Origin of the sequence: Pseudomonas sp. MWU12-2029, from assembly GCF_023242425.1 — a bacterium.
Taxonomy (GTDB): domain Bacteria; phylum Pseudomonadota; class Gammaproteobacteria; order Pseudomonadales; family Pseudomonadaceae; genus Aquipseudomonas; species Aquipseudomonas kribbensis.
Genome location: NZ_JALJDY010000010.1, coordinates 1 through 115033, shown reverse-complemented (window position 1 = coordinate 115033; position 115033 = coordinate 1). Strand labels below are relative to the sequence as shown.

Below are 115033 nucleotides of genomic sequence, written 5' to 3'. Positions count from 1 at the left end.
GTATTGCTTGTCTTCGTCAGTGATGTTGAAACCGAAGACCAGATCCAGGCCGGCAGCAGCGGCTGGGTTGAACTTGGCTTGCATTGCTTTTACGGCATCAGCTACGGAGGTCATGGTTCGATCCTTTTTGGTTGATTGCAGCAGGGTCACAGTAATCCGGACTCAGCGGAAAGTGATGAGTTCCGGGGCCTTCAGCAGTTGCAGGTGCGCATGACTGTTGAAGGAAGCCAGAGCCACCTCGCGACCGCGGAACTTCAGCTGGTTGAGCGAGGTGTTGACGATTTGCCAGTTCAGTTCAAAAGCCTGCCGGGCAGGCATTTGCGTGATCAGGTGGAGCAGGGCGGTGATGGTGCCACCGGAGGTGAACACCGCGATCTTCTGAGTGTTGTCGGCCTGATCGAGAATACGGTTCAGACCGGCCTGGACCCGTTCGACGAACCCCAGCCAGCTTTCCAGGCCGGGCGTGTCGTAGGTGCCGGCCAGCCAGCGTTCGATGATCAGGGCAAAGATGCGCTGGAACTCGCCACGGTTCTGTGCGGCGTTACGCAGGATGTCCAGCGCTTCGGGTTCTTCGGGCAGCATGGCCGGCAGCAGGGCGCGGATCACGGCGTCGGCGTCGAACTCGTTGAACGCCGAATCGATTTCCAGAGCAGGCACCGGCAGGCCGGCAGCGGCGAACTGTTCCAGCGCGCTGTTGGCCGTGTGCTGCTGACGACGCAGGTCGCCCGACAGGCAGCGGTCGAAGCTGATTCCGAGTTCGGCGAGGTGACGTCCGAGGATTTCTGCCTGGCGCACACCCGTCGGCGACAGGACGTCATAGTCGTCTGCACCGAAGGAGGCCTGGCCATGTCGAATCAAGTAGATGCTGCCCACGTCCGCGTCATCCCGGTACGTTGAAGGTTGTGGCGAGGTTATGGGGATGATGGAGAGCTGTCAATGAAAAAACATACGCTTGTTTGAAATGCCCGTTACAGGGCTGTTTCCAGAGGTTTCACGGCTGGCCGACGAGGCGGTGCATGGGTATGCTGGAGTCATCCCCGCGCGCGTTTTTCAACGGCGCATCGTTTGAAGGAGTCACTGTGGAGTTTTTGACTGAATACGCCAGTTTCCTGGCCAAGACCGTCACACTGGTCATCGCCATTCTGGTGGTGCTGGCCAGTTTTGCTGCGTTGCGCAGCAAGGGCCGGCGCAAGGCTGCGGGCCAGCTGCAGGTCAGCAAGCTCAACGATTTCTATAAAGGCTTGCGTGAACGCCTGGAGCAAAGCCTGCTCGACAAGGATCAGCTCAAGGCCCTGCGCAAGGGCGAGGCCAAATCCGAGAAAAAACAGAAGAAACACCCCGACAGCAAACCCCGGGTGTTCGTGCTGGATTTCGATGGCGACATCAAGGCCTCCGCTACCGAGAGCCTGCGCCATGAAATCACTGCCTTGCTGACCCTGGCCACACCGAAGGACGAAGTCGTCCTGCGTCTGGAAAGCGGCGGCGGCATGGTGCACAGCTACGGTCTGGCGTCGTCGCAACTGGCGCGTATCCGTGAGGCCGGCGTGCCATTGACCGTGTGCATCGACAAGGTGGCGGCCAGCGGCGGTTACATGATGGCGTGCATCGGCGAGAAGATCATCAGCGCGCCATTCGCGATTCTCGGCTCCATCGGCGTAGTCGCGCAGTTGCCCAACGTCAACCGCCTGCTGAAAAAGCATGATATCGACTTCGAAGTGCTGACCGCCGGCGAATACAAACGCACCCTGACCGTGTTCGGCGAAAACACCGAGAAGGGCCGGGAGAAATTCCAGGAAGACCTGGACATCACCCATCAGTTGTTCAAGAACTTCGTCGCCCGTTATCGCCCGCAGCTGGCGATCGACGAAGTTGCCACCGGTGAAGTCTGGCTTGGCCTCGCGGCGCTGGAAAAACAGCTGGTGGACGAACTCAAGACCAGCGACGAATACCTGGCGGACCGGGCGAAAAAGTCCGAGGTCTATCACCTGCACTATGCCGAACGCAAAAGCCTGCAGGAGCGCATCGGCATGGCGGCCAGCGGTTCGGTGGACCGTCTGTTGCTGAGCTGGTGGAGCCGTTTGACCCAGCAACGTTTCTGGTAAAGCGGGCATAAAAAAACGCCGGTCGAATGACCGGCGTTTTTTTGAGTACGCCCCGGGGATTTACCGGCGACGGAACAGCGGCAGCGGTTCGTCAGTGGCGGCCTGATAGGTCACCGAGAAGTCCTTGAGGCTTTCAAGGGCGTCGTACGGGTCTTTGTCCGCGCGCAGGGCGAAGGCATCGAAACCGCAGCGGCGCATGTAGAACAGCTGATCGCGCAGCACGTCGCCAATCGCCCGCAGCTCACCTTTGAACCCGTAACGGTCACGCAGCAGGCGGGCGTTGGAGTAGTTGCGGCCATCGGTGAACGCCGGGAAGTTCAGGGCGATGACCTGGAACTGATCCACGTCGTCGCCGATTTCCTCGGCTTCTTCGTCGGCGTCCAGCCACACACCCAGACCACCGTCGCGGGCCTTGAGCATGCGGGCGTGTTCACGCCACAGCTGCAACGGGACGATCAGGTCGTCGCAGTTGCTGATCTCGTCGATGTTGAAATCCTTGGGCAGCAGGTGCCAGGTTTCGTCGACGACCTCGTTGTTCTTAATGATTCGCTGCATAGACGCGTTCCTTGAAGAGGTCGATGCCAATACGCTGGTAGGTGTCGATGAAGCGCTCGTCTTCGGTGCGCTGTTCCACGTACACGTCGATCAGCTTGGAGATCACATCCGGCATGTCGTCCTGGGCGAAGGACGGGCCGAGGATCTTGCCCAGGCTCGCATCACGGCTGGCGCTGCCGCCGAGGGAGACCTGATAGAACTCTTCGCCTTTCTTGTCCACCCCGAGGATGCCGATGTGGCCGACGTGGTGGTGACCGCAGGCGTTCATGCAACCGGAGATGTTCAGGTCCAGTTCACCGATGTCGAACAGGTAGTCCAGGTCGTCGAAACGGCGCTGGATCGATTCGGCGATCGGGATCGACTTGGCGTTGGCCAGGGAGCAGAAATCACCGCCAGGGCAGCAGATGATGTCGGTCAGCAGGCCGATGTTCGGCGTGGCGAAACCGCCTTCACGCAACTCGCCCCACAGGGTGAACAACTGGCTCTGCTCGACGTCGGCGAGAATGATGTTCTGCTCGTGGGAGGTGCGTAGTTGACCGTAGCTGTAGCGGTCCGCCAGGTCGGCGACGGCATCGAGCTGTTTGTCGGTGATGTCGCCCGGTGCGACACCGGTCGGCTTCAGGGACAGGGTCACGGCTACATAACCCGGCTTCTTGTGCGCCAGGGTGTTGCGGGTGCGCCAGCGGGCGAAGCCCGGATGCTCTTTGTCGAGGGCGGCCAGTTCGGCGTCCTGATTGCTCAGTGCTTTATAGTCCGGGTCGACGAAGTGTTTGGCGACGCGATGCACTTCGGCTTCGGTCAGCGTGGTCTGGCCGCCGCGCAGGTGTTCCATCTCGGCATCGACTTTCTGGGCGAAGACTTCTGGAGTCAGCGCCTTGACGAGGATCTTGATCCGCGCCTTGTATTTGTTGTCACGACGGCCATAGCGGTTGTAGACCCGCAGAATGGCGTCGAGGTAGCTCAACAGGTCCTGCCATGGCAGGAACTCGTTGATGAATGCACCAACAACCGGAGTACGACCCAGACCACCGCCAACCAGCACGCGGAAACCGAGTTCGCCAGCGACGTTGTGCACCGGCTCGAGACCGATGTCGTGGACCTCGATGGCCGCACGGTCGGAGGTCGAACCGTTGACGGCGATCTTGAATTTACGCGGCAAGTAAGCGAATTCCGGGTGGAAGGTCGTCCACTGACGGACGATTTCGCACCAAGGACGCGGGTCAATTAGCTCATCGAACGCAACACCGGCGAACTGGTCGGTGGTGACGTTGCGCAGGCAGTTGCCACTGGTCTGGATCGCGTGCATCTGCACGGTGGCCAGCTCGGCGAGGATGTCCGGGATGTCTTCGACCGCCGGCCAGTTGAACTGCACGTTCTGGCGAGTACTGATGTGGGCGTAGCCCTTGTCGTAGTCGCGGGCAATCTTGGCCATCATGCGCATCTGACGCGAGGTCAGCTGGCCGTAAGGCACCGCCACCCGCAACATCGGCGCGAAACGCTGGATGTACAGGCCATTTTGCAGGCGCAGGGGGCGGAATTCTTCTTCGCTCAGCTCACCTGCCAGATAGCGTCGGGTCTGATCACGGAACTGCTTGACGCGGTCCTCGATGATCCGCTGATCGTACTCGTCGTATACGTACATATAAGTCCTGTTCTCAGGCTTTGGGCTACTCGGAAAACGCTGCGTTTTCGCTTGCTGGAGTCCGATGGTGCCTCGGCAATTACGCGCGCACGGCCGCGCACTCCCTAATGGAGCCGGGGCAATATACCCGTTTGCAGTTATGCGCAAAAGTGATGTTTGAGTATATGTAAAGAACCAAATCGCCTAACGAGAACGGGTGTCAACTAACCCACATTTGTCGTGCGGACAATCATCGTCTTAACTGTGGTCGAGTCTTTCTGCAATCACCGATAAAACCGACAAGAGGCGATGCAATGAGCAATCCAACCAAGGCAAGGAAAAGCGATAGCAGTGTCGATGCGTGGGCCATTCTGTTCCTGATCATTCTGGTCGTGGGCACAGCGGTGTTCTGGGTCAGTCATCAGTAAAACGACCCCTCCGGGCCCGCTTCCGACGATTGTCGGACAAAAAGCGGGATCAGGCGCTAATGGCCGGCGATTGAATGGCTATAATGCGCGGCCATTTTTCCCCGGGCCCGGATGTTTCATGTTCAAGTTTCTCCACATCAGTCTGCTTGTGCTGGGCCTGGCCTTTGGAGCCGGCGCACGGGCAGAGTCTGTGTTGTTTCTGAATCCTGGCGCCACCGACGAAGCGTTCTGGGTCAGCTACTCGCAATTCATGCAGGCCGCCGCCCGGGATCTGGGTGTCGATCTGCGTATCCTCTATTCCCAGCGTCAGCCCGAAATGACCCTGGCCCAGGCCCGGGTAGCTCTGCAGGGGCCTGATCGTCCCGATTATCTGATGTTCGCCAACGAGCAATACATCGCGCCGCAGATCCTGCGCATGGCCAATCAGAGCGGGGTGAAGCTGTTTATCGTCAATGCCGCGTTGACCCCCAATCAGCAAGCGCTGGTCGGGGACCGGGCCGACCGCATCGGTAGCCTCGTGCCCAATGATGAGGAGGGCGGTTACCTGTTGATGAAGGAGTTGATCCGCCTGCATCCACCGGTGGCCCCCGGCGCCAGCATCGAATTGCTGGCGTTCTCCGGCCTGAAGATCACCCCGTCGTCGCAGTTGCGCGAGCAGGGCATGCAACGGGCGCTGGCCGAACATCCTGAAGTCCGTTTGCGGCAACTGGTCTACGGCGGCTGGACACAGCAGCGCGCTTACGAGCAGGCCCGGCAGTTGCTGGTTCGTTACCCCAAGGTGTCATTGGTGTGGGCGGCCAACGACGAAATGGCCTTCGGTGCGATGCGAGCGGTTTCCGAGATCGGCAAAGTGCCGGGCAAAGACGTGCTGTTCAGCGCGGTCAATACCTCGCCTGCGGCGTTGCAGGCCATGATCGACGGACGCTTGAGCGCATTGCTCGGCGGTCATTTCACCCTGGGAGGCTGGGCGCTGGTGGAAGTGCACGACCATGCACAGGGCGTCGACCTGAATCGCTACGGTGGCCGCGACCGGCAGATCCCCTTGCTGCAACTGATCGACAAGGATCATGCCCGCCGAATGCTGGCCATGGGTACGTCGCCGGATTACGGCGTGCACTTTCACAAGATGTCGGCGAAGGGTCGCCCGGCCTCGTACCGCTATCCGTTCAACCTGCAGACCCTGATGCACTGAGGCTGCTCAGGCGCCCGCCAGATGCACCACCAGTTGCACGATGCCAAACAGCGTCAGGGCGAACACTGCCGTGAACGCAATGCCCAGGAAGATGAAATGGCTGGGCTTGCCATGGGTGAAGTCCCTTGCCCGGTTCTTGCCGCTCTGCACGCCGAACGCCGCCGCCATGACGCTGTGCAGCATCTGCCAGAAGGTCGGTGGCTTGTTGTCGACTGGATCGTCCATAAATCCCTCGTCTGCCGTGTGTGTCAGACAAGCATAGCCAACCCATGAAAAAAGACCGCAGCCTGCGGGGCAGGCTGCGGTCTTTTGTTCGGGCTCCGGGTTAGTTGTCGTAACCCAGGTTCGGCGCCAGCCAGCGTTCGGTCAGGCTCAGTTCCTGGCCTTTGCGCGAGGTGTAGCTCTGCACCTGATCCTTGTCGATCTTGCCCACGGCGAAGTATTGCGCCTGCGGATGGGCGAAGTACCAGCCGCTGACCGCTGCCGCCGGGAACATCGCATAGTGTTCGGTGAGGAACACGCCGCTGCGGCCTGCGCGCATCTCCTGTGCCTCGGGATCGAGCAGGGCGAACAGCGTGGCCTTCTCGGTGTGATCCGGGCACGCCGGGTAACCCGGAGCAGGGCGAATGCCGGAATACTGCTCTTTGATCAGCGCTTCGTTGTCGAGGGCTTCGTCCTTGGCGTAACCCCAATGCTCTTTACGCACCTGCTGGTGCAGCCATTCGGCGCAGGCCTCGGCCAGACGGTCGGCCAACGCCTTGACCATGATCGAGTTGTAGTCGTCGCCAGCGTCCTGATAAGCCTTGGCCACTTCTTCGGCGCCGATCCCGGCGGTGGTGATGAAACCGCCGACATAGTCGGTCACTTCACTGTCCTTCGGCGCGACGAAGTCGGCGAGGGAGAAGTTCGGCTTGCCGTCGGTCTTGATGATCTGCTGACGCAGATGATGCAGGCGCGCCATTGGCTTGCCGTCATCGCCGTACAGCTCGATATCGTCGTCGTGCACCTGATTGGCCGGCCAGAAACCGAACACCGCACGGGCACTGATCAGTTTCTCGTCGATCAGCTTGGTCAGCATCTCGCGGGCGTCCTTGTACAGCGAGGTCGCGGCTTCACCGACCACTTCGTCTTCAAGGATGCGCGGGAACTTGCCGGCCAGGTCCCAGGAGATGAAGAACGGCGTCCAGTCGATGTACTCGGCCAGGACGTTGAGGTCGATATTGTCCAGCACCCGGGTGCCGGTGAACGTCGGTTTGACCGGTGTGTAGGAAGCCCAGTCGAACTGCGGTTTTTTCGCGATCGAGGCGGCGTAGCTCAGGCGTTCGGTACGGGCGCTGCGATTGGACGTGCGCTCACGCACGTCGATGTACTCTTCGCGGGTCTTCTCGACAAAACCGGCTTTCAGCTCCTTGGACAGCAACTGCGTCGCCACGCCCACGGCGCGGGAAGCGTCGGTAACGTAGACCACTGCGTCGTTGCTGTACTTCGGCTCGATCTTCACCGCCGTGTGTGCCTTGGAGGTGGTCGCGCCGCCGATCATCAGCGGCAGGTGGAAGTCCTGACGCTGCATCTCGCGGGCCACGTGGACCATTTCATCCAGCGACGGAGTGATCAGACCGGACAGGCCGATGATGTCGCATTTCTCTTCGCGGGCCACCTGCAGGATCTTCTCCGCCGGCACCATCACGCCGAGGTCGACGATGTCGTAGCCGTTGCAACCGAGCACCACGCCGACGATGTTCTTGCCGATGTCGTGTACGTCGCCTTTTACCGTGGCCATCAGGATCTTGCCCTTGGCTTCCGGCTTGTCGCCTTTTTCCAGCTCGATGAACGGAATCAGGTGAGCCACGGCCTGTTTCATCACGCGGGCGGATTTCACCACCTGCGGCAGGAACATTTTGCCGGCGCCGAACAGGTCGCCGACGATGTTCATGCCGGACATCAGCGGGCCTTCGATCACTTCGATCGGGCGAGCGAAGGACTGACGGGATTCTTCGGTGTCCTCGACGATGTGGGTGGTGATGCCCTTGACCAGTGCGTGCTCCAGACGCTTGTTGACGTCCCAGCTGAGCCATTCTTCGGTCTCGGCTTCCTTGACGCTGCCGTCGCCCTTGTACTTGTCGGCGATGGCGAGGAGGGCGTCGGTGCCTTCCGGCGTGCGGTTGAGGATCACGTCTTCAACGGCGTCGCGCAGTTCCTGCGGGATCTGGTCGTAGATCTCCAGCTGACCGGCGTTGACGATACCCATGGTCAGGCCGGCGCGGATCGCATACAGCAGGAATACAGAGTGGATCGCCTCGCGCACCGGGTTGTTGCCGCGGAACGAGAACGACACGTTGGACACGCCGCCGGAGCTCAGGGCATACGGCAGCTCGTCGCGGATGTAGGCGCAGGCGTTGATGAAGTCCACAGCGTAGTTGTTGTGTTCTTCGATACCGGTGGCCACGGCGAAGATGTTCGGGTCGAAGATGATGTCTTCCGGCGGGAAGCCGACTTCGTTGACCAGAATGTCGTAGGAGCGTTTGCAGATTTCTTTCTTGCGCGCTTCGGTGTCGGCCTGGCCGGCTTCGTCGAACGCCATCACCACCACAGCAGCGCCGTAGCGTTTGCACAGTTTGGCGTGGTGGATGAACTGCTCGACGCCTTCTTTCATGCTGATCGAGTTGACGATGCCCTTGCCCTGAATGCACTTCAGGCCGGCTTCGATCACGTCCCATTTCGAGGAGTCGATCATGATCGGTACGCGGGAGATGTCCGGCTCGCCGGCAATCAGATTGAGGAAGGTCACCATGGCCTTCTTCGAATCGAGCATCCCTTCGTCCATGTTGATGTCGATCACCTGGGCGCCGGCCTCGACCTGCTGCAGGGCGACTTCCAGGGCTTCGGTGTAGTTGTCTTCGCGGATCAGACGGGCGAATTTCGCGGAACCGGTAATGTTGGTCCGCTCGCCGACGTTGACGAACAGCGAGCTGCGATCGATGGTGAACGGTTCCAGACCGGACAGGCGGCAGGCCTTGGGAATGTCCGGAATCTGCCGTGGCGCGTAACCGGCGACGGCTTTGGCGATGGCTTCGATGTGGCCCGGGGTGGTGCCGCAGCAACCGCCGACGATGTTGAGGAAACCGCTCTGGGCGAATTCTTCGATGACTTTGGCGGTGTCCACCGGCAGTTCGTCGTACTCGCCGAATTCGTTCGGCAGGCCGGCGTTCGGGTGCGCCGAAACATGGGTGCTGGCCTTGTCCGACAGCTCTTCCAGGTACGGACGCAGTTCACGGGCGCCGAGGGCGCAGTTCAGACCGACCGAAATCGGCTTGGCGTGAGCTACGGAGTTCCAGAACGCTTCGGTGGTCTGGCCCGACAGGGTACGGCCGGAGGCGTCGGTGATGGTGCCGGAGATCATGATCGGCAATTCGATGTGCAGCTCTTCGAACACGCCTTGCACGGCGAAGATCGCTGCCTTGGCGTTGAGGGTGTCGAAGATGGTTTCGATCAGGATCAGGTCGGCGCCGCCCTCGATCAGGCCTTTGGTGGCCTCGGTGTAGTTTTCCACCAGTTCATCGAAGGTGACGTTGCGGTAGCCCGGGTTGTTGACGTCCGGCGACAACGAGCAGGTGCGACTTGTAGGGCCGAGGACGCCGGCGACGAAGCGCGGCTTGTCCGGGTTCTCGGCGGTCTTGGCGTCGGCAACCTTGCGCGCCAGTCGTGCGCCTTCTACGTTGAGTTCGTAGGCCAGCTCTTCCATGCCGTAGTCGGCCATGGAAATGCGGGTGGCGTTGAAGGTGTTGGTTTCCAGGATGTCGGCACCGGCATCCAGGTAGGCTTTCTCGATGCCGCCGATCACGTCGGGACGGGTAATGACCAGCAGGTCGTTGTTGCCCTTGACGTCGGTCGGCCAGTCGGCGAAACGCTTGCCGCGATAATCCTGCTCTTCGAGCTTGTAGCTCTGGATCATCGTGCCCATACCGCCATCGAGTATCAGGATGCGCTCTTTGAGGGCTTGCTTGAGAGCTTGAAGGCGGACGCTGCGATCGGACATTGGGACTACTCGAAAAAGACCATGACGAAGGAGCGGGATCATAACAAACCTGTGCGGATTTAGAGCATGTGGCACTTTTGCATGAATATCGCTCATGTTGGCACGGGCGTCATAACGGTAGAATCGCGGCGTTTTTATTCAGGATCAGGATCAGGGATATGTCGTACCGCGTCGTCAGCATGGTGTTGCTGTTTTTGAGCTTTGGCGCGGCGGCGCAAAGTCCTGCGATCTCGCCTGCCATTTCTTACACCCGCGACATCCAGCCGATCTTCACCGAGAAGTGCGTGGCCTGCCATGCGTGCTACGACTCTGCCTGCCAATTGAACCTGGGCAGCGGTGAAGGCGCGGCCCGTGGCGCGAGCAAGATGCCGGTCTACGATGGCGAGCGCACTCAGGCAGCGCCGACCACGCGGCTGTTCTACGACGCTTTTGGCAAACGCGCCTGGCAACAGAAAGACTTCTATTCGGTGCTCGACGCCCAGGGCAGCCAGGCCGCACTGATGGCGCGCATGCTGGAACTGGGGCACAAAACGCCGCTGACACCCAACGCCAAACTGCCGGAAGACATCGTCCTCGGCCTGCAACGGGAAAACATGTGTGCGATGCCCGCTGAGTTCGACGGCTATGCCGGTGCTCACCCGAAAGAGGGTATGCCGCTGGCGGTGACCGGCCTGACCGATCAGCAATACCAGACATTGCAGCGCTGGCTGGCGTCCGGCGCGCCGATCGATGAGCAAGGCCTGGCGCCGAGTGCCAAGGAAGCGCTGCAGATCGTGCAGTGGGAAAACCTGCTCAACCAGCCAGGTGCGCGGGAAAGCCTGGTCGGGCGCTGGCTGTTCGAACACTGGTTCCTGGCGCACATCTACTTCAAGGACGGCGAGCCGGGGCATTTCTTCCAGTGGGTGCGTTCGCGCACGCCCACCGGTCAGCCGATCGATCTGATCGCCACCCGCCGTCCCAATGACGATCCGGGCACCCAGGTGTATTACCGCCTGTGGCCGGTGCAGGGCGTGATCGTGCACAAGACCCACATCACCTATCCGCTGAGCGCGGCAAAGATGGCGCGGGTCAAGAGCCTGTTCTACAACGGCAACTGGCAGGTGCATGCTCTGCCGGGCTACGGGCCGCAGAGCCGCGCCAACCCGTTCGCCACCTTCGAGGCGATTCCGGCGCAGGCGCGGTATCAGTTCATGCTCGATAACGCCGAATACTTCGTGCGTACCTTCATTCGCGGCCCGGTGTGCCGTGGGCAGATCGCGACCGACGTGATCCGCGACAACTTCTGGGCGCTGTTCCAGGCCCCGGAACACGACCTGTACATCACCGACCCGAACTATCGCGGCCAGGCCACGCCGTTGCTGGCCATGCCGGGGCAGAACGACGATGTCGGCAGCGTCCTGAGCCTGTGGCACGACTACCGCAACAAGCGCAACAAATACGAAGCCCTGCGCCGGGATAGCTACGCGGATCAACCGGCGCCGAGCTGGTCGACCCTGTGGGCGGGCAACGACAATGCACTGTTGAGCATCTTCCGCCACTTCGACAGCGCCTCGGTGACCAAAGGCCTGATCGGTGAGGTGCCGCAGACCATGTGGCTGTTCGACTATCCGTTGCTCGAACGCACCTATTACCAGTTGGCAGTCAATTTCGACGTGTTCGGCAACGTCTCCCATCAGGCGCAGACCCGGCTGTACTTCGACTTGATCCGCAACGGCGCCGAACAGAACTTCCTGCGCCTGATGCCGGCAGACTCCCGCGAGGATTACCTCGACGATTGGTACCAGAGCAGCGGCCAGTTCAAGATGTGGCTGGATTACGAGTCCATCGATGATGACAAGCCGACCGCGCTGAAACTCGACGAAAAGGACCCGAAACATGACTTCGCCATGCAGTTGCTCGCTCGCTACGGCGACCTCAACGCGCGGCCCGATCCGATCAACCGCTGCGTGGATGCCTATTGCTCGCGGCCGAACATCGATCCGGCGCTGCAAAATGCCGAACAGGCCCTGAGCCGCCTGACGGCGCGTCCTGCAGCGGGGCTGAAGGTGATCGATCAACTGCCGGAAGCGACCATGTTGCGCATCGAAACCCGCAGCGGCAAACGCGAGGTCTACAGCCTGCTTCGCAACCGCGCCCACAGCAACGTGGCGTTCCTGCTCGGTGAGTCGCTGCGCTATCAGCCGGGGCTCGATACTCTGACCATCTACCCGGGCGTGCTCAGCAGTTATCCGAACTTCATGTTCAACATCCCGGCGGACCAGGTGCCGGCGTTTGTCGATGCCATGGAAAGCGCCAAGGATGCGCCACAGTTCGAGAAGATCGTCGAACGCTGGGGCATCCGCCGAAGTCATCCGCAGTTCTGGTTCTATTTCCATGACCTGAGCCAGTACATCCATGAGACCGACCCGGTGGAAGAGGGCGTGCTGGACATGAACCGGTACGAGAATCTTTGATCGTTTGAACGATGGCCGCTGTCCCAATCCTGTGGAGTACGGGATCTGGAGTGCCATCGATGTTGATTTCAGTGCAGGCCCTGCGAGCGCTCGCCGCGTGGGCAGTGGTCTGCCATCACTTCATGCAGATTTTCTTCGACTTCGAGGCGCGCGGGCCGATAGGGCAGCTGTTCATCGACAAGGGCGCCGTGGGCGTCGATATCTTCTTCGTGATCAGCGGGCTGGTGATTTTCCTGTCCACCGAAGGCAAGGCGCTGCCGCCGGCGCGGTTTCTGCTGTATCGGCTGTTTCGGATTGTTCCGGCGTATTGGCTCTACACCGTGCTGATGGCGTTGCTGGTGGTGTTTGCCCGGCCGCTGCTGCCGGATCAGACGGTGGACTGGCGTCATTTACTGCTGTCGTTGCTGTTCATCCCGACCGAAAACCCCGGTGGCTACGGGATCTATCCGACCCTGAATGTCGGCTGGACGCTGAATTACGAAATGCTGTTCTACGTGTTGTTCGCCTGGGCGCTGCTGTTTCGGCTGCAAGTGCGCTTGCTGGTGGTCGCGGCGCTGTTGTTTGCGGTGTGTCAGGCCTGGACCGGGTTTGGCTGGGTCAGCGAGTTTTATCGCTCGGACATCGTTTACGAATTCCTGCTGGGGATAGGCATCGGCATGCTCTATCGTCGTGGCTGGATCGGGCCAGCGCTCTGGTTGCCGCTGCTGGGGATCGGTGCGGCGTTGCTGGCGATCTATCACCTGCCGCCGGAGCCCCGATTGCTGAATTGGGGCGTGCCCGGCGCGGTGCTGGTCATGGGATGCATGGCGCTGGAGCGTTATGTCGAACGCAACAGGCTGCTCAAGCTGCTGGGCGACTGTTCGTACTCGGTTTATCTGATGCATGTGCTGGTGCTGTCGGCCGGCGCTTATCTGGCCCGACGCTACGGGATCAACCCGTATTTGATGTTTTTTGCCTGTGCGCTGGCCATCGGTATCGGTTCGTGGCTGAGCTACGAATGGATAGAAAAGCGCAGCTATCAGTGGCTTAAAGCGCGGATTGACGGCGAACCTGGCGCTTAGCCGATTTGCGAACTATTCCTACGTAAATACTGGGACTTTGTGCCGCGCGCCGATTGGCGTAAACTCCGCCCAAGCCTGCGAGGAGTTTCCATGACCGCTATTACCATTACCGACGCCGCCCATGATTACCTGGCCGATCTGCTGTCCAAGCAGAACACCCCGGGCATCGGCATCCGCGTCTTCATCACCCAGCCTGGCACCCAGTACGCCGAAACCTGCATTGCCTACTGCAAGCCGGGCGAAGAGAAACCTGAAGATACCGCGCTGGGGCTGAAAAGCTTCACTGCCTATATCGACTCGTTCAGCGAAGCGTTCCTCGACGATGCTGTCGTCGACTACGCCACCGACCGCATGGGCGGTCAGCTGACCATCAAGGCGCCTAACGCCAAAGTACCGATGGTCAACGCCGACAGCCCGATCAACGAGCGCATCAACTATTACCTGCAAACCGAAATCAACCCGGGGCTGGCCAGCCACGGTGGTCAGGTCAGCCTGATCGATGTGGTTGAAGACGGCATTGCCGTGCTGCAGTTCGGCGGCGGTTGCCAGGGCTGCGGCCAGGCGGACGTGACCCTGAAGGAAGGTATCGAGCGCACCTTGCTCGAGCGTATTCCGGAGCTCAAGGGCGTTCGCGACGTGACCGACCACACGCAGAAAGAAAACGCCTACTACTAAGGCGTTCGCTGCGGCATGAAAAACGGCGCCCCGTGAGCGCCGTTTTTTTATGTCAGAAATTCAGCGCCCCATATCGCGAGCAGGCCCGCTCCCACGGGGAAATGCGGTCTACTGTGGGAGCGAGCCTGCTCGCGAAGGGGCCGTCATGGGCGGTAAAGATGCGCATGTCCCGCGCGATACAGCGAAGACTCACTGAAATGATCGCTGCCCAATACCCGCCCGACCAGAATCAGCGCCGTACGCCGAAAGCCTTTGGCCGCCACCTTCTCGGCAATATCCTCCAGTGTCCCGACGACCCAGTCCTGATCCGGCCACGTCGCCCGGTGGATCACTGCAATCGGGCAATCCGCGCCGTAATGCGGCAACAGCTCGGCGAGAATCTTCTGCAGGTGATTGACCCCCAGATGAATCGCCATGGTCGCCCCGTGCTGCGCCAGGCTGGCCAGTTCTTCCCCGACAGGCATCGCAGTCTTGTCCGCATAACGGGTCAGGATCACGCTTTGCGAGATGTCCGGCAACGTGAGTTCGGCGCCCAATAACGCCGCGCAAGCAGCGGTGGCGGTGACACCGGGGATGATCTCGAACGGGATATCCAGCTCGCGCAGATAACGAATCTGCTCGCCGATGGCGCCATACAGGCTCGGATCACCGGAATGCACACGCGCCACATCCTGGCCCTTGGCGTGGGCGGTCTTGATCAGGTCGATGATCTGTTCCAGATGCAATTCGGCGCTGTTGACCACGGTATCTGCCGAATGACCTTCCAGTACCGCCGCCGGCACCAGCGAACCTGCATAGATGATCACCGGGCAGCTGCGGATCAGCCGCTGGCCTTTGACAGTGATCAATTCCGGGTCGCCGGGGCCGGCGCCGATGAAGTAAACGGGCATCGTTGGATCCTGTGAAAGTAGGGCGGATCGAGGCTTCAAGAGCACTTCAGATGAACAATGCTCATGATCGAAAGCGGGGATTATCGGGAATTTACGCTGCGCCGGCCAATGCCAGGGTTGCCTGGGCGTACTTTTGCCGGGAAATCAGCAGTTTTGCCGGGGCCTGGATCAGTTGTTCGGCGAGCGCCAAAGCAGCGCTTTCCGCCACGCCATAGCAGCCGGTGCGTTCGAAAGCGATCTGTGAATGGTGACTCAGTCGTTGCTGATAACTGGCCAGTTCTTCGCTGCTGAAGTACAGCAACGGCAGCGCCAGTTGTGCCGCCAGTTCCTGCAGGCCGGGTTCGTCGCGTTTCAGGTCGATGCTCGCCAAAGCCTTGACAGCTTCGAGTTCGATGCGATGGGCTTGCAAGGCTTGGTCGAGCAAGGCGCGCAGCGTACTGGCCGGGCAGCCGCGCTGGCAGCCCAGGCCGACCACGAAGGTCGGCGCTGCGCTGTCATCGGTCATGCGTGGTATTGACCATCGCTTTTGCGACGGAACAACCAGGCGCTGATCAGGCCCAGGGCCAGCCAGAACGCCACGTTGGTCAGCTGCGAAGCGATTTTGAACTGGGCTTCCAGCGCTTCCGGGGCGAGCATCGAGTGCACTTCCGGTTGCGGCGCGCCGATCACGTGCGGCACAGCGAGGATCGCCACGCCGAGGATCTTCAGCAGCCAGTTGCCGCCAAACGCAATCAGCGCCAGGCCGACAGCAGTCGACGCGGCGGTGCCGATCCACCACATCTGGCGCGAAGCCAGGTCAGCGGCGGCGGTGCCTGGCAGCTCAGGTGGCAACCCCATGGTCGGAGCGAGCACGAATGTCGCGTAACCCGCCAGACCCCAGAGCAGGCCTTGCGAAGTCTTGGTCGGCGCACGCAGGGTGTACAGGCCCGCCAGCATCAGGGCGAAACCTACGGCTACGACCAGGTTGCCGCCGGTGGTGGAAACCACGCGCTGCCAGCCGTTTTCCGGTTCCCAGGCTTCGGCATCGTGGGTGTGGGCAGCGGTGCCGGCGGCGTGTTCGTGAACTTCGGCCACCGGCTCGGCCTTCTCGTAGGTTTCAGCCTGAAGAATCAACGGCGAAACCCAGAAGCTTTGCAGCAAGGTCAGCAGCAGGGCGGCCAGAAGGCCGGTGAAACCTGCGGTCTGCGCGATACGCTTGATCATGTCGTCAGGTCTCAATGGCACGGAAACGCGGCGCTGTGGCGGGTATCGTGCGCGGCGTTGTGCACCGCTTCGATGTGCGAGAAACCGGCGAAGTAGACCAGGCTTGCGCCCAGGATCGACGCGAAGATCGCAGCGGTCAGGCGTTGGCTCAGGGTGGTGGTGCTGGAGATTTTGTCCGTGTTGCTGCCGGTGCTGCTGATGATCGACATGGCGCTTCCCTCTGGAGTGTCAGCGGGTGAATGGAGCGCATGAAAACCCCTGCGAGTCGGGCACGCAGAGGTTCGAACAGCGCCCGCCCACCGCGGGTTTGTTATGTTCAGTGACGCAGGATGCGCACTGTGTGTTGCGGGCCGGTCTCCGGGCTCACGAGGGGTTGGCGTCTGGCCGACCTGCAAGCGTCACCTTCCCATGCCCGTGGGCACAGTGGATCTGACGCTCTCTCGCTTACCGTTGCGGGGGCAGCACCGGACTGACATGGCTTTAGAGTAAAGCACATGATTCACCGGTTTCCCGTTTCACCCTGTGAAGGGCACCCGTAACAAGTTGTGTAGGAGACCATGGGCCGGGGTTTTTAGTCAATTGAATGGGGTGAGGTGTGTTTGGATAGGGGGGGCATATCCGTTGCTTCGGGAGCTGCCGCTGGCGGTTTCGCTCTTACAGCGAGTCACTTTTGGCAAACGCCCGGAATGCCGGCCCAGCCAAAAGTAACCAAAAGGTCTTGGCCCCGGCGTACGGCACTTCGCTTAGGCTCAGTGTTCCCTCGCTACGGTGTCCATCAGGGGGCATCGCCTACGGTTTGCTTCGCTGCACCTCCTCTCGATGTATGCGGCTTCGCCGCACGGCGCTGCGCGCCTACCCCCTGATGGACACCTCCGTTCGGCCTGCCGAAGGGGCAAAAAATCAAAAGCCACATCAAAGGCCAGATCAAAAGCCAGATCAAAAGCCCTCCACGCACCACACACCACGATGAGCGTTAGCTCGAGTAAAGCTTTTGATCGCAGGGCCCGTCGGCAGGCTGAGTGGAGGGATTGATCCGGGGGGGAGCGCAGCGACCGTTTGGCGAAGCCAAACACATCGAGAGGAGGTGCAGCGAAGCAAACCGTAGGCGATGCCCCCGGATCGATCCCGGAGCGAAGGAACCCGAGCCACAGCGAGGGCCGTACGTCAGGGCGCAGACCTTTTGGTTACTTTTGGCTGGGCCGGCATTCCGGGCGTTTGCCAAAAGTGACCCGCCGTAAGGGCGGAACCCTAAGTGGCCATAACCGCAGCAACGGATATGCCCCCAATCCAAACATTGACCGGTCAACACACGATGCGTAGCCTTGCGCTTTCGAGGTTCTTCGGCCCACGCCGAAGCTAAGAAGGGAACGCGGTCCAAGCCGCGGCTGCCCCCGCAACTGTGAACGGTGCTGTTCGCTGCCACGCCACTGCCAACTCAATCCAGAGCCAGCGGGAAGGCGCAGCGAATACCGGGCCAAGGCCCGAACACCGTCAGCCAGGAGACCTGCCTCGTCACAGATTCTCACTTTCAACCGGGCGGGGTGATCCGGTGGCGAACTCTCCAGGCACGCACCCGCGTTGCCGGTCTCGTCCCGTATGCCCGCCACCTTGCCAAAGGGCATCCGATGAAAACACTGGCCAAACTCCCCGTCACCATCGTCACCGGTTTCCTCGGCTCGGGTAAAACCACTTTGCTGCGGCACATGCTCGACAACGCCCAGGGCCGCCGCATCGCGGTGATCGTCAACGAGTTTGGCGAGCTGGGCATCGACGGTGAAATCCTCAAGCAGTGCACCATCGGCTGCACCGAAGAAGAAGCTACCGGCCGCGTCTACGAACTGGCCAACGGCTGCCTGTGCTGCACCGTTCAGGAAGAGTTCTTCCCGGTGATGCGCGAACTGGTGGCCCGTCGCGGCGACCTCGACCACATCCTGATCGAAACCTCGGGCCTGGCCCTGCCAAAACCGCTGGTGCAAGCCTTCCAGTGGCCGGAAATCCGCAGCGCCTGCACCGTTGACGCGGTGATCACCGTGGTCGACAGCCCGGCCGTGGCCGCCGGCACTTTCGCCGCGTTCCCGGATCAGGTCGATGCCCAGCGCAAGCTTGATCCGAACCTGGACCACGAATCGCCGCTGCACGAGCTGTTCGCCGACCAACTGGCCAGCGCCGACCTGGTGATCCTAAACAAGGCCGACCAGACCAGCCCTGAAGACCTCGCGCGCGTACGCCTGGAAGTCGCCGAAGAACTGCCGCCAGCGGTGAAAATCATCGAAGCCAGCAACGGCCGCCTCCCACTGGACGTGCTGATCGGCCTCGGCGCCGGTTCCGAAGAACACATCGACAGCCGCCACAGCCATCACGATCATCACCACGGTGAAGGCGATGACGATCACGATGACCACGATCACGACGCTTTCGACTCGATCTCCATCGAACTGCCGCAAGCCGACGAAAGCCTGCTGCTCGATGCGCTGACGCAACTGGTGGTCCAGCACGGCATTCTGCGGGTCAAAGGTTTCGCGGCGATCCCGAACAAGCCGATGCGTCTGCTGATCCAGGGCGTGGGCACGCGTTTCGACAAGCACTTCGACCGTCAATGGGGCGCCGATGAGGCACGTGTGACGCGTCTAGTGTTGATCGGCCAGGAACTGGACGCGGCCAAGCTCGAAGCGCAACTGCGCGCCGCGCTCAGCGTTTAAGCCATGCATCTGCTCAGGACCCAGCCCGGCGGTTTCGTGTCGGATGACAACATTGCCGACCTTGGGCAAACCCCCGCCGAACTGGTGATCCTGTGCAGCGGCGACTCCAGCCTGGCGCTGCTCGCCGAAGCCGCGCAGCAACTGCCCGAGGATTACCCGAGCGTGCGCCTGGCCAACCCGATGCAGGTGCAGAACCATGCGTCGGTCGACCTGTACGCCGATGAAGTGCTGCGTCACGCCAAGGTCATTCTGATTTCGCTGCACGGCGGCATCGCTTATTGGCGTTATGGCGTCGAGCGACTGGTCGAGTTGTCCGAGCGTGGCGTGCAGGTGATCCTGGTGCCGGGCGATGATCGGCCCGACCCGGAGCTCAGCGACTTGAGCACCGTGGGCGCCGAGGATCGTGACCGGCTCTGGCAGTTCCTGCGTCAGGGCGGCATGGGCAATGCGCTGGATTTCTTCCGCTGCCTGGCCAATCGCTGGCTGGCGCGGGATTACGTGTGGGGCGAGCCGCAAACGCTGCCGCGCACGGCGATTTACCACCCGAACAAAAACACCGCCGCACTGAGCGACTGGCAATCCGACTGGCTGCCCGGTCAACCGGTGGCGGCGGTGTTGTTTTATCGCTCGCATTTGCAAGCGGCGAACACGGCGTTTATCGACGTGTTCTGCCAACGGCTGCAGGCTGCCGGACTCAATCCGCTGCCGATGGCCGTGGCCAGTCTGAAAGAGTCCGGTTGCCTGTCGGTGGTCGAAGACTGGCTGGATGAAGTCGAAGCCTCGGTGATTCTGAACACCACCGGTTTTGCTCAATCCAGCCCGGAAGCGCCGCATCTGCGGCCGTTCCGTCGCAACATTCCGGTGATCCAGGCGATCTGCGCCCAGGACAACGAGCCCGGCTGGCGCGACAGCGAGCAGGGGCTTGGCCCTCGTGATCTGGCGATGCACATCGCACTGCCGGAGCTGGACGGCCGGATCATCAGTCGACCGATCAGCTTCAAGGATCTGGCCTGGCGCAGCGAGCGCAGTCAGTCCGATGTCGTGTGTTATCGGGCGCAGCCTGAGCGCATGGATTTTGTCGCCGAACTGGCGCGACGCTGGGTCGAGCTGGCGCGGGTGCCGAACGCTGAAAAACGTATCGCGCTGATCCTCGCCAACTACCCGACCCGCGACGGACGCATCGGAAACGGCGTCGGCCTCGACACGCCGGCCGCCGCGCTGAACATCCTGCGGGCGTTGCAGGCTGAGGGTTATCCGCTGCCGGCCGAACTGCCGGACAGCGGCACCGAGCTGATCCGACAACTGCTCGGCGGCGTCAGCAACGACCTCGACACCCTTGATCAGCGCCCGTGCCAGCAAAGCCTGGCGATGGACGATTACCTGACGATGTTCAACGCGCTGCCCGAAGCCAATCGCACGGCGGTGCTGCAGCGTTGGGGTTCGCCGCACAACGACCCGATGTGCCGTGACGGGCGAATGATGATCGCCGGCCTGCGGTTTGGCCTGATCTTCGTCGGTATTCAACCGGCGCGGGGGTATCAGGTCGATCCGAGCGCGGTGTATCACGACCCGGATCTGGTGCCGCCGCACGCGTACCTCGCGTTCTATTTCTGGCTGCGTCAGACCTACGGCGCCCATGGCGTGATCCACGTCGGCAAGCACGGCAACCTCGAATGGCTGCCGGGCAAAGGCGTGGGCTTGTCGGAGAACTGCTGGCCGGACGCGCTGCTCGGGCCGCTGCCGAACGTCTATCCGTTTATCGTCAACGACCCGGGCGAGGGCGCTCAGGCCAAACGTCGCACTCAGGCGGTGATCATCGACCATTTGATGCCGCCGCTGACCCGAGCCGAAACCTATGGTCCGCTGCGCAATCTCGAATTGCTCGCCGACGAATATTATGAAGCGCAGTTGCTCGACCCGCGCCGCGCCCGTGAATTGCAGCGCGACATCCTGCAACTGGTGCGTGACACGCAGATCGATCGCGAACTGCAACTCGACGAAGCTCTCGACAGCGATGCCGATGCGGCAATCTGGTTGCCGCGTCTGGATACTTACTTGTGCGACCTGAAGGAGTCGCAGATTCGCGATGGGCTGCACATTTTCGGTGAGTCGCCGAGCGGGCGTTTGCGCATCGACACCTTGCTGGCGCTGCTACGGATTCCCCGTGGTGACGGCAAAGGCGCGCAGTCGAGTCTGTTGCGGGCGTTGGCCAAGGCATTCCAGTTGGGGTTCGATCCGCTGGATTGCGCGTTGGCCGAGCCCTGGACTGGCCCGCGTCCGATGGAGCTGCAATCGCTGAGCGATGAGGTCTGGCGCACGGCCGGGGATACCCGTGAACGTCTTGAACTGTTCGCGGCGCATTTGATCGAGCAGTCGCTGGCGGGTGATGTGGCGCAACTTGACGCTTCAGGCTGGACAGATGTGCAGGCAATCATCCACGCGCTGCGCGAAGTGATCGCCCCACGCCTCGACGCCTGCGGCACGGCAGAAATGCACGGCCTCCTCGACGCGTTGAACGGTCGTTTCGTCCCCGCTGGCCCGAGCGGTGCACCCAGTCGCGGTCGCCTCGACGTGTTGCCCACCGGGCGCAATTTCTATTCGGTGGACGTGCGCAACCTGCCAACCACCACTGCCTGGCGCATCGGTTTCCAGTCCGCCACGCTGATTCTGGAGCGACACCTGCAGGATCACGGCGACCACCTGCGCCAGCTCGGTCTATCGGTCTGGGGCACCGCGACCATGCGTACCGGCGGTGACGACATCGCTCAGGCCATGGCGCTGATGGGCGTGCGTCCGGTTTGGGCGACGGGCAGTCAGCGGGTCGATGATTTCGAGATTCTGCCGCTGAGTCTGCTCGATCGGCCTCGGGTGGATGTCACGCTGCGAGTCTCCGGATTTTTCCGTGATGCGTTCGCCAACCTGATTCGCCTGTTCGACGCCGCTGTACAAGCCGTGGCGGAACTGGACGAGCCAGGCGATCTCAACCCGTTGGCCGCCAAAGTGCGTGCCGAACGCGAGGCGCTGCAGCAGTCGGGGCTGGACGAGGAGGCTGCGCGACGTCAGGCCGGCTGGCGGATTTTCGGTGCCAAACCCGGCGCTTATGGCGCGGGCGTGCAGGGCGCCATTGACGGTCGCCTGTGGCAAACCCGTGAGGATCTGGCCGAGGTCTACCTGAACTGGGGCGCCTATGCCTATGGTGGTTCCGATGAAGGCACCGCTGCCCGCGAGCAGTTCGTCCAGCGCCTGAGCCAAGTGCAGGCCGTGCTGCAAAATCAGGACAACCGCGAGCATGACTTGCTCGATTCCAATGATTACTACCAATTCCAGGGTGGCATGCTCGCCGCCGTGGAAAGCCTGCGTGGCGAGGCGGCGGCCAGTTATCACGGCGATCACAGCCAGCCGGATCTGCCGAAGATCCGTACTCTGAAAGAAGAGCTGAACCGGGTGATCCGCTCCCGGGCGGCGAATCCGAAATGGATCGACGGCGTCAAACGCCACGGCTATAAAGGCGCGTTCGAACTGGCGGCGACCATCGATAACCTGTTTGCCTTCGATGCGACCACGCAGCTGATCGACGATCACCAGTACGCGTTGCTGGCCGACGCCTATCTGCTGGACCCGGCGACCCGCAAGTTCGTGCGTGAGCATAATCCCCACGCGCTGCGCGACATGACCGAGCGCATGCTCGAAGCGCAGCAGCGCGGGATGTGGCAGGAACCGGGTGCTTATAAAGAAGCACTCGAGAACCTGCTGCTGGATATAGAAGAAGAGAGCTGAACATGACCGATACCCCACATTTCCCGCTCTCCGCCGTGGTCGGCGCCGATGATCTGAAACTGGCGCTGTATCTGACCGCTATCGACCCGAAGATCGGCGGCGTGCTGATCGAAGGCCCGCGGGGCATGGCCAAATCGACCCTGGCCCGGGGGCTGGCGGATCTGCTGGCCAGCGGTCAGTTCGTCACCTTGCCATTGGGGGCGACTGAAGAGCGGCTGGTCGGCACCCTCGATCTGGATGCGGCACTCAGCGACGGCCGCGCACAATTTTCTCCCGGCGTACTGGCCAAGGCTGACGGCGGCGTGCTGTATGTCGATGAAGTGAATTTGCTGCCGGATCATCTGGTGGATCTGCTGCTTGATGTGGCCGCCAGCGGCACCAACCTGATCGAGCGCGATGGCATTTCCCATCGTCATTCGGCGAAGTTCGTATTGATCGGAACGATGAACCCGGAAGAGGGCGAGTTGCGTCCGCAACTGCTCGATCGCTTTGGTCTCAACGTCGCCCTGAGTGGTCATACGGCGCCGGTCGAACGCGGGCAGATCATCCGCCGTCGACTGGATTTCGATAGTGATCCGCAGACCTTCTGCGGGCGTTGGGAAGCCGAGCAACAAGCCCTGCGCGAGCGTTGTGAAAACGCCCGAAATGCCTTGGCGAATGTTCCTCTCGACGATGAAGCACTGGCGCAGATCACCGAGCGTTGCTTTGCCGCTGGCGTCGATGGTTTGCGTGCCGATCTGGTCTGGTTGCGTGCTGCGCGGGCTCATGCGGCTTGGCGTGGCGCTCAAGCCATTGCCGAACAGGACATCGATGCAGTGGCCGAATTTGCACTGCGTCATCGTCGTCGCGAACAGTCCTCATCCCATGCGCAGCCTCCCGCGCAATCGCCGTCTGGGTCCCAGGCCGATCCGGCGCAAGGGCAGGGGCAGTGGGGTGAAATGCCGGCGCCGGCCCTGGCCACCGGCGCGCGCCGCGAAGTGCCGGTCTGGCCAAAAAAGCCTTAGGCATTCGCCCCCGATCCGACGCGGGGGCGAATGCCAGACCCCGCGCCGGACGCCTGGACAATGGCCGACAAGGTAAACGCCACGCTGCACGCAGCGGTTCGGTGAACTGGCCGGGAACCTTGCTCAACGGTCGCCCGAAAGTGCGTGCTGACCTGCTGTTTCAACTGCGCACCCGCACACCCCATGAACTGTGGCTGGTGATCGTCGATGCCTCGGCCTCGACCCGTCGTCATCAAGCATTGAGCGATGCCAAGGGCGTGCTCGCGCGATTGTTCGATGACGCTTATCGGCAACGGGCGCGACTCGCCTTGCTGACTGCCAGCGGCTCAGCGCCGAAATGGCAGGTGCAGGGTTTGAAAGCTTCCAGCGGATTGCGAGCGTGGCTAGATGATTTGGGTGCGGGAGGCGGCACGCCGTTGCTGGCGGCGCTGAACGAGGCCGAACACTGGCTGACGGTGCGCCGCAAACGATTCCCCGCCGAACAACAGCGCCTGCTGGTGCTCACCGATGGGCGCTTGAAAGAATGGTCAGGGTTGCCGGCACTGGCCTGTCCAGGCCTGTTGATCGACATCGAACGCGGGCCGATCCGGTTGGGCCGGGCCAGACAGTTGGCGACTGCCCTGGACGCGGATTACCGGCATATCGACGACCTGCTGTCTGTCTGAGGTCTATGCTGCATCCAGCCCACATCACAAGGAGTGAATCATGCGCGTACTGGTTGCCAACCCTCAGGACGATTTTCGCGTAAAGGCTTACGCCGGCACCAACGGCGTGTTGCTGGCCATGGACCTCGCCGAACCCCGTCGCAAAGGCCTGCTGGGGTTTGCCATCGAGAAGCAGCAGGGCGACAAGCCGTGGCAATTCCTGTTCAACAGCCTGACTTTTCCCGGCAAGGCTCACACCTTCCCGCAGTTTCACGCCACGCCCAGCGATATCGCGCCGCTGCAGAAATTTCGCTGGGCCGATTACGCGGTCAATCCCGGGACGACCATGCATTACCGCGTACATCTGGCCTACGGCACTGCCGGTGCGCCGGCGCTGGGGGAGTCGCTGGAGTTGAGCATTACTTCAGACGATGGTCACCCGGCCAATCAAAGCGTGATCTTCAACCGCGCCGTGGCCGCCAGTCAGGCGTTCCAGCGCAAGTTTCCGGATCTCGACGCGCAGATCAGCGCCAACAAGAACATGCCCATCGAAGCCTGGCCCGATGCTGCGCGGCAGTGGCTGGAAAACGGCCTGCTCGGTCGCTTGCAGGGGTTCATCGAACGTGCGCCCGATGGTGAATGGGCGCTGGATATCGCGATCTACGAGTATCAGTTGCAATCCATCATCGACACGGTGAACGCTGCATTCGATCGTGGCGTGCAGGTTCGGGTGCTGTATCACGCCAAACCCGGTGACGAAGACACCACGATGAACGAGGCCAGCCTCGCCAAATTGCCGGAAGCCAACAAGCGCGGGCGGGTGACCCACGATATTTTCCATGACAAGTTCATCGTCCTCAGTCGCATCGCTGGCGGTGAGCGGCAGCCCCAGGCCGTGCTCTGCGGTAGCACCAATTTCACCGCCAACGGCGTCTATCGCCAGGCCAACGTGGTGCATGTGCTGGACGACACGGCCATCGCGTCCAGCTATTTGCAGACGTTCGAGCAGGTCTGGGCAACGCCGGCAGACGTCGGCGCCACCCGCGACTGGATCACCCAGCACAACCCCATGAACCCGGCGCAACCGCTGTTTGCCGGGTTTTCGCCGCGCAGTGGTGGTGCCGATCTGCGCGAGTTCGTCGACATCATCAATGCGGCGAAGAAGGATGTGCTGTTCGTCACAGCGTTCACCTTGCCCGACGCCATTCTCAACGCGCTGCTTGGTCAGCCCCATGACGACATCCTGCGTTACGGCCTGCAGAACACCGCCAGTCGCATCACCGGATTCCACGCCGACCGCACGGCCGAGTTCGCCGCCACCGCGCTGCTCAACACCGGGCTGGAGGGCTGGCTGAAAGAGAACATGAAAGGCCAGAAGGGCAACCTGCTGGTGCACACCAAAGCCATCGTCACCGACTTCACCAGTGACAGCCCGACCATCATCAGCGGTAGCCACAACCTCAGCGCCGCGGCCAGCAACGGCAACGACGAGAACTTCCTGATCATCCGCGGCGACACCGAACTGGCGGACCGTTATGGCCTGGAACTGCTGCGCTTCTACGAGCATTACCGCTTTCGCTACTTCGCGAAGAAACTGGCGCTGAAGCAGGTGCAGCCGCTGGCGGCGGATGACAGCTGGACCAACGACTACTACGTCGAAGGGGATTTGCGGCAGCTGTCTCGCCTGCGGTTTGCCGGGCGCTAGGGCTTAAGCATCCATCGCCTGACGGTACTGCCGGGTGCGGTGACTGAGGTACAAGCGGTCGCGGATCAGCGCCCAGAGTGCCGACACTTCGGGATGCGGTTTGCGCCCCCGGCTCAGGCGCGCCATCTGGAAACGCACCACGGCCATGTTCGCCAGCGCGGCCAGCGGTTTGCGTTTCCAGCGGATCGGCGGCAGTTGCGGTTCGCTGTGGCGGCCTTCGCGCCAGTGTCTGACCAGGCTCGGTTCGATGGCCAGCGCAGTGGCGATACCCGCCATGTCGATGCCGCTGTCGAGTACCTGTTCGACGATGGGCAGGCGCCGGATACCGCCGGTGACCATCACCGGCATGCGCGCCACGCTGGCCAGTTCGCTGGCCATTTCCAGAAAAAATGCTTCACGGGACAAGGTCCGTCCGTCGCGGGCTTCACCCTGCATGGCCGGGGCTTCGTAGCTGCCGCCGGACAGTTCCAGCAGGTCGATTGGCTGTTCGTTGAGCCATTCGATCACCTGACGTGCGTCGTCCGTGTCGAAACCGCCGCGCTGGAAGTCCGCGGAGTTGAGCTTCACAGCCACGCAGAACTGGGGTGAAACAGCCTGACGCACAGCCTCGATCACCGACAGCAGCAGGCGCGCACGGTTTTCCAGCGAACCGCCCCAGCGATCTGTGCGGCGATTGGTCAGCGGCGACAGAAACTGGCTGAGCAGATAGCCGTGAGCCGCGTGGATCTGGATGCCGGTGAATCCGGCTTTCTCGGCAAGCGCGGCACTCCTGGCGAAACGTTGAATGACATCTTCGATGTCGTCCTCGGTCATCGGTTTGGGCTCGGCGAACAGTTTCGAGAACGAGCCCATTTCCAGTGCCACCGCTGATGGTGCCAACGCTTGCTGACCCATATTGGCGAAGGTCTGGCGGCCGGGGTGGTTGAGCTGCACCCAGACCTGCGCGCCGCCACTGCGGGCGATTTCGGCCCATTGCCGGAAACGGTCCAGATGCCGCTCGTCTTCCAGCACCACGCCACCGGGGCCGGTCATGGCGCGGCGGTCGATCATCACGTTACCGGTCAGCAGCAACCCGGCGCCGCCGTCGGCCCAGGCCTGATACAAGCGGAACAGTTCGCGGGACGGTGCCTGGTCACGATCCGCGAGGTTTTCTTCCATGGCGGCTTTGGCGATACGGTTGCCGACGGTCTGACCGTTGGGCAGTTTCAAAATCTGGAAGGGCGACATTGCTTGACTCCTCATCAGTGATGGAGAGAGGCTAAGCTTAAAGTTAACTTTAATGTCAAGCAGGCAATTCGAGGCTGAAATGAAAATTGGTGAACTGGCGCAACAGAGCGGGCTGAGCGCTTCGAGCATTCGCTTCTACGAGGCTCAGGGCCTGATTCCCAAAGTGGAGCGCTTGGGTAATGGTTATCGGCGCTACCCGCCGCAAGTGCTGCAAACCTTGAACATCATCCGCAGTGCCCAGCAGGCCGGGTTTTCCCTGGAAGAACTCAAACAGTTGCTGCCAGTTGCCGGAACCGGCGAATTCAAGCATGAGGAACTGGTGGAAGGCCTGACGCGCAAGGTCGAGCAGATCGAAGTCATGCAACAGCACCTGGCCCAAAGCAAGGCCCGGTTGCTGGAGGTGATCGACAGCATTCAATCCAAACCCGAAGGCATGAGTTGCGGCGCGAATGCCGAACGGGTCCTGGCCTCGATCTACCCGGAATCCTGACGCGGCGGCGAAGGCGTACAGATTTTGAAATGATTTCCAGCTGTAGGAAAAGTCATCAGAGCCTGTACGCTTCAAGTCCTTTTTTCATTCAGGATTTGCATGAACACCCTCTCGGAGCCTCCCAGTTCTATTCAAAGAACCACGTTCCCTTCGCGCCATGGCGCGGTCTTGACGCACTCGCAGCATCCAGTCTTCCGACTCCCGACTATCGTTGATGGCGCAGCCTTCGAGCTTTCGCGCCGCACTTTGCCGTGCCTGGCAGCCTGAAATCACTGAAGAGAGATAGAGACAGATTATGGAATGGTTAGCGGATCCCACGGCATGGCTGGGCTTGTTGACACTGATCGTGCTGGAACTGGTACTGGGTATCGACAACCTGGTGTTCATCGCGATTCTGGCGGACAAACTGCCGCCGCATCAGCGCGACCGCGCACGAATCATCGGCTTGAGCCTGGCGCTGATCATGCGTCTTGGCCTGCTGGCGAGTATCTCTTGGCTGGTTACGCTTACGCAGCCGTTGTTCGAGGTGTTCGGCAAGAGCTTCTCCGGCCGCGACCTGATCATGCTGTTCGGTGGTGTGTTCCTGTTGTTCAAGGCGACCATGGAATTGCACGAACGGCTCGAGGGCCACGTCGGCGAGCGCTCGACCAACACCGCTTACGCGTTGTTCTGGCCGATCGTGGCGCAGATTGTCGTACTTGATGCCGTGTTCTCCCTCGATGCGGTGATTACTGCCGTGGGCATGGTCGATGAACTGGCGGTGATGATGATCGCTGTGATCGTGTCCATCGGTGTGATGATCGTTGCCAGCAAGCCGCTGACCCGCTTCGTCAACGCTCACCCGACGGTGATCATGCTGTGTCTGGGCTTCCTGATGATGATCGGTTTCGCCCTGACCGCCGAAGGCCTGGGCTTCCACATCCCGAAAGGTTATCTGTACGCCGCGATTGGTTTCTCGATCCTGATCGAGGTGTTCAACCAGATCGCCCGGGCTCGTCGCAAGCGCTCGATGCAGGGCTTGCGCCCGATGCGTGAGCGTACGGCCCATGCGGTGATGCGTTTGTTGGGCGGTCGCAAACTGGCGGTGGAAGAGGTGGGCGAGGAGATCTCCGACTTGCTGGACAATGGCGAGGCGCCAAGCGCGGAGCTGTTCGACCGACGTGAGCGAGTGATGATCAGCGGCGTGCTGCAACTGGCTGAACGGCCGATCCGCACCCTGATGACCGTGCGCGCGGATGTCGATCACATTGATCTGGCGGACGACGCAGCGGCGATTCGTACGCGACTGATGCATTCCTCCTATTCGCGCTTGCCGCTGATTCGCAACGGTGCGGTGGATGAACCGTTGGGCTTCGTTCACAAGAAGGAGCTGTTGAAAGAGTATCTGGCCGGTAACGAGCCGAACCTTGAACACCTGGCGCGCAAGACGCTGAACCTGCTCGACAGCTATTCGATTCTCAACGCACTGGAACAGATGCGCGCTGCGTCGACCCACATCGCGTTTGTTGTAAACGAGTTCGGTGATTTTGTCGGCGTGTTGACCATGACCGACATTCTCGAGTCGATCGCCGGTGAGTTGCCGGACGCCAGTGAAATCGCCGGCCCGGACGTGGTCGAGGAGCAGGGCGGGTTTGTGGTGAACGGTGCACTGAACCTGACGCAGATCCGCCAGCGCACCGGTTTTGTGGCGGAGCCGACCGAGGATTATCAGACCCTCGCCGGGTTGGTCATGAGCTTGCTGGATCGCTTGCCGATGAAGGGTGATCGCCTGGAGCATTCAGGTTGGGGCATGACCGTAATGGCGGTCGAGGAGCGGCGGGTGACGCGAGTGTTGCTCAAGCGTGAGGCCTGACGGCCTCACTAATGAAAGGTATACCGGTCTTTCCCGGTGTGCTTTGACTCATACAGCGCTTCGTCAGCCTTGATCAGGGCCTGGTTGAGGGTGTCGCCATCCTCAACCCGGGCCACACCGATGCTGATGGTCACCGGATGCCGGGTGGTTTGCTCACGCACCACCCGGCACAACTCACCGGCCAATGCCTCGACGTCCTCGCGGCGTACGCCGGCCAGATAAATCGCAAACTCCTCGCCACCCAGTCGCGCGTATTCGAACGGTGCCATTACCGCCTTGATGTCTGCTGCGATCCGCTTGAGCACTTCATCGCCGATGTCGTGGCCGTACACATCATTCACTTTCTTGAAGTTGTCGATGTCGATCATCGCCAGATAATGGTCGTGCTCGCGAGGCGCTGCTTGCAGGCTCTTTTCGGCGCGGGTCATGAACGAGCGGCGGTTGGGGATTTCCGTCAGCGTGTCGTTGTAGGCCTGATCCAGCAACAGCTTGGACATGATGTAGTTGTAGAGCTTGGTCTCGCGCAGTTTCAAAAACGTGTAGATCGTCAAAGCACAGAGAAACACGCTGTAGGCGATGGTCATGACGCCTTTGAGTTCCAGCAGGCCGATACCGGTCCCCATGAAGGGGTTGAGTATCAGCCAGGTAACGACTTGCGCACCGAAGAACGACCAGCGACTGAGGGGCAGCACGGAGGCGCTGTAAAGCGTGGTGGCGGCAGCGAGCACCAGCCAGATGCCGTGAAACGTCGGTGGCAGGCCGTCGATCACTAGCCGTATGCCCAGGGTGATGAGGAACACGAAGGTCAGGTTCAGCCAGTCGAAGTGACGGGCCTTGCGCGTGAACATCAACACCACGGCGAGGACTGCAAACGCGGCGATGAAGATCATCGAACGCCAGGTGAAGCCCTGATCGCCGAGAAAGCTGACGATCAGGTCGAAGGCCAGCCAGATGCCCATGCTGGCCAGATAGATCAGCAGGCAGAACGAATGCAGCCGTTCGAACTCATGCTGGATGAACTCGTCCCACAACTCGGCGGGTGCGGTTCGCTTCAGGACTTCGTCTTCAATGGTTTTGTACATTGCTGCCCGGATGCTTGCGCTGGTTGTCGAGAATCACCTGTCCCCACGGCCGGTATCGCAGGGAAAACACGGCACTTTGATGACAGCCGGTGGAAGTGGCATCCGGTGTTGCCGGCTCGGCTCGGAAAGCCTCGCCTTCACGGCTGACCTGACGGAACGCTTCACGCACGATGCCGACGGAGCAGGGCAGTGCGCTGGCATAGCCGTTGCGCACCAGCACTGGCAGGCGCCCGGTACCCGCGCCGTCCTGCCACCAGACCTGTGCGCCGGCGGCTGTCAGATCCCCCAGCCATTGGGCATTGACTGTCGGGGCAAGCTTGCCGGCGCTGAAGGCGCTGACATGCAGCGGTGCGTCGAGTTTTGCGGCGAAATCCTTCAACTGACGCTGGAGCGTTGCCCGCCGGTCTGCGGCCAGAAAGTGCAAGTCATCCAGTTCCAGCGGCAGATACCAACCGCTGACCGGCAGCTTCCACTCCAGGCGCAGCTTCTGTTGCTGTGCCAGCGATTGTCCCAGTTGCGCCTGCCAGTAGGCGCCGAGGCCGGCGCTGTCCAGTTCGTCGATGCGTTTGTAGTACGCCGGGTCCATCGACAGCCCGAGCACCAGTTGCAGGCCTTGCTGTCTGGCGAGTTTCAGGCTGTTGGCGAGCCAGCCATTGGCACCGCCAAAGTCCGAGTCGCCGTACGCGGTCCACTGCACAATCACGGTTCGCGTGCCTTGCCGGGCCGTGTCCTGCCAGACTTTCTGCCACTGCGCCTGGGTCAGGCCGGCGTCGACATTCAGCGGCTGATAGAACACGCGCTCATCGGCCCGTGCAAGCGTGGCGCCCAGCAGCAGGAAGAAACACAACATCCATCGAGCCATCAGAAATTCCACTCCACACCCAGCAACACACCGTTGCCGCCTTCATACAGATTGCCGCCCAGCGACTGTTGATATTCGGTGCGTACCGTCAGTTTCGAACGGTAGGCGTTGTAGCGATCTTCGTCGTACCACCATTGCCAGCGCAAACCGACACCGGTACGCAGATCCTGGCGCCAATCGTTGCTCGGGTCCTGGCTGGCGAATTCGAGGAAGCCGTAAGGCATGATCGTCTGGGCACCGCTGTTCGGCAGCTTCCAGGCATGCCCCTGCTGGAACCGCGACAGCCACTGGTGATCGCCGGCCTTGGTCCACCAGGCGGCGTCGAGATAGAGGAAACGCTCGTCCCAGTCGTTTTCATCGACGCGCCAGTCGTTGCGGTACTTGCCCTGATCGAGGAACGAGGCCGTAGCGCGCAACAGGTAGTCGGTGGTGGTGTGGCCGTCCTGGCGGTGATCGTTGATCTGATCCAGCAGTTTTTCCGGTACCAGCATCTGGCCGAGGCTCAGACTGTGGTTGTCGTCATCGTTGAACTGGCTCTGTTTGTAGATCTCACCGTAGAAGTTGATGTTCTGCGTGCCCCACGGCTTGTAGCGCAGGCCGACGCCGGCGGCGAGGGATTCGGCGTAACTGGAGCGACCTTGTCCACCCAGCAGTACGCGACCGTACACCGACAGCGTACTGCCGGCGCGGCTTGGTTCATCGCCGAGGGCGTGATCCCACATCGCCAGTTGTACGTTTTGCGAATCGGCGTGGCGGCGCGAACCTTTGCTCTCATCCGGGCGCACGAAGTCATTGGTGGAAACCCCGGCCGGCGACCAGGTGCTGGCAATCGTGCGGCTGTCGCGGCGGGAGAGGGTTTCATGGGCACGGCGCTGACGGTAGCGGCGCGCCTCCATGCTGCCATCCTCGTCGTCGGCGGCCACCGGGTTCTGTTCCAGATCAATCACCCGGCGCAGTTCCTTGCGGGCAGAGGCGCTGTCTTCCACTTCGTCATAACGCCAAGCCAAGGTTTCGCCGAGTCGATAATCCTCGGGGAAGTCACGGGTGGCCTGTTGCAGATAGGGGATTGCGGTGGCGCGTTCCTCGCGGGTTTCGGCACCGGCCAGACGCATGCCGTAGTCAGCGCGGTAACGCGGGTTGTTGGGGTCGCGGCGTACAGCTTCGGCCAGCCACGCAGTGCTTTGCGGCAAATCCCCGGCCTTTTGCGCGGTGACCGACGCTGCGTAAAAATGCCCGGCGTCCGGCGCTTGTTGCAAGGCTTTGCGCTGGCGTTCAAGTGCCTGGGCATGATCGCCACGGGCATCGGCGATGGCCGCACCAAGGGCCCATTCATTGGCGCCACGCGTCGTACTTTGCTGCCAGTAACCTTCAGCGGCCTGGCTGTCACCGGCATTCAGCGCGCTTCGGCTGGCGGTGAGGCGGGCGTTGTCGCTCAGTTCTGTTGCGGGAATGCTGCGCCAAATGGCCAGCGCACCAGTGGAATCGCCAGCGGCTTCGAGAGCGTAGGCCAGTGGCAGGCGACTGCTTCGGTCTCCGAGCTTTTCCGCTTGCTGGTAATACACGACAGCCTCACCTGGTCGGTCCGGCATTGCACACCGACCCAGTGCACGATAATCGCCGGCGGCTTGCGGATGGTTACCGATGGCTTGCTGAACGGCGTCGCACTGACCGTTCTCCGCGAGCTGCGCAAGCAACTGACCACGGGTGGCACCATCCACATGGGTGAGCAACGAAGCCATGCGCCGTTGTTGTTCCGGTGTCGTGGTTTTCGAAGCCGCATACAGACCGGCCAGACGTTGGAGTGCAGTGGCCGGCAAGCGTCCTTGATGACGGTCGAACGCGGTTTCCAGCAACTGTTGCGCCTGTGCGCGATCGCCATTGTTTACCGCCAGATAGGTGGCCTGGTTCAGCGAATTCAGGTTGCCGGTCTGCCGATAGTGAAGCTCCCACAAGGTCTGGGCTTCGGTCATGCGGCCCATGCGTTGCGACAGTTCTGCCCGACGTTTGACGATTTCAGGTGTTTGCGTCTGGCCGGCCAGCCATGCATCGACCTTGTCGCTGCGTCCCTGATCCTGCCAGACATTCAAGATTTGCTCCTGACGGCGACTGTCCCACGGCTGCGGCAGTCGGGTGGTTTGCAACAGGTCGGTGGCTTGCAGGCGCTGGGCAAGTATCAGCCAGGTTTGCGGGTCGTCGTCAGGTGTGCAACCGCGAAATTGCTTGAGCGCTGCTTCCGGATCCTGGCGCGACAACCATTCGGCGGTCTCCAGGCAAGGACGCTGCAGGTCGTTGCTCAAACGCTGCACGGTTGGCACGTCTTCGGTCTTGCGCGCCAATTCCCACAGGCGCTGGCGTTGCGCCGGGTCGGCCAGATCGGAGTCCGGCAGCGACTGAATCCAGCGTTGTGCCTGTTGTTCGTGACCCATGGCAATGGCGCGGTCGACCATTGCCAGACGGACCTTGCGGGCAGCCTCCGGACTCGGGGCCTGTTGCAACAGTTGTTGCAGCGGTTTCTCGTCGAGGCGCTGCACGTAGGCATTGGCCAGACGTTGCCAGCCTTCGGCATCCAGCTGTTTTCGGGCGGCGAGCGGTGCGAGCTGATCGATGGTGCCGCTCCAGTCGCGCAATTGCTCCGACCAGTTGGCCCGCGCCAGACGCAGGATATTGTCGTCACCCTTGGGCGATAGTTGCGCCAGCCAGTCGTGAGCCTTGGCCGCGCCGCCGAACTTGGCCAGGCTCAGGCTATAAGCCTGCCACAGGCGCACGCGGTCATTCAGGCTGCTGGTGGCCATCCAGCTTTCAACCTGAGTACTGGTCGGCGGATCCTGCTCGATCCAGGTCAGGCGCAGGTCGAGGAGGGCGTCGCTGTTAGCCGGCAACGCTTGCATCGCGTCTTTGTAACGGCGTTGTTTGGCCAGTGACTCAACCAGCAGTGCCCGCGCCTCGTCGTTTTTCGGGACCTTTTCCAGCAAGTGGCGCATCAGTCGCTCGACTTCTTTCCAGTTGCCCTTTTTCGCTTCGCGGTAGCTGCGGTCCATGTAGGGATAGCTGCGGAACTGCTCGAAGTCGCTCAGCGGCGCAGCCTGTAGCGGATACGCAGTGCTCAGGCCCAGCAGCAGGCTGCCCATCAGCAAGGTGTGACGATGCACAGGCTTCATGCGACCTCCCGGACAATGCGGTAGGCGGCTTGCTGTTCGCTGGCCTGATCGGCCAGGGCCTGTTCCAGGACTTCCTGGGTAATCATGCCCCGGGAAATCAGGTGTTCGCCGAGCGACATCTGTTCGGCGTCAAAGTCGATCAGCGCCTGATTGAAAAGAGTCGGCGGCACCATGCCGCGTACCTGCAACAGATTGCCCAGCAGCACCTGATGGCGGCTGACCCGCTCCAGCAAGGCTTCATCGTCCTGATGGCGCTCAAGCACTTCGAGCATATGACGCACTTCCTCATTCTGGCGGGGACTGGCGTACCAGTAGCGAATCCCCAATGTGACGCGGCCCTGGGGGGCCAGACGACAACGCACCGGGCGTTTCAATTGACGGCTGATGGCACCGAGCGAGACCTGGCTGACCGGGCCTTCGGAGGCAAGAATCAGGGTTTCGCCTTCTTCGCCCACCGGCAGCACGCCGTAGTGCGATGCGACCCGGCGTGGCACGGCATCGATCAGGCGCTTGTCGAGCTTGAACGGGTTGAGCGGTGCCCACTCCAGATCCAGCTGTTCGGCCAGGGTTTGTACAAGCTGTGTGCTGTCGATGTATTCGCGCAACAGCAATTCGCGCCCCAGACGCCGGCGCACCGGGCTGGTGATCGCCGCTTCCAGTTGCTCTTCGGTCAGCAGGCCTTTCTCCACCAGTCGATGGCCAAGCGGGGTACGTTGGGCCTTGGTCAGCGCCGGGAATTCGTGGGTGGTCTTGTCCCAGGCTACGCGCCGCGAGTCGCCCATCTCCATCACCTGGCGCAGGGCGCGCAGGTTGGCGAAGAAATTGACGAAGTTGCTCCACATCATGCGCGGTGCCGACAACAGACCTTCCACCAATCCGTAGTAACGAGTGACAAACCAGCCACGCTGGAACAGACGGTTGAACAGCATCAGTCCGTTGAGCCACAGCAGCACCGAGAGCAATGAGCTGTCGGCGAGGATCGACGGATAGCGCCACGAGTCCGGGGAAATCACCGTGACCGCCCACATCGCCAGCAGCACCAGGAACAGCAGGTTGACCAGAAAGCTCAACAGGTAGGCGATCAAGCCGCGACGGTCACGCCACAGGAAGTAATTGAGCAGACCCTTGCGGCTCCAGCCGAGGTTCTTGGTGCCTTGGAACACGATGCCGACGATCCATCGCGACTTCTGCCGGATCGCATGTTGCAGGTCCCGTGGGAAATGTTCGCGCACACAGATCACCTGGGAGAACTCGCGGTTCATCCCGAACACCCACGGTTGTTCCAGCGCCAGTTTCGGGTCGCTGACCGAATAGCGGGCGAAGATGCATTTCATGCCTTTCTGCTTGAGGCGGAAACCGATGTCGTAGTCTTCGGTGAGACTCTGCACATCGAAGGCAATGCCGTCGCCATCTTCCAGCAGGGCGCTGATGGCTTTACGGCTGAAGCAGGTGCCGACGCCGGCACTGGGCACCTGGCCGGTGAGGGCTTCGCGGACGATGACGTCCTTGCCGTGGTTTTCGGCGAACTCATCGACGTAGTGGCCGGCGGTGAAACCTTTCCACTCCGGTGCGTAGGGGTAGACCGGAATCTGAATCAGGTCCTTGTTCGGCAGCAGGTAGTTGTAGAGGCGCAATTCCATCGGCGAAATCACGTCTTCGGCATCGTGCAGGATGAACCCGGCGAACTGGATTTTCGCCTCGCTCTCGAAGCGCAGAATTGCGTCGATGATGTTGTTCAGGCAGTCGGCCTTGCTGGTCGGGCCAGGTCGGGCGCAGACCACCTTGTGTACGTTGGGGTAGTGCTGGCAGACCGCGTCGACATCGGCCTGGGTTTCGGCGTCGTTGGGGTAGGTGCCGACGAAAATCTGATAGTTCTCATAGTCGATAGTGGACGCGGCAAGGCGCGCCATCTCGCCGACCACGCCGACTTCGTTCCACGCCGGCACCATGATTGCCAGCGGCTTCTCGGGAATCGAATACAGGCGCTCCTCGTCGGCGCGTTTGAACTTCTCGTAGATCCGCCAGCGCCGGATGAACTTGCGGCTCCAGTAGACGAGATCGATGAACAGGTCATCGAGGCCGAGGATGAACATCAGCAGGGCGAGGATGATCGCCACATACTTCAGACCAAACAGCACATACGCAAAGAAGTCGACCCAACCCAGACTCATACGCCGTTACCCGCCGCCGAGCGTGCGCTCAGCCAGGCGTGGAGGCGTTTGGCGATGCGTTCACTGGCGTGACCGTCACCGTAGGGGCTGTGGACGCGGCTCATGCGTTGGTAGGTTGCTTCGTCATCGAGCAACTGGCTGGCTTCCTTGACGATCTTCGCGGTGTCGGTGCCCACCAGCAACACCGTGCCGCCCTCGAGTACGGAGGGGCGTTCGGTGACGTCACGCAATACCAGCAGCGGTTTGCCGATGGCCGGCGCTTCCTCCTGGACACCGCCGGAGTCGGTCAGGATGAAGTGCGCGCGGCCCATCAGCCAGACAAAGTTCGGGTAATCCTGAGGGGCGACCAGATAAATGTTGGGTTTGTCGGCGAGCATGCCGTACACCGCGCTTTGCACCTGCGGGTTGAGGTGTACCGGATAGACAAATTGCACATCCGGGTAGCGCAGGGCGAGATCGGCCAGGGCCTGGCAGATGTTCTGGAAACCGTCGCCGAGGTTTTCCCGGCGATGGCCGGTGATCAGCACCATGCGACGGTTGTCGTCGAGCACCGACAACGGGGAATCCGCCGCCGGACGCCACTGGCTTTGCTGCTGGTGCGTGCGCATCCACAGCAGCGCATCGATCACGGTATTGCCGGTGATTTCGATGTTGTCTTGAGGTACACCTTCGCGCAGCAGATTGGCTTCGGCCTTGCCGGTCGGCGGGAAGTGCAGGTCGGCGATGACGCCGGTCAGGCGCCGGTTGGCTTCTTCCGGCCAGGGCGCGCGCAGGTTGCCGGTGCGCAGACCGGCCTCGACGTGGCCGATCGGCAACTGGCGATTGAACGCGGCGAGGGCGGCGATGAAGCTGGTGGTGGTGTCGCCATGCACCAGCACGATGTCCGGCTTGACCCGTTCGTAGGCCTGATCGAGCTGTGCAAGAAGATGTTGCGACAGACCGTTGAGGGTCTGGCCCTGGGTCATGACTTGCAGGTCTTCATCGACCGTCAGTTCGAACGCGTCGAGGACCTGCTTGAGCATCTCCCGATGCTGGCCGGTCGAGCAGATGTTGAGTTTGATGTCGGGCCACTGACGCAGAACCCGGGCCAACGGGGCCATTTTGATGGCCTCCGGTCGAGTGCCGAAAACCATCATGACGTTAAAGGACATTAGACCCCTCCTGGGACGAAGCAAGGCCGCGGCCGGATAGCCAGCAGCACCTATCTCTTTCTGAGAAATAAAGAAAAGCAGCAGGATGGGAGCTTGTCCAATCCGGCCTCGAGGCTAGTTGTTACAGATCAATTGGAACGAAAGTGCCATTACCTGATGGCTCTTAGGTGGCACTTTCAGGAAAAGTTCCGTGGAGAGGTGCGGGGAAGGGTGCAGAGATTTCGCAGAGTCTGGTAAAGCCAGGCAGTGTCATGTTTTGGCTTGTGCTGAACGGGTGTAGGTTTGATCTTGCCGATGTAGCGAACAAAGGATTGCTCCAGCATGTCCTCATCGCCTATTCCTTTGAAATGTTCCAGCAGCTTTCCGTTCTTGTAGAGCAGGATTGTCGGGAACCCAGAAACGCGCGCGTGTCTGGGTGACTTGTCGACATCAAGCATGTAGCTGTCGGCCCAAGGTTTGAAACCTTCGGCAATCCGCCGGAATACCGGGCTGGCCCAATGGCAGGCGGGGCAATGTTCGCTGTAGAAATACAAAGCCACCAGCCGTCTGGTTTTCAAGGCTTTGCGATAGGCCGGCGCCAGGGTCGAGTATTCGGATGTCGAGCGCATGGAGGCTTACCTGTTCATCGGTTCCGGATGACGCTGACGGTAAGGCGAATGATGCCGTTGCCGCTACTGTCAGAGTTGACAGGTGCCGAGCACATTTTTTTGTGCACCGCGCACCGATATGTGGCCCGAATACTCGTCGTGTGTAGCCAACGGTAGCGCAGCGTAATGACACCTCGCGTAACACAGGCTTCACCATTCTTTTTATCCCTTTGATTCAAAACAAATTTAAATCCATTGCTGATTCCCCTCGAATCCCGTGGCACACTTTCTGCTGTCTATTCCGTAGTAACAAACCGTGTTCCGGTATAGCGGAATAAGCAATCCTCTGGAGTGCTTGCCATGCATCGCCGACCATCCTTGTTCAAAGCGTGTGTTTTTGTTCTCGCGGCTTCGTCCGCTGTCGTGGGCATGGCCCAGGCGGCCGACAGCAAGCTCGACAGCGTCCTGGCCCGTGGAAAACTGATCGTGGGCACCGGCAGCACCAACGCGCCGTGGCACTTCCAGGGCGCGGACGGCAAGTTGCAGGGCTTTGATATCGACATCGCCCGGATGGTGGCCAAAGGTCTGTTCAACGACCCGAACAAGGTCGAGTTCGTTGTGCAGTCGTCCGATGCGCGGATTCCCAACCTGCTGACCGATAAGGTCGATATGAGCTGCCAGTTCATCACCGTCACCGCCAGCCGTGCGCAGCAAGTGGCGTTCACCCTGCCGTACTACCGCGAAGGTGTCGGCCTGCTGTTGCCGAACAACAGCAAGTACAAGGAAATCGAAGACCTGCAGGCCGCCGGCGACAGCGTGACCGTGGCGGTGCTACAGAACGTGTACGCCGAGGAACTGGTGCATCAGGCGCTGCCCAAGGCCAAGGTCGATCAGTACGACAGCGTCGATCTGATGTACCAAGCCGTAAACTCCGGCCGCGCCGATGCCGCCGCCACCGACCAGTCTTCGGTCAAATACCTGATGGTGCAGAACCCTGGCCGCTACCGCAGCCCGACGTACGCCTGGAGCCCGCAGACCTACGCCTGTGCCGTCAAACGTGGCGATCAGGACTGGCTGAACTTCGTCAACACCACCCTGCATGAAGCCATGACTGGCGTTGAATTCCCGACTTACGCGGCATCGTTCAAGCAATGGTTCGGCGTAGATTTGCCATCGCCCGCCATCGGTTTCCCTGTCGAATTCAAATGATCCCGTGAAAGTGGGGCGCCCTGACGCGCCCCGCTCAAGGTACTGCCAACCATGAACTATCAGTTGAACTTTGCCGCCGTGTGGCGCGATTTCGACACCTTGCTGGCGGGGCTCGGTCTGGGCCTCGAACTGGCGCTGGTGTCGATCGCCATCGGCTGCGTGATCGGCCTGCTGATGGCGTTTGCCTTGTTGTCCAGGCATCGCGCCTTGCGGGTGCTGGCGTCGGTGTATGTGACTGTGATCCGTAACACGCCGATTCTGGTGTTGATTCTGTTGATCTACTTTGCGTTGCCGAGCCTGGGGATCCGGCTGGACAAGATTCCGTCGTTCATCATCACCCTGTCGCTGTATGCCGGGGCGTACCTGACCGAAGTGTTCCGCGGTGGCTTGTTGAGCATCCCCAAGGGCCAGCGCGAAGCGGGGCTGGCCATCGGTCTGGGCGAGTGGCAGGTGAGGGCCTACGTCACCGTGCCGGTGATGTTGCGCAACGTGCTGCCGGCGCTGTCGAACAACTTCATTTCTCTGTTCAAGGACACCTCGCTGGCCGCCGCGATTGCGGTGCCGGAGCTGACCTATTACGCGCGCAAGATCAACGTCGAGAGCTACCGGGTGATCGAAACCTGGCTGGTGACCACGGCGTTGTATGTCGCGGCCTGTTACCTCATTGCCATGCTGCTGCGTTACCTGGAGCAGCGTCTGGCAATCCGCCGATAGGAGGCTGCGATGTACGAATCCCCCAGTTGGTTGCATGAGTTGTGGATTGCACGCGAAGCCTTGTGGCAAGGCTTTCTGACCAGTGTGCAGGTGTCGGCGCTGGCCATTCTGTTCGGTACGGTCATCGGTGTGTTTGCCGGGCTGGTGCTGACTTACGGCAAGTTCTGGATGCGCGCGCCGTTCCGCTTTTATGTCGATCTGATTCGCGGCACCCCGGTGTTCGTGCTGGTGCTGGCCTGCTTCTACATGGCGCCGGCGCTCGGTTGGCAGATCAGCGCGTTTCAGGCGGGTGCCCTGGGTCTGACGCTGTTTTGCGGCTCCCACGTTGCCGAGATCGTGCGCGGTGCGTTGCAAGCCTTGCCACGCGGACAGATGGAAGCCAGCAAGGCCATTGGCCTGACGTTCTATCAGTCCCTCGGCTACGTGTTGTTGCCTCAGGCGCTGCGGCAGATCCTGCCGACCTGGGTCAACTCGTCCACGGAAATCGTCAAGGCCTCGACCTTGTTGTCGGTGATCGGCGTGGCCGAGCTGTTGCTCAGTACCCAGCAGATCATCGCCCGGACGTTCATGACCCTGGAATTTTATCTGTTCGCCGGTTTTCTGTTCTTCGTCATCAACTACGGCATCGAATTACTCGGCCGGCACATTGAAAAGCGGGTGGCCCTGCCATGACTCAAGCTCAAGTTTCCAACGTCCAGAACGGCCAGCCCCTGCTGGACATCCGTGGCCTGCACAAACAGTACGGTGCGGTCGAGGTGCTCAAGGGTGTCGACCTGAGCATGCAGCGCGGCAACGTGGTGACGCTGATCGGCTCCAGTGGTTCGGGCAAGACCACGCTGCTGCGCTGCGTGAACATGCTGGAAGAATTCCAGGGCGGGCAGATCCTGCTCGACGGCGAATCCATCGGTTATGACGAACTCAACGGCAAACGCGTGCGTCACCCGGAAAAAGTCATTGCGCGGCATCGGGCGATGACCGGTATGGCGTTCCAGCAATTCAACCTGTTTCCGCACCTCACCGCGTTGCAGAACGTCACCCTCGGCTTGCTCAAAGTCAAAAAGATGCACAAGGACGAAGCCGTGGTCTTGGCCGAGAAATGGCTGGAGCGGGTCGGCCTGCTGGAGCGGCGCAATCACTTTCCAGGTCAGTTATCCGGTGGTCAGCAGCAGCGCGTGGCGATTGCCCGGGCGATTGCGATGAACCCGAGCCTGATGCTGTTCGACGAAGTCACTTCGGCCCTCGACCCGGAACTGGTCGGTGAAGTGCTGAACGTGATCAAGGGCCTGGCCGAGGACGGCATGACCATGTTGCTGGTGACCCACGAAATGCGTTTTGCCTTCGAGGTCTCGGACAAGATCGTTTTCATGAATCAGGGACGCATCGAAGAGCAGGGGCCTCCCAAGGAGCTGTTCGAGCGTCCGCAATCGCCGCGGCTGGCGGAATTTCTCAAGAGCACGCGGTTCTGACTTTTCACTTTTTCAATCAGGAGACACATCCATGAGCATTACGCGTTACGGCACCGGCAGCACCGCCGCTGGCGGCCAGCCACGTCCATTCGCCCGCGCGGTCGAGGCCGATGGCTGGCTGCACGTCTCCGGCCAGGTGCCGGCGGTGGATGGCGAGATCATTGTCGGTGGCATCGTCGAGCAGACGCACCAGACCATGAAGAACCTGATCGCGATTCTCGAAGAGGCCGGGTATGGCCTGGAAGACGTGGTCCGTGCCGGGGTGTGGCTGGACGATCCGCGGGATTTCAGCAGTTTCAACAAGGTCTTCGGCGAGTACTTCAAGCCCGAACACGCACCGGCCCGGGCCTGTGTGCAGGCGAGCATGATGGTCGACTGCAAGGTCGAGATCGATTGCATCGCGTACAAGAAAAAGGCCTGAGTATTGACCGCTCCCGCGCAGAGCGTGGGAGCGATCTTTCGCGATAAACTCCCGGCACTTTGAATGGGAACCACTGAAATGACCGAAGACACCATCAAGCGCCGGGCACGCGGTCTGGACCGGGCGTTCGATATCCTCGATTTCCTCAAGGAGATCGGCCAGCCACTGCGCCCGAACGACATCGCCAATGGCATCGGCAGCCCGAAATCCACGGTCTACGAACTGGTGGCGTCCTTGCTCGAACGGCGGATTCTGGAGCCGGTGGGCAAGGACGGTCACGTCTATCTCGGTCGTCAGTTGTACTTTCTCGGCCAGGCGCATCTGCGGCATTTCGACCTCAGTCGCGAGGCCGATCATGCGTTACAGGAGATCGTCAGCCAGACCCGGGAAACCGCGCAGATGTGCCTGCTCAACGGGCGCAAATACACGGTGGCGCTGATGAAGGAGGGCGAGCGGCATTTTCGCATTTCCTCTGATATCGGCGAGAACGCGCCGATCCCGTGGACCGCGTCCGGACGTTTGCTGCTGGCGCATTTGAGTGACCAGGCGATCAGCGACCTGATCGACCCTGACGACTTCATCCTGCCGGATGGCGAACGCCTGCCGATGGAAACGTTTCTCAAGGAAATCCGTCAGGCCGGCATCGATGGTTTCTTCTCGTTCGACAGTGTCGCCGACACCTTTACCCATTGCTTCGCCGCGCCGGTCAAAGACCCGAGCGGCGTGGCTATCTGCACCCTGTGTATCGTCGCCCCGCGCGCCGACGCCAAAACCAACTACAACGACTATCGCCGGGTTCTGATCGAGAGCGCCAACAGCCTTGCCCGGCGAATCAACGAATAACCGCGCCCGCCAGCGGACGCGACTGTGAGGAGTTCGACCATGACGACTGCCAACAACACTGCTGCCGTGGAAAAGGGTGATGGCGCCATTGGCGTGCAACTGGTGCGTGACATCAGCCTGCCGGCGCTGGTGCTGCACCGCGAAGCGCTGGAGCACAACATTCGCTGGATGCAAAAGTTTGTCAGCGACAGCGGCGCGGAACTCGCGCCCCACGGCAAGACCAGCATGACCCCGGCATTGTTTCGTCGTCAGCTCGACGCCGGTGCCTGGGGCATCACCCTGGCCAGTGCCACCCAGACCCGCGCCGCTTACGCCCACGGTGTGCGCCGGGTGTTGATGGCCAATCAACTGGTCGGCACGCCGAATATGGCGTTGATTGCCGATCTGTTGGCGGCCGATTCGGGTTTCGATTTCTATTGCATGGTCGATCACCCGGACAACGTCGCCGATCTGGGCGCTTACTTCGCGTCACGCGGTGTGCGACTGAACGTGATGATCGAATACGGCGTGGTCGGCGGCCGTTGCGGTTGCCGGACTGAGCAGGAAGTCATCGAACTGGCCAAGGCCATTGGCGCGCAACCTGCGCTGGCCCTGACCGGTATCGAAGGTTACGAAGGCGTGATCCATGGCGATCACGCTGTCAGCGGCATCCGTGAATTCGCCGCCTCGCTGGTGCGACTGGCGGTGCAGTTGCAGGACAGCGGTGCGTTCGCCATCGCCAAACCGATCATCACCGCGTCGGGTTCTGCCTGGTACGACCTGATTGCCGAATCGTTCGAAGCGCAGAACGCTGGCGGGCGCTTCCTCAGCGTGTTGCGCCCTGGCAGTTACGTGGCTCACGACCATGGCATCTACAAGGAAGCCCAGTGCTGCGTACTTGATCGTCGCAGCGATCTGCACGAAGGCCTGCGTCCGGCACTGGAAGTCTGGGCTCATGTGCAATCGATGCCGGAGCCGGGGTTCGCGGTGATTGCCCTGGGCAAGCGTGACGTGGCGTTCGATGCCGGGATGCCGGTGCCGTTGCTGCGTTACAAGGCCGGCGTGGTGCCAGCGGTGGGCGATGATGTCGGTGCCTGCAAGGTGACGGCGGTGATGGACCAGCACGCGTTCATGACCGTGGCGCCGGGCGTGGAATTGCGCGTCGGCGACATCATTTCCTTCGGCACTTCGCACCCATGCCTGACCTTCGACAAGTGGCGCGTGGGGTTGCTGGTGGACGAGCAGTTGTCGGTGATCGAAACCATGGAAACCTGTTTCTGATGAACACGCTCAGCCCATTGGGTCCGAACATCCCGCGTATCGCCCTGATCGGCGAATGCATGATCGAGCTTCAGCAGCGTGCCGATGGCAGCCTGCAACAGAGCTTCGGCGGCGATACGCTGAACACGGCGGTCTATCTCTCCCGCGCCATGGGTGACAAGGCGCAGGTGGACTACGTTACTGCGCTGGGCGATGACAGCTTCAGTGACGCCATGTGTCGCAGTTGGGCCGCTGAAAACATCGGCCTGGATCTGGTCCAGCGCTTGCCCGGTCGTTTGCCGGGCCTGTATTGCATCCAGACCGATGCTGCCGGGGAGCGGCGCTTTCTGTACTGGCGCAACGAGGCGGCCGTTCGCGACTGTTTCACGACCCCGGCGGCCGCGCCAATTCTGGCAGCGCTGCCGGATTACGACGTGCTGTATTTCAGTGGTATCACGCTGGCGGTGCTCGGCGTGAAGGGGCGGGAGAAACTGATCGAGACCTTGATTGAAGCCCGCCAGCGCGATGCGCGAATCGTCTTCGACAACAATTACCGGCCACGGCTGTGGGCCTCGGTAGAAGAGGCGCGAGCGGCGTATCGCAGCGTCTTGCCCCATGTCGATCTGGCGTTGCTGACGGTGGACGACGAGCAGGCGCTGTTCCATTTCGAAGACTGTGACGCTGTGTTTGAGGCGTACGCGCAGATCGGCACGCCGGAGGCAGTGCTCAAGCGCGGTGCCGAAGCCTGTCTGATCCGTTGTGACGGGGAGGCGTTCGAAGTGCCGGCACAGAAGGTCGAGAAGGTGGTGGACACCACGGCGGCGGGGGATTCGTTCAGTGCGGCGTATCTGGCAAGTCGCTTGTCGGGCGCAAGCCCTGCGCAGGCGGCGGAGGCGGGGCATCGGTTGGCGAGTCGGGTGATTCAGGTGCCTGGAGCACTGATCCCCAGGGAGTGAGTCCGATCCCCGAAGGCGCTGCAGAAGCTGCGCCTTCGGGGAACTGGATCAATCGCGGAAAAACACCTGCACCAGGTGATAGCCGAACTTGCTCTTGATCGGCCCGTGCACGGTGCGCAGCGGTTTCTTGAAGATCACCGCGTCGATGGCGCCGACCATCTGCCCCGGTCGCACTTCACCCAGATCGCCGCCGCGCTTGCCGGACGGGCAGGTCGAAAACTTCTTCGCCAGCACATCGAACGCTTCACCGTTGGCGATGCGTTGTTTGAGTTTTTCAGCCTCATCGGCAGTCTTGACCAGAATGTGGCGGGCTTGGGCTTTCATCGTGCAATACCTGTAGCGGGGTGACGGCGGGGCGCGGATTATGCCTCAAGTCACGGGTTTTGGCTGATCATCGTACGGATCTTGCCAGCCAGAAGGTCAATGGAGAACGGCTTGGCCACCATGTCCATGCCGTCTTCCAGGAAACCCTGGCGTTCGGCGGCTTTCTGCGCATAGCCGGTCATGAACAGCACTTTTAGTCCCGGGCGATGCTGACGGGCGATTTCCGCCAGTTGCCGGCCGTTCATGCCCGGCAGGCCGACATCGGTCACCAGCAGGTCGACACGCAGGTCGGATTCGAGCAAAGGCAGGGCACCTTTGGCATCCTCGGCCTCGTGGGCGCGATATCCCAACTCTGTGAGCAAGTCCATGACCAGCATGCGCACCGCCGGATCGTCTTCGACCACCACCACGGTTTCGCCGGTCGCGACGGCGGGTGTCTGCGTTGTTTCTTCCGTCACTACCGGTTCCGCCAGCAGAGAATGCAGGCGAGGCAGGTACAGGCGCACACAGGTGCCCTGGCCCGGCAGGCTGTCGAGGCTGACATGCCCGCCGGATTGCTGGGCAAAACCATAAATCATCGACAACCCGAGCCCGGTGCCCTGGCCGATCGGTTTGGTGGTGAAGAACGGATCGAAGGCTTTCGAGCGCACCGACGGCGTCATGCCGGTGCCGTTGTCGCTCACCGCCAGCATCAGGTAATCGCCGGCCTTGACCGGTTCGAGGGTGGTGATGTCGTTACCATCGAGATAAACGTTGGCCGTTTCGATCAGCAGTTCGCCGCCATCCGGCATGGCGTCGCGGGCGTTGATCACCAGGTTGAGCAGGGCGTTTTCCAATTGGCTGACATCGGTGCTGACGGGCCAGACGTTGTCGGCCAGGCGCAAGGTCAGTTCGATCGGGTCGCCTTTGGTGCGGCGGATCAGGTCCTCCAGCGAATGGATCAGTTCATTGACGTTAAGAGTCTTGCGATCCAGCGACTGGCGTCGGGAAAACGCCAGCAAGCGGTGGGTCAACGCAGCGGCGCGATTGGCTGATGACACGGCCGCATCGGTGAAGCGGCCGATCTCGTCGGCGCGACCGCTGGCGATGTAGCGCTGCATCAGGTCGAGGCTGCCGATAATTCCGGTCAGCATATTGTTGAAGTCATGGGCGATGCCGCCGGTGAGCTGACCGACCGCTTCCATTTTCTGCGCGTGGCGCAGGGCATCTTCGGCGCGTTCGCGTTCGAACATCTCGTTCTGCAAACGCTGGTTGGCCTGGGCCAGTTGCTCGGTACGCGCGCTGACGCGTTCCTCAAGGGTTTCATTGAGGTTGCGCAGGGCTTCTTCGGTCTTTTTGCGTTCGGTCTCGTCGATCACGAAGATGTAGAAACCGTTCACCGCGCCGTCCGGGCCGTGGCGTGGCAGGTAGTTCATCAGGGCATGGCGCTGGCTGCCATCGCGATGGGGGGTGTAAAGGCTGAACGAACAAGGGCGGCCAGCCAGGGCTTCAGCGATGTACGGGGCTCGCAGAAAGTAGGACTCTTCGCCGATCACTTCGCGGATCGTCCGACCGTAAAGCTCCTGCGGGGTCAGCCCGTACCAGTCCAGGTACGCGGCGTTGTTCAGGCGAAAACGCTCTTCGCGGTCAACGTAGCTGATCAGGATCGGCATCGCGTTGATGATCAGTTGCAGCTCGGTCTGGCTTTGGCGCAGGGCCTGCTCGGTGTGCTTGCGCTCGGTCAGGTCCAGCGCCGCGCCGAGAAAGCGCATCGGCCGCCCGTGATGATCCTTGTAACAACGCCCGCGAGCGAAGACCCAGCGCACGTCGCCATTGGCCTGCAACAGACGGTATTCCTCGGCGTATTCGGTGCCATGGGTGATGCAGTGCTTGATGCTGCGGGCGATCAGCGCGCGGTCTTCCGGGTGCACGCCGTGCAGGTATTCACTGATCGGCAACTGGCTGGCCAACGCCGGGTCGATCCCGTGCAACTGGGCGAAGTGCGCATCGGCGATGAAACGGTCCTGACCGATGTCCCAATCCCAGGTGCCAACCGCGTCGGTAGCCGCCAGCGCCAGTTGCAGGCGCTCCTCGGTCTGTTTTTGCGCCTTGAGGCTTTCTTCGGAACGCTGCTTGAGTTCCAGGGCGATACGTCGGCGTTCGTTGGTTTCGATAGCAGTGACCAGAATGCCGGCCACTTGCGCACTTTCGTCGCGAATCGGGCTGTAAGTCAGGTCCAGCCAGAAGTCGGATTCCTTGCCGTCCCGTTGCAGGGTGAAGCGTCGTTCGCTGTAGGTTCGCACCTGACCTTGTAGGACAGCGCTGTAAATCGGGTCGGTAAAGTCTCGAAGTTCAGGCCATATCTGGTGCGCCGGCTGTCCGAAAGCGTGCGGATGCTTGTTGCCGGCCAGTACCGCGAAGCCGTTGTTGTAGATCTGGGTAAGCTGCGGCCCCCACAACAGCAGCATCGGCATTGGCGAATGAATCACGATGTCCACCGCGGTGCGCAGGCTCTGTGGCCAGGTGCCAGCGCTGCCCAGCGGGCTGCGGCTCCAGTCGGTACGGGCGATCAGTGCCTGGGCGTCGTTGGTGTTCGGTACAGCGTTCATCACATCAGTCCTGAGCGTCGGTCGGTGAGGCGGCGTCTACTATCCTAGTGCGGTAGACGCTGTAAGGCCCGTCGCGTCACGACGCACGGTCTTGTGTTCATTGAAAGCTTCGCGGGTGTTACTGGCCATGGAAATCGACGCACTGCTCAAACAACTGGCGAGCCGTCACGGCTCGGATCTGTTCCTGTCCACGGGCGCACCGCCGAGCGCGCGGTTTGACGGGGTGCTGACGCCTCTGGGCGAACAACCGTTCAAGCCCGGTGAGGTGGCAACTGTCGCCGCGTCCCTGATGGACGCCGAACAACGCCGGGAGTTCGACCGGGACCTGGAAATGAACCTGGCAATCTCCCGCACGGGCATCGGGCGATTTCGGGTCAACATCTTCAAGCAGCGCAATGACGTGTCGATCGTGATCCGTAACGTCAAGCTCGACATCCCGCGCTTCGAAGACCTCAAGTTACCGCCCGTGCTGCTGGAAACGGTCATGCTCAAACAGGGGCTGATCCTGTTCGTCGGCGCCACCGACTCGGGTAAATCCACTTCACTGGCAGCGCTGATCGACCATCGCAATCGCCACAGCAGCGGACATATTGTCACGGTCGAAGACCCGATCGAGTATATCCATCGACATCAACGTTCGATCATCAACCAGCGTGAGGTGGGTGTCGACACCCGCAGTTTCCATGCAGCGCTGAAGAACACCTTGCGTCAGGCGCCGGATGTGGTGCTGATTGGCGAGATCCGTGATCGCGAGACCATGGAGCAGGCGTTGTCATTTGCCGAAACCGGGCATCTGGTGCTGTCGACGTTACACGCCAACAACGCCAATCAGGCGTTGGACCGGATCATCAATTTCTTTCCCGAAGAGCGCCGGCCGCAACTGTTGCATGCACTGGGAAACCATTTGAAAGCCTTTGTCTCGCAACGTCTTGTACGCACCATTGATGGACAGCGTCGAGCTGCCGTTGAGGTCATGCTAGGGACGCCAACCATCGGCGACCTTATCCGGCGAAACGAGTTGGGCGCATTGAAAGACATCATGGAAAAATCCGGCGAACTGGGTATGCAGACGTTCGATGATGGACTTTACAAGTTGGTTGTAGAAGGCGTTATCAGTGTGCAGGAAGCACTTAAACATGCGGATTCAATTAATAATTTGAAGTTGCGATTTAAACTAGAGTTTCAGCAGGGCACTACAGGGGCTGCAACAGGGGAGTGGGGATTGGTTGATTAGTGTTGGCGCTTTTTCTGGTGGTAATGATCTGAGCATGAAATGTTGATTAATAGATATCGGCTGGAAAGTTTCTTTGTTGAACGTACTATCGCTCCGGCCAAACAGGCATTGATATCTATTGAGAGAAAAAAACATGAGTTTCGATGTGCGAAAGTCCGATAAGTATGTGCCGGAAAATGATGAGAAACGGCGTGGTGCCGCAGATGCGAGGGAGCGTGAGCAAGTAATTTCCGAATTGAAGGAATGCGTGACGCAACACAGGGGTAACGAACAGATACTCGGTTGGGGCTATGAGGTAGAACTGGAGAGGAATTCTTCACTGGATGATATTTACGCGCCAGGTAGTGCGTTGTTGACGGAATTGGTGGAAAGCCTCCCGTTACAAAGTGTCATGAGCCAGCAGGCTATTAAACCCGATGCACAAATTCGTGTTAACGAATCCGGCAAGCTGGAAGTATTGAGCGATATCGGCTGGATCGATTTTGTCGAGTTGGGTTATTTCAATCATTTCCAGTCTGGCCAGGACACACTGGCGATCCTGGTGGAGATCGCCAAAGAGGCAGGCGGGTATATTTGGAAAGACAGAGTCATCCTCGTTGAACAATGGCTGACATTTCATGGCTTCGACGTGCCGAAAAGTATAGGTGAGCTTAAAAACCTAATAAGCTGTTTCGAGTTTCGATTTCCGGAAGTCGACGGGCTTGGTAATTATTGGACGCAGCTTGCAGCGGACGATGACGCATTGATTGTATTGTCCAGTGAGCAATGCGCGGCTATCAGGCAGCTCATGCTCCGGAAACTTCCAAAAAACACCAGGCTGCTGGATCATCTGTTACACGAGAGTAAATCCGGCATTGCCCTGCACGACAATGCCGCCACGCTGTTGAAAAAAGTAATCGAACACACGAACTCTCAAGAATGGGCTCGAGATTGTCTGCGGCAACTTGACTGGTTCAGTGAACCTGCCGGGCAGGAAGTGCCGGGGCAACTATTGGTGACTGCCATGTTGCTCGATATAAACCCTTTCATCGGTAAAGCGTTAAATAGAAAGGCCGTCGGATCCTTTGAGATGTATTCGCCAAGTTACCTTGGCAGACCTCTGGCAATTGTTCTGGAAGGATTGCGCGATCATATGGTCGTAAACAAATGGGTCAGTCACGATGCGGCACCGCTGGCCATCCACTTGTGTCTGGCACAGATCGCCCCTGAATTCATTGTCAGACAAGTTCCCACCTCCCTGACGTTAGGTTCGCTTGAATGGGTTACCTACTGTCGTGGCGTGGCTTTGGTCGAAGCGGTCTCCCGGGGCGCGGCCCGGATGATGACTTACGAACAGATCATGGCCTATGCAGAGCTGGAACCCGTCAGCAAGGCACTGGCTGATGTACACGCGCTGGCATTGATCGATCCGATCGTTGACTGGGCACTGATCAATGGCGTCATCACCGACGTTGAACTGCGTCAATCCGAAAACGCAACCACACAACGAGCAGTTGTTGCCTATCAAAGTTATGTGGCGAATTTCTCGCAGGTCAGCGTCGCCTTTTCCACACCAATGCCTGATCGTAAAGCTATCGCCCAGGCAGCACTGGAAAGAGCGGCGCCAGATTGTGATTTTCTGCACAAACCAGTGCTTGATCAGCGACCGGGGCTTTACTCTTCGCCCACAAAAATGTCCATGATCGATTTGCATGTGTCTGGCGACCTGAAGAAACAGGAATGGGATTTTCGTGCCGTTTTTCCCGATAGCAAGAAGCCTGATCTGTTGGGTCAGATCTCCGGAAGCGGGTGGCCGGCCTTATACGATCCAAAGGTCGAAAGTCTTTACCTTCGCTTTCCGCGATTACTGAGAATGACAGACAACGATGTCGAGTTTCATCGACAGTTACGTGGTTATTTGAGCGGGTTGAACGCAGCACTGGCCACCACGCTCAAATTGGCGATGTCGAGGTTGTCCTATTTCGATCTGCAAGAGGTACTGCGCGGTGAGCTGACGTTTTTTACCGTGCGTGATTCAGCGGTAATGACCCGAACCATCCCTTTAGGAGAGGGGCAAGCCCACAGGGCAACCTGGGAGAGTCAAGCGAATAAAGATGCGGTCACAGGGCGCTTCGGCATTGTCATGTGTGCCTCTCATGGCGGCAAACTCGACTGCTATGAGCTGTTCACCTTGCGCGGCGAAATCCATCGCAATGATCATTTGGGCAAATTCATCGTTCAAAGCGGGAAGCTCAAGGCGCCGGCACGGGTGGATTTCAGGGGGGACTTGAAAGCTGAAGAATCACCCACTCCCAAGGAACGTCTGCCAATCAACCGCAAGTGTTACATCGAGGGTGTAGCGAACGATTTTCGGGTGACCAGCAGCGAAGCGATCATTGAAAAGTTGATTGTATTGCCTGCGCCGGCCACACCTGCCACCCCGAAAAAAAGTGAATACCAGAATTTCTCTGATCCCAGGATTGAGCAAATCTCGGCGATGATCGTATCCCGTCATCCCCTGATGACATTCGAACAGTTGAAAGAAGCCGCAATCGTGCCTACGGCGCTTGAAAAGGAGCGAGCGCAAGGTAACGCCGTCGCGACCTACATCGTGGATCTCGCCGTGCCATTCAAAAAGTGCGTGGAAGACCTGAGTTCCGGAGAGTTCAATCGGCTGGTGGACGGAGTCTATGGTTGTGCCATGGATGCCATCGCATTGGTGGGGGCCGTTGCCGGTTTCGCTTTTTCGGCTGCATCGATTTCGGCGAAGGCTACCAGCATGTCCGTCAAGTTGGGATATCTCGCCAAGCTGATCATCGGCACAGGGGTTTCAATCTTCAATCCACTGGACGATCTGCCCTCCATCCTTCGCGGTAGTGGCAAGCTGGTTTACAAGGGGGGCATGCGTTTGAGTCAACAGGCGCACGAAATTATCGCGCTGGCCCAGTCTCAGATGAGGCATATCGGAGGAGCCCGGAAAACTGCAGTCTCGGCAGGCCGAGGCGCTTTAGCCGGGAAGGGGATCTGGCGACCAAAAGCAACCAGCGTAGAAACGATGACGGTGCTGGCCGCGCGTGAGGACTTTTACTGGTATGCCCTTAGCCGTAGCGGTAAACCCTGGGGGCCAAAGTTGAATCATTTCAACTTTGTCGCGCCCTTCAGAGGAGACCGTTTCCATAAAACACTACCGGTCAGTTACACCCGTGCGGTGATCCAGAAAAGTTTGCCACGTGCCAAGGCCAAGATAGAGAACGCGATCAAGGCGCTCAGCGACCATGACTTCAGCAAAGAACTTGAGTCTATCTTTAAAGCGTTTCTGGGTGGCAACCGGTCAGATGCCACTGACCGGGTGTTGAAGTACCTGAAGTTGATCCGTACCGATTTCAACGGCTTTTCCCTGAGCAACATGGCCCTTGACCCTCATAAGGACAACGGAAATATCGCTTCTTTCGATCCCGGACTCTATCGGCAATGGGTTGCGGCCAGCGCCAGTGAGAGATCGAAGTTGATGTTCATGAAAATCCACACACGTAATCTGAATGCTCATTTCATTGGCCACAACTACAATCATGACGTGGTCGCGGATGACCTGATTCACGAAATGCTTCATGGTGCGGCGCAGACGGAGGATGTCAGCTATGCCAGCGACGTGGCACAACCAGGGTCAGGCAACCAGGTATTGAATGTGACACCGCTGCTGAATCTGGCCAACGGCAAACACCCGTTGGCTGAGCGTAACTCCGAGACGCAATACCATCCGGCTGCCAAGGCCATTGAGAATGCCGATTCGCTGGCGCTGGTGGTTTCTTTGCTCGATCAGTACTACACCCACAACGCCGAACATAAGCGCAACCTCTACATTCTTGAGCAATACCTTAAGAGTGTTGGCACCGGCGCGGTCATCGAGCCGGTACTGTTGACCCTGAATCGACCTGCGTAATCTGCCTCTGGGGCGGAACAGATCTCAGTGATTCAGCTCCGGCCGATCCCGAAATTGCTTCAGCGCTTCAGGATTGGCCAATGCATCAGTGTTTTTGACTGGCTCGCCATGCACCACATTGCGCACGGCCAGCTCCACCACTTTGCCACTGATGGTGCGCGGAATGTCTGTGGCCGCGACGATTTTCGCCGGTACATGGCGCGGTGTGGTGTTGGCGCGGATCACTTGGCGGATCTGCTGTTGCAGCGCGTCATCCAGCGTTACGCCATCCTTGAGGCGCACGAACAGCACCACGCGCACGTCGTCCTGCCATTGCTGGCCGATGGCGACGCTGTCCAGCACCTCGGGGATTTTTTCCACCTGACGGTAAATTTCCGCCGTACCGATACGCACGCCACCGGGGTTGAGCACGGCGTCGGAGCGCCCGTGAATCAGCATCCCGCCATGAGGCAACTGTTCGGCATAGTCACCCTGGGCCCAGACACCGGGGAACTGGTTGAAATAGGATTTGCGCAACTTCTCGCCATCGGGATCGTTCCAGAGCCCGATGGGCATGGCGGGGAACGGCCGGGTACACACCAATTCACCTTTTTCGCCGATCACCGGTTGCCCGGCGTCGTTCCACACTTCGACCGCCATGGCCAGGCTCTTGCCCATGATTTCGCCCCGGCGTACGGCCGACATCGGGTTGCCATTGACGAAGCAGGACACGATGTCGGTGCCGCCGGACATCGAGGACAGGCAGACGTCTGGTTTGAAATCACGGTAGACGAAGTCGTAACTCTGCGGCGATAGCGCAGAACCGGTGCAGAGCAGGGTTTTCAGGTGGCTCAAGTCATGGCTTTCACGGGGCTTGATGCCGCTGCTTTCCAGGGTCGCGAGGAATTTCGGACTGGTGCCGAACACGCTGACTTGCTCGTCATCGAGCAGCTCCAGCAATCGCTGGTTGTCCGGATAAAACGGTGAGCCGTCATAAAGCACCACTGCGCTGCCGACCGCCAGCGCCGACACCAGCCAGTTCCACATCATCCATCCGCAGGTGGTGTAGTAAAACAATCGGTCGCCGGGGCCCAGATCGACATGCAAGCCGTGCTCCTTGACGTGTTGCAGCAACACGCCACCGGTGCTGTGAACGATGCATTTCGGCACGCCGGTCGTGCCGCTGGAATACAGCACGTACAGCGGATGATCGAAGGGCACCGGGACGAATTGCGGCTCATCGCCCGGCTCATAGAAGTCGTCCCACAACGTGACGTTGGCGGGTGTCCGGTAATCCGTGGCATGGGTGTGAGGGCGTGCGTACGGCACGATGATCAGCTGTTGCAAGGTCGGCAGCTGTTCGAGGATTTCGTTGATCTTGACGGTCTGGTCGATCTCTTTGCCGGCGTAGCGGTAACCGGCGCAGGTGATCAGCACTTTGGGTTCGATCTGGCCAAAACGGTCGATCACGCCGTGGGTGCCGAAGTCCGGCGAGGAACAGGACCAGATCGCTCCGAGGCTGGTGGTCGCCAGCATCGCCACCAGGGTTTGCCAGGTGTTGGGCATGCACGCGGCCACCCGGTCGCCGAGCACCACGCCGGCCGCTTGAAGGCTGGCCTGGAATCCGGCGACTTGCCGGGCCAGTTCGGCCCAGGTCAACAATTCACGCTGACCGTTTTCCGCGATAGCGATCACAGCGACGGCATCGTCCCGTCGACTCAACAGGTGTTCGGCGAAGTTCAACGTAGCGCCGGGAAACCATTCGGCACCGGGCATCTTCAGGCCTTCGCGCAGAACCGCGTCGGGCTGGGTGTGAAAACTGATACCGAAGAAATCCACGATCGCCTGCCAGAAGGCCTCACGATGGTCGATGGACCATTGGTGCAGGGCAGGGTAGTCATCGAGGTGCACAGGGTGACGCTGAATGATGAAGCGCCGAAAGCCGTCCATGCGGGACCGGGCAATGCGTTTGGCATCGGGCTGCCAGAGGATGTCGGACATGGTTTGCCTCTTATTGTTTGTCAGAAAGCTCCCACGACAGCGCGGGAGCGATCAGTTGCTAGCTTACTGCGCGAGCCACCCGCCATCGATATTCCACGCGGCACCGCGCACCTGGCTGCCGGCCTCGCCGCACAGGAACAACACCAGTTCACCGAGGTGTGCGGGTGTGACGAACTCCAGCGACGGCTGTTTCTCGGCCAGCAGATCGTGCTGCGCCTGCTGCGGGTCGACACCCTTGGCCGCGCGGTCGTCGATCTGCTTCTGCACCAGCGGCGTCAGCACCCAGCCCGGGCAAATAGCGTTGCAAGTAACGTTGCTGGCGGCGGTTTCCAGACCGACCACTTTGGTCAGGCCGATCACGCCATGCTTGGCCGCGACATAAGCGGCCTTGCCGGTGGATCCGACCAGGCCGTGCACCGAGGCGATGTTGACGATCCGGCCCCAGCCTTTGGCGCGCATACCCGGCAGGCTCAGGCGAGTGCTGTGAAACACCGACGACAGGTTGATGGCGATGATCGAATCCCAGCGCTCCACCGGAAACTCTTCAACCGACGCGACATGCTGGATACCGGCGTTATTGATCAGAATGTCCACGCCGCCGAATTCGCGCTCGGCGTAGGCGATCATGTCGGCGATCTGCTCGGGGCTGCTGACGTCCGCCGGGTGATGGCCGACCTTGCCGCCGAACTGCTCGACTTCGGCGATCACCTTCGAAGCATCGCCAAAACCGTTGAGGATCAGGTTGGCGCCGGCCTTGGCCAGCGTGAGCGCAATGCCCAGCCCGATGCCGCTGGTGGAGCCGGTGACCAGTGCGGTCTTGCCAGTAAGAGTCGTCATGAATACCTCACACAATGCCAGTGGCGTAGAAAGTGCCGATTACCACGAAAACCGCCAGGGTCTTGATCAGCGTAATACAGAAAATGTCCTTGTAGGCCTCACGGTGGGTCAGGCCGGTGACGGCGAGCAAGGTGATCACTGCGCCGTTATGCGGCAGGGTGTCCATGCCGCCGCTGGCCATCGCGGCCACCCGGTGCAGCACTTCCAGTGGAATGTTGGCAGCGTGGGCGGCGCTGATGAATTGTTCGGACATTGCCGCCAGCGCGATGCTCATACCACCTGAGGCGGAGCCGGTGATACCGGCCAGCAGGGTCACGGTGATCGCTTCGTTGACCAGCGGATTGGGAATGCTCTTGAGCCAGTCGGCCAGCACCAGAAAGCCCGGCAACGAGGCGATGACCGCGCCGAAACCGTATTCCGACGCGGTGTTCATCGCCGCCAGCAGTGCGCCGCTGACCGCGCTTTTGCTGCCCTCGGCGAGCTTGCTTTTGATCGCTTTAAAACCGAATGCCAGCACCATCAGGATGCCCACCAGCAAAGCCGCTTGCACCGCCCAGATTGCCGTGAGTTTGGCGATTTCAGTGGTAACCGGTGCGGCCATGCCCGGCAGCGCGAGGCTGTGAGTCTTACCGTACCACTGCGGAATCCACTGGGTGAACAGCAGGTTCATGATGCCCACCGCCAGCAACGGCGACAGGGCAATCCATGGGTTGGGCAGCTTCAGATCCTCGGCGGTTTCCGGTTCGTTGCGCAGTTCGGTGCCGTAGCCTTCACCGGCGCGTTGAGCCTTGTTGCGCTGGCGCTGCAGGAACAGCATGCCGGCGCAGAACACGAAAATCGTGCCGATCAGGCCCAACCAGGGTGCTGCCCACGCGGTGGTGTTGAAGAAGGTGCTGGGGATGATGTTCTGGATCTGTGGCGTGCCGGGAAGGGCGTCCATAGTGAACGAGAACGCGCCGAGGGCAATGGTCGCCGGGATCAGGCGCTTGGGGATGTTGCTCTGGCGGAACATTTCCGCTGCGAACGGATAGACCGCAAACACCACCACGAACAGTGAAACACCGCCGTAGGTCAGCAGGGCGCAGACCAGCACGATCACCAGCATTGCCTGACGGGTGCCGAGCAAGCGAATCGCTGCCGCGACAATCGAGCGCGAGAAACCCGACAGCTCGATCAGCTTGCCGAACACGGCGCCGAGCAGGAACACGGGAAAGTAGAGTTTGATGAAACCGACCATCTTCTCCATGAACACCCCGGTGAAGGCAGGGGCGACGGCGGACGGATCGGTGAGCAGGACGGCGCCGAGGGCGGCGATCGGGGCAAAAAGGATAACGCTGTAGCCACGGTAGGCCGCGAGCATCAGCAGCGCGAGGGCTGCCAAGGCGATGATCACACTCATGGTGTGCTCCTTCGATTGTTATTTTTGTGGGTGGAACGGGTGCAGGAAGGGCTTTAGCGAGAACTGTGCCAGTTGGTTATGTTGTTGAAATATAAGGAGATAATGTTGAGTTAAGGACTGGGCGGAAGAAATTTGTCTCGTTTTGGAGAATTTGCGTGGTGGGACGGGCGCCTTCGCGGGCAAGTCCGCTCCCACAGTTGAACGCTTTCCCCTGTGGGAGCGGGCTTGCCCGCGAAGCTTTTGATGTAGTCCAGATCTAGAGAGTCGTGTCTCTTTATTGAGACTCTGCAATTCCCAGCGCAATCATCTTCTTGTACAAGGTCGAACGCCCAAGTCCCAATCGTTCAGCTGCTTCGATGACTCTGCCCCCGCATTGCGCGAGGGTCGATTCAATCAACTGCCGGTCAAAACGCTCCCGCGCCTGACTGAATGTCTCGTGGGTTACAGGCTCTGACAGGGGCGTCAGTGCGCGCTCAACCGGTGTAAACGTACCGATTGCAGAACGAATGTCGTTCGCCGTCAGCATCAAGTCATCACTGAGCAGCGCCGCTCGTTCCAGCACGTTGCGCAACTCGCGGATGTTCCCCGGCCAGGCATGCTGACCCAGCAGATCCAGTGCTTCGCGATTGAGTTCATGCTGACTGCGCAACTCTTCAAGAATCGCTTCACTGAGCGCCGGCAGGTCGTCCAGCCGTTCCCGTAGCGGCGGCACCTGAATCGGTAGCACATTGAGGCGGTAGTACAAATCCGCGCGGAACTCACCACGCTTGATCGCTGCTTCCAGATCCGTCGATGTCGCGGCAATCACACGCACATCACTCTGGATCACGTCGTTGGAGCCTACAGGTTCGAATTCCTTTTCCTGCAATACCCGCAGCAATTTGCTTTGCAATGGCAACGGCATGTCGCCGATCTCATCGAGAAACAGTGTCCCGCCCTGAGCGATCTGCAACTTGCCGGTACGGCCCTTGCGATCAGCGCCGGTAAAGGCGCCGGGTGCGGTGCCGAAAAACTCGGCTTCGAGCAACGCTTCGGGAATCGCCGCGCTGTTGATGCTGACAAACGCCTTGTGCGCCCGAGGCGAAGCACCGTGAATGGCTTGCGCCAGCAACTCCTTGCCGCTGCCGGTTTCGCCCAGCAGCAGAACCGGCGACTCGGCGCTGGCACTCCGGCGGGCACGGCGCTTGACCTCCAGGCTGGCGGCGCTGGTGCCGATGAAGTGGGCAAAGTTGTATTTGGTCTGCCGGGCGCGCAGCAGCGAACGGGTCGAGGCCAGTTCTTCCTGCATGCTCAGGTAGCGCTTGAGCATCGGCGACAGCGTGCGCAATTCGTCGAACAGGGCGAAGCCGATGGCGCCGATTACCGATCCGGCATCGTCATGGATCGGCAGGCGCATCACTACCAGCGGTTCCTTCGGCGTGTCCTGCATGTCTAGCAGAATCGGTCGCCCGGTGCGCACCACTTCACGCAGCAGACTGCCCGGAATCACGCTTTCGCAGGGCTTGCCGATGGCCCCGGCCGCAGAGTCGAGCCCGAAGCGCCGTGCATAGCGCTCGTTCATCCAGACGATGTTCGCATCGCGGTCGACAATCACCGTGCCTTCACTGGATTGCTCGATGATCTCGAACAACGAACGGATCGCAAGGGTGCGTACCCGTTGGTAATCCTTGAGGCTTTCGGTGGTGTTCATGGCGGCGTCCATTGGCGGAAGTCAGGTGGCGCGATTATGCCTATCCCGGATGCGCCGCTGCCAACAGCTCTTTGGTATAGGGGTGCTGCGGCGAGTCGAACACGTCGTGACTGGCGCCGCGTTCGACCACTTTGCCGTCCTTGATCACGATCATGTCGTGGGCCAGTGCCCGCACCACCGCCAGGTCGTGGCTGATGAACAGATACGTCAGCCCGTGTTTTTCCTGAAGCTGGCGGAGCAGGGCGACCACCTGTTTCTGCACGGTACGATCCAGTGCCGACGTCGGCTCGTCGAGCAGGATCAGCGCCGGTTTGAGCACCAGCGCCCGGGCAATGGCGATGCGTTGGCGTTGGCCGCCGGAAAATTCGTGGGGGTAGCGATGACGGCTTTCGGGGTCGAGGCCGACTTCCTTGAGCACGCGGATCACCTGGTCGTCGCACTCGTCGGCGGTGGATTGGCAATGCACCTCCAATCCTTCACTGATGATTTGCGCCACCGACATGCGCGGGCTGAGGCTGCCAAATGGGTCTTGAAACACCACTTGCATCTGCCGGCGCCACGGTCGCAGCTGTTTCTGGTTGAGACCGTCGAGGGACACGCCCTGAAAGCGAATGCTTCCTTCGGAGTCGAGCAGACGCAGGATCGCCTGACCCAGCGTTGACTTGCCCGAACCGGACTCGCCGACGATACCCAGGGTCTTGCCGCGCTGGATGTTCAGGCTGATGCCGTCAACGGCGCGCAGGTATTGCTTGCGCTGGAACAACCCGCCACCGACTGCGAAATCGACCCGCAAATCCTCGACTTCCAGCACGTTCTCCCGCTCGTCGCGGGGAAGTGCTTCACCCTCAGGCTCTGCATTAAGCAACACGCAGCTATACGGGTGTTTCGGCTCGGTGAACAAGGTCTCGCATGGTGCCTGCTCGACGATTTCCCCGGCTTTCATCACGCACACCCGTTGGGCGATGCTGCGCACCAGATTCAGGTCATGGCTGATCAGCAGCAGCGACATGCCGAGGCGTTGTTGCAGGGATTTGAGCAGCACCAGGATCTTGCGCTGCACGGTGACGTCGAGGGCCGTGGTCGGCTCGTCGGCGATCAGCAGTTCCGGTTCGCAGGCCAGGGCCATGGCGATCATCACCCGCTGCCGCTGGCCGCCGGACAATTGGTGAGGGTAAGCCTTGAGCCGTTCTTTCGGCTTCTGGATGCCCACCAGTTCAAGCAGTTCGAGAATGCGTTTCTGCGCTTCTTTACCACCCATGCCCCGATGCAGGAGCAGGGTCTCGCCGATCTGCTTTTCAATGGTGTGCAGCGGATTGAGCGAGGTCATCGGCTCCTGGAAGATCATGGCGATGCGGTTGCCCCGCAGGTCGCGCAAGGTCTTGGGATCGGCACCGACCAGCTCCTGGCCGCGATAGCGAATGCTGCCGGTGGTCCGGGCTTCGCTGTCCGGGAGCAGTTGCAGGATCGAGTGGGCCGTCACCGATTTGCCCGAGCCCGATTCGCCCACCAGCGCCAGGCACTCGCCAGGGCGGATGTCCAGGCACAGATTGCGCACCACGGTCTGGTCATGAAAGGCGACGCTGAGGTCACGGATTTCGATCAGGTTGTCAGTCATTTCAAGGATCCGTTCATGAGCGCGGGTCGAAGGCATCGCGCAACGCTTCGCCGATGAATACCAACAGGGACAGAATCAGCGCGAGGGTGAAAAACGCCGTCAATCCCAGCCACGGTGCTTGCAGGTTCTGTTTGCCTTGGCCGATCAACTCGCCCAGGGAAGCGCTGCCCGCAGGCATGCCGAAACCCAGGAAGTCCAGCGCGGTCAGGGTGGAAATCGCCCCGGTCAGAATGAACGGCAGGTAGCTCAACGTGGCATTCATCGCATTGGGCAGGATGTGCCGGAAGATCACCTTGCGGTCGGTCAGGCCCAGCGCCCGCGCAGCCTTGACGTATTCGAGGTTGCGCCCGCGCAGGAACTCTGCCCGCACCACATCCACCAGCGCCAGCCATGAAAACAGCGCCATGATCCCCAGCAGCCACCAGAAGTTCGGCTCGACAAACCCCGAAAGAATGATCAGCAGGTACAGCACCGGCAGTCCCGACCAGACTTCCAGCAGACGCTGACCCATCAAGTCGATCCAGCCACCGTAATAGCCTTGCAGGGCGCCGGCAGCGATGCCGATCAGGGCGCTGACGAAGGTCAGCATCAGGGCGAACAGGATCGATACCCGCGCACCGAAGATCACCCGGGCCAGTACGTCCCGCGCCTGATCGTCGGTGCCCAGCCAGTTGACCGAAGTCGGTGGACTTGGCGCCGGTTTGTTGAGGTCGTAATTCGGTGTGTCGTCACTGAACGGGATCGGTGGAAACAGCAGCCAGCCACCGTCCTTGCGGATCAGCTTCTGCACATAGTCGCTGCGGTAATCGGCCTGGAACGGCAACTGACCGCCAAACTCCTGTTCGGTATGGCGCTTGAATACCGGGAAGTACCACTGGCCCTGATAACTGACGACCAGCGGTTTGTCATTGGCGATCAGCTCGCCACCGAGGCTGATCACGAACAGGCCGATGAACAGCCACAACGACCACCAGCCCCGACGGTTTTTCTTGAAACGTTCGAAACGGCGACGGCCCAGAGGCGAGAGCTTGAACATCAGGCGTTCCTCGCGGCGAAGTCGATGCGCGGATCGACCAGCGTGTAGCACAGGTCGCCGATCAGTTTTATCAGGAGGCCGAACAGGGTGAAGATGAACAGCGACCCGAACACCACCGGGTAGTCCCGGGAGACGGCCGCTTCGTAGCTCATGCGCCCGAGACCGTCGAGGGAGAAGATCACCTCGATCAGCAGCGAGCCGGCGAAGAACACGCTGATGAAAGCCTGGGGAATGCCCGACACCACCAGCAACATCGCGTTGCGAAACACATGGCCATACAGCACCCGGCGTTCGCTCAGGCCTTTGGCGCGAGCGGTGACCACGTACTGACGGGTGATTTCATTGAGGAACGAGTTCTTGGTGAGGATGGTCAGGGTCGCAAAGCCACCGATCACCAATGCAGTGACCGGCAGAACAAGGTGCCAGAAATAGTCGGCAATCTTGCCCAGTGTCGAAAGGGATTCGAAGTTGTCCGAGACCAGCCCGCGCACCGGGAACCAGTTCAGTGACGTGCCGCCGGCGAACACCACGATCAGAAACATCGCGAACAGGAACGCCGGCATCGCGTAACCGATGATGATCGCCGTGCTGCTCCAGATATCGAAATGACTGCCGTGGTGCACGGCTTTGCGGATGCCCAGCGGGATCGACACCAGATAGGTGATCAACGTGGCCCAGAGCCCGAGGGAAATGGTCACCGGCATCTTTTGCAGGATCAGGTCGGTGACTGTGGCGCCGCGGAAGAAGCTCTTGCCGAAATCCAGCTGCGCATAGTTCTTGAGCATCAGCCACAGGCGTTCATGGGCCGGTTTGTCGAAACCGTACTGTTTTTCGATGTCCTTGATCAGTTGCGGGTCGAGACCTCGGCTGGCGCGGGAGGTGCTGCTCATGGTCTCGCTCGCGCCGCCACCGACACTGGCGCCGCCAATCCCTTGCAGATGGGCGATGGCCTGTTCCACCGGACCACCCGGCGCGGCCTGGATGATCACGAAGTTGACCAGCAGAATGATCACCAGCGTCGGGATGATCAGCAGCAGGCGCCGCAGTATGTAAGCCCACATCAGTGCGGCCCTCCGGGTCTGCCACGGCTGATTTTCTCGGCCGTCATCTGCTGGTTGGTCAGCGGTGTGCTGCTGATTTCCCACCAGCTTTCGATCGCTTCGTCATTGCTCGCCTGCACGGTGGGAATGCCGAAGCGGTTCCACCACACGGTCGAGGTGCCCGGCGGGTAATAGTTGGGAATCCAGTAGTAGTTCCATTGCAGCACCCGGTCCAGCGCGTGGGCGTAGTGCAGCATGTCGGCCTGGGTCGAGGCGCGGATCAGGCCGTTGATCAAGGTGTCGACCGCCGGGTTCTTCAGGACCATATAGTTGTTGGCGCCCGGATCGTTGGCCGACGCGGACCCGAAGTAGTTGAGCAGTTCCCCACCCGGCGAGGTGGTGACCGGGTAGCCCGTGACAATCATGTCGTAGTCGCGGCTCATCAGTCGGTTGACGTATTGCGAAGAGTCGATGCGACGAATGTCGAGGTTGATGCCGATCTGTTTCAAGGTGCGTTTATAGGGCAGCAGCAGACGGTCCATGCCGTTCTGGCTGACCAGGAAGGTGAAGCTCAGCGTTTCGCCCTGTGCGTTGACCAGTTGGTCGCCGTCGGGTTTCCAGCCGGCCTGTTCCAGCAGTTCGAGCGCCTGAAGCTGCTTGTCGCGGATCAGCCCGCTGCCATCGGTTTTCGGCGCCTCGAAGACCTGGGTAAATACCTCGTCGGGAATCTGCCCGCGCAACGGTTCAAGGATCTTCAGTTCGGCAGCGTCCGGCAGTTCCCGGGCGGCGAGGGCGCTGTTGGAAAAGTAACTCTGCTGGCGGATGTACATGTTGCGCATCATCTGCCGGTTGCTCCATTCGAAATCCCAGAGCATGGCCAGGGCCTGGCGCACGCGGCGGTCCTGAAACATCGGTTTTTGCAGGTTGAACACGAAGCCTTGCGCCGATTGCGGCGCCTCGGTTGCCAGGTGAGCCTTCTGCAGGCGTCCGTCGCTCAGGGCCGGGCTGTCGTAGCCGATCGAGTAGCCGGTAGCGGAAAATTCGCGGTTGTAGTCATAGGCGCCGCCGCGCAATACCTGACGGGCGACATCGGTGTCGCCGAAGTACTCGATGCTGAAGTGGTCGAAGTTGTAGAGCCCGCGGCTGACGGGCAAGTCCTTGCCCCACCAGTCGGGATTGCGCTCGAAGGTGATACTGCGTCCGGAATCGACCTTGCCGACCCGGTACGGGCCGCTGCCCAGCGGAGGTTCATAGCCGCCACCGCCAGCGAAATCCCGGGTCTTCCACCAATGCTCGGGAAACACCGGCAGGGTCGCGATGTCCAGTGGCAGGGTGCGGTTTTCATTACTTTTGAAGTCGAAGCGCACGGTCAGCGGCGCTTCCACCTCAACGCCTTTGACGTCGGCGAACTGAGTGCGATAGCGCAGGCTGCCCTGGGTCATCAGCAGGTCGTAGGTGTAGCGCACGTCTTCGGCGGTGATCGGTTTGCCGTCGGCGAAGCGAGCCTTGGGGTTGATGAAGAAACGCAGGGACAGACCATCCTCGGAGCGCTCCATCTTCTGTGCCACCAGCCCGTAGACGGTGTAAGGCTCGTCCATCGAGCGCTGGGCCAGCGGGGAGTACAGCAGGCCGTCGATCTGGGTGACGCCGATGCCCTTGTCGATGTAAGGCAGGACATGGTCGAAGTGACCGATCTCGATCGCCGAACGACGCATCGTTCCGCCCTTGGGCGCTTGCGGATTGGTGTAGTCGAAGTGACTGAAACTGGCCGGGTACTTCGCTGGTTCGCCGTAAACGGTCAATGCATGTTGCGGTGCAGCGCTCACACCGGCGGCGCCCATCAACAGAGCCACGGCAGTGAACATCAAAGAGGAGAAAGCCAGTCGCATTGTCAGCCTTAAAGCCGGGTGATCGATAAGCGCAATTTGTACGCGACCCCGGCGCTGTTCGCCAGCCGCGTGGTGTAACCAAAACACAACGGCCCGCCATCTGGCGGGCCGTTACACAGCGGATCGGACGAAGGATCAGTCCTGGCGGCTGGTGACTTCCAGCAGGTGATAACCGAACTGAGTCTTGACCGGGCCTTGTACGACGTTGATCGGTGCGCTGAAAACCACGGTATCGAATTCCTTGACCATCTGGCCCGGGCCGAACGAGCCCAGGTCGCCGCCCTGACGGCTGGACGGGCAGGTGGAGTTGGCTTTGGCGACTTCAGCGAAATCGGCGCCGGCTTCGATCTGGGCCTTGAGTTCGTTGCACTTGTCTTCGCTGGAAACCAGGATGTGGCGGGCGGTGGCTTTAGCCATGGGGAAAATCTCCAATCAAATCAGTAAAGGGTGGAGCCTACCGGATTCAGTGGCCGATTTCTCGGCAAAGTTCCGTTCGGTTGTCTGATGCAGGCACTCAGAGGTCGGCGGCCTGCAAGCGCAAGGCGTGCTCGACGTACAACCGGGTCGAATCGACCGCTCCGGCGTGCGTGCCAGCGGTTCGGCCGAGGCTGCGCAGATGATCAATTGGATAGTCGGAACGGATCACGGTGCCCAGATGAGAGCTGTAGCGCCCGACGAAACCATCGTTTTGCAAGGGTTCGGTCATGAAGTATTGCGACAGGGCCCGGCAGAGGTCTTGCACCGGGTCGGGTTGTTGCAGGTTCATTGACGGCACGACACCACTCCAGGAGTAGTAGCGCACATCATTGACCTGGTCGGCGCCTTGCCCGCCCCAGCTCTGGGGCAGGCCTTGCGGGTACTTGTCATTGAAGTCGCCGACGCCTTCGGTCGTCAGGGCGTTCAATGCGGCCAATGCATGTTGCGGCAGCGCTGTGGTCCCGCTGAGCAGGCACAGAAAGTCGGAAAACAGTGTGGCCACGTTCTGCGCCACGATTTCCGGCAACTTTCCGGGGATCAGTGCCTTGCGCAGGAAGTCCGCCAGTTCCGACCCGTGATTCGGCCCGCTGACCGATGTCACGGATGCAACCTTGTGTGGGGCAAGCGCTGCTGCATAGCGAGCCGCCAGTGCGCCCTGGCTATGGCCGATCAGGTTGACTTTGACCGCACCTGTGCCCTTGAGCACGGAGTCGATCTGGCAAAGCAGCTGACTGCCGCGTACTTCATTGTCGTGAATGGCTGACAAGTGAGGTACGAAAACTTGCGCGCCAATGGCCTTCAACGCCTGCCGGACGTCGTGGAACAGCTCAAATGGGCCGATACGCTCGAATCCGAACAAACCGTGCACCAAGAGGATGGGGTAAAGGGTGGTGGTGTCTTGTTGCATTTTTCATCCTTGATCGCAGAAGTTCATCGATAGTTGCCGGGTGCCACTCTAAATCAGTCTCGGAACTCTCGATGTATGAAGCGTCTCTCTCGGGGAGCGGAAACTGGGTCGGTGTGTGCAGGAAATATCCTCAAAGTTTGAAATCCGGATCGGAATATCTGGACATCTTTTGCCTCGTCCAATGGATTTGTTCCGTCATTGCCTACCTGCTGCGATGCGGTTGCGACCGGAACGCGGTGTGGATGGACGACATCATTTTTCTTGTCTGACTGATTGAATAGGGGCTCTTCGACGCAGCAAGCAAGCTGCAGGGCGTTTCCATGGAGTGGAGCTACGAATGAATATGCAGAGCGTGCAAGAAGAGATACGGGGCAATGTTTTAGCCGTAACGACGATCGGCTCATCGGGGCACGCATGTCTGCGCGAACCGTCGGATTTATTGCCCGCGGTTACCCTCGAATCGGTGGAAAGAGGTGTCCTTGAGCCCTCGTTGAACCGGGTCGTCATCCGCATCGCGCCATATCCCGATATGGCATGCGGTGACAGACTGGTACTGAGTTGGCACGGTCTCGATATCGAGGGTTTGCCGTATCGACAGGAGTTTGCGCGATCGATCAGCGAGTCTCAGCTGGGGAGGGATATCGTTTTTGTCGTCAGCAGTCCTCATATCGCTGCGCTGGATGGCGGTTCGCTGGAAGTGTTCTGGACGTTGAGCAGCATGAAATGGTTGTTGCCCGTCAACTCCGTCAGGACTCGGCTGAATGTGGGGGATGTTCTATACAGTCTGTTGCCGCCCACGGTTGACGATGCCGTTGGCGGGCATCTTGATCCGGCGCGCGTCAACGAAGGCACCACTGTCACTCTCCAGCCTTATGCCGGGATGTCGGTGGGTGATCGAGTGGGTTTGTTCTGGCAGGGGGCTGCAGAGCACGCCTCATTCCGGGACAGCTTGATCGTCGAATCCTTTGCTGTCGGAACGCCGCTGGTGTTCGGTGTCGATCCTCGATTCATCATCCCGCATCGTGGCAGCGAAGTGCTTGTTCGATATGTCATCGAACAAAAAAACGGAGCGCTGCGCGAGTCGGGCTCCAGGAACATCATCATTGCTCCGTTGGTACGCGACGGGCTGGCCGCACCACAAGTGCTTGAAGCACGGGAAGGGGGGCTGGACGTAAGCGAAACCATTGATGGCGTCAGCGTAGTGATCAGCAATGCGCAGGTAGAGGTCGGTGAACTGGTTTTTCTCAAGTGCGATGGCGAGCACTACTCTCATCGCGATGATCGGGAAATAACCAGCGGAATGGAGATTGGGCCCTTGGTGTTTATCGTTCCCTATCGCTTCTGGCGCGAGCATGTCGGTACGGCTGTTCGCGTGTCCTACTCGGTTGAGCGACTGGATGATGTCAGTCAGGTATCCGATGTGGCACTGCTGAACGTGCAGACTTGATCGAGCGGCCTTCCGGGCAGGCATGCTCCGGAAGGCTGGTTCATATTCAGGCCAGGGACGGATTCCGAAGACGCTCCGCAGCATTGAGCAGCAGATGTTCCGTCGCAGTGAAACCCAGGCAGCCATCCGTTACCGAGACGCCGTAGCGCAACGACTCGCTCAATGGCTGACACCCTTCGAACAGATGCGACTCGATCATCATGCCGACCAGTGAGCGGTCTCCCTGCAGGCGCTGCTCCAGCACATCGTTGAAAACCTCCGGCTGACGAAGAGGGTCCTTGCCGCTGTTGGCATGGCTGCAATCGACCATGATCCGGCTCGGGATCTTCAGTCGGCTCAGTTCGGTATGGATTCGGGACACGCTGGCACGATCGTAGTTCGGCCCTTGGTGGCCACCGCGCAGGACCAGGTGTGTATCCGGATTGCCCGAAGTCGGAATGATTGCCGGATGGCCCTGGCTGTCTACGCCGAAATGGCGATGCGGATGAGCAGCCGAGCGCATTGCGTCGACGGCGATAGCCACGCCCCCGTCAGTGCCGTTCTTGAAGCCGACCGGCATGCTCAGCCCGCTGGCCATCTCGCGATGAATCTGTGATTCGGTTGTCCGCGCACCGATGGCGACCCAACTGAGCAGATCGTCGAAGTAGCCGGCCGCCATGGGTTGCAAAAGTTCGGTGGCAACGGGCAGGCCGAGGCGGATCATTTCCAGCATCAGTTCGCGTGACAACGTCAGGCCCGCGGCCATGTCATCGCTGCCGTCTAGATGGGGATCGTACGCTAGACCCTTCCAGCCGACAGTGGTGCGGGGTTTTTCGACGTAGGCACGCATCACAAGCAGCATTTCCTGACTGACGTCGTTGGCCAGTCGGGCAAGTTTTTCGGCGTATTCGAGCGCTGATTCGGGATCGTGAATGGAGCAAGGGCCGACGACGACCAGCAAACGGTGGTCTTCGCCGTTGAGTATGGCGCGGATCCCCTGACGGTGATCGGCAACCCGCTGGTTCAAGGCATTGCTCAGGGGCAATTGCTGCTTGAGTTGCAGCGAACTGGGCAGACGCAGGGTCAATGCCTCGTTGGCCGGGTTCAGGGTGGACAGTGGCAGAGCAGAAACGGACGAGTTCATATTCGGTCTTCCTGGGCTGGTCGCGGGTCTTTCCCGCCGACTCGGCCCTATTGGGGTGTTCGACAGTTGGCCGTATTGGCTACGTGTGTTGGCTTGCCACCTGTGGGTGACCGATCGGAGGTGGCAGGCTGTCCCGAGCGGAGGCTGCTAAATCGCCAGGCGGTAAAGCTGTCGTAGCGGTAATAAGTGGCGTAGTTCATGTCGTTATTCCTCAAGTGTCTGGTGTGTCGCTGAAAATTCAGGGCCTGAAAAAACAAAACCCCCGGTCGGGAGGCCGACCGGGGGGTGAGAATTCTCTGGTAGGCGACCCGTCTATATGGGCGCCGTGTGGGTATCAGGCGCGCCAGTGGCTAAACCAATACCCAAAATAAAAGCTGGCTGGAGCGCAGATGCTGTTCACGCAGGCAGCCGCAACCGAGCGCTGGGCGCCGGTGGCATGAAGCTGTGCAATGGCGTTGAACATGGTCTGTCTCCGATGAATGCACCGAGCTTACTAGAGCCCGCTACGCGTCAGCAATCAGAAATTGCTATTGCAGGTACAAGAAGGCCTCTATCGGTTGAGCCTGTGACACACTGTGGCTTTTCAGCTGCTCAGGGTTGAGTAGCGTCGCAGTAGCATCAGGGAGGGCAAGTCATGCAGGTGGTGGATGTGCAAACAAGCTTTCAATTGCGACCGGCATTGCCCTATGACCTGTCGTTTACGCGAGAAATCACTTGTCGGAACATGCTTCGGTATTACATCAACTACGATCTGTTGTGGCAGGACGAAGCATTCGATCTTGCCTGGGCCGGGCGCGAGAACTGGTTGATTGAATGCAATGGCAGGCCCGTCGGCTATTTCAGCCTCAGTCGTGATGCTCGCGCGCTGTACATTCGCGAATTGCAGGTCTGCGAGGGATTTCAGGGACAAGGTGCAGGATCCTGGGCAATCGATCAGGTTGTTGCAATTGCACGCCAGGAACGTCGACCGGCATTGCGTCTGACGGTGTTCAAGAATAATCCGGCGCAAAACCTGTATCGCAGAAAAGGAATGGCTGTGCAGGGCGAGGACGAATGTTTCCTGAGGATGCAGCTCGATTTCAGTACACCTGTGCTCTGAAACGCACGGCCGGCAAGCCCTGAATGATGAATTGAAACTTTTTATATGTTGCTTGCCGCTAGGTCTGTCTGGCAGTTTTTGCTAAGGTGTCCGGCATCCCAATAAGACCATATCGCGAGGTGTCTGCTTGATTAGGGTGCTAGTGGTCGATGACCATGATCTCGTTCGTACAGGCATTACACGAATGTTGGCCGATATCGATGGCCTGCAAGTGGTTGGCCAGGCCGAGTCCGGGGAAGAATCCCTTATCAAGGCCCGTGAATTGAAGCCCGACGTGGTGCTGATGGACGTCAAGATGCCTGGCATCGGCGGCCTGGAGGCCACGCGCAAACTGTTGCGCAGCCATCCGGACATCAAGGTGGTCGAGGTCACCGTGTGCGAAGAGGATCCGTTTCCTACACGATTGTTGCAGGCGGGCGCTGCGGGCTACCTGACCAAAGGTGCCGGCTTGCCGGAAATGGTACAGGCCATCCGCCTGGTCTTTGCCGGTCAACGTTACATCAGCCCGCAAATTGCCCAGCAATTGGCAATCAAATCCTTTCAGCCGACCAATGACTCTCCGTTCGACGCCTTGTCTGAGCGGGAAATTCAGATAGCGCTGATGATTGTCGGCTGTCAGAAGGTGCAGATCATTTCCGACAAATTGTGCCTGTCGCCAAAAACCGTAAACACCTACCGTTACCGCATTTTCGAGAAGCTTTCGATCAGCAGCGATGTCGAGCTGACGCTTCTGGCAGTTCGTCACGGCATGGTTGATGCCAGCCTCTGACCATGACTGAAACATTCGATTCCGGCGCCTTCCTGTCGACTGTCAGCGGGCGCCCTGGCGTTTATCGCATGTTCGACAGCGATGCGCGTCTGTTGTACGTCGGCAAGGCCAAGAATCTGAAGAAGCGCCTGGCCAGTTACTTTCGCAAGACCGGGCTGGCGCCGAAAACCGCTGCTCTCGTCGGGCGAATCGCCCAGGTCGAAACGACCATCACCGCCAACGAAACCGAAGCCCTGCTGCTTGAGCAAACGCTGATCAAGGAGTGGCGGCCGCCGTACAACATTCTGTTGCGTGATGATAAGTCCTATCCGTATGTGTTTCTGTCTGACGGGCAATTCCCTCGTCTCAGCATCCATCGCGGCGCCAAGAAGGCCAAGGGCAAATACTTCGGGCCTTATCCGAGTGCCGGGGCCATTCGTGAGAGCCTGAGCCTTCTGCAAAAGACGTTTTTCGTCCGTCAGTGTGAAGACAGTTATTACAAGAACCGCACACGTCCGTGCCTGCAGTACCAGATCAAGCGCTGCAAGGCTCCCTGTGTCGGGCTGGTCGAGCCAGAGGTCTACGCGGAAGACGTGCGGCACTCGGTGATGTTCCTCGAGGGCCGCAGCCATGCGTTGACCAATGAACTGTCGACCGCGATGGAAGAGGCTGCAATCAATCTCGAGTTCGAGCGCGCTGCAGAGCTGCGCGACCAGATTGCATTGCTGCGTCGCGTCCAGGATCAGCAGAGCATGGAAGGCGGGACTGGCGACATCGATGTGATCGCTGCTTTCGTCAACCCTGGCGGTGCCTGCGTGCATTTGATCAGCGTGCGGGGTGGTCGGGTTCTAGGGAGCAAGAACTTCTTTCCGCAGGTTGGCATCGAGGAAGACGTTGCGGAAGTCATGGCGGCGTTTCTTGGCCAGTATTTCATCAGCAGCCCTGAGCGGGATTTGCCAAGCGAACTGATCGTCAACGTTGTTCACGAAGATTTTCCCACGCTGGTCGAGGCGATCCAGGAACTTCGCGGGCGCGAACTGACGATCAGTCATCGGGTTCGCGGAACGAGAGCGCGCTGGCAGCAATTGGCCGTGACCAACGCCGAACAGGCGCTGGGCGCGAGGCTGGCGAACCGTCAGCACGTTGCCGCACGTTTCGAGGCCCTGGCCGAGGTGCTGAATCTTGATGAGCCGCCGCAACGGCTGGAGTGCTACGACATCAGTCATTCTAGCGGCGAGGCAACCGTTGCGTCCTGTGTGGTTTTCGGGCCGGAAGGGGCGATCAAGTCGGATTACCGTCGATACAACATCGAAGGCGTAACGGCCGGTGATGATTATGCGGCCATGCATCAGGCTCTGACCCGGCGCTTCAGCAAACTGAAGGACGGGGAGGGCAAGTTACCGGACATTCTGCTGGTGGACGGTGGCAAAGGGCAGCTGTCGATGGCGCGTGATGTGCTCAACGAACTGGCCGTGCCGGATCTGATCCTGCTCGGTGTCGCGAAAGGCGCGACGCGCAAGGCGGGGTTCGAGACTTTGTATCTGAATGATGCTGCGCATGAGTTCACATTGCGTGGTGACTCCCCGGCGTTGCACCTGATTCAGCAGATCCGTGACGAAGCTCACCGCTTTGCAATCACCGGCCACCGTGCGCGTCGTGGCAAAACCCGTCGTACGTCAACGCTGGAAGGCGTGGCGGGCGTAGGTCCGACCCGTCGCAGGGACTTGTTGAAACATTTTGGTGGATTGCAGGAGCTGTCTCGTGCAAGCATCGAAGAGATCGCCAAAGCACCGGGGATCAGCAAAAAGCTAGCAGAGTCGATTTATGCAAACCTGCATAGTGAGTAGAATGCCCATTCACCTCGTAGCCAGTTGTGCCGATGAATATCCCTAATCTGATTACCGTTCTCCGTGTCCTGCTCATCCCGATCTTCATTTTGCTGTTCTATCTGCCTTACCAGTGGAGTTATCTGGCCTCAAGTTCGGTCTTTGCCTTCGCGGCAGCAACGGACTGGCTGGATGGTTATCTGGCACGACGCCTGGAGCAAAGCACTCCGTTTGGCGCGTTTCTGGATCCCGTCGCTGACAAATTGATGGTTGCCGTTGCGCTGGTGTTGCTGGTGCAAGAACACGGCAACTTGTGGCTCACACTGCCGGCAGCCGTCATCATCGGTCGCGAGATCGTCGTATCGGCGCTGCGTGAGTGGATGGCCGAGCTCGGTGCACGGGCCCATGTGGCGGTGTCGAACCTGGGCAAATGGAAAACCGCAGCACAAATGCTTGCGTTGGTGATTCTCTTGGCCAACCCCAAGGTTTTCAGCTTCTGGGTTTTCATCGGTTATGCGTTGCTGATGGTATCGGCAGGCCTGACGTTGTGGTCGATGGTTCAATACCTTCGGGCTGCCTGGCCGCATCTGAAGACCGATGTTGAAAAGAAATAAAACTTTTTTGAATCAAAGGGTTGACGGCGCTTCTGATTTCTATAGAATGCGCCACACCAAGCGGGAATAGCTCAGTTGGTAGAGCACGACCTTGCCAAGGTCGGGGTCGCGAGTTCGAGTCTCGTTTCCCGCTCCAAGTTTGTACAGTGTTTGTTGTTGCGCTACTGACAACAAATGCTTTGAGGCCGAGTAGCAAAATGGTTATGCAGCGGATTGCAAATCCGCCTACGCCGGTTCGATTCCGACCTCGGCCTCCACTATAAACAAGCTCCGTAGATCCATGATTTACGGAGCTTTTTTTTGCAAATTTTAGCAAGATTTAATCTTGAAAATTACCTTTGCAAACTTGCTTCAGCGGGGACTGATGTATATATTTCCCCCTCCTGTTGCGTAGGCTTCAATCTGTCAGGATTGGGAATCTGTATCAGGATAACGCTGCACCGCGCTACCGCCCGAATGGCGAAACTGGTAGACGCATGGGACTTAAAATCCCCCGTTCGTAAGGACGTGCCGGTTCGATTCCGGCTTCGGGCACCATCTAAAATCAAGGGTTTGCGGGCGAAAGCTGATGCAAACCCTTGCTTGCTTCTAGGCCGACGTTTTGAATTTGGCCACACTCACTTGGTCGCCGCCACTCTATTACTCATCAGATACCGGATGTCCTGCTTTTCCATCATTAGGGTGTCTGTGATTCTGTGCGAGGTCGGGGCCGGGGCGCGGTTCAAGGTGCTGATTTGGTGCAGAAAGGCACGGATTATTGTCAGTAAAGTAACGCGCAATTCTTTACCCGTTGGAGGGCATTTGGGCCGCTTCCGCAGCAGCCCTATCTGCTCAATGGGGCGTTCTTGCTGGCGCTTCGAGTGGGCGATGCGGCCGTTGAGGGGTTGTGTTGGCGAAGGGTTGGCAGAAGTATTCTAAAGCGCTGACAGCGGTAGAGGTTGTCACGTGAGTCCTCCACCGCTGGTCGGCAATGCCATCTAGCGTTGTCCATGAATCTGGCCCTCGACTCTCGTTAAGGGCGGCCGTTATTCATTTGAACGCAATTACTTTTGAGGCGCCTTGTGGTCTTCGAAAATAATGCTATATCTTGACAATATAGAAGTATTTGTCATGGCTATTGAGCACGTAAGAATCGCTACATATGCAAGTGCGATCGTTAAGTTTTTCAGGGATGGCAGATTTTTAATTTCAGGTGCGCAGAGTTTGAATGCGATTGCGCCGTAGCAGAGAATCTGTAGTGGAATGAAGAACCTCGTCTCTATTGCGCCAGGAATAATTGCTACCACCGGAAGTATAAACAATAATACCCAGAAAACTTTGGTTGAAATTGTTGTGTCGGATTTTGAATGTTCAATTGGCTTCTCTATGAGGCCACGAGCAAGAATAAATAATCCGAAAAAAAATACCGACAGGCTTATCGCTGAACGAAATACTTTTTCATGCGAAGGGGACGTTGTGTATACCTCATGGTCGCGCACATCGATGCCATTGATAAAGTGTCGTACGTATAGTTTGGAAAACTCGATTGGTTCTGATAGTGCCATTTTAAGGTACCAAGGCACTGTTGCTTTTATATCTTTCATTCCGTTATTGCTAAAAAAAAGTTCACCTTCTGGGTCGAAATAATAGATACCCGACACTTTTGCATTTTCTTCGTCTAGAAGAGTCTCATAGCGCTGTATTGTAATTCCCCATTTTAATTGGGTGGCAAACAGAGAGGCGTCGCCAATGTTTGATATTACAAAAGGCGAAGGGGTGTCGAAATGTTTGATGTTTATCAGTGTCTGGGGAGTGGAGCAAACTGCAGACCCAATAATGAAAACAACGGTTGCGAGAAGTCGGGTTTTTATTGATTTGTTTTTAAAAATCACAGCTGGAACAGCAATTGTTAATGCGATTAGCGTGAATATGTAAATCAATCTGGTGTTACAAGCTCCGTAAGCAAGTATTCCCGCAATGAAAACAAACGATAGCATACCAGTGATGGATGTTTTTTCTTTGGCGCAGATCAAAAGGTAAATGCTAAGGAAAGTCAGCGAAAGCGCAGGCAAGTCGCTCAGGGGGTACGAGACAAGCCCAGGAAAAAATATTGCAACAAGTGATGGAACAATAAGTCTTCTCGGAAGTGTGCTCGTCCCCCCAAAGATTTTTACAAACAGATCGGGAAAAACGATACCGAGGATGTAGCTGTACGCAACGGATTGTAGGACTCTTAATGGAAAGTATCCAAATTGCGGCATGGCTTCAGATAGGTATTTTGCGGGTGAAAGCAAAAGCGGGAAAAAATATCCTCGAAGATTTTGGGGGAAGGAGAAGTCCCAAATGTAGGAGCTCAAATACCAGTAGTCTTTCGCATCGCCCAAGAATATTTTTGCATCGATAGATTTTTGCGCGATATAAAATATAAATGTTGCCGCAATAAAGGCGATTATTTTCTGATCGTTATTCGCGATTTTTGCGAAGTACTCCAGCCACGTTTTTTTAATTGATCCCAAAGCCAGTGATTCCATATTGTGTCCTTTGCCCTTAGCGATGTTTTTGTGTCGTTTTTATGCGGTCGTGAAATTCTACAACATTAGCCATTAGATTTATCCGCTATCTGAACCCAGTCAACCTGATATTGGTCCCGGTTCGCGATCTGGCGCAATGTCGGATCGCTGCTGGCAAGGCAAGAGACGGCGAGGGTGGGGGATCATATGCCAGCAGCGGCTGAAACAGTTGTACTGATTTGATCCGCCACAGCGACTGCTCCGGGGCGGTTCAAATCAAACAGAACATCTTAGTTGATTATCTGAGGCAGCAGTTCCTTCGCAAAATGTCTAGATCCTACTGGAGTAAAGTGGTGTATATCGTAGTAATAAGGTGTTTCGTCAGCGCTGGCCATGGCGCATGTGTCTTTTGGGCAAATCGTTTTAAATACATCTACAAATTTGGCATTTGTAGTTGCGACGACAGCGGCAGCTGCATTTCTGCTGGTTATGATCGCCGGAAGTTCCAGCTCGTCGGAAGACATCATGCTGGTTTCTCCCGCTTCGACTTTCTTAATAACCAGCAGTGGGACACTTTGTTTGTATATTGGAGATGTGCCGAGGACCACTGTTTTGATGCCTAGACTAGACAGCTTGTCGATGGTGTCCTTGAGCTTTCCTATGGTCTCGGGGCTCGACGGCCAGATAGCGCTCATGATAACGAGAGACGGGTGAATTTGTTTTATAATCTCAAAATCATGAGTGTTAGATGCCCGGCAGTTTGGCCGTAACGCCGCATCGGTTTCTAATATCGGTGGGCAGCCTGAAGTAGTTAGCGCTCCCAGGAAATACCCTCGTTCTTCTATCAAAGGTTTCAATCCAGGGTATAAATGAATAGCGTGGCTATCTCCCCAGAGCATGATGCTTTTTTGGCCAGCTGCAGGAATACATCCACTGCGAAGCGCATCTGTTGAAGTTTGTTCCGGCCGGAGGAAGCACGTGCCATCAAGAAAGTCTTTCGCATAGCTATATTGAAGCATGGCGATGGCATTTACAGTTCGCGCTGTAGTCGGCTGAGGAAAGCCATTTTTTACTGTTACGTAACCTGAGATTGCAGCAACAAAAAACAGTGATGTTGCTGAAAGACTCAGTACTCTAAACGGGCGCCAGTCTTGTTTCGCTTTGCGAAAAGGCTGCTCGATAATCATGTAATTCAGTGTCGCCAAAATAAGGCATAATGCAAAAACGCACGCGGCACGTAAGTTTTGGTCGGCTGTTGGGAAAAGGCGATCAGCAAAAACTATAAGTGGCCAGTGAACAAGATACAATGAATAGGATATTTTCCCGATGAATCTCACCGGCGGTAATGATAGAGCGCGTCCAACAATGTTTTCTTGCTGGCAGCCTACTATCAGCAAGGCGGTGCCTAGGCAGGGAAGCAAGGCTGCAATCCCAGGAAATTTAGTATTTTCATCGTAAAAGAAGAAGCTAAAGCCAATCGCGGTTATGCCGATTGTCGCCGATATTAAGCCCGCCTTTTGGTTTCGTATACTAGGCAAGTTGGGGAGCGCAATCAAACTTCCGATCAGGAGTTCAAATGCTCTTGAGGGGAGCAGGTAAAATGAAGCTGTAGGATCTATGTATAAAAGACTTTGGGAGTACAGAAGCGAAAAAAGCATGATGATTGCGATAATTACGCTTAGCCAAAGCTTTCCAAATCTTATGGCTGCCAAAGCTATTAAAGGGAAAAAAATGTAAAACTGCTCTTCTACGCCTAGAGACCATAGATGCAGTAGTGGTATTTCGTTGGCGCCAACGGAGAAGTAATCGAGACTGCTATAGAAGAAAATATTAGCGGCAAAAAATGCAGATGCTATCGCAGTTTTAGCATAATGAGTTAGTTCGGCAGGGTACAAAAAAATGTATGCTGCAATTGAAGTTAATGCAACCACCGATAAAAAGCCGGGCAAAATACGTCGCGCGCGTCTGACGTAAAATTTCGCAATTGAGAACTCTGATCTACCTATCTCTTCAAAGATGCTTTTGGAAATTAGATATCCGGAGATCACAAAAAATATATCTACCCCCGTATATCCTCCTGGAAGAAAGCCTAATTTCAAGTGAAATATTATTACCCCGAGCACCGCAAGTGCTCTAAGCCCATCAATGTCAGAACGGTAGCGCAACATCAAAAAAATCCCTATTACTCGGCGCGTTGGCGTGGAGTAAGATTTATAAATCTATTTTTTGAGGAGTTTGGAGTGAACTCTATTTATCTAAGTAGTTGTTGTCTGTCTGTGGTCTACTCGTCCTCTCCGTAGTGAGTAGGTGGCGCACTTCGGATGGTGGTGCGCGATCAACGATCCTTGTATGAGAAAGGAAATTTCTACGGCCGTGTAATCCATCGAACTAGCTCCCTGAAATCTGGTGGCCTAGTGTAATCATTTGGGAGGTCAAGTGGCAGAATTTCCTGTTGTGAGTCAACTCGGTCTCAGACTACTGATCGATGCTGCGTGGTCGTTCTGGCCGTCCGACTCGACCAGCCAGGATTCGTTGCATCCGTCGCAAAGGGTCATGGGTGATTGACACGGAACACTGAGTTCCTCGCGATAAATGCAATGGGAATCTCGTCGCTTGCTGGCGCACATTGCTTGGTTTAACTCAATGTTCCTGGTTGTAAAGGAACGATGGTCGTCCACAAGGCCTGGATACGGGATGGTTCGTGAAACCCAGGATTTTCACGGATGCCAACAATCAAATGCGAATCGTGCGCTAAGAAATTTTCGGCCTCGTACTGACAATCATCCCGTGTGAGTATGAGGCTGACGCGATCCGGATTGCCAACGACACGGCCTTAGGGCTGAGCGCGCTGGTACACCGAAACAGCGATGAACGCTGTGTGAGTATTGCCCGTCAGATTGATTCGGGGCGTGTGTTGATCAATACGCTGACTCACAAACCACGAGCTCCTTTCAGTGGGTTCAAGCATTCGGTGCCGGGGCGAGAAATGGAGCGTTGGGGGAATGAACACGTATCTGTAACCCAAGACTTTGATTGCGAATGCACCGATGGACTGAGCAGGTCTGCATACGCTAGTCGTTTGTTAAATCTAAAAGCTTGCATGATATTTCTCATGCATACCTGCTTTTGTGTTTCCGATAAATACATACGTGTTCGTCCAATCGCCTTTTACTACCGCGCGTTCCAGATTCCGGTCGAAGCCGTGCGCCTGGCATAAGCGCTGAAGTCATTCGCAGGGCGCCCCAAGGCTTGTTTCACTCCATCGGCTACAGCCGCATTGCGCCCATCTAGCACGGTGGTGAAAAGGTAAAGCAACAGGTTGACATAGGGTGTCGGCAATTGCCTATGCTCAAGTTCCTTGAGGTAAGCCTGCGCCGAGACTTGCGTGAACTGAATATCCCGTCCGGTCGCCGAGCTGATTTCTTCTAGCGCTTCGTAAAAGGTCAGTGCCCTTGGCCCTGTGAGCTCATAAAATTTTCCTTTATGACCCGGTTTTGTGAGGACTTGCACGGCAACCTCGGCAATATCTTCCGCATCGACAAAGGGTTCAGCGATATTGCCGACCGGCAGCACGAGCTGACCTTCGATGATCGGATCGAGAAAATGCGCTTCACTGAAATTCTGGAAAAACCAGCTGGCTCGCAGAATTGTCCAGTCGATACCGCTGTTCTGCACAATACGTTCAGCTTCTTGCGCTTCAATTTCACCGCGTCCTGACAGCAGTACCAAGTGTTTGACGTGGTGCTCGACGGCGAGCGAAACGAACGCCTGCAGGGTTTCCAGGGCGCCGGGCATGGCGAGATCGGGCTGATAGGAGATATAGACTGCGCGCGCGCCCGTCAGAGCTGCGCTCCAGGTTGAAGGATAGTCCCAATCGAAGGGGATGGTTGCGTTGCGCGAACCTGGTCGAACCGGATGTCCATCTTCGATCAGTCGTTTGCTGATACGGCTTCCGGTTTTTCCGGTAGCGCCGAGTATCAGAAAGGGTTGGGCTTCTGAGTTTGTCATGATCATCTCTCTGTTAACGTGAGTATCTCTCACAAAAAATACGATAGATGCTCACGTTATGCCGTCAAGAAACGACTGCCCTCAGCCGACGACAGGTCATTTGTTGGACGTCACGGATTTAGATCGGAGAATTAAGAGAGTCGGCGAGGGCCGGATGGAGTATTTCCCGAAGCGACATGCGCTTGAAGGTTTCGACCAGTCGCTTGCCTTCTGCCTCAGAGCAGGAAATGGCCAGGCGCATCGTTGATTCGCCCAGTTGCCAGACCAGAAAAGCCGCATCGCTCACTTCTTTTTCATTGGCGTCAGGGAAGGCGCGCAATACCGCGCGGGTCAACATTTGCGCCGCAATGCGACTTTCCTGCAGTTCCAGTTCCAGCAGCTGTTTGTCTGCCTGCATGCCTGACCAGATATCGCGCATGACCGGTTCTGCCGTGATGACCTGGTAGTACAGATCCAGCAGTTCCGAATAAGCGACTTCCAGCGATTGCGCATCATGGACCTTCTCCAGAGCAACCTGAATGCAGCGGCGGCTTTCGGCGTTGTAGCGTTGCGCGAGGCTGAGGATGATCGAGCTTTTGTCGGGAAAATACTGATAGAGAGAACCGATGGATATCTCACAGAGCGAAGCGATTTCGCTCATCTTCAACTGATCGCTGCCCTTGCTGGCGATCAGCCGTGTAGCCACGCCGAGAATCCGTTCCTGCCGTTCACGGCTGCGTTTTTGCGACGGATTGCGGCGAGGTGAGGGAGGCGCTCCGAAGTTGTCTTCAGGATCAAGGGATGTTTGCACTCTGAGTTACCGAAACTGGAACCGACAGGACTCACCATAGCATCGGCAGAGCTACACAGTAATAAACACATCAGCAGAAATGGGCCGAACAGACGGCCCATTGTGTTACCGGTCTAGACGAAGGCTTGCCCGGTAAAACCCCTCGGCAGACGCTGGAGGCCAGCCATCGCCGTCAGACGTTCGATCCACTCGGAACGCCAACTGGATGCATGGTTCGTTGCCTTGGCATGGCGAGCGGCCCGGCGCGCCGCATTGCGCTGGTCTTTACGTGCGTTTTTATAAGCGTCGGTGTTGCGGCAGCTGCGGCACTTGACGCGATTGAGCTCGGGGCTGGCGCTGAGATTGTTGCCCTTGTGACCGCAGGCCAGATGCCCGTCGACTTTGAAGTGAATGACCATGAGACGCCTCCTTGGTGACGTGTAAAGGGTTTGACCTTTCACCACCAAGGACGTTCTTTTTTTGCAGGCATTGTGCGAATCAGTGGATCACCTGAAGCGTGGCAGCGGCCGATCGACAGGCTTGAGCGACGAGAGGGTGCTGCGGATCAGCGGCGTATCCTTTTCGATGTCGTTCAAGCGGTCGCGGATGCGCAGGGCGGTCGGATGCCCGCCTTGATGATCGACCCAGTCGGCGATCTCCTTGCAGGCCGCGGCAAGGCGTGCCTCCCGGGCCTCGAGCAAGGTGAGGAGAGTGGTGATGGACTCTCTTTCGGACATGGAACACCTCCGTTCAGGAAACCGCTCTGAGGCAGCAAAAAGCCCGCGAAGCGCGAGCTCTCTGCCGTTGGGGCGCTGCTCCTTCAGCTGGTTTGAGTATAGACCCGTAAATGACAGCTATCAGCCCGAAGACTCACAGTCCGTCACTCGTGAGCTGGCGGCATTCAGTCGCTGGCATTCTCGCCGGGCGTCCTCTTCCAGATCGTAACCATCCCCGATGAAACCGCCGGTACGCGTGTCGTTGATGCGATACCAGCTGATGGCCTCGGCGGGTTCGTGGAGACTTTCTCCTGCGCGGCGACCGTGAATGATGATCTTGTTGCAACGCTTCACGACGAATATGTCTTCCATGGCGTCACCGCAGCTGATTCATATCAGATCAACTATAGAAGCCCTGACAAATCGTGCAAAAAATAGTCAGGTCAGTTCGTCGGTTGAAGTAACCAACCGGAACGGTGCCAGTTCAGAGAGTGAGTCGGTTGCAGCGCCTTAAGGAAGTCCAAGTCGTGCGAAACGGCAACTATCGCTCCCGGAAATGTCTGCAAGGCTCGTTCGAAAGCTTCCACCGAGGGCAGGTCCAGGTGATTGGTTGGCTCATCCAGCAACAGCAATTGCGCGGGGTCTGCTCTCCACAATGCCAGCGCCAGTGCAGCTTTCAGGCGTTCGCCACCGCTCAATGACGCGCCACATCCCATGGCGCGGCGAGCATCCAGTTGCAGGTGAGCGAGGTTGCTGCGCAGCGCGCCTTCGTCCAGGCCCGCACCCTGCGTCATCAACTGTTCGGTGATCGAGCGCTGATCGTCCAGTTGGGCCAGTTGCTGATCAAGAAACGCGAATGGAACGTGAGTCGTGGCGACCCCGTCGACAGGCGCCCATTGCCCGGCCAGTACCCTCAGCAAGGTCGATTTGCCGCACCCGTTGGGACCGCTGACAGCGATTCGCATCGGGCCACGGATCGCCAGGCTCAGGCGGCTTGTTGCTGCTGCGCGGGGCAGCCATGGCAATCCGGCTTCAATCAGTGTGCAGACCTGACGATTGTTCGGCACGGTGCTTCCAGGCAGGTTGACCAGTACATCTTCTGCGGGCTGTACCTTGGCGTACGCCTCCCGTACCTGGGCATCGAGCTCGGACTTGCGTGCCTGATGGCCCTGCCTGACGTGCCCCATGATTTCCCGGGCGGCGCCTTTGATTGCCACGTATTCGAAACTGGCAATGTTGGCGGTTTCGGCTTTGCGTCGGGAATTGGCTGCATGGCGTTGTATCGTGTCTTGTTCACGCCGTAACCGCACGTGCTCACGCTGGCGCTCGCTTCGGGCTTGATCGAGACGTGCTTGTGCCGCCGCCTGATGGATCCGTTGGTGCTCACGGAACGCCGAATAATTGCCGCGAAAGTCATTTGCCTCCACGCCATTCAATTCGACAATCCGTTGCATGCCATCGAGCAGTTGCCGGTCATGGCTGACGACGATCAGCCCGCCGTGCCAGCGCGCCAGTGAGTTCATCAGCCATTGCCGTCCCGATGAATCCAGATGGTTAGTCGGTTCATCAAGGACCAGCAACGAAGCCTGACTCAAAAACGCTCCGATCAGTGCGACTCGTGCTTGCTGGCCGCCACTGAGTTGTTCGGTCAAGTCTGTGAATGCGACCTCGGCCAGCCCGGCGTCATCGAGCAAGCGCCGCAAACGCTCCGCGAGATCCCATTGTTCGCCAATGAGGTCGAAATCCTCGACGGACCCGCAGCCCCGGTTCATTCGTTCCAGGGCCTGAAGAATGGCGGCGCTGCCGATGGTCTCGGCGACCGTCTCGCCAGGTGCAGCGACCAAGGTTTGCGCTACGTAGGTTGTGGCCACTGTGCGCGTCACGCTGCCAGTGGTGGGTAGCCATTGTCCGGCGATCAAGCGCGCCAGTACGCTTTTGCCGACACCGTTGCGTCCGACGATGGCGGTCGGCGTGTGATCGAACTTCAAATTAAGTGCATCGAAAATCGTCTCGCCATTGGCGAACTGGAAACCCAGTTGATTCAGGGAGACGAGGGCAGGCGTACGCGAGACGTGAGTCATCGGCACCTCCAAAAAATGTCGTGAAAACAGACAAGCGCCCTGAGAGGCGTGTCGCGATTACATTTTTGAAGGCTTAGTTGTTCACTTTCTGCGGTCGTCCTTGGGAGGGGAAGCTCAATAGCCTAGTCGAGACGTTCGACTGCATCAAGCCATGTCAGACATGCGTTCAAGAAATAGCGCCAGGGCGACTTCTTCCTTGCGCAGGCCTTTGCGGATCCTCGGCTTTGGCAGCTCCGCCAGTGCGCCCAGCATGAAATGCTCCACCACGGCCGGATGGATATAGCATTTGCGGCATACCGCCGGGGTGTTGCCCAGTTGTCGCGCCACATCTTTGACCATCTCCACCACATGCCGCTTGGCTTCGGCTTCCGACTCCCATTGCAACTCCCGCAGCACTGCCAAAGCGAGGGCGCTGCCGGCCCAGGTCCGGTAGTCCTTGGCGGTGAAATCCGCGCCGGTCAGGGTTTGCAGGTAAGTGTTGACGTCGGAAGAGCTGATGGTGTGCCGCTCACCGTTTTCATCGAGATACTGAAACAGGTTCTGCCCCGGGATTTCCAGGCAGCGCTTGATGATCCGCGCCAGGCGCCGGTCTTTCACGGTGATCTGATGCTCGATACCGCTCTTGCCGCGAAACTGGAACAGGATCGCGCTGCCATTGATCTCGACATGCCGGCTGCGCAAGGTGGTCAGGCCGTACGATCGATTGTCCCGCGCGTATTGCGTATTGCCGACGCGAATCAGCGTGGCATCGAGCAGCGTGATCACCGTAGCCATGACTTTGTCGCGGCTGAACCCCGGCGCGTCCAGCAGCACTTCCAGCTGTTTGCGCAGCTTCGGCAGCGCCATGCCGAACTCGCGCAGTCGCGAGTATTTGTCGGCATCGCGGACTTCGCGCCAGCGTGGGTGATAGCGGTATTGTTTGCGCCCGCGAGCATCGCGGCCGGTGGCTTGCAGATGGCCGCGAGGGTCCGCGCAGATCCACACATCGGTGTAGGCCGGCGGCACAGCCAGCGCATTGATGCGTTTGATTTCGTCAGGATCGCGGATGCGCTGGCCGGTTGCGTCGAAGTAGCAGAACTTGCCGCGCAGCTTCTTGCGGGTGAGTCCCGGCTGGGTGTCATCGACGTAATGCAGATCCGAAGGCGACACATCGGTCAGCGCGGTATCGGGCATGGCGGGGTTCCTGGGCGGCAATCGGGCTGTTACAGCGATTGACCGCAGACCCCGGCAGTCGTGCCGACCGATTTATGCCAGAACCGCGACAGCCTTGATCTGCGCCCATAATTGTTGGCCGGCATGTACACCAAGCTGATCCCGTGAGTAGCGGGTAATACGGGCCAGCAGCGGAGTGCCGCCCGCATCGAGGCGAATCAGCACATGAGCGGCATTGTCGGCGGGCATTTCGCTGACCACCGTGACCGGCAACCGATTGAGGATGCTGCTGTGCTCGGTGTTATGCAGGGTCAGGCTGATATCGCGAGCCTGCACTTTGCAGCGCAACGCCTGGCCGATCTCCATGGGGGAGTGAGTCACACGGATGCTCAACAACGTGTCGGGCAATTGCAGGCAAAGCAATTGGTAGTCGTGATCGTAGGAAACGACTTGCCCCTCGATCACGACGCCAGCGTCATCGCCCATTGCCAGAGGCAGATCGAGACGCGCCAGGGTTTCGCCGATGGGGCCGCTGGCCAGCGCTTTACCGTTGTCGAGCAGCACCAGATGATCGGCCAGTCGCGCGACTTCATCCTGTGCGTGACTGACATACAGAACCGGGATATCGAGCTCGTCGTGCAGCCTTTGCAGGTAAGGCAGGATTTCGCTTTTGCGCTGACTGTCGAGGGCGGCCAGCGGTTCGTCCATCAACAGCAGTTTCGGACTGGTCAATAGAGCCCGGGCGATGCCGACGCGCTGACGTTCACCGCCGGACAGATGCTGCGGATGACGCTCCAGCAAATGGCCGATTCCCAATAGTTCGGTGGCTTGCGCCATGTCGACCCGGCGCTGGTTCCTGGCAATCCGCTTGAGTCCGAATTGCAGGTTGGCCAGCACCGAGAGGTGTGGAAACAGGCTCGCTTCCTGAAAGACATAGCCGAGCGCACGTTTGTGCGGCGGGACGAAAATGCCTTTCTCGCTGTCCTGCCAGACTTCGTCGTTGATTTGCACAAAGGCGTCCGAGGCCCGTTCAAGTCCGGCGATGCAGCGCAGGCAGGTGGTCTTGCCGGAGCCTGATTGCCCGAACAATGCAGTCACGCCACGACCGGGCAGGTGCAGGTCGACATCCAGGCCGAAGCCTGAGTAAGCGAGTTTCAAGCGTGCTTCAATCATCGATCAACTCCAGCCTGCGCGCGACTTGCGGCTGGAATAGAGCGCCAGCAACACCAGGAACGAAAACACCAGCATTGCCCCGGCGAGCCAATGGGCCTGTGAATATTCCATGGCTTCGACATGGTCGTAGATTTGCACCGAGACCACTCGGGTCTTGTCGGGAATATTGCCGCCGATCATCAACACCACGCCGAATTCGCCAACCGTATGGGCGAAACCGAGGATCGCTGCGGTAACGAAGCCGGGGCGGGCGAGCGGCAGGATGACGCTGAAAAAAGTGTCCCAGGGATTGGCGCGCAAAGTCGCGGCCACTTCCAGTGGGCGAGTGCCGATGGCGGAGAAGGCGTTTTGCAACGGCTGCACCACAAAAGGCATGGAGTAGAGCACCGAACCGATGACCAGTCCGGTGAAACTGAAGGTGAGCGTGCCAAGCCCCAGCCATTGAGTGAAGTGGCCAAGAAAGCCATTCGGCCCCATTGCCAGCAACAGATAGAAACCGATGACAGTCGGTGGCAACACCAGGGGCAGGGCGACGATCGCCCCGATGGGGCCGCGCAGCCAGGAACGGCTGCGCGACAGCCACAGGGCAATCGGAGTGCCGATGACCAGCAGGATCGCGGTGGTCAGGGACGCCAGTTTCAGGGTCAGCCAGATCGCCGCGAAATCGGCACTCGTCAGCGACATTTACAGCTGATAACCGTAGGACTTGATCACCGCAGCGGCTTTCGGGCCTTTGAGGTAGTCAACCAGCGCCTTGGCAGCGGCGTTGTCTTTGCCTTTGTTCAGGATGACGGCGTCCTGTTTGATCGGGTCGTGCATGCTCGCCGGAACGATCCAGGCCGAACCGCTGCTGACCTTGCCGTCCTTGTAGATCTGCGAGAGGGCAACGAAGCCCAGCTCGGCGTTGCCGGTGGATACGAACTGGTAGGCCTGAGTGATGTTCTGGCCTTCGACGATCTTGGCTTTGGTCGCTTCAGTCAGTTTCAGTTTTTCCAGCACCTGGGTGGCCGCCAGACCATAAGGCGCAGCTTTCGGGTTGGCGATGGACAGGTGTTGATATTCGTTTTTCTTCAGGACTTCGCCTTTGGCATCGACGTAACCTTCTTTGGCCGACCACAGCGCCAGGGTGCCGATGGCGTAGGTGAAGCGCGAACCTTTGACGGTGTCGCCTTCCTTTTCCAGTTTTTCAGGCGTGGTGTCGTCAGCGGAGAGGAATACCTCGAACGGCGCGCCGTTCTTGATCTGGGTGTAGAACTGCCCGGTGGCGCCATAGGCTGCGACCAGTTTGTGCCCGGTGTCTTTTTCGAAGTCGGCGGCGATTGCCTGGATCGGTGCGGTGAAGTTGGCCGCGACGGCAACTTGCACTTCATCCGCCTGAACAGCGCCGACGGCGAACACCGCAAGCAGGGAGGCCAGGCAGGTAGGGGCAAAACGTGAGGCACGAATGGTCATGTAACAGCTCCGTTGTTGGCAGGTGCAGTGGGCAGTTGTTGTTAGAGGGGTAGACTGCGCCGATGCGAGGGGGTGAATCGCTATATAGCTGAATATATAGCGAAATGCTTCCAAACGGAAAGTGCTGGTTTCAGGCGGGCAGGTGAGGGCATGGAATCCCTCGGTCTGCCGTGCCTTTACCGAGCGAGTTTCGCGAGCGCTCCTTCCGCCAGTTGCCGGGTCAGTTCAGCACTGCTCAACTCCTTGCCCAGCGTAAACGCCTGGCCCGCCCACAGGTTGCTGAAGTCGGCCTCGTCCTTGGCGCGCAAGGGCATCAGAGCACCGCCGGCCAGTGGAAACGCCGGTGCCTTGTCCGACATCGGACCCACTTCGCGCATCACTCGATTCAGGATTCCCCGAGCCGGGCGCCCGGTGAACAGATTGGTGATCGCTGTTTCACTGTCTTTTGCCGTGCGCAGCGCCTTGTGATGAGAGGCGCTGACTTTGGCTTCTGGAGTAAACAGATAAGCCGTGCCGACCTGCACGGCCGACGCACCGAGCATGAAGGCCGCTGCGACGCCTCGCGCATCGGCGATCGCACCGGCAGCAATCACCGGCACTTTGACCGCGTCGACGATTTGCGGCACGAGGGCAAAGGTCCCGACCTGGCTGCTAAGGTCATCGCTGAGGAACATGCCCCGGTGCCCGCCGGCCTCATAGCCCATGGCGATGATTGCGTCGCATCCGTTCTGTTCCAGCCAGATAGCTTCATCGACGTTGGTGGCCGAAGACAGGATTTTCGCGCCGGTGGCCTTGACCCGGTCCAGCAGGGATTTTTCCGGCAGGCCGAAATGGAAACTCACCACTTTCGGGCGGAACTCTTCAAGCACTTCGCAAGCGGCCGCATCAAACGGTGCACGGTTGGATACCGGCGTCGGAGCGTCGAAATCGGCTCCCAGTTCGCGGTAGTAGGGTTCCAGCAGATTCTTCCAGTCCCGTGCCCGCTGCTCATCGGCGGCCGGTGGCTGGTGACAGAAGAAGTTGACGTTGAACGGTTTGTCAGTGCCTTGGCGGATGGCTTTCAGTTCTTCGCGCAATTGCTCGATGCTCAGCATCGCCACCGGCATCGAACCCAAACCGCCGGCGTTGCACACGGCGATGACCATCGACGAGTTGGTGGCACCGGCCATAGGGCCCTGGATAATCGGCAGTTCGACGCCGAGCAGGTCAAGAATGCGCGTATCTGGCCATTGGTTCATGGAAAAGACTCCGAAGGACAAAGCAGGGCAGAGAAGCTGAAGCCGGTTTTTTTACCAGCAAAACCGGGTTCAGGGCCAGCCGAGATTTGTGATCTCGCGGGATTCGGTTCAGCGTCGATGAAATCCGCCACCACCACCTCCACCGAATGAATGGTTCATGAACTGCGAGGAGTTGTGGAAGTTGTTCAACCGTTGATTGCCAACGTTGCGCGCCGCCGAATCGCGGTTGAGGTTCTGCAACTGAGCATTGTTGTTGATCGGCGTTCGTGTCGCACCGCCCTTGACCATCGACTGCCAGCCATCATCGGTTTTCTTGTAGACGTTACCGTCATGCCCGGCGTAAACGTTGTCGCCAACCCGCGCGGCGCCGCTGTTGCGTCCGTGAATCCCGCCGTACTGCGTGGTGTTTCCGGTGTTCGGGTTGTAAACGGCGCCTCGATTGGCGGTAACCTGAGTGCCATTGCGAACATTGCCGGCCGTTACCCGGCCTCCGGCAATTGCACCGCCGTTGGGCCCGACCACTTCACCACTGCGACCCGCTGCATAGTTGCCGGTGTAGACATTGTGTACCGCACCGCGCTGGCCCGCAGTCGCAATCCCGGTGCGTGAGTTATAAGAGGAGCCGACCTGACCGGCCCAGCGATTGCCGGTCCAGGCGTTGTAGCCTGCGCCATAGCGGCTGACCGTCGCCCGGTCGCCCCATTGCCGATAGATGTTACCGGTAGTGCCGGCCCAGCCGCCCGGGCCCCAGGCCACGGCGCCGCCGTGATATCCGTAGGCTGCGCCTCCCCAGGCCAACGGCGCCGGATACAGGTGTGGCCCCCACGCGTAACCCCAGCCGTAATTGCCCCACCATGGATAGGCGCCCCAGCCCCAACCCATGGCGGCTGTGTTGCCGCCCCAGCTCCAGCCGAAGCCGAAACCGAAGGTCCAGCCTGTCCATGGCGTATAGCGAATGGCGACGCCAAAACCGTAAGTCACCGGCGGCCCGTACCAGACAGTGCCCACCCAGGGTGTGTACGGATAGCCCGTGCCGTAGACCACGACACCGGTCGCAGGATCCAGCGTCGATCCCTGATAACCCGGGGTATAGCCGACAACAACCGTGTCACCACTGGATTCATAGACTTTGACGTAAGTGAGGTAATGCATCGGCGAGTTCGGCGGAATCGAATAAATCACGGCCGGTACCGAGCTGGCGACAGTCCATGGCCCGGTCACTGCGGTGGCGACGAACCAGATCCCGTTCTCCACTGCATACCAACTGTTTTCATCGACCCGGATGATCGGCGTCGCGCTGTTGATCACATACTGAAGCGGGGTGCCGCTGATGGCTTTGAGCTGAGGCTCCCCATCGAATTGCGGGGCAGTCATGTTGACCGCGCTTTTCTTGATCGCCGACGTCTGCGGGATCGTGGCGGCAATGGCCGCTTCCTTGGCCTGCGGCGTCCCGGCAACTGAGGCTTTGACGTTTTCTTTCGGGCTGTCGTCGGGGATGTTGGCGAAGTCTGCCGGCAGCTTGTCCGCCGGGGTAAATGTCCACGGGCCGTTCATATCAGCGGCACGGAACCAGCGGCCGGAGATCAGCACATAACTGTTCTGGTCGCCGATTTCCTTGAAGATGTGCCCGGTGGTATTGCTGACATACAGCAATTGCGTGCCCTGGATCGGCAGCCACTGTGGCGCTCCGTCGGTGACGATCAGTTCGGTCGGGGTGGTGGCGACAAAGATCTTTGGCTGCGGCGGTTTGGCCAGACTCGGCACTTTGTCCTGCGGATCGCTTTGCCCGGTGAGCAGGTCCACTTGCCGGCTCTCGATCGCGGCTTTCTTGGCTTTCTCCAGATCCGCCAGGGGCGAGGACAGCAGGGTGTACGGCCCTGTCAATTGATCGGCAACCATCCAGCCGTCGAACACGTGCAGATAGTGTTTGCCCTGGGCGTCCTTGAGCAGCAGAGGACGGGTGTTGATGACTCGTTGCAATCCGGTCCCGTCGACCGGTCGATACGCAGCCTCACCGTCGATATAGACGAGCATGGCCGGCACATCAGCGCTGATGATGGTCGGTGGCGTGTTTTCCAGTGGCGCCGTGTCGGCTTTCTGTTCGGCGGCCAGTACGCCGACGGCAGCCTCCAATTGATCCAGGGAGATGGTTTTCTTGCGCTTGGCCGCATCGCTTTGTAGTGTCGTAATCCAGGTGTCGGCTTGGTTGGCGTCGGCAGGGAAGTCGGCCTTGATGATCTTGTACTGGTCGAGCATGACCCAGCGAGTCGCCTTGTCGACCAGCGTATGAGCGCTGAACTGGACGATCCCGTAAGTCGCCTTGCCGTCGGCATCGGTCGCCTCGACGGCGGCGCGGGCCTGCAAGGTGTAGCCATCCCAGCTATCGAGCTGTGGCTGATACACGGTGAGTTTCGACTTGCCGCTGGTGATGACTTGCGGCCATGTCGGCTCAACGGCAGCGGCGTCTGCCGGCTTGGCCGCAGGCGCCGCCCACGCGCTGTTGAATGCCAACAGACAGAGCATCAGCCAGGCAAGAAAAGGGCGGGCGCGGGACATTGTCAGCTCCATCGACAAAGGCTTCTCGGGGATAAACGGAAGCAATCGAAAAAGCATAGTCGCCCGATCTGGAATCACCTGCTGGATTCAGCGATTGGCGGAAAGTCGAGTGGGGCAAAATGTTGCAGTGTGCTATTTGAATGCCACGATCCCCTGAATCCTTCCCCTGAGAGGCAGTCATGTTCAACGGCATTCTGATCGACAAAGACGACAGCGGTTATCGCGCCAGCCTGCAGACAATCGACGAGCAGCAGTTGCCTGAAGGCAACGTGACGGTGCGCGTCGCGTACAGCACGCTCAACTTCAAGGACGGGTTGGCGATTACCGGCAACAGCCCGGTGGTGCGCAAGTTCCCGATGGTGCCGGGGATCGACCTGGCGGGTACGGTCGAAGTCAGTTCGCATCCCGACTATAAGGCTGGCGATCAGGTGCTGCTCAACGGCTGGGGCGTGGGTGAAAACCACTGGGGCGGTCTGGCACAGAAGGCGCGGCTCAATGGAGACTGGCTGATTCCGCTGCCAAAAGCCTTCACTGCCGCGCAAGCCATGGCCATTGGTACGGCGGGCTACACGGCGATGCTGTGCATCATGGCGCTGGAGCGCAATGGCGTGACGCCAGAACAGGGTGAAGTGTTGGTGACCGGCGCCAATGGGGGGGTGGGCAGCTTTGCCATTGCCTTGTTGCACAAGCTTGGCTACCGCGTGGTGGCGTCCACCGGGCGGGTGTCGGAGCATGAATATCTGCAGCGACTGGGCGCCAGCGAAATCATTGATCGTGCAGCCTTGTCCGAGCCTGGCAAACCCTTGGCGAAGGAGCGCTGGGCGGCGGTGATCGATTCGGTCGGCAGTCATACGTTGGCCAATGCCTGTGCGAGTACTCGCGCCGAAGGCACCGTTGCAGCATGCGGTCTGGCTCAGGGCATGGACTTTCCGGCATCGGTGGCCCCATTCATCTTGCGTGGCGTGACACTGGCCGGCATCAACAGCGTGACCCAGCCCAAGGCCCGCCGAATCGAGGCCTGGGCGCGTCTGGCCAAGGATCTGGATTTCGCCCTGTTGCCCCTGATCAGCCACGAAATCGGCCTCAGCGAAGCGATCGAAGCTGCTCCGAAATTGCTCGCCGGACAGTTGCGCGGACGGGTTGTCGTGGACGTCAATCGCTGACACATTAAGCGCCATCGCGGACCTGCCGGGCCGCACTTCAAAAAAAGGGAGTGGCACTTCGATGGATTTACAACAACAGCACGTTGAGTCGTTCACGGTTTCAGGCTTGCGCGTTCGAACCACCAATGCCGCAGAACACAAGGCCGAGACCGCGAAAATCGGCCCGATGTGGGGCGAGTTCTTCGGCAGGAACCTGGCAGAGGTCATTCCCGGCAAACTGACCGAGTCGCCGATTTATGGGGTGTATTCGGCCTACGAGTCGGATGCCTCGGGTGCCTTCGATGTGACCGCCGGCGTTGCTGTCGTTGATCCACAAAGCGATTTCGAAACAATTCTGATCGAGAGTGGCGAGTATCTGGTGTTTCAGGGGCAGGGCGCATTGCCGGACGCCGTCATCGCCACCTGGGGCCGGATCTGGAAACACTTCGAAGCCAATCCGCAGATCCAGCGCCGCTACGCCACCGACTTCGAGGCCTACCTTGGCCCCGAGTCGGTAGCCATCTACATCGGCATTCGTTAAGACCGGGTTTCCCGGGACAACAGCTCACGCTTGCGTTCCACGCCCCAGCGGTAGCCCGAGAGATTGCCGTCGCTGCGCACCACGCGGTGGCAAGGGATCGCCACCGCGAGGCTGTTGGCGCCGCAAGCCTGGGCCACCGCCCGAACCGCTTTGGGTGAGCCGATGCGCTGTGCGATGTCGGCGTAACTGGCGGTGCTGCCAACCGGAATTTCGCGCAGTGCCTGCCAGACCCGTTCCTGAAACGCGGTGCCCCGCACATCCAGTGGCAGATCGAGGCCGATGGCCGGTGCTTCGATGAAACCGACGACATGGGCGATCAGTTGTTCGAACTCGGCATCAGCCCCGATCAGGTTTGCCCGGCGAAACTGATCCTGCAGGTCACAGACAAGCTGATGAGGATCGTCCCCCAACAGAATCGCGCAGATCCCCCGGTCACTCTGTGCCACCAGAATGGCGCCGAGCGAGCATTGGCCGACCGCAAAACGAATGTCGTTGTTTTGCCCGGCGGCCCGGAAGTCGCCGGGCTTCATGCCCAGCAACTGGTCTGCGGATTCGTAGAAGCGACTGTTCGAGTTGAAACCGGCGTCGTACAGCGCATCGGTCACCGACTCGCCATCCGCCAGGCGTTGCCGCACTCTGCGGGAGCGATGTGCGGCGGCGTAACCTTTGGGAGTCAGGCCTGTGGCGGCTTTGAATACCCGATGGAAATGGAAGGCGCTAAGGCCGGCGGCTTCGGCCAGTTCGTTGAGTGCCGGCAGGGCTTCGGCGCTTTCGATCTGCCGGCAGGCTGCGGCTACGGTCGCGGCATGTTGCGCGGCCACGTCGCTTTGATCCTTGCTCGCCCGTTTGCTGGGGCGATATCCCGCCGCTTCGGCTTCTTCGGCGGTGTCGAAGAATTCGACATTCTGCGGCTTCGGCAGGCGCGCCAGGCTGCTCGGGCGGCAATAGATGCCGGTGGTCTTCACGGCATAGACAAACTGGCCGTCCGCACGTGGGTCGCGGGCGACGACAGCGGCCCAGCGTGGATCGTCTTGAGTGTTCAAAGGGGTCGAAAGCGTTTTCATGATGGAGAGTCCGTTGACCTGTTGAATTTCAGGTTAACCAGTGCCGCCAACCGTAACACTCCGGCCCTTGCGGTCAAATTCCGTGAGGTTATCCAGCGGTGCGAAACGTCAGGTTGAAACGCTGTTCGCCCAGTTGCGGATGCCGGCCGTGTTTGATCGGCAGGACGCCGTGATAGCGCAGCCGGTCGACGCCGCCCCAGATCACCATGTCGCCGTGCAACAGCGAAATGCGCTGACTCTTGTCGCTGCGGGCGAAGCCGCCGAACAGGAACATGGCGGGTAAGCCCAATGACAGGGACACGATAGGTGCGGCGTAGGAATGTTCGTCTTTGTCCTGATGCAAAGACATTTTCGCGCCGGGGACATAGCGGTTGATCAGGCAGGAATCCGGTGTGAAGTCGGTAAATCCGACTTGCTTCGCCGTTGCCTGGGCCAGCTCGCGAAAGACCTCAGGCATTTGTGGCCAGGGCTGGTGGCTGATTGGATCTTCGGCCGAGTAGCGGTAGCCGCTGCGATCGGTGATCCAGCCCAAAGCGCCGCAGCTGCTGGTGGCAACGGACATGCTGAAGCCTCCGGGCGTCATCATGTGCCGCAACGGGGCACGTTCGATGACCGATTCCAGCGCCGGCAGCAATTGCTCGATACGGGACAGGGCGAAGCCACGCAAGACCCACGATTGCTCTCCAATCTGCTCGGAGCGGGGTGGCTGCTCGGTGTCGGCGAAGAGGTCGAAATTGCTGTGCATGATGGTCAGGTTGCGTCGTGAAAGATGATGCCGAGAGTATGCCGTTTTCCACTGTGCAGGCGACTCACGCCGTGGCGCATGGTGACCCGATAATCGCCGCGCACGCCTTTGACCGGACGCTGGTTGACGGCAAAGATCAAGGCGTCACCTTTTCTCAGGTCCATCACCAGCGGGCGAGACTGCATTCTCGGACGTTGTTCGGTCAGGACGAACTCTCCGCCGCTGAAGTCTTCTCCCGGTTCCGACAGAAGAATCGCCACTTGCAGTGGAAAGACGTGTTCGCCGTACAAATCCTGATGCAGACAGTTGTAGTCCTGCGGGCCGTATTGCAGCAAGAGCGGCGTCGGTCGCAGTTGACCGGCGGCGTGACAGCACGCGAGAAACTCGCTGTGCAGGGGTGGAAACCGTTGCTGCAAGCCCATCCTTTCATGCCAGCGATTGGCCAGGGGAACGAGTCGCGGATAAAGCGCATTGCGCAGTCGCTCAACCACCGGAGGCAGCGGGTAGCGCAAATATTTGTACTCGCCGCGACCGAAGCCGTGGCGGGCCATGATGACTTGCGAGCGGAACGGTTCGCTTTGCGGGTAAAGCGCACTCAGGCGCTCGCAGGTTTCCGGGCGCAACAACGAGTGGATAACGGCACAGCCGTCCTGATCCAGCTGTTGTTCCAGCGCGACCCAGTCGAGCGTATCGAGGGGCGATTCGGGTGACATCGGCATGCTGATTCCTTGGTGCTTGTCCAAGTGATCAGTCTAGGCAGCCCGCGAGGCCGGAACACTCCGGCGCTTGCGGTCGAATTGTCACCCGTGTATTACAAGGCCTTGCTGACGCTGATCTCGCTGATCACGTCGCCGCTCTGGCCGTGCAGGGCATCCAGCGCAGCCTTGGCTTCTTCCGGCGTGCCGTTTTCCAGCTGGGCGAATTCGAAGCGGCGTTCGCCGTTGAGTTTGTACTTGATGACGTATTTGGTCGTTTGAGCCACGGTCATGCTTACCTGTTTACGTTGAGGGGCCGATCAGCTGAGTTTCGAGCTGGAGCGGCGGATGATCTTGATCGAGTGCGTCAGGGTCGGCTTGCGGGTCACGCTGATTGCGCGGCGGTTGACGGTGTCGATGGTGATGTTCCAGAAACCGGTGCTCGGCGCCGTGATGCGGGCCGGAAAGGTGTCGAAGGCGCCGCCGTGGTAGGTGTGACGGCCGCCGTTCTTGAAGCTGCGGAAGTTGGCGTCGTTCATCAGACGGATGTTGCAGGTTTGCGAGCACTGGATGACGACGATGTCGTCTTCGTTGAGGTGCTCGCGCTGGTGAATAAATTTCATGGGCGCCTCCAGAAGGGCTTTTTCTACAAAATCAAAACGATAGCAAGGTCGATTGGCGGCAGTTTATCAGTCCGGACAGGTTATTATCCGGCCGTCGGGCGCTGCTTTGACAATTAAAAACAGTTATTCGCGATTCCATGTGCGTTAAATGCAATGAGCCTCGGAGAAAAATGGCATTCATGCTGTCCGACGGTCTTTATAGGAGATTCTGTATGAAGTGGGGTGTGGTCATTGTGCCGTTGGCATTGGCGATGGGTGGTTGCGCAAGCGTTTCGGAGATTAACGAGACGTTGCCGACCATGAACGTCATTTCCGGCAAGAAGCCCCACGAATATGCGCAGTGCCTGGCTGACCAGCTGGCGCAAAGCCGCGGGGCCTTGCAAATGGAGCCGCACAAGGACGGGGTTCGGGTGATCGTGCCGGGGAAATTGTCATCCGGCCCGGCGGCGGTGTTTGACATCGAGGATCGTTCCGGCGGCAGCAGTATCAAGTTGCATGAACGCATGTCCAATGTGCCGATACGTCCTCGGGACGTACGCAATGCTGCCACGGTGTGCATTTCCGGCTGATAAACTGTCAGTCATCGGTATTGATGCCGTCCAGGCCACGCTTGGGCGGCATTGTCATTTCTGGAGATGTGCATGAAGCGGGAGCAGGTGCGCGAGCGCCATAAAGAAGGGCTGATTGCGGCCACGCATGTGATTCAGAACCCGGCGAATCCGGGTGAGTGGATCGTGTTTTTCAAGAAGAGCGCCGGGCGCAGTTATTTTCTGGTGGATGAAAACGACGAAGTCGAATCGTTTGGCCGTCTGGATGACCTGATTGAGGTCGTTCGCGGGCTGGGGATCAAGTTCGCCGAAATCCACATGTAAAACCTACTTGCAGACCACTACGACGCTGCGAGTCTTGTAATTGCCGACGTCGACACCCAGTGTCTTGTCGCTTTCCTTCGACGCAGGCGTACCTTCCGTTCCAACGATGCGATAGCCGGTTCCGGCGCAGGAGGCATCGGCCTTTTCATAGCAACTGGCCCAGGAGTTCGCCTCGCCGGAGCAGTCGATGCTCAAGCCTTGTTCGCCATTGTTCAGATAAGTCGTTTCGGACGTGGCGCAGCCGGCCAGGGCCAGAAGCGCAATCAGTGGCAGCATGCGGTGCAGGGTACGGATGTTCATGGCGATGTCGTCTTCGGAAGGAGAGGGCTAGACGCTATGACAGCGCCAGTGTGAAAAGGTTATAGCGATTGGCCACGTCTTTGTGTGCGGGCCAAAAAAAGCCCTGCGCAGTGGCAGGGCCGGGATTTGTGGTCGCCGATCAGTCTTGATCCTTGCCGCGACGCTTCGGTGCAGGAGGCGTGTAATCAAGCACCGCGGCCACTTCAACCGCCATCGCTTCAGTGGGCAATGGACCGGACACATCTTCGCCGTTGGCGGCGGTGATATGCCACTGGCCATCTTTTGCCTTGGCGACGGTGTACCCGTTGATGATTTTTGCTGCGGACATCTAGCGGCCTCGTTGGCTGGTTCAAAGGCGTCATGATAGCGGGAAACGGGCGAGCGGGCGCGGGTCGATGCGGTGTTCCTGAATCTTTGGGCTACGCTGAATGCGCAGCTTCTGCGTGCGGATTGAACTATCCGCCAGAATATTTCTCTATGTTGACATCGGTTAGCCAGTGCGGGGCATTGTAAGGTGCACGCCGCCTGATTAGACTGCGCCGAAACTCGTACACACAGCCCTTTCAAGGACTTATATGATCAAGAAATGCTTGTTCCCAGCAGCCGGTTACGGTACTCGCTTCCTTCCAGCGACTAAGGCCATGCCCAAAGAAATGCTGCCGGTGGTAAACAAGCCACTGATCCAGTACGGCGTCGAAGAAGCTCTGGATGCTGGTCTGACTGAGATCTCCATCGTGACCGGCCGTGGCAAGCGCGCCCTGGAAGACCACTTCGACATCAGCTATGAGCTGGAAAACCAGATCAAGGGCACCGACAAAGAGAAATACCTGGTCGGTATCCGCAAGCTGTTGGACGAGTGCTCGTTCTCCTACACCCGTCAGACTGAAATGAAAGGCCTGGGTCATGCGATCCTGACCGGTCGTCCGCTGATCGGTGATGAACCGTTTGCCGTGGTGCTGGCGGACGACCTGTGCGTCAACCTCGAAGGCGACGGCGTACTGACCCAGATGGTCAAGCTGTACAAGCAGTTCCGCTGCTCGATCATCGCCATCCAGGAAGTCGATCCGCAGGAAACCAGCAAATACGGCGTCATTGCCGGCGAGATGATCCGCGACGATATCTACCGCGTACACAGCATGGTCGAGAAGCCAAAGCCGGAAGACGCGCCGTCGAACCTGGCGATCATCGGTCGTTACATCCTGACCCCGGACATCTTCGACCTGATCGAACAGACCGAGCCAGGCAAGGGTGGTGAAATCCAGATCACTGACGCCCTGATGAAGCAGGCCCAGAACGGCTGCGTGATGGCCTACAAGTTCAAGGGCAAGCGTTTCGACTGCGGTGGTGCCGAGGGTTACATCGAGGCAACCAACTTCTGCTTCGAAAACTTCTACAAGACCGGCAAGGCCTACTGATAGCGCCTGACCTGTCTGTACGAAAAAGCCACCTTCGGGTGGCTTTTTCATTTTCCGCCCCTATATCGGCAGGAGTGCTTGCCCAAAGGACGACGGCGGGTATGCTGATCGCCTGCCGAGGAGAAAGAAATGGCCTACGATTTTGACCTTTATGTGATTGGTGCCGGTTCCGGCGGTGTACGTGCTGCGCGTTTTGCGGCCGGATTCGGCGCGAAAGTGGCGGTGGCCGAGAGCCGTTATCTGGGTGGCACTTGCGTCAACGTCGGCTGTGTGCCGAAGAAGCTGCTGGTGTATGGCGCACATTTCGCCGAAGACTTTGAACAGTCGTCCGGTTTCGGCTGGAGCCTGGGCGAAGCGGATTTCGATTGGGCGACCCTTATCGCCAACAAGGATCGCGAGATCAATCGCCTCAACGGTATTTATCGCAATCTGCTGGTCAACAGTGGCGTGACCCTGCACGAAGCGCACGCGAAAATCGTTGGTCCGCATGAAGTCGAGGTCAACGGTGAGCGTTTCACTGCAAAAAACATTCTGATCGCCACGGGCGGCTGGCCGCAGATTCCGGAAATCCCGGGGCATGAGCATGCCATCAGCTCCAATCAGGCGTTTTTCCTGAAAGAGCTTCCGAAGCGCGTCCTGGTCGTCGGTGGCGGATACATCGCCGTCGAATTTGCCGGCATCTTCCACGGTCTCGGTGCAGATACCACGTTGCTGTATCGCGGTGATCTGTTCCTGCGCGGCTTCGACGGTTCGGTGCGCAAACATCTGCAGGAAGAGCTGACCAAGCGCGGCATGGATCTGCAGTTCAATGCCGATATCAAGCGGATCGACAAGCAACCAGATGGCAGCCTGAAAGCGACCCTCAAGGATGGTCGCGTGCTGGAAGCAGATTGCGTGTTCTACGCCACTGGCCGGCGTCCGATGCTGGACAATCTCGGGCTGGAAAATACCGACGTACAGCTCGACGACAAAGGTTTCATCAAGGTCGACGAGCAATACCAGACCACCGAGCCGTCAATTCTTGCGCTGGGTGATGTCATCGGTCGCGTTCAGCTGACGCCGGTGGCGCTGGCTGAAGGCATGGCGGTGGCGCGACGTCTGTTCAAGCCGGAGCAATACCGACCGGTGGATTACAAGATGATCCCGACAGCGGTATTCAGTCTGCCGAACATCGGCACTGTCGGTTTGACCGAAGAAGAAGCGCGTGAAGCGGGGCACGATGTGGTGATCTTCGAAAGTCGCTTCCGCCCGATGAAGCTGACCCTGACCGAATGCCAGGAGCGCACGCTGATGAAGCTGGTGGTCGATGGCAAGTCCGACAAGGTGCTGGGCTGCCACATGGTCGGGCCGGATGCCGGCGAGATCGTGCAAGGACTGGCGATCGCGCTGAAGGCTGGCGCCACCAAGCGTGACTTCGACGACACCATCGGGGTGCACCCGACGGCGGCCGAAGAGTTTGTCACCATGCGTACGCCGGTCGGCGCTTAAGTCTTTTTCGCCTCTGCTGCGTCTGGCGCTGCCGCAACGGTGGTGGCCAGGCGCAGGCTGTCTTGCGCCTTGGTCAATTCCTTCTCCAATGACTGATTGAGCTGCGACTGCTCGTCGACGCTCTGCTTGAGTGTCTGACTCTCCAGCAGCGCCACGCGCAAGCGTTCCTGGAGGAGGGTGCGCTCGCTGTCGACACGCGTCGCTTGCTCCAACAGTTGATCCTGACGCTGATTGCTCTGCTTGAGCTGATCCTGCAGCAGGCTCAGTTCACGCAGTGTGCCACGGTTCTCGGTCAGCAGGCGTTCGTTGTCACGGTGCAATTGAGTGATTTCGTCCTGACGAACCAGCGCACTTTGCTGCGCCTGACGCAACTCCATCTGCAATTGCTGAACCTGGCTTTCGTGACGGCTCTGTTCCTGTTCGCGCTGCTCTTTGACGGCATTGCGATAGTGCTCGAGCGCATCTCGAGCATGCAGGTGCTTTTCTTCCAGCGAGCGGATCTGCTCGTCTTTGTCCTGCAAGCGCAATTCGAAATCTGCCAGCGCCTGATTCAGACCGGCATTGCGTGTCTGTTCGGTTTGCAGCATCGAGCGGGTGTCGCTCAAGGCTTCGGATTCTTTCGTTAGCGCTGCGCCCTGGATGTCGTGCTTCTTCTCCAGCTGCGCATGGTCCTGACGAAGCTGATTCAGCTCCGATTCCAGCGCCTGGCGTTGTTGCTCGTACTGTTCGCGTGCCTGATCGATCGGCTCCTGTGCCTGTTCTTTCAGACGTTGTGCCAGGCGCGTGACAAGCGCCAGGAGCTCGTCATCGATGGGTTCTGCCGAAGGATCTGCCGGTGCGCTGCCGTCATCCAGCTCCTTCAAGTAGCGATGAATTGTGGTTTTCGATCCGGTATTCCCCAGCTCGATGCGTACCGCGTCGATGCTTGGGTGTTCGCCACGGGCGAGGATCGCTGAGCGCGCGATCTGGACTACTGCTTTGTTAACGCCGCCACGGGCCATATGTGCTCCTACGATTACGTACTGTGGTACATGCCACCAAAGTACGCAGTGTACCATGCTGGAAATAAAGTTAAATGTTTCAAGATGAACGGGCGGGATATACTGGTATTACCCCGTGTGAAGCGTCAAAATCCGATTTTCCTTCTTCAAATCAGTACGCCTGCGAGAAATCAGCCCATGAGCGATATCGATCGCTATCTGCAAGCCGCCACCCGTGACAACACCCGCCGCAGCTATCGTGCGGCCGTCGAGCATTTTGAAACCGTGTGGGGCGGGTTCCTGCCGGCGACGGCGGACAGCGTCGCGCGGTATCTGGTGGCTCACGCAGGCGTGCTGTCGGTCAATACGCTGAAGCTGCGCCTGTCGGCCCTGGCGCAGTGGCATAACAGTCAGGGGTTCGCCGATCCCACCAAGACGCCAGTGGTGCGCAAAGTGTTCAAGGGCATCCGTGCGCTACATCCCGCGCAGGAAAAACAGGCCGAGCCGTTACAGCTGCAGGATCTTGAGCAGACCGTTGCCTGGCTTGAGCAGGAAATGAAAGAGGCCCGAGAAAAACAGGACCGGCCGTTGCTGCTAAGAGCCTGTCGAGACCGCGCACTGATTCTTCTGGGGTTTTGGCGCGGCTTTCGTAGTGACGAGCTGTGCCGGGTGCAAATCGAGCACGTCCAGGCCCACGCCGGCAGCGGCATCACCCTGTACCTGCCACGCAGCAAGGGTGACCGGGAGAACCTCGGTCAGACCTATCAGGCCCCGGCGTTGCTCAAACTATGCCCGGTGCAGGCCTACATCGACTGGATCACTGAAGCTGCGCTCGTACGCGGCCCGGTGTTTCGCGCCGTCGACCGCTGGGGCAATCTGAGTGAGGAGGGCTTGCACGCCAACAGCGTGATTCCGTTGCTGCGTCAGGCTCTGGAGCGTGCCGGAATTTCCGCCGAGCGTTACACCAGTCATTCGCTGCGACGTGGCTTTGCCACCTGGGCCCATCAAAGCGGCTGGGATCTCAAGTCGCTGATGAATTACGTGGGCTGGAAGGATATGAAGTCCGCCATGCGCTATGTTGAAGCGAGCCCCTTTCACGGGATGGCCCGGATTACGGATAAGCCGTTGTCGTCGTAGATATCGTTTTCTTCTATTAATACAGTCAGCTAATAGCGAAAACAAATCAGCAGCATCAGGTTTGCCAATGAGCCATCCGTCGAGTGAGTGGGTAGGATTCACCCATCGAATTCACAACCCTGACGGAGAGTCATCAATGCCTATCATCAACAGCCAAGTAAAACCGTTCAAAGCTACCGCGTTCAAAAACGGCGACTTCGTACAAGTCTCGGACGCTGACCTGAAAGGCAAATGGTCCGTAGTGTTCTTCTACCCAGCCGACTTCACCTTCGTTTGCCCAACCGAGCTGGAAGACCTGGCCGACAACTACGCTGCCTTCCAGAAACTGGGCGTAGAAATCTACAGCGTTTCGACCGACACCCACTTTGCCCACGCTGCCTGGCACAACACTTCGCCAGCCATCGGCAAAATCGAATACACCATGATCGGCGACCCGACCCACGTCATCTCCCGCAACTTCGACGTACTGATCGAAGAAGCTGGTCTGGCTGACCGTGGCACCTTCGTGATCAACCCTGAAGGCCAGATCAAAATCGTTGAACTGAACGATGGCGGCGTTGGCCGTGACGCTTCCGAGCTGCTGCGCAAAATCAAGGCTGCTCAGTACGTCGCTGCTCACCCAGGCGAAGTTTGCCCGGCCAAGTGGAAAGAAGGCGAGGCCACTCTGGCTCCGTCCCTGGACCTGGTCGGCAAGATCTGAGTCTGTGAGACACGCAACACAGGGCGGAACTCCGCACCTACCTCAGTAAGCTGCACCGCCCAATAGAAAAGCCCGGGCGAGATTCGCTCGGGCTTTTTTTCGCCTCAAATAAAGTCAGGAGATCGCCCGTATGTTGGACGCCAATCTTAAAGCCCAGTTGAAATCGTACCTGGAACGGGTCACCCAGCCGATCGAGATCGTTGCTTCTCTCGACGACGGTGCGAAATCCCGTGAAATGCTCGACCTGCTGAAAGACGTTGCCAGTCTTTCGCACCAGATTACATTGATCGACAGCGGCGACGATGCACGCAAACCGTCGTTCTCGATCAACCGCCCGGGTGCCGACATCAGCCTGCGTTTCGCCGGCATCCCGATGGGCCATGAATTCACTTCGCTGGTGCTGGCCCTTCTGCAAGTCGGTGGCCACCCTTCGAAGGCCAGTGTCGAAGTGATCGAACAGATCCGCTCGCTCAAGGGCGAGTTCAACTTCGAGACTTACTTCTCGCTGTCCTGCCAGAACTGCCCGGACGTGGTCCAGGCGCTGAACCTGATGGCCGTGCTGAACCCGAACATCCGCCACGTCGCCATCGACGGCGCGCTGTTCCAGGACGAAGTCAACGATCGCAAGATCATGGCCGTGCCGAGCATCTACCTGAACGGCGAAAACTTCGGTCAGGGCCGTATGGGCCTGGAAGAAATCCTCGCCAAACTCGATACCGGCGCCATCGAGCGTCAGGCCGAGAAAATCAGCGCCAAAGAGTCTTTCGATGTGCTGGTGGTCGGCGGTGGCCCGGCCGGTGCTTCAGCGGCGATCTACGCCGCACGTAAAGGCATTCGCACCGGTGTTGCGGCTGAGCGCTTCGGCGGTCAGGTGCTGGACACCATGGCCATCGAAAACTTCATTTCCGTCCAGGAAACCGAAGGCCCGAAACTGGCTACCGCGCTGGAAGAGCACGTCAAGCAGTACGACGTCGACATCATGAACCTGCAACGCGCTGACAAGCTGATTCCGGGCAAGAACGGCGAGCTGCATGAAGTCCACTTCGCCAGCGGCGCGACCCTCAAGGCCAAGAGCGTGATTCTGGCGACCGGCGCACGGTGGCGTGAAATGAACGTGCCGGGCGAGCAGGAATATCGCAACAAGGGCGTGGCGTACTGCCCGCACTGCGACGGTCCGCTGTTCAAAGGCAAGCGTGTAGCGGTGATTGGCGGCGGTAACTCCGGCGTCGAGGCAGCGATTGATCTGGCCGGTATCGTGTCCCAGGTAACCTTGCTTGAGTTCGACGTACAACTGCGCGCTGACGCGGTGCTGCAACGCAAGCTGCACAGCCTGCCGAACGTCACCGTGATCACCAGTGCGTTGACCACTGAAGTCACTGGCGACGGCCAGAAGGTCAACGGCCTGCGTTACAAGGATCGCAAGACTGACGAGCTGCGCACGGTCGAGCTGGAAGGGATCTTCGTGCAGATCGGTCTGTTGCCTAACACCGATTGGCTCAAAGGCACCATCGAGCTGTCGCCGCGCGGCGAGATCATCGTCGACAACCGTGGGGAAACCTCGATCCCGGGCATCTTCGCTGCAGGTGACGTGACCACCGTTCCGTACAAGCAGATCGTGATTGCGGTGGGCGAGGGCGCCAAGGCTTCCCTCAGCGCTTTCGATCACCTGATCCGCACTTCGGCCCCGGCGTAAATCCCGGACCGAAAAAAGAAAACCCCATCAGCGATGATGGGGTTTTTTCTTTTCAGCGTTTACAGCGGCGCCGGCTGAATGATCTCGACCCAGTAGCCATCCGGGTCCTTGATGAACGCCAGGCTCTTCATGCGGCCATCGGTCAGGCGTTTCTGGAAGTCGCAGCCCAGCTCTTCAAAGCGTGCGCAAGCAGCGACGATGTCCGGCACCGAAATGCAGATGTGGCCGAAACCGCGTGGGTCGGTGTTGCCGTTGTGGTAGGCGAAATCAGCGTCGTTTTCGGTGCCGTGGTTGTGGGTCAGTTCCAGGATGCCGGGAATCGACTTCATCCACTCGGTGCGCGCAGCGGCATCGGCCGGGATGTGCGATTTGTCGACCAGGGCGAGGAAGTACAGGCTGAATTCCGCTTCCGGGAAATCACGCTTCTCTACCAGCGAGAAACCCAGCACGCGGGTGTAGAAGTCCAGCGACTTGGTGATGTCCTTGACGCGCAGCATGGTGTGGTTGAACACGAAGTTGCGGGTTGCGCTGTCCGGGGTGGCAGTAACGCCAGGGAAAGTGTTCAGTTCTTGCAGGCTCATGGGCCCTCCGTAACAAATTGGGGCGAGTGAATGGGCGCAATGATACGCATGCCTTGCGGCATCGCCAAACCGAAAGCGCGGGCTTGCCCTGCAAGCGGGCGAGCCTCAGACTTTGCAGCTCAATCCGCGAGTGCCTCTGGTAATGATCCGACCGTTCAAATCGCTGTTCGTTTTCTTCGGCTTGTCCCTCATCGCCGCTTCGGCCTGCGCTGATGCGCCGAGCATTACCTGGCCTGCGGGCTGGCAAGTCGAAGCGCTGCCTGAAACGGCACCGGAAGTTTCCCGTCAGCGGGCGGTGAAGAACGATGCCGATGGCAATCAGGTGATGGTGATGGAGTTGACAATGACGCGTGTGGAAACGGGTCATCAGGTCAATCTGCAAGGCGTGTTGCTGGAGATGCGCAAGTCGGTGCAGAAGGAATTTTTCCAGGGCGGTTATCAGAGTGTCTGTAACAAGGTTCATTCGAGCACGCTCGGTTCACTCGCGGCGCTCGAGACTACTTGTACAGTCACCGAAAATGGCCGTCATGTGCTGTCACAAACATTGGTTGCTGCAGTAGAGGCAGACAAGGCCTATGTACTTTCGTATGCCGGGCAAGCCGAGGTTTACAAGGCCAGCGTCGATGAAATAGTGGCGGCAAGAAACAGCTTGAAATTTTAGTCAGCTGTTCGGTGATCCGCAGCCTGTTAGATACCTGAAGTGATTAAATACAAAGTTGCTCGCCCTGCGAAGACGCAACATCCGGAAGCATAGTTTCAGTGCAAGAGGCTGTTTGGCTGTGAACTTTCGAGACGGGAAATTGTTGCATTTGTTAGATATTGTCCAAAAAAAAGCCCTGCATCTGCAGGGCTTTTATGTTTGCGGGGGATTAGCCGCGCAACCAGGAATCAACGGTGGCTGCACCGTATTGTTCCTTCCAGGCCTTCAGGCCGCGATGGTTGCCACCCTTGGTCTCGATCAGCTCGCCGGTGTGCGGGTTCTGATAGACCTTGACCACGCGAGCGCGGCGGGTTTTAGGTGCTGCGGTCAGTTGCAGACCGGATTTGGCCGGGTTCGGATCGAGGATGGCGATGATGTCTTTCAGGCCTTTGCCGTAGGTTTTCATCAGCCCCTGGAGCTTTTCTTCGAATTCGATTTCTTTCTTGAGCCCGGCATCGTTCTTCAGCGATTCCAGCTGCTTGAGCTGTTCCTGAAGGGCCTTTTCAGCTGCACGAAATTCAGCGAGTCTGGACAATATCTTTACTCCAATAGTGTGTTTGGCTGATACCAACCGCAAACAAAGCTATAAGCCAAGAGCCTTGAAGCGACTCGGTGATAGTGGCTCACCTGCCAATCTAGCAACAGGTAAGAAAAATTGTAGTAGTTAATGCGTCAAGAGTAAATCCTGACTTTTTCTTTATGTAAAAACAGCGATGTCTTGTATCAATTTGGTGCGAACGGTCTGAGCCCGTCGGTTTTATCGCGATTAGTTAATGGTGAGTTAATGCATCGATGAAGTCTGTGGCCGGCATCGGTTTGCCAAACAGGTAGCCTTGCAGAAAGTTGACGTGATGCGCGGCCAGATAATCGGCCTGGGCCTGTGTTTCCACGCCTTCGGCCACAATGCCCAGATCCAGTTTGGCGGAGAGTTCGATGATGCTGTCCAGAATGTGTCGGGACAGGGCGTCCTTATCAATCATGGCGACGAATGTCTGGTCGATCTTCAGGAAGTCGACATTGAATGTTCTCAAATAGCTCAGGCTCGAATGACCGGTGCCGAAGTCGTCGATCGCGATCTTCACACCCATGGCCCGCAGTTGTGCAAACAGTTGATGGGTGATGTCGGTGGGCTCGATCAACTCGCGTTCCGTCAACTCCAGGACCAGGCTGATGCTGCCGGGGGCGAATGCCGCCAGAAACTCGCGGCAGTCTTCCAGCAACTCCAGATCGTGGCAGTGACTGGCCGTAATGTTGATGCCGATGTGGAAGGGGGCCTCGAAGGAAGCAGACTGCGGCCCGAGCACCACAGCGGTCTGCTGCATCAATGAACGGGTCATCGGCACGATCAGCCCGGAATGTTCTGCGAACGGTATGAACAGGTCCGGACGCACCAGGCCTTCCTTGGGATGATTCCAGCGCATCAGCACTTCGCAGCCCGACCAGCGTTTGCTGTCGCCGTAGACCACCGGTTGGAAGTAGGGAATGAACTCTCCGGCTTCCAGCGCGCGCAGCATTTCGTGACTGGGGGATGTTGCGCGGTTCTGCACGATATAACCGATCGCCCCTGACACCGCCCCAAAGAAAATCAACAGACTGAACAGCGGCGGGTATTCGTCGCTCATGTAGTTCCAGGTTTCATCTTCAGGGAAACCGGCGCTCACCGTGTAGGCATAGTGCGGAGAGTTCAACGTGCTCTGGGCCACCGGCAACTCGGGAAGGGCACCTTGATGCACTTTGCCGTCGGCCGAAAGCCAGTTATTGCCCACTTGCAGCAATAACAATGTCTGCCGGCCGATCAGGCGCAGAATATTGCTCAGGTGATAGCCGTCCAGCGTCGTCAGGGCGCCGCCCCGGCCGTCGCTCAGTCGATACACCAGCAGCGCCGTATCAGGCGTAACCGGGTTGCCGTTCATGAGCCATAACTTGCCTTGGGTGTAGTCCCCCGGATTGACGGCTTCCTTGAAGTCGCCGAACAGCGAGCTGCAATAGAGGTTGTTGTCCCACACCAGATTGGTCGAACGCACGAAAGGGCGGCGGGTGACCTGTTCGCGCAGGGCCAGTTTGACGTCCTCGCAGGTCTGGCCCGCCAGCGGCAGCAATTCCCGGGCGGACTGGGCGGTGTTGTCGAGCATCAGGTCGAACTGGCGCAAGGCTTCCTCGGCGGTTTGTCGCGAGCTCTGTTCCAGCGTGCGCTCGGCCTGCATATGCAGAATGACCGTGCCGATGATGATCGGCAGCAAACCGCACAGCAGCGTCACGATGATTCGGGTGCTGCGTTTGCGGCGGGGCCTGACGGTCAGAGGCATGGGCGCATCCTGTTGCGGTGGTGTGGGGCTCTCGACGGCAGGCGGGGCAAGGGTGCACCTTCTGGAAAGCGTTGGGTCTGTGCCCATGATAGATGGCGGTTGGCGCTTGCGCCGCTCAGCGGTTATCGAGTGCAGTCGCCAGTTTGATGAAAGCCAGAGTGGCGGGTGATGCCTGACGCTGATCAAGCACGGCCAGGCCAATGTGGCGCACCACGGCGGGTGACAATGGCCGCTTCACGTATTGCGGATTTGACTCGATGGGCAGCGAACCTTCGGCAACGAGGGTGATGGCGTCGCCCCGGCTCACGGTGTCAAGGGTGCTCAGCAGTTGCGAGCAGCGGTAGCGGATATTCGGGCTCAGCCTTGCCGCGTTGAACAGTCGCGATACCAGTTCCGAAGAGCCGGCTTCGGTGAGTACGAACGGGTCGCTGCACAGGTCTTTAAGGCTCAGTTGCGCTTGCATGGCCAGCGGATGGTCGAGTGGGAGCAGGGCGATCATCTGGTCCTCCATCAGGGCAAACGTATCGAAGCGTTCTTCGGGCAATACCACGAAACCGATGTCGATCCGCCGCTCATCAAGCCACTGGAGCACCTGCCGGTCCGGCCCTTCGTCGATGTGAACCTCGATGCCTGGGTGCGCCCGGCGAAATTGCTGGAGGATCCGCGGCAGCAACCTGATCGATGAAGTCGGGCCGAACGAGCCGATACGCAAGGTGCCGCTTTTCAGCCCGCGCGCATCGGCGGCTTCCTGGCGCAATGTGTTGGCCAGCCCGAGCATCGCCCGTGCGCGCAGCAGCAATTGCTCGCCAATATCGCTGAGTTCGACTTGCGATTGATGCCGGCGAAACAGTTCGACACCCAGTTCCTGCTCCAGTGACTTCAAGGCATGGGACACCGCCGACTGGGAAATTCCCAGGCGATGGGCGGCGAGGGTGAAGCCGCGCAGTTCGGCCACCAGAGAGAAGATTTCGAGCTGGGTCAAAGTCATGAGTAAAAGCTCATTTTACGATGATAGACAATTACTCGAATGATACGGCATCCGTCAGTTTCGTCGTCGAGCGCGTTATGAATAGTCATGAATCAATCCGTCCGGTGGCCTCGGACATGCCCGTCTATCTGAACCTCGCCATGGTCAGCATGATCTGGGGCGGGACCTGGGTGGCCGGGCGATTTCTCGCTGGTAGCCTGAGTCCGATCCTCGCTGCCAGCCTTCGGTTCTTGCTGGCCAGCGTCGCGTTGCTCGGTTTTTTGTGGCTGGCGCGAATTCCCCTCGCACGCCCGAATGCCGGGCAATGGCTGCAACTGGCATGGCTGGGGTTCTTCGGGATCTTCTTCTACAACCTGTGTTTCTTTTACGGCTTGCAATACATCAATGCGTCGCGGGCCTCGCTGATCGTTGCGTTGAATCCGGCGGTGATTGGCCTGGCTTCATGGCTATTGTTCAAGGAGCGTCTGAGTCGACTGAAAGTCATCGGAATCCTGATCTGCATCGGCGGCGCCGGTGTGGTGATCGTCAGCCGTAATCCGCAACTGCTGGCCGCGACGCCGGACGCGTGGATCGGCGATCTGCTGATTTTCGGCTGCGTGTTGAGCTGGGGTGTGTATTCGTTGTTTTCCCGCCGCCTCAACCAGAGCATCGGCCCGTTGCAGACGGTGACCTTTTCGATTCTGCTCGGCACGCTGATGCTCTGGGCGCTGGCCGCCGTTCGTGGCGAAGTGAGCGGGGCGGCGGTGGTCAGTCTGGGGATGACGCAATGGCTGAGCCTGATCTATCTCGGGGTCTTGGGATCGGCCCTGGCGTACATCGGTTACTACGACGGCATCCGCAAGATCGGCGCGACCCGCTCCGGCGTGTTCATTGCGCTCAACCCGCTGACCGCCGTGCTGGCTGGTGCCGTCCTGCTGGGCGAGCAACTGACGCTGCCCATGTGCCTGGGCGGCGTGCTGATTCTGGCGGGCATCTGGCTGTGCAACAAACCCCTTGCACCGGGCCGAAAAAAGCGGATTTTATAGAGAGGGCAGACAACCCTATTTACGCTGTGTAGAATCGGGTTACGCATACAATAATAATCGTCTTCTGGCAGCAGAAGCCTCGCCCGCAAGAGCCTTGGGTCGACAATGAAGATATTCGGGTTTCAACTGATCTACGGTGACTTTCTCGCCCGCAGTGTGCGTGGCATTTCCTGTGCGCCGCCCACCGGTCTCAGCATTACTGACAAATAACTCTGGTTAATTGATAAGAATGATGAGGCGCCAACCATGGCAGATTTATACGAAAACCCAATGGGCCTGATGGGCTTCGAGTTCATCGAGTTCGCATCGCCGACACCCGGCACCCTGGAGCCGATCTTCGAGATCATGGGCTTCACCAAGGTAGCGACCCACCGTTCCAAGAACGTGCACCTGTATCGCCAGGGCGCGATCAACCTGATCCTCAACAACGAACCTCACAGCGTGGCCTCGTACTTCGCGGCCGAGCACGGTCCGTCCGTATGCGGTATGGCGTTCCGGGTCAAGGATTCGCAGAAGGCCTACAACCGCGCGCTGGAACTCGGCGCCCAGCCGATCCACATCGAAACCGGTCCGATGGAGCTGAACCTGCCGGCGATCAAAGGCATTGGCGGCGCGCCGCTGTACCTGATCGACCGTTTCGGCGAAGGCAGCTCGATCTATGACATCGACTTCGTGTTCATCGAAGGTGTTGACCGCAACCCGGTCGGTGCCGGCCTGAAGATCATCGATCACCTGACCCACAACGTGTATCGCGGCCGCATGGCCTACTGGGCCAACTTCTACGAGAAGCTGTTCAACTTCCGCGAGATCCGCTACTTCGACATCAAGGGCGAATACACCGGCCTGACCTCGAAAGCGATGACCGCGCCGGACGGCATGATCCGCATCCCGCTCAACGAAGAATCGTCGAAGGGCGCCGGGCAGATCGAAGAGTTCCTGATGCAGTTCAACGGCGAAGGCATCCAGCACGTGGCGTTCCTCACCGACGATCTGGTCAAGACCTGGGATCAGTTGAAGAAGATCGGCATGCGCTTCATGACCGCGCCGCCGGACACCTACTACGAAATGCTCGAAGGCCGTCTGCCGAACCACGGCGAGCCGGTGGATCAACTGCAATCGCGCGGCATCCTGCTCGATGGCGCATCGGACAAAGACGACAAGCGTCTGCTGTTGCAGATCTTCTCGGAAACCCTGATGGGCCCGGTGTTCTTCGAATTCATCCAGCGTAAAGGCGACGATGGTTTCGGCGAGGGCAACTTCAAGGCACTGTTCGAATCGATCGAGCGTGACCAGGTGCGTCGTGGCGTACTCGCCACCGAGTAACCTGCAACAGATGTAAAAAAGCCCGGCCTGCAATGTTGCAGGCCGGGCTTTTTATTGCGCGTCTTACGGGCGCCGCTGGCGCATCAGATGCTTGAACCCTTCAAACACCAGCACCACCACCGCGAGCCAGATCGGGATGTAGGTCAGCCATTCGCCGGGCTTGATGCTCTCGCCGAGCAGCAGAGCCACACCCAGCAACAGCACCGGCTCCACGTAACTCAACAAGCCGAACAGGCTGAACGGCAGCAAACGACTGGCAATGATGTACACCACCAGCGCCGACGCACTGATCAGACCGAGCAGCGGAATCAGCCACGCCAGCGCCGGATACTGATCGAACACGCCGAAACCCTGTTCACCGCCGCGTACAAACCAGTACGCCACCGGCAGCATCAGGGTCATATCGACCCACAAGCCGCCGAGGTTGTCGGTCTTCAGGTATTTGCGCAGCACGAAGTACAGCGGGTAACCGACGACTACGACCAGAGTCGCCCAGGAAAACCCGCCGACCTGATACAACTCGTTCAACACGCCGAGGCTGGCAAAGAACACCGCGACTTTCTGCAAGTACGACAGGCTTTCGCCATAAGCGATGCGCCCGGTCAGCACCATCGCCAGCGGCAAGAGGAAGTAACCCAGCGACACATCGAGGCTGTAACCATTGAGCGGTGCCCACATGAACAGCCACAACTGCACGCCGAGTAGCGCTGATGAGAGGATCAGGCCGCCGATCAGCTTCGGCAGCGCAGGGATCCGGCGCAGCAGCTCCAGCACCCGCCGCCATTCACCGGACAACAACATGAACACGGTCATGCAGGGCACGGTCAGCAACATCCGCCAACCGTAGATTTCCACGCCGCTCAACGGGGTGAGCAACGAGGTGTAGTAATACATGACGGCAAACAGCGTCGAGGCTGTTACCGAGAGAGCGATACCTTTAGACAAACTGTCCTCGCGGGGGTGATGGTCAAACGGGGCGCGCAGGATACGTGGTTTTTGTGGTGAATATTGGCCGAGTGATCGATATTTCCAACATTCGACACAGATCCCGTGAGAGCGGGACCTGTGTCGAAGCATAGGTGCTTAAGGCTGACGCGGTTTGCGCCCCGACACAAAATGGCTCACATCATTAAACCCCGGCGTAGAAGCATGCCCCGGTGTCACCAGCGAATCGATAAACGCCTCATCCTCCGCCGTAATCTTCACCGCCTGCGCCTTGGTGTACGCATCCCATTGTTCTTCCGTACGCGGCCCGACAATCGCCGACGTTACCGCGCCATTGTTCAACACCCAGGCAATCGCAAACTCGACAATCCCGACCCCGCGCTCTTTGGTGTATTGCTGGATCTGCTGGGCAATGCGCAACGACTCCACGCGCCATTCAGTCTCCAGAATACGTTTGTCCTGGCGCCCGGCACGGCTGTTGGCGTCCGGCGTTACGTCCGGCGCGTACTTGCCGCTGAGCACGCCACGGGCCAGCGGGCTGTACGGCACAACGCCGAGGCCGTAAGTCTGGGCGGCAGTGATTTGCTCGGTCTCGGCCTGACGGTTGACGATGTTGTACAGCGGCTGGCTGATCACCGGGCGATCGACACCCAGTTTGTCCGCCACGCGAATCACCTCGGCAATCCGCCAGCCGCGATAATTCGACAGGCCCCAATAACGGATCTTGCCCTGGCGAATCAGATCGCCAATCGCCGAAATCGTCACTTCCAGCGGCGTGTTGTGGTCTTCGCGGTGCAGGTAATAGATGTCGAGGTAGTCGGTGCCGAGCCGGGTCAGGCTGGCCTCCAGACCGTTGAAGATATGCTTGCGGCTCAGTCCATTGCGATTCGGCACGCCGTCCACCGGGCCGAAGCCGACCTTGGTCGCCAGCACCCATTCATGACGATGACGGGCGATGGCTTCACCGACGATCTCTTCCGAGCGACCGTTGGTGTACACGTCGGCGGTGTCGATGAAGTTGATACCCTGATCCCAGGCCTTGTCGATGATGCGCAGCGAGTCTTCCGCGCTGGTCTGTTCGCCAAACATCATCGTGCCGAGGGTGAGGGTGGACACCTGCAACCCCGAGTGACCCAGTGTGCGATAGCTCATGCCGAAATCCTTTTGTCGGTGGGAAAGCTTCCATCAAATACCAGAAGCACCCGCCGCGGCAAAGTGAATTTATCGACGCAATGCCTCGCAGCGCTCGCGCAAAAACGCCTGCAACACCTTGACCCGTTCCGACACCTGCACCCGATGCGGGCACAGCAGATTGAACGGCACGCTCTCGCCATGCCAGTCATCGAACAGGGTCACCAGCCGCCCGGCGCGCACGTCTTCGGCCACGTCGAGCCAGGCCTTGTAGGCGATACCGTGCCCGGCAAGCGCCCAGCGGCGGGCGACTTCGCCGTCATCGCTGAGGTAATCGCCGCGTACTTCGACCTCGACCGTTTCGTCTTCGCGATGGAAGCGCCAGGTGTTGTAAGGCCGGCCATTGCGCAGGTAGAGCAGGGCGCTGTGCTCGCTCAGCTCGGCGGGGTTCTGCGGTGTGCCGTGGCGCTCCAGATACGCCGGACTGGCGCAGGCCACACGACGATGCTCAGGCAGAATCGGCAAGGCGACCAGCGTCGAATCACTCGGCACGCCAAAGCGCAGCGCCACATCCACCGTCTCGCGAAACAGATCCGCATGCCGATCGTTGAGCAGCAATTGCAGTTGAATGTGCGGGTGCTCGCGCTTGAAATCGTCCAGCCACGGCAGCAACACATTGCGCCCGAAGTCTGACGGCGCTGCCAGTTGCAGCACGCCGCTCAGGCCTTCGGTCTGCTGCTTCAACGCCTGCTCGCCCTCGGCTAGCGTGGCTAATGCCAGACGCACGCTTTCCAGATAGCGCCGGCCTTCTTCGGTCAGGCGCATGCTGCGGGTCGAGCGGGCGAAGAGGCGGATGCCGAGGCGGGTTTCCAGACGTTTCAACGCGATGCTGGCGGCGGCCGGCGTCAGCTCCAGCGCCCGTGCGGCGGCGGAAATGCTGCCGGAATCAGCGGTGCGGACAAAGATTTCCAGATCGAGGATCGAGCTCATTAGTAAAAATCCGTTGAAGATCCTTGGCGTTTTGCGGGATTTTTCCGGGATTGGCAAGCGCAGATACTGGAATCCTGAATAACCGCAGGAGACAGACATGACGTGGACATTCGATCATCTGGCCTTCAACACCGCTGATGGGCAGACGCTGCAGGACGCTTTCGGTGGGTTATTGGGATTGACGCCGGGGCGCCGGCCGCCGTTTCCGTTTCCCGGGCGGTGGTTGTATCAGGACACGCAGGCGCTGGTGCATGTGATTGAGCAGCCCGCGCTGGATGAGGCGGCGTTGAGTCATATTGCGTTTCGTACCGATGAAGACGCGGCGTTGGTTTTGAAGCGGGTGCAGGGTAGTGGGTTGCCGTATCAGGTGGCGCAGGTGCCGGAGGACGGGATCTGGCAGATTTTTGTGCAGATGCCGGGGGGATTGGTACTGGAGCTGGATGCAAAAACGGGGATTTTGTGAATGTTTAATCGTGGTGTTTAAAGGACACGTTCAGACACGCACCCCAGGCTACACAACCTTGCGCCGTTGCCTACGACTGCGCCAGAATCCGCCGGCTTGTGCGCTTACAGGCCGGGTTTTATCGTTGTCTCGTCGCTGAAAAGAACAGCGATCGGGTTTGGTAGCCCGGTTTTAATCTGGCGCATAGCGCACCTATATTCAGAGTTTTTTCTGTTTTTATGGTGGCCATGCGTAGGGCGTCTTCGGGCGCGCCGGTTTGCCAGATCACCGGTCTACCAACCTTCGTA

101 protein-coding genes, 3 tRNA genes and 2 riboswitches (1 of these 106 cut by a window edge) are annotated in these 115033 nt (G+C 59.2%); of the genes, 44 read left to right on the top strand and 60 right to left on the bottom strand.

Translation table 11 applies throughout. The features are described from left to right. Together M5B44_RS23335 and M5B44_RS23330 are read right to left on the bottom strand one after the other, a co-directional pair. Positions 1-114 carry the start of an SCP2 sterol-binding domain-containing protein gene (locus tag M5B44_RS23335; RefSeq protein WP_114883460.1) on the bottom strand. Its footprint begins 204 nt before the window's first position, so 114 of the gene's 318 nt are visible here — the first part of the coding sequence; the start codon lies at positions 112-114; its stop codon lies off the left edge, out of view. Between the two features lie 48 nt (positions 115-162). After that, positions 163-873, bottom strand: coding sequence for a histidine phosphatase family protein (locus M5B44_RS23330; protein ID WP_134826522.1), 711 nt, complete (start codon positions 871-873; stop codon positions 163-165). 206 nt (positions 874-1079) lie between these two features. On the opposite strand from M5B44_RS23330, the gene sohB reads away from it, so the two are divergent. Next, positions 1080-2102, top strand: a complete 1023-nt coding sequence (gene sohB, locus M5B44_RS23325; RefSeq protein ID WP_248740628.1) for a protease SohB — start codon at positions 1080-1082, stop codon at positions 2100-2102. A 60-nt stretch (positions 2103-2162) separates the two neighbouring features. Here the strand turns inward: sohB and M5B44_RS23320 are convergent, their stop codons facing one another. Beyond that, a complete protein-coding gene (locus tag M5B44_RS23320; RefSeq protein WP_085730747.1) occupies positions 2163-2657 on the bottom strand; it encodes a DUF934 domain-containing protein in 495 nt (164 codons plus the stop codon). Then, positions 2641-4299, bottom strand: coding sequence for a nitrite/sulfite reductase (locus tag M5B44_RS23315; protein WP_248740627.1), 1659 nt, complete (start codon positions 4297-4299; stop codon positions 2641-2643). Before M5B44_RS23315 ends, M5B44_RS23320 begins: the two co-directional genes overlap by 17 nt. A gap of 525 nt (positions 4300-4824) precedes the next feature. Here M5B44_RS23315 and M5B44_RS23310 point away from each other — a divergent pair. Next, complete coding sequence (locus M5B44_RS23310; protein WP_248740626.1) at positions 4825-5898, top strand: ABC transporter substrate-binding protein; 1074 nt, start codon at positions 4825-4827, stop codon at positions 5896-5898. Positions 5899-5904: 6 nt separating this feature from the next. Here M5B44_RS23310 and M5B44_RS23305 read toward each other — a convergent pair whose 3' ends face one another. After that, a complete protein-coding gene (locus M5B44_RS23305) occupies positions 5905-6123 on the bottom strand; it encodes a DUF2970 domain-containing protein (RefSeq protein ID WP_065257810.1) in 219 nt (72 codons plus the stop codon). 100 nt (positions 6124-6223) lie between these two features. Then, the gene (metH, locus tag M5B44_RS23300) at positions 6224-9934 is read right to left on the bottom strand and encodes a methionine synthase (RefSeq protein WP_248740625.1); all 3711 of its coding nucleotides are present in this window, start codon (positions 9932-9934) and stop codon (positions 6224-6226) included. Positions 9935-10092: 158 nt separating this feature from the next. On the opposite strand from metH, the gene M5B44_RS23295 reads away from it, so the two are divergent. The 3 genes from M5B44_RS23295 (at position 10093) to nfuA (ending at position 14123) form a co-directional block, all read left to right on the top strand. Further along, positions 10093-12387 carry a fatty acid cis/trans isomerase gene (locus M5B44_RS23295; RefSeq protein ID WP_248740624.1) on the top strand — a complete coding sequence of 765 codons (2295 nt, stop codon included), beginning with the start codon at positions 10093-10095 and terminating at the stop codon, positions 12385-12387. Positions 12388-12446: 59 nt separating this feature from the next. Beyond that, positions 12447-13448: an acyltransferase family protein gene (locus tag M5B44_RS23290; protein ID WP_248740623.1), complete on the top strand. Its 1002-nt coding sequence runs from the start codon at positions 12447-12449 to the stop codon at positions 13446-13448. Between the two features lie 90 nt (positions 13449-13538). After that, on the top strand, positions 13539-14123 hold the full coding sequence (gene nfuA, locus M5B44_RS23285) for a Fe-S biogenesis protein NfuA (RefSeq protein ID WP_007959519.1): 585 nt from the start codon (positions 13539-13541) through the stop codon (positions 14121-14123). 143 nt (positions 14124-14266) lie between these two features. Here nfuA and cobM read toward each other — a convergent pair whose 3' ends face one another. The 4 genes from cobM to M5B44_RS23265 all read right to left on the bottom strand — a co-directional run bounded on the left by cobM (position 14267) and on the right by M5B44_RS23265 (position 16425). Then, positions 14267-15013 carry a precorrin-4 C(11)-methyltransferase gene (gene cobM, locus M5B44_RS23280; protein ID WP_248740622.1) on the bottom strand — a complete coding sequence of 249 codons (747 nt, stop codon included), beginning with the start codon at positions 15011-15013 and terminating at the stop codon, positions 14267-14269. 91 nt (positions 15014-15104) lie between these two features. Further along, positions 15105-15518 (bottom strand): cobalamin biosynthesis protein, encoded by a 414-nt coding sequence (locus tag M5B44_RS23275; RefSeq protein WP_085710087.1) that lies wholly within the window; start codon positions 15516-15518, stop codon positions 15105-15107. Next, positions 15515-16216, bottom strand: a complete 702-nt coding sequence (locus M5B44_RS23270) for a CbtA family protein (protein ID WP_085710086.1) — start codon at positions 16214-16216, stop codon at positions 15515-15517. Before M5B44_RS23270 ends, M5B44_RS23275 begins: the two co-directional genes overlap by 4 nt. An 11-nt stretch (positions 16217-16227) precedes the next feature. Next, entirely contained in the window at positions 16228-16425 is a 198-nt protein-coding gene (locus tag M5B44_RS23265) for a CbtB domain-containing protein (RefSeq protein WP_016983301.1), read from the bottom strand. A gap of 121 nt (positions 16426-16546) precedes the next feature. Further along, a riboswitch (cobalamin riboswitch) is annotated at positions 16547-16768 on the bottom strand. A gap of 764 nt (positions 16769-17532) precedes the next feature. Next, a riboswitch (cobalamin riboswitch) is annotated at positions 17533-17743 on the top strand. Positions 17744-17841: 98 nt separating this feature from the next. On the opposite strand from M5B44_RS23265, the gene cobW reads away from it, so the two are divergent. The 5 genes from cobW to M5B44_RS23240 are packed head-to-tail and all read left to right on the top strand — an operon-like array spanning position 17842 to position 26045. Further along, positions 17842-18915: a cobalamin biosynthesis protein CobW gene (gene cobW / locus M5B44_RS23260; RefSeq protein ID WP_096821605.1), complete on the top strand. Its 1074-nt coding sequence runs from the start codon at positions 17842-17844 to the stop codon at positions 18913-18915. A gap of 3 nt (positions 18916-18918) precedes the next feature. Continuing rightward, positions 18919-22692 carry a cobaltochelatase subunit CobN gene (gene cobN / locus M5B44_RS23255; RefSeq protein WP_248740621.1) on the top strand — a complete coding sequence of 1258 codons (3774 nt, stop codon included), beginning with the start codon at positions 18919-18921 and terminating at the stop codon, positions 22690-22692. A 2-nt stretch (positions 22693-22694) separates the two neighbouring features. Next, positions 22695-23696 (top strand): ATP-binding protein, encoded by a 1002-nt coding sequence (locus M5B44_RS23250; RefSeq protein ID WP_248740620.1) that lies wholly within the window; start codon positions 22695-22697, stop codon positions 23694-23696. Next, positions 23678-24361, top strand: a complete 684-nt coding sequence (locus tag M5B44_RS23245) for a VWA domain-containing protein (RefSeq protein WP_263860273.1) — start codon at positions 23678-23680, stop codon at positions 24359-24361. The genes M5B44_RS23250 and M5B44_RS23245 overlap by 19 nt, the downstream gene beginning before the upstream one ends. 40 nt (positions 24362-24401) lie before the next feature. Next, entirely contained in the window at positions 24402-26045 is a 1644-nt protein-coding gene (locus M5B44_RS23240; RefSeq protein WP_248740619.1) for a phospholipase D-like domain-containing protein, read from the top strand. A gap of 3 nt (positions 26046-26048) precedes the next feature. Here M5B44_RS23240 and M5B44_RS23235 read toward each other — a convergent pair whose 3' ends face one another. Continuing rightward, positions 26049-27272 carry an NADH:flavin oxidoreductase/NADH oxidase family protein gene (locus M5B44_RS23235; protein ID WP_248740618.1) on the bottom strand — a complete coding sequence of 408 codons (1224 nt, stop codon included), beginning with the start codon at positions 27270-27272 and terminating at the stop codon, positions 26049-26051. Positions 27273-27351: 79 nt separating this feature from the next. Between M5B44_RS23235 and M5B44_RS23230 the strand changes: the two genes are divergently transcribed. Together M5B44_RS23230 and M5B44_RS23225 are read left to right on the top strand one after the other, a co-directional pair. Further along, entirely contained in the window at positions 27352-27762 is a 411-nt protein-coding gene (locus tag M5B44_RS23230) for a MerR family transcriptional regulator (protein ID WP_248740617.1), read from the top strand. A 295-nt stretch (positions 27763-28057) separates the two neighbouring features. Further along, positions 28058-29614, top strand: coding sequence for a TerC family protein (locus tag M5B44_RS23225; protein WP_248740616.1), 1557 nt, complete (start codon positions 28058-28060; stop codon positions 29612-29614). An 8-nt stretch (positions 29615-29622) separates the two neighbouring features. Here M5B44_RS23225 and M5B44_RS23220 read toward each other — a convergent pair whose 3' ends face one another. The 6 genes from M5B44_RS23220 to M5B44_RS23195 form a co-directional block, all read right to left on the bottom strand. After that, on the bottom strand, positions 29623-30696 hold the full coding sequence (locus M5B44_RS23220) for a sensor domain-containing diguanylate cyclase (protein ID WP_248740615.1): 1074 nt from the start codon (positions 30694-30696) through the stop codon (positions 29623-29625). Then, positions 30680-31558 (bottom strand): DUF4434 family protein, encoded by an 879-nt coding sequence (locus M5B44_RS23215; protein WP_248740614.1) that lies wholly within the window; start codon positions 31556-31558, stop codon positions 30680-30682. The genes M5B44_RS23220 and M5B44_RS23215 overlap by 17 nt, the downstream gene beginning before the upstream one ends. Beyond that, on the bottom strand, positions 31558-34716 hold the full coding sequence (locus M5B44_RS23210) for an NfrA family protein (protein WP_248740613.1): 3159 nt from the start codon (positions 34714-34716) through the stop codon (positions 31558-31560). Before M5B44_RS23210 ends, M5B44_RS23215 begins: the two co-directional genes overlap by 1 nt. Next, positions 34713-36887 (bottom strand): cyclic di-3',5'-guanylate-activated glycosyltransferase NrfB, encoded by a 2175-nt coding sequence (gene nrfB / locus M5B44_RS23205; RefSeq protein WP_248740612.1) that lies wholly within the window; start codon positions 36885-36887, stop codon positions 34713-34715. Before nrfB ends, M5B44_RS23210 begins: the two co-directional genes overlap by 4 nt. Beyond that, positions 36884-38038, bottom strand: a complete 1155-nt coding sequence (wecB, locus tag M5B44_RS23200) for a non-hydrolyzing UDP-N-acetylglucosamine 2-epimerase (protein WP_248740611.1) — start codon at positions 38036-38038, stop codon at positions 36884-36886. Before wecB ends, nrfB begins: the two co-directional genes overlap by 4 nt. 176 nt (positions 38039-38214) lie before the next feature. After that, positions 38215-38646, bottom strand: coding sequence for a thioredoxin family protein (locus M5B44_RS23195; protein WP_248740610.1), 432 nt, complete (start codon positions 38644-38646; stop codon positions 38215-38217). A gap of 339 nt (positions 38647-38985) precedes the next feature. Here M5B44_RS23195 and M5B44_RS23190 point away from each other — a divergent pair, with 339 nt between their 5' ends. From M5B44_RS23190 to M5B44_RS23155, 8 genes are all read left to right on the top strand, one after another. Further along, positions 38986-39834, top strand: coding sequence for a transporter substrate-binding domain-containing protein (locus tag M5B44_RS23190; protein ID WP_248740609.1), 849 nt, complete (start codon positions 38986-38988; stop codon positions 39832-39834). 51 nt (positions 39835-39885) lie between these two features. Next, positions 39886-40548 (top strand): amino acid ABC transporter permease, encoded by a 663-nt coding sequence (locus M5B44_RS23185; RefSeq protein WP_248740608.1) that lies wholly within the window; start codon positions 39886-39888, stop codon positions 40546-40548. A gap of 9 nt (positions 40549-40557) precedes the next feature. Next, complete coding sequence (locus tag M5B44_RS23180; RefSeq protein ID WP_065260531.1) at positions 40558-41220, top strand: amino acid ABC transporter permease; 663 nt, start codon at positions 40558-40560, stop codon at positions 41218-41220. Continuing rightward, positions 41217-42014, top strand: a complete 798-nt coding sequence (locus tag M5B44_RS23175; RefSeq protein WP_007960239.1) for an amino acid ABC transporter ATP-binding protein — start codon at positions 41217-41219, stop codon at positions 42012-42014. Before M5B44_RS23180 ends, M5B44_RS23175 begins: the two co-directional genes overlap by 4 nt. A gap of 31 nt (positions 42015-42045) precedes the next feature. Then, a complete protein-coding gene (locus tag M5B44_RS23170) occupies positions 42046-42435 on the top strand; it encodes a RidA family protein (RefSeq protein WP_007912330.1) in 390 nt (129 codons plus the stop codon). A gap of 78 nt (positions 42436-42513) precedes the next feature. Next, the gene (locus tag M5B44_RS23165) at positions 42514-43278 is read left to right on the top strand and encodes an IclR family transcriptional regulator (protein ID WP_248740732.1); all 765 of its coding nucleotides are present in this window, start codon (positions 42514-42516) and stop codon (positions 43276-43278) included. Positions 43279-43317: 39 nt separating this feature from the next. Next, the gene (locus M5B44_RS23160) at positions 43318-44538 is read left to right on the top strand and encodes an amino acid deaminase (RefSeq protein ID WP_248740607.1); all 1221 of its coding nucleotides are present in this window, start codon (positions 43318-43320) and stop codon (positions 44536-44538) included. Then, positions 44538-45473 (top strand): sugar kinase, encoded by a 936-nt coding sequence (locus M5B44_RS23155; RefSeq protein WP_248740606.1) that lies wholly within the window; start codon positions 44538-44540, stop codon positions 45471-45473. The genes M5B44_RS23160 and M5B44_RS23155 overlap by 1 nt, the downstream gene beginning before the upstream one ends. Positions 45474-45521: 48 nt before the next feature. On the opposite strand, the gene M5B44_RS23150 is transcribed toward M5B44_RS23155, so the two are convergent. Both M5B44_RS23150 and M5B44_RS23145 read right to left on the bottom strand, forming a co-directional pair. Further along, on the bottom strand, positions 45522-45797 hold the full coding sequence (locus tag M5B44_RS23150) for a peptidylprolyl isomerase (protein WP_065260528.1): 276 nt from the start codon (positions 45795-45797) through the stop codon (positions 45522-45524). Positions 45798-45847: 50 nt separating this feature from the next. Beyond that, on the bottom strand, positions 45848-48385 hold the full coding sequence (locus M5B44_RS23145) for a PAS domain-containing protein (protein WP_248740605.1): 2538 nt from the start codon (positions 48383-48385) through the stop codon (positions 45848-45850). A gap of 127 nt (positions 48386-48512) precedes the next feature. On the opposite strand from M5B44_RS23145, the gene M5B44_RS23140 reads away from it, so the two are divergent. Continuing rightward, complete coding sequence (locus M5B44_RS23140) at positions 48513-49619, top strand: PilT/PilU family type 4a pilus ATPase (protein ID WP_248740604.1); 1107 nt, start codon at positions 48513-48515, stop codon at positions 49617-49619. A 133-nt stretch (positions 49620-49752) separates the two neighbouring features. Continuing rightward, on the top strand, positions 49753-53538 hold the full coding sequence (locus M5B44_RS23135; RefSeq protein WP_248740603.1) for a hypothetical protein: 3786 nt from the start codon (positions 49753-49755) through the stop codon (positions 53536-53538). Positions 53539-53562: 24 nt separating this feature from the next. On the opposite strand, the gene M5B44_RS23130 is transcribed toward M5B44_RS23135, so the two are convergent. The 10 genes from M5B44_RS23130 to M5B44_RS23085 all read right to left on the bottom strand — a co-directional run bounded on the left by M5B44_RS23130 (position 53563) and on the right by M5B44_RS23085 (position 66408). Further along, positions 53563-55518, bottom strand: a complete 1956-nt coding sequence (locus tag M5B44_RS23130; protein WP_248740602.1) for an acetoacetate--CoA ligase — start codon at positions 55516-55518, stop codon at positions 53563-53565. A gap of 63 nt (positions 55519-55581) precedes the next feature. After that, complete coding sequence (hbdH, locus tag M5B44_RS23125; protein WP_248740601.1) at positions 55582-56355, bottom strand: 3-hydroxybutyrate dehydrogenase; 774 nt, start codon at positions 56353-56355, stop codon at positions 55582-55584. A 7-nt stretch (positions 56356-56362) separates the two neighbouring features. Continuing rightward, a complete protein-coding gene (locus M5B44_RS23120; protein WP_248740600.1) occupies positions 56363-57754 on the bottom strand; it encodes a GntP family permease in 1392 nt (463 codons plus the stop codon). Positions 57755-58028: 274 nt separating this feature from the next. Continuing rightward, positions 58029-59444, bottom strand: a complete 1416-nt coding sequence (locus tag M5B44_RS23115; protein WP_248740599.1) for a sigma-54 interaction domain-containing protein — start codon at positions 59442-59444, stop codon at positions 58029-58031. Positions 59445-59484: 40 nt separating this feature from the next. Beyond that, on the bottom strand, positions 59485-61059 hold the full coding sequence (locus M5B44_RS23110) for an ABC transporter ATP-binding protein (protein ID WP_248740598.1): 1575 nt from the start codon (positions 61057-61059) through the stop codon (positions 59485-59487). A gap of 13 nt (positions 61060-61072) precedes the next feature. Continuing rightward, positions 61073-62095 (bottom strand): ABC transporter permease, encoded by a 1023-nt coding sequence (locus M5B44_RS23105; protein WP_248740597.1) that lies wholly within the window; start codon positions 62093-62095, stop codon positions 61073-61075. Next, positions 62095-63156: a microcin C ABC transporter permease YejB gene (locus tag M5B44_RS23100; RefSeq protein ID WP_085710058.1), complete on the bottom strand. Its 1062-nt coding sequence runs from the start codon at positions 63154-63156 to the stop codon at positions 62095-62097. Before M5B44_RS23100 ends, M5B44_RS23105 begins: the two co-directional genes overlap by 1 nt. After that, positions 63156-65024 (bottom strand): extracellular solute-binding protein, encoded by a 1869-nt coding sequence (locus tag M5B44_RS23095; protein WP_248740596.1) that lies wholly within the window; start codon positions 65022-65024, stop codon positions 63156-63158. Before M5B44_RS23095 ends, M5B44_RS23100 begins: the two co-directional genes overlap by 1 nt. Positions 65025-65159: 135 nt before the next feature. Next, positions 65160-65441, bottom strand: coding sequence for a peptidylprolyl isomerase (locus M5B44_RS23090; RefSeq protein ID WP_041478733.1), 282 nt, complete (start codon positions 65439-65441; stop codon positions 65160-65162). Positions 65442-65538: 97 nt separating this feature from the next. After that, complete coding sequence (locus M5B44_RS23085) at positions 65539-66408, bottom strand: esterase/lipase family protein (protein WP_248740595.1); 870 nt, start codon at positions 66406-66408, stop codon at positions 65539-65541. 337 nt (positions 66409-66745) lie between these two features. Here M5B44_RS23085 and M5B44_RS23080 point away from each other — a divergent pair, with 337 nt between their 5' ends. Beyond that, positions 66746-67855 (top strand): hypothetical protein, encoded by a 1110-nt coding sequence (locus M5B44_RS23080; protein WP_248740594.1) that lies wholly within the window; start codon positions 66746-66748, stop codon positions 67853-67855. A gap of 46 nt (positions 67856-67901) precedes the next feature. On the opposite strand, the gene M5B44_RS23075 is transcribed toward M5B44_RS23080, so the two are convergent. Then, positions 67902-68978 (bottom strand): 3-deoxy-7-phosphoheptulonate synthase, encoded by a 1077-nt coding sequence (locus M5B44_RS23075; RefSeq protein ID WP_248740593.1) that lies wholly within the window; start codon positions 68976-68978, stop codon positions 67902-67904. A 334-nt stretch (positions 68979-69312) separates the two neighbouring features. Beyond that, on the bottom strand, positions 69313-69441 hold the full coding sequence (locus M5B44_RS28860; protein ID WP_263860270.1) for a hypothetical protein: 129 nt from the start codon (positions 69439-69441) through the stop codon (positions 69313-69315). 171 nt (positions 69442-69612) lie between these two features. Between M5B44_RS28860 and M5B44_RS23070 the strand changes: the two genes are divergently transcribed. From M5B44_RS23070 to M5B44_RS23040, 7 genes are all read left to right on the top strand, one after another. Beyond that, on the top strand, positions 69613-70077 hold the full coding sequence (locus M5B44_RS23070) for a GNAT family N-acetyltransferase (RefSeq protein WP_248740592.1): 465 nt from the start codon (positions 69613-69615) through the stop codon (positions 70075-70077). 127 nt (positions 70078-70204) lie between these two features. Then, positions 70205-70846, top strand: a complete 642-nt coding sequence (gene uvrY, locus M5B44_RS23065) for a UvrY/SirA/GacA family response regulator transcription factor (RefSeq protein ID WP_248740591.1) — start codon at positions 70205-70207, stop codon at positions 70844-70846. Between the two features lie 2 nt (positions 70847-70848). After that, entirely contained in the window at positions 70849-72672 is a 1824-nt protein-coding gene (gene uvrC, locus M5B44_RS23060; RefSeq protein WP_248740590.1) for an excinuclease ABC subunit UvrC, read from the top strand. Positions 72673-72704: 32 nt separating this feature from the next. Continuing rightward, entirely contained in the window at positions 72705-73265 is a 561-nt protein-coding gene (pgsA, locus tag M5B44_RS23055) for a CDP-diacylglycerol--glycerol-3-phosphate 3-phosphatidyltransferase (protein ID WP_085603312.1), read from the top strand. A gap of 60 nt (positions 73266-73325) precedes the next feature. Next, positions 73326-73401, top strand: a tRNA-Gly gene (locus tag M5B44_RS23050). 47 nt (positions 73402-73448) lie between these two features. Then, positions 73449-73522, top strand: a tRNA-Cys gene (locus M5B44_RS23045). Between the two features lie 193 nt (positions 73523-73715). Beyond that, positions 73716-73802, top strand: a tRNA-Leu gene (locus tag M5B44_RS23040). Positions 73803-74308: 506 nt separating this feature from the next. Here M5B44_RS23040 and M5B44_RS23035 read toward each other — a convergent pair. Both M5B44_RS23035 and M5B44_RS23030 read right to left on the bottom strand, forming a co-directional pair. After that, positions 74309-75775 (bottom strand): hypothetical protein, encoded by a 1467-nt coding sequence (locus tag M5B44_RS23035; RefSeq protein ID WP_248740589.1) that lies wholly within the window; start codon positions 75773-75775, stop codon positions 74309-74311. Positions 75776-76044: 269 nt separating this feature from the next. Continuing rightward, positions 76045-77922, bottom strand: a complete 1878-nt coding sequence (locus M5B44_RS23030) for an acyltransferase family protein (RefSeq protein ID WP_248740588.1) — start codon at positions 77920-77922, stop codon at positions 76045-76047. 590 nt (positions 77923-78512) lie between these two features. Here M5B44_RS23030 and M5B44_RS23025 point away from each other — a divergent pair. Then, entirely contained in the window at positions 78513-78971 is a 459-nt protein-coding gene (locus M5B44_RS23025) for an aldehyde dehydrogenase family protein (protein ID WP_318653958.1), read from the top strand. On the opposite strand, the gene M5B44_RS23020 is transcribed toward M5B44_RS23025, so the two are convergent. The 12 genes from M5B44_RS23020 to M5B44_RS22965 all read right to left on the bottom strand — a co-directional run bounded on the left by M5B44_RS23020 (position 78926) and on the right by M5B44_RS22965 (position 90899). After that, complete coding sequence (locus M5B44_RS23020; protein WP_248740587.1) at positions 78926-79762, bottom strand: NAD(P)H-binding protein; 837 nt, start codon at positions 79760-79762, stop codon at positions 78926-78928. The genes M5B44_RS23025 and M5B44_RS23020 overlap by 46 nt on opposite strands. A gap of 118 nt (positions 79763-79880) precedes the next feature. Next, the gene (locus tag M5B44_RS23015; RefSeq protein ID WP_248740586.1) at positions 79881-80552 is read right to left on the bottom strand and encodes a TetR family transcriptional regulator; all 672 of its coding nucleotides are present in this window, start codon (positions 80550-80552) and stop codon (positions 79881-79883) included. A gap of 113 nt (positions 80553-80665) precedes the next feature. Next, a complete protein-coding gene (locus M5B44_RS23010) occupies positions 80666-80950 on the bottom strand; it encodes a hypothetical protein (protein ID WP_119428263.1) in 285 nt (94 codons plus the stop codon). Between the two features lie 87 nt (positions 80951-81037). After that, on the bottom strand, positions 81038-81268 hold the full coding sequence (locus M5B44_RS23005) for a hypothetical protein (RefSeq protein WP_085710047.1): 231 nt from the start codon (positions 81266-81268) through the stop codon (positions 81038-81040). Positions 81269-81388: 120 nt separating this feature from the next. Further along, positions 81389-81619 carry a hypothetical protein gene (locus M5B44_RS23000; protein ID WP_248740585.1) on the bottom strand — a complete coding sequence of 77 codons (231 nt, stop codon included), beginning with the start codon at positions 81617-81619 and terminating at the stop codon, positions 81389-81391. Positions 81620-81690: 71 nt separating this feature from the next. Further along, on the bottom strand, positions 81691-83328 hold the full coding sequence (locus tag M5B44_RS22995) for an ATP-binding cassette domain-containing protein (RefSeq protein WP_248740584.1): 1638 nt from the start codon (positions 83326-83328) through the stop codon (positions 81691-81693). A gap of 144 nt (positions 83329-83472) precedes the next feature. Next, positions 83473-84501: a DNA topoisomerase IB gene (locus M5B44_RS22990; protein WP_248740583.1), complete on the bottom strand. Its 1029-nt coding sequence runs from the start codon at positions 84499-84501 to the stop codon at positions 83473-83475. Between the two features lie 72 nt (positions 84502-84573). Next, positions 84574-85653 carry a molybdenum ABC transporter ATP-binding protein gene (modC, locus tag M5B44_RS22985; protein WP_248740582.1) on the bottom strand — a complete coding sequence of 360 codons (1080 nt, stop codon included), beginning with the start codon at positions 85651-85653 and terminating at the stop codon, positions 84574-84576. A 3-nt stretch (positions 85654-85656) separates the two neighbouring features. Continuing rightward, entirely contained in the window at positions 85657-86337 is a 681-nt protein-coding gene (modB, locus tag M5B44_RS22980) for a molybdate ABC transporter permease subunit (RefSeq protein WP_085710042.1), read from the bottom strand. Then, on the bottom strand, positions 86338-87105 hold the full coding sequence (modA, locus tag M5B44_RS22975; protein WP_248740581.1) for a molybdate ABC transporter substrate-binding protein: 768 nt from the start codon (positions 87103-87105) through the stop codon (positions 86338-86340). It abuts the gene before it with no gap. 176 nt (positions 87106-87281) lie between these two features. Then, positions 87282-88343 carry an NAD(P)H-dependent flavin oxidoreductase gene (locus M5B44_RS22970; protein WP_248740580.1) on the bottom strand — a complete coding sequence of 354 codons (1062 nt, stop codon included), beginning with the start codon at positions 88341-88343 and terminating at the stop codon, positions 87282-87284. Positions 88344-88451: 108 nt separating this feature from the next. Beyond that, positions 88452-90899 carry an autotransporter gene (locus M5B44_RS22965; protein ID WP_248740579.1) on the bottom strand — a complete coding sequence of 816 codons (2448 nt, stop codon included), beginning with the start codon at positions 90897-90899 and terminating at the stop codon, positions 88452-88454. A 179-nt stretch (positions 90900-91078) separates the two neighbouring features. Between M5B44_RS22965 and M5B44_RS22960 the strand changes: the two genes are divergently transcribed. Then, positions 91079-92062, top strand: a complete 984-nt coding sequence (locus M5B44_RS22960; protein WP_248740578.1) for an MDR family oxidoreductase — start codon at positions 91079-91081, stop codon at positions 92060-92062. A 61-nt stretch (positions 92063-92123) separates the two neighbouring features. Then, positions 92124-92582, top strand: a complete 459-nt coding sequence (locus M5B44_RS22955; RefSeq protein WP_248740577.1) for a GyrI-like domain-containing protein — start codon at positions 92124-92126, stop codon at positions 92580-92582. Here the strand turns inward: M5B44_RS22955 and ada are convergent. The 5 genes from ada to M5B44_RS22930 all read right to left on the bottom strand — a co-directional run bounded on the left by ada (position 92579) and on the right by M5B44_RS22930 (position 95709). After that, positions 92579-93646 carry a bifunctional DNA-binding transcriptional regulator/O6-methylguanine-DNA methyltransferase Ada gene (gene ada, locus M5B44_RS22950; RefSeq protein ID WP_248740576.1) on the bottom strand — a complete coding sequence of 356 codons (1068 nt, stop codon included), beginning with the start codon at positions 93644-93646 and terminating at the stop codon, positions 92579-92581. The two genes, M5B44_RS22955 and ada, sit on opposite strands and share 4 nt — an antisense overlap. A gap of 88 nt (positions 93647-93734) precedes the next feature. Beyond that, positions 93735-94391: a DNA oxidative demethylase AlkB gene (alkB, locus tag M5B44_RS22945; protein ID WP_248740575.1), complete on the bottom strand. Its 657-nt coding sequence runs from the start codon at positions 94389-94391 to the stop codon at positions 93735-93737. A 5-nt stretch (positions 94392-94396) separates the two neighbouring features. Next, positions 94397-95110: a 2OG-Fe(II) oxygenase gene (locus M5B44_RS22940; RefSeq protein WP_248740574.1), complete on the bottom strand. Its 714-nt coding sequence runs from the start codon at positions 95108-95110 to the stop codon at positions 94397-94399. Positions 95111-95202: 92 nt separating this feature from the next. Beyond that, entirely contained in the window at positions 95203-95379 is a 177-nt protein-coding gene (locus M5B44_RS22935; RefSeq protein WP_248740573.1) for a hypothetical protein, read from the bottom strand. 27 nt (positions 95380-95406) lie between these two features. Next, on the bottom strand, positions 95407-95709 hold the full coding sequence (locus M5B44_RS22930) for a DUF1883 domain-containing protein (protein WP_007958929.1): 303 nt from the start codon (positions 95707-95709) through the stop codon (positions 95407-95409). Between the two features lie 212 nt (positions 95710-95921). Between M5B44_RS22930 and M5B44_RS22925 the strand changes: the two genes are divergently transcribed. Further along, positions 95922-96278 (top strand): hypothetical protein, encoded by a 357-nt coding sequence (locus M5B44_RS22925; RefSeq protein WP_134827072.1) that lies wholly within the window; start codon positions 95922-95924, stop codon positions 96276-96278. A gap of 72 nt (positions 96279-96350) precedes the next feature. After that, positions 96351-96581: a hypothetical protein gene (locus M5B44_RS22920; RefSeq protein WP_085710032.1), complete on the top strand. Its 231-nt coding sequence runs from the start codon at positions 96351-96353 to the stop codon at positions 96579-96581. Between the two features lie 3 nt (positions 96582-96584). Here the strand turns inward: M5B44_RS22920 and M5B44_RS22915 are convergent, their stop codons facing one another. Beyond that, positions 96585-96881, bottom strand: coding sequence for a hypothetical protein (locus M5B44_RS22915; RefSeq protein ID WP_248740572.1), 297 nt, complete (start codon positions 96879-96881; stop codon positions 96585-96587). 139 nt (positions 96882-97020) lie between these two features. Continuing rightward, entirely contained in the window at positions 97021-97209 is a 189-nt protein-coding gene (locus M5B44_RS22910; RefSeq protein WP_085710030.1) for a hypothetical protein, read from the bottom strand. A 247-nt stretch (positions 97210-97456) separates the two neighbouring features. On the opposite strand from M5B44_RS22910, the gene galU reads away from it, so the two are divergent. Both galU and gorA read left to right on the top strand, forming a co-directional pair. Next, positions 97457-98296, top strand: a complete 840-nt coding sequence (galU, locus tag M5B44_RS22905) for a UTP--glucose-1-phosphate uridylyltransferase GalU (RefSeq protein WP_007912230.1) — start codon at positions 97457-97459, stop codon at positions 98294-98296. A gap of 129 nt (positions 98297-98425) precedes the next feature. Continuing rightward, the gene (gene gorA / locus M5B44_RS22900) at positions 98426-99784 is read left to right on the top strand and encodes a glutathione-disulfide reductase (protein WP_248740571.1); all 1359 of its coding nucleotides are present in this window, start codon (positions 98426-98428) and stop codon (positions 99782-99784) included. Here the strand turns inward: gorA and M5B44_RS22895 are convergent. Next, positions 99781-100785, bottom strand: a complete 1005-nt coding sequence (locus M5B44_RS22895) for a DNA-binding protein (RefSeq protein WP_248740570.1) — start codon at positions 100783-100785, stop codon at positions 99781-99783. The two genes, gorA and M5B44_RS22895, sit on opposite strands and share 4 nt — an antisense overlap. 177 nt (positions 100786-100962) lie before the next feature. On the opposite strand from M5B44_RS22895, the gene M5B44_RS22890 reads away from it, so the two are divergent. From M5B44_RS22890 to ahpF, 3 genes are all read left to right on the top strand, one after another. Beyond that, a complete protein-coding gene (locus M5B44_RS22890; protein WP_248740569.1) occupies positions 100963-101901 on the top strand; it encodes a site-specific integrase in 939 nt (312 codons plus the stop codon). A 136-nt stretch (positions 101902-102037) separates the two neighbouring features. Next, positions 102038-102601 (top strand): alkyl hydroperoxide reductase subunit C, encoded by a 564-nt coding sequence (ahpC, locus tag M5B44_RS22885; RefSeq protein WP_003224621.1) that lies wholly within the window; start codon positions 102038-102040, stop codon positions 102599-102601. A 130-nt stretch (positions 102602-102731) separates the two neighbouring features. Further along, positions 102732-104294: an alkyl hydroperoxide reductase subunit F gene (ahpF, locus tag M5B44_RS22880; RefSeq protein WP_248740568.1), complete on the top strand. Its 1563-nt coding sequence runs from the start codon at positions 102732-102734 to the stop codon at positions 104292-104294. A 59-nt stretch (positions 104295-104353) separates the two neighbouring features. Here ahpF and gloA read toward each other — a convergent pair whose 3' ends face one another. Continuing rightward, positions 104354-104875 carry a lactoylglutathione lyase gene (gene gloA, locus M5B44_RS22875; RefSeq protein ID WP_248740567.1) on the bottom strand — a complete coding sequence of 174 codons (522 nt, stop codon included), beginning with the start codon at positions 104873-104875 and terminating at the stop codon, positions 104354-104356. Between the two features lie 142 nt (positions 104876-105017). Here gloA and M5B44_RS22870 point away from each other — a divergent pair, with 142 nt between their 5' ends. Then, a complete protein-coding gene (locus M5B44_RS22870) occupies positions 105018-105536 on the top strand; it encodes a DUF4946 domain-containing protein (protein WP_248740566.1) in 519 nt (172 codons plus the stop codon). Positions 105537-105744: 208 nt separating this feature from the next. Here M5B44_RS22870 and M5B44_RS22865 read toward each other — a convergent pair whose 3' ends face one another. From M5B44_RS22865 to M5B44_RS22855, 3 genes are all read right to left on the bottom strand, one after another. After that, the gene (locus M5B44_RS22865; RefSeq protein WP_064381416.1) at positions 105745-106110 is read right to left on the bottom strand and encodes a histone-like nucleoid-structuring protein, MvaT/MvaU family; all 366 of its coding nucleotides are present in this window, start codon (positions 106108-106110) and stop codon (positions 105745-105747) included. Positions 106111-106345: 235 nt separating this feature from the next. After that, positions 106346-107881 (bottom strand): EAL domain-containing protein, encoded by a 1536-nt coding sequence (locus tag M5B44_RS22860; protein ID WP_248740565.1) that lies wholly within the window; start codon positions 107879-107881, stop codon positions 106346-106348. 115 nt (positions 107882-107996) lie between these two features. After that, on the bottom strand, positions 107997-108869 hold the full coding sequence (locus M5B44_RS22855; protein ID WP_248740564.1) for a LysR family transcriptional regulator: 873 nt from the start codon (positions 108867-108869) through the stop codon (positions 107997-107999). 77 nt (positions 108870-108946) lie between these two features. On the opposite strand from M5B44_RS22855, the gene M5B44_RS22850 reads away from it, so the two are divergent. Continuing rightward, a complete protein-coding gene (locus tag M5B44_RS22850) occupies positions 108947-109894 on the top strand; it encodes a DMT family transporter (protein ID WP_248740563.1) in 948 nt (315 codons plus the stop codon). A 246-nt stretch (positions 109895-110140) separates the two neighbouring features. Further along, complete coding sequence (gene hppD, locus M5B44_RS22845; protein WP_248740562.1) at positions 110141-111217, top strand: 4-hydroxyphenylpyruvate dioxygenase; 1077 nt, start codon at positions 110141-110143, stop codon at positions 111215-111217. A 63-nt stretch (positions 111218-111280) separates the two neighbouring features. On the opposite strand, the gene rarD is transcribed toward hppD, so the two are convergent. The 3 genes from rarD to M5B44_RS22830 form a co-directional block, all read right to left on the bottom strand. Beyond that, entirely contained in the window at positions 111281-112162 is an 882-nt protein-coding gene (rarD, locus tag M5B44_RS22840) for an EamA family transporter RarD (RefSeq protein ID WP_134827061.1), read from the bottom strand. 138 nt (positions 112163-112300) lie between these two features. Continuing rightward, positions 112301-113314, bottom strand: a complete 1014-nt coding sequence (locus tag M5B44_RS22835; RefSeq protein ID WP_248740561.1) for an aldo/keto reductase — start codon at positions 113312-113314, stop codon at positions 112301-112303. 69 nt (positions 113315-113383) lie between these two features. After that, complete coding sequence (locus M5B44_RS22830; protein ID WP_248740560.1) at positions 113384-114283, bottom strand: LysR family transcriptional regulator; 900 nt, start codon at positions 114281-114283, stop codon at positions 113384-113386. A 97-nt stretch (positions 114284-114380) separates the two neighbouring features. On the opposite strand from M5B44_RS22830, the gene M5B44_RS22825 reads away from it, so the two are divergent. After that, positions 114381-114746, top strand: coding sequence for a hypothetical protein (locus M5B44_RS22825; RefSeq protein ID WP_248740559.1), 366 nt, complete (start codon positions 114381-114383; stop codon positions 114744-114746). Positions 114747-115033 lie beyond the last annotated feature (287 nt).

Bases quoted from the DNA above. Each gene is read 5' to 3' on its own strand.
- M5B44_RS23320 (WP_085730747.1), bottom strand. From the start codon at position 2,657: ATGCAGCGAATCATTAAGAACAACGAGGTCGTCGACGAAACCTGGCAC.
- M5B44_RS23315 (WP_248740627.1), bottom strand. From the start codon at position 4,299: ATGTACGTATACGACGAGTACGATCAGCGGATCATCGAGGACCGCGTC.
- M5B44_RS23310 (WP_248740626.1), top strand. From the start codon at position 4,825: ATGTTCAAGTTTCTCCACATCAGTCTGCTTGTGCTGGGCCTGGCCTTT.
- M5B44_RS23305 (WP_065257810.1), bottom strand. From the start codon at position 6,123: ATGGACGATCCAGTCGACAACAAGCCACCGACCTTCTGGCAGATGCTG.
- metH (WP_248740625.1), bottom strand. From the start codon at position 9,934: ATGTCCGATCGCAGCGTCCGCCTTCAAGCTCTCAAGCAAGCCCTCAAA.
- M5B44_RS23295 (WP_248740624.1), top strand. From the start codon at position 10,093: ATGTCGTACCGCGTCGTCAGCATGGTGTTGCTGTTTTTGAGCTTTGGC.
- M5B44_RS23290 (WP_248740623.1), top strand. From the start codon at position 12,447: ATGTTGATTTCAGTGCAGGCCCTGCGAGCGCTCGCCGCGTGGGCAGTG.
- nfuA (WP_007959519.1), top strand. From the start codon at position 13,539: ATGACCGCTATTACCATTACCGACGCCGCCCATGATTACCTGGCCGAT.
- cobM (WP_248740622.1), bottom strand. From the start codon at position 15,013: ATGCCCGTTTACTTCATCGGCGCCGGCCCCGGCGACCCGGAATTGATC.
- M5B44_RS23275 (WP_085710087.1), bottom strand. From the start codon at position 15,518: ATGACCGATGACAGCGCAGCGCCGACCTTCGTGGTCGGCCTGGGCTGC.
- M5B44_RS23270 (WP_085710086.1), bottom strand. From the start codon at position 16,216: ATGATCAAGCGTATCGCGCAGACCGCAGGTTTCACCGGCCTTCTGGCC.
- M5B44_RS23265 (WP_016983301.1), bottom strand. From the start codon at position 16,425: ATGTCGATCATCAGCAGCACCGGCAGCAACACGGACAAAATCTCCAGC.
- cobW (WP_096821605.1), top strand. From the start codon at position 17,842: ATGAAAACACTGGCCAAACTCCCCGTCACCATCGTCACCGGTTTCCTC.
- cobN (WP_248740621.1), top strand. From the start codon at position 18,919: ATGCATCTGCTCAGGACCCAGCCCGGCGGTTTCGTGTCGGATGACAAC.
- M5B44_RS23250 (WP_248740620.1), top strand. From the start codon at position 22,695: ATGACCGATACCCCACATTTCCCGCTCTCCGCCGTGGTCGGCGCCGAT.
- M5B44_RS23240 (WP_248740619.1), top strand. From the start codon at position 24,402: ATGCGCGTACTGGTTGCCAACCCTCAGGACGATTTTCGCGTAAAGGCT.
- M5B44_RS23235 (WP_248740618.1), bottom strand. From the start codon at position 27,272: ATGTCGCCCTTCCAGATTTTGAAACTGCCCAACGGTCAGACCGTCGGC.
- M5B44_RS23230 (WP_248740617.1), top strand. From the start codon at position 27,352: ATGAAAATTGGTGAACTGGCGCAACAGAGCGGGCTGAGCGCTTCGAGC.
- M5B44_RS23225 (WP_248740616.1), top strand. From the start codon at position 28,058: ATGGAATGGTTAGCGGATCCCACGGCATGGCTGGGCTTGTTGACACTG.
- M5B44_RS23220 (WP_248740615.1), bottom strand. From the start codon at position 30,696: ATGTACAAAACCATTGAAGACGAAGTCCTGAAGCGAACCGCACCCGCC.
- M5B44_RS23215 (WP_248740614.1), bottom strand. From the start codon at position 31,558: ATGGCTCGATGGATGTTGTGTTTCTTCCTGCTGCTGGGCGCCACGCTT.
- M5B44_RS23210 (WP_248740613.1), bottom strand. From the start codon at position 34,716: ATGAAGCCTGTGCATCGTCACACCTTGCTGATGGGCAGCCTGCTGCTG.
- nrfB (WP_248740612.1), bottom strand. From the start codon at position 36,887: ATGAGTCTGGGTTGGGTCGACTTCTTTGCGTATGTGCTGTTTGGTCTG.
- wecB (WP_248740611.1), bottom strand. From the start codon at position 38,038: ATGTCCTTTAACGTCATGATGGTTTTCGGCACTCGACCGGAGGCCATC.
- M5B44_RS23195 (WP_248740610.1), bottom strand. From the start codon at position 38,646: ATGCGCTCGACATCCGAATACTCGACCCTGGCGCCGGCCTATCGCAAA.
- M5B44_RS23190 (WP_248740609.1), top strand. From the start codon at position 38,986: ATGCATCGCCGACCATCCTTGTTCAAAGCGTGTGTTTTTGTTCTCGCG.
- M5B44_RS23185 (WP_248740608.1), top strand. From the start codon at position 39,886: ATGAACTATCAGTTGAACTTTGCCGCCGTGTGGCGCGATTTCGACACC.
- M5B44_RS23180 (WP_065260531.1), top strand. From the start codon at position 40,558: ATGTACGAATCCCCCAGTTGGTTGCATGAGTTGTGGATTGCACGCGAA.
- M5B44_RS23175 (WP_007960239.1), top strand. From the start codon at position 41,217: ATGACTCAAGCTCAAGTTTCCAACGTCCAGAACGGCCAGCCCCTGCTG.
- M5B44_RS23170 (WP_007912330.1), top strand. From the start codon at position 42,046: ATGAGCATTACGCGTTACGGCACCGGCAGCACCGCCGCTGGCGGCCAG.
- M5B44_RS23165 (WP_248740732.1), top strand. From the start codon at position 42,514: ATGACCGAAGACACCATCAAGCGCCGGGCACGCGGTCTGGACCGGGCG.
- M5B44_RS23160 (WP_248740607.1), top strand. From the start codon at position 43,318: ATGACGACTGCCAACAACACTGCTGCCGTGGAAAAGGGTGATGGCGCC.
- M5B44_RS23155 (WP_248740606.1), top strand. From the start codon at position 44,538: ATGAACACGCTCAGCCCATTGGGTCCGAACATCCCGCGTATCGCCCTG.
- M5B44_RS23150 (WP_065260528.1), bottom strand. From the start codon at position 45,797: ATGAAAGCCCAAGCCCGCCACATTCTGGTCAAGACTGCCGATGAGGCT.
- M5B44_RS23145 (WP_248740605.1), bottom strand. From the start codon at position 48,385: ATGAACGCTGTACCGAACACCAACGACGCCCAGGCACTGATCGCCCGT.
- M5B44_RS23140 (WP_248740604.1), top strand. From the start codon at position 48,513: ATGGAAATCGACGCACTGCTCAAACAACTGGCGAGCCGTCACGGCTCG.
- M5B44_RS23135 (WP_248740603.1), top strand. From the start codon at position 49,753: ATGAGTTTCGATGTGCGAAAGTCCGATAAGTATGTGCCGGAAAATGAT.
- M5B44_RS23130 (WP_248740602.1), bottom strand. From the start codon at position 55,518: ATGTCCGACATCCTCTGGCAGCCCGATGCCAAACGCATTGCCCGGTCC.
- hbdH (WP_248740601.1), bottom strand. From the start codon at position 56,355: ATGACGACTCTTACTGGCAAGACCGCACTGGTCACCGGCTCCACCAGC.
- M5B44_RS23120 (WP_248740600.1), bottom strand. From the start codon at position 57,754: ATGAGTGTGATCATCGCCTTGGCAGCCCTCGCGCTGCTGATGCTCGCG.
- M5B44_RS23115 (WP_248740599.1), bottom strand. From the start codon at position 59,444: ATGAACACCACCGAAAGCCTCAAGGATTACCAACGGGTACGCACCCTT.
- M5B44_RS23110 (WP_248740598.1), bottom strand. From the start codon at position 61,059: ATGACTGACAACCTGATCGAAATCCGTGACCTCAGCGTCGCCTTTCAT.
- M5B44_RS23105 (WP_248740597.1), bottom strand. From the start codon at position 62,095: ATGTTCAAGCTCTCGCCTCTGGGCCGTCGCCGTTTCGAACGTTTCAAG.
- M5B44_RS23100 (WP_085710058.1), bottom strand. From the start codon at position 63,156: ATGTGGGCTTACATACTGCGGCGCCTGCTGCTGATCATCCCGACGCTG.
- M5B44_RS23095 (WP_248740596.1), bottom strand. From the start codon at position 65,024: ATGCGACTGGCTTTCTCCTCTTTGATGTTCACTGCCGTGGCTCTGTTG.
- M5B44_RS23090 (WP_041478733.1), bottom strand. From the start codon at position 65,441: ATGGCTAAAGCCACCGCCCGCCACATCCTGGTTTCCAGCGAAGACAAG.
- M5B44_RS23085 (WP_248740595.1), bottom strand. From the start codon at position 66,408: ATGCAACAAGACACCACCACCCTTTACCCCATCCTCTTGGTGCACGGT.
- M5B44_RS23080 (WP_248740594.1), top strand. From the start codon at position 66,746: ATGAATATGCAGAGCGTGCAAGAAGAGATACGGGGCAATGTTTTAGCC.
- M5B44_RS23075 (WP_248740593.1), bottom strand. From the start codon at position 68,978: ATGAACTCGTCCGTTTCTGCTCTGCCACTGTCCACCCTGAACCCGGCC.
- M5B44_RS28860 (WP_263860270.1), bottom strand. From the start codon at position 69,441: ATGTTCAACGCCATTGCACAGCTTCATGCCACCGGCGCCCAGCGCTCG.
- M5B44_RS23070 (WP_248740592.1), top strand. From the start codon at position 69,613: ATGCAGGTGGTGGATGTGCAAACAAGCTTTCAATTGCGACCGGCATTG.
- uvrC (WP_248740590.1), top strand. From the start codon at position 70,849: ATGACTGAAACATTCGATTCCGGCGCCTTCCTGTCGACTGTCAGCGGG.
- pgsA (WP_085603312.1), top strand. From the start codon at position 72,705: ATGAATATCCCTAATCTGATTACCGTTCTCCGTGTCCTGCTCATCCCG.
- M5B44_RS23035 (WP_248740589.1), bottom strand. From the start codon at position 75,775: ATGGAATCACTGGCTTTGGGATCAATTAAAAAAACGTGGCTGGAGTAC.
- M5B44_RS23030 (WP_248740588.1), bottom strand. From the start codon at position 77,922: ATGTTGCGCTACCGTTCTGACATTGATGGGCTTAGAGCACTTGCGGTG.
- M5B44_RS23020 (WP_248740587.1), bottom strand. From the start codon at position 79,762: ATGACAAACTCAGAAGCCCAACCCTTTCTGATACTCGGCGCTACCGGA.
- M5B44_RS23010 (WP_119428263.1), bottom strand. From the start codon at position 80,950: ATGGTCATTCACTTCAAAGTCGACGGGCATCTGGCCTGCGGTCACAAG.
- M5B44_RS23005 (WP_085710047.1), bottom strand. From the start codon at position 81,268: ATGTCCGAAAGAGAGTCCATCACCACTCTCCTCACCTTGCTCGAGGCC.
- M5B44_RS23000 (WP_248740585.1), bottom strand. From the start codon at position 81,619: ATGGAAGACATATTCGTCGTGAAGCGTTGCAACAAGATCATCATTCAC.
- M5B44_RS22995 (WP_248740584.1), bottom strand. From the start codon at position 83,328: ATGACTCACGTCTCGCGTACGCCTGCCCTCGTCTCCCTGAATCAACTG.
- M5B44_RS22990 (WP_248740583.1), bottom strand. From the start codon at position 84,501: ATGCCCGATACCGCGCTGACCGATGTGTCGCCTTCGGATCTGCATTAC.
- modC (WP_248740582.1), bottom strand. From the start codon at position 85,653: ATGATTGAAGCACGCTTGAAACTCGCTTACTCAGGCTTCGGCCTGGAT.
- modB (WP_085710042.1), bottom strand. From the start codon at position 86,337: ATGTCGCTGACGAGTGCCGATTTCGCGGCGATCTGGCTGACCCTGAAA.
- modA (WP_248740581.1), bottom strand. From the start codon at position 87,105: ATGACCATTCGTGCCTCACGTTTTGCCCCTACCTGCCTGGCCTCCCTG.
- M5B44_RS22970 (WP_248740580.1), bottom strand. From the start codon at position 88,343: ATGAACCAATGGCCAGATACGCGCATTCTTGACCTGCTCGGCGTCGAA.
- M5B44_RS22965 (WP_248740579.1), bottom strand. From the start codon at position 90,899: ATGTCCCGCGCCCGCCCTTTTCTTGCCTGGCTGATGCTCTGTCTGTTG.
- M5B44_RS22960 (WP_248740578.1), top strand. From the start codon at position 91,079: ATGTTCAACGGCATTCTGATCGACAAAGACGACAGCGGTTATCGCGCC.
- M5B44_RS22955 (WP_248740577.1), top strand. From the start codon at position 92,124: ATGGATTTACAACAACAGCACGTTGAGTCGTTCACGGTTTCAGGCTTG.
- ada (WP_248740576.1), bottom strand. From the start codon at position 93,646: ATGAAAACGCTTTCGACCCCTTTGAACACTCAAGACGATCCACGCTGG.
- alkB (WP_248740575.1), bottom strand. From the start codon at position 94,391: ATGCACAGCAATTTCGACCTCTTCGCCGACACCGAGCAGCCACCCCGC.
- M5B44_RS22940 (WP_248740574.1), bottom strand. From the start codon at position 95,110: ATGCCGATGTCACCCGAATCGCCCCTCGATACGCTCGACTGGGTCGCG.
- M5B44_RS22935 (WP_248740573.1), bottom strand. From the start codon at position 95,379: ATGACCGTGGCTCAAACGACCAAATACGTCATCAAGTACAAACTCAAC.
- M5B44_RS22930 (WP_007958929.1), bottom strand. From the start codon at position 95,709: ATGAAATTTATTCACCAGCGCGAGCACCTCAACGAAGACGACATCGTC.
- M5B44_RS22925 (WP_134827072.1), top strand. From the start codon at position 95,922: ATGAAGTGGGGTGTGGTCATTGTGCCGTTGGCATTGGCGATGGGTGGT.
- M5B44_RS22920 (WP_085710032.1), top strand. From the start codon at position 96,351: ATGAAGCGGGAGCAGGTGCGCGAGCGCCATAAAGAAGGGCTGATTGCG.
- M5B44_RS22915 (WP_248740572.1), bottom strand. From the start codon at position 96,881: ATGAACATCCGTACCCTGCACCGCATGCTGCCACTGATTGCGCTTCTG.
- M5B44_RS22910 (WP_085710030.1), bottom strand. From the start codon at position 97,209: ATGTCCGCAGCAAAAATCATCAACGGGTACACCGTCGCCAAGGCAAAA.
- galU (WP_007912230.1), top strand. From the start codon at position 97,457: ATGATCAAGAAATGCTTGTTCCCAGCAGCCGGTTACGGTACTCGCTTC.
- gorA (WP_248740571.1), top strand. From the start codon at position 98,426: ATGGCCTACGATTTTGACCTTTATGTGATTGGTGCCGGTTCCGGCGGT.
- M5B44_RS22895 (WP_248740570.1), bottom strand. From the start codon at position 100,785: ATGGCCCGTGGCGGCGTTAACAAAGCAGTAGTCCAGATCGCGCGCTCA.
- M5B44_RS22890 (WP_248740569.1), top strand. From the start codon at position 100,963: ATGAGCGATATCGATCGCTATCTGCAAGCCGCCACCCGTGACAACACC.
- ahpC (WP_003224621.1), top strand. From the start codon at position 102,038: ATGCCTATCATCAACAGCCAAGTAAAACCGTTCAAAGCTACCGCGTTC.
- ahpF (WP_248740568.1), top strand. From the start codon at position 102,732: ATGTTGGACGCCAATCTTAAAGCCCAGTTGAAATCGTACCTGGAACGG.
- gloA (WP_248740567.1), bottom strand. From the start codon at position 104,875: ATGAGCCTGCAAGAACTGAACACTTTCCCTGGCGTTACTGCCACCCCG.
- M5B44_RS22870 (WP_248740566.1), top strand. From the start codon at position 105,018: ATGATCCGACCGTTCAAATCGCTGTTCGTTTTCTTCGGCTTGTCCCTC.
- M5B44_RS22860 (WP_248740565.1), bottom strand. From the start codon at position 107,881: ATGCCTCTGACCGTCAGGCCCCGCCGCAAACGCAGCACCCGAATCATC.
- M5B44_RS22855 (WP_248740564.1), bottom strand. From the start codon at position 108,869: ATGACTTTGACCCAGCTCGAAATCTTCTCTCTGGTGGCCGAACTGCGC.
- M5B44_RS22850 (WP_248740563.1), top strand. From the start codon at position 108,947: ATGAATAGTCATGAATCAATCCGTCCGGTGGCCTCGGACATGCCCGTC.
- hppD (WP_248740562.1), top strand. From the start codon at position 110,141: ATGGCAGATTTATACGAAAACCCAATGGGCCTGATGGGCTTCGAGTTC.
- M5B44_RS22835 (WP_248740561.1), bottom strand. From the start codon at position 113,314: ATGAGCTATCGCACACTGGGTCACTCGGGGTTGCAGGTGTCCACCCTC.
- M5B44_RS22830 (WP_248740560.1), bottom strand. From the start codon at position 114,283: ATGAGCTCGATCCTCGATCTGGAAATCTTTGTCCGCACCGCTGATTCC.
- M5B44_RS22825 (WP_248740559.1), top strand. From the start codon at position 114,381: ATGACGTGGACATTCGATCATCTGGCCTTCAACACCGCTGATGGGCAG.